Origin of the sequence: Aquimarina aggregata (assembly GCF_001632745.1) — a bacterium.
GTDB lineage: Bacteria > Bacteroidota > Bacteroidia > Flavobacteriales > Flavobacteriaceae > Aquimarina > Aquimarina aggregata.
In genome coordinates, this window is record NZ_LQRT01000024.1 from 288,358 (window position 1) to 403,700 (window position 115,343).

Consider the following 115,343-nt stretch of genomic DNA (forward strand, 5'->3'; position numbering starts at 1 on the left):
GAAATCCTTAACGCCGAGAGACATACATTTGTTGAACCTCGATATGCGGCTTTATTATGCAGAAGTGCCATGGAAAAAGCTATTTTCTGGCTTTACAAAAATGATGCAGATTTGGTATTGCCTTACAATACGAAACTGGGAGCTTTATTGCACAATGAAGAGTTCAAAAAAATCCTGAAACAACCTTCTATGTTCAGAGAACTAGATGTGATTCGTCTTACGGGTAACAATGCTGCACACGGCAAACGTGTTAATCAATACGAAGCATTACAATCTTTAAAAAATAGCTTCCGATTCTTATCTTTTATTAGCGTTTATTACAGTATAGAAAATCCAGAAATACAAGTTTTTAATGAAACGCTGATTCCAACAGGAAAAGAGTCAGAAAAAACAATAAAGGAGCTTAAAAAAATTGCAGAGAATCTACAACAAGAACTTGATAATACGAAGGCAGTCTACAAAAAACAATTAGAAGAAATTCAGCAAGATAAAACACTAAAACTAGAACTTCAGCAAAAGGACGATGAATTCAGAATTCGTAAAGAAGCTCGCTTAGAATATATCATTAATGAAACCATAATTCCAGAGCTTACTTCAGAAAAAGAAACACGCATACAGTTAATCGATCTTTTACTTAAAGAAGCAGGATGGGATAATCTAAAAAAAGGTCGAGATATTGAGGTTGAAGTAAAGGGAATGCCATTAACTACGAATCCATCTGGTATTGGTTATGTAGACTATGTATTATGGGGTAAAAATGGGTTGCCACTAGCAGTAGTAGAAGCAAAAAACACATTGCATAGTGCTATCAAAGGAAAACATCAAGCTGTTTTATATGCAGATTGTTTAGAACGGCAATATGGTCAACGTCCTATAATCTATTATTCTAATGGTTTTGAAACGTACATTTGGGATGATACCTTTTATCCAGACAGATTAGTTCAGGGATTCTCTACCCAAGAAGAACTACAATTATATATCGATAGAAGAACATCTAGAAAAGATATAAGAGATTTTAAAGTTAATACTGATATTGTTGGTAGACCATACCAATTAGAAGCGATACAAAGAGTAGCTGAAAACTTTGTTACAAGTAGTGAAGATAAACTAAAAGGGCGTAACAGAAAAGCATTACTAGTTATGGCAACAGGAAGTGGTAAAACAAGAACATCAGCTGCATTAGTTGATATGTTTACCAAATATAACTGGGTAAAAAGAGTACTCTTCTTAGCAGATAGAAATGCTTTGGTAACACAAGCAAAAAATGCTTTTAAAGAACATTTACCGCATTTGTCAGCAATAGATTTGACCAAAGAATCTGAGGATAATGGCACCAGAGTAGTATTTTCAACCTATCCTACGATCATGAATCGAATTGATAGTCTAAAAGTTGAAGACGAACGTTTTTATGGAGTAGGCCATTTTGATTTAATTATCATAGACGAAGCACATCGATCAGTATATCATAAATATAAATCAATTTTTGATTATTTTGACTCACTAGTTATTGGCCTTACAGCTACCCCAAAGAAAGATATAGATATTAATACTTATTCTCTTTTTGAGATAGAAGATGATAATCCCACATTCGCTTATGAACTAAATAAAGCGGTAACAGATGGCTATTTAGTGCCGCCAAAAGCTATAGAAGTTCCTCTTAAGTTTCCGTTAGAAGGAATAAAATATAAAGAGCTTTCAAAAAAAGATAAAAACCAATTTGAAAATCTTTTTGGAGATCCCACAACAGGAGAAGTATTTACTGAAGAAATAGATAAAAATAATTTAAATAAATGGTTGTTTAATGCAGATACAGTAGATAAAGTTTTAGATCATTTGATAGTCAACGGTATAAAAGTAAGTGGTGGTGATAAGCTAGGAAAAACCATCATATTTGCCAAAAATCATAAGCATGCTATTTTTGTTGAGGAACGATTCAATAAAAACTACCCTGAATATAGTGGGACATTTTTAAGAGTAATTGATAATTACACTGATAAAGCGCAAGATGTCCTAGAAAAATTCTGTGATGATAAAGAAGAATTAGAACCCCAAATTGCAGTATCTGTTGACATGATGGATACAGGAGTTGACGCTCCTAGAGTAGTTAATTTAGTGTTTTTTAAACGAGTTCGCTCATACACGAAATACTGGCAAATGATAGGAAGGGGAACAAGGTTGCGACCTAATTTATTCGGCCCAAATATAGACAAAGAGCATTTTGCTATTTTTGATTTTTGTGGAAATTTTGAGTTTTTTGATGAATTTCCTGATGGAATGCCTACGATCATTGCAAAATCAATCTCTCAACAAATATTTGAAACAAAATTAGATATTGTTGTTGCACTTCGTTCAAAATTCGACTCCAATGATGATGAACAACAATTAATAGATATTCATGTGGTGAGCCTATACACTTTAGTATCTCAATTAAATGAAGATCATTATCAAGTTAGAAAATCATGGAAGTTTGTTAAAAAATATAAGATAAAATCAAGCTGGGATATTCTTAGTAATGCCGATATTAATGATATTCTGAATCATTTATCTAATCTGATTTATATAACACAAGGCACAGATGAATTAGCAAAACGATTTGATCTTATTGTTTTAAAGCTTCAACAAGCAATTATAAATAGCAATCGATCTCAAGAGGGATATATTAAAAAAATCTATTCTATAGCACAAGAGCTTTATAAGAAGAAAAATATTCCTGCAGTTTCAGAAAAAATAAATACGATTAAAGTTATACTGGATGAAGAATTCTGGCAACAGATAACATTTTTACAGCTTGAAAAAATTAGAGAAGATATTAGATCCTTGCTTAAGTTTTTAGATTCAGAAAAACAAAGACCAATATATTCAAATTTTGAAGATGTTCTCGATGAAGTAAATATAAATGAGAGAGATATCATGCCAGCATACTCAAGATTACAGTCTTATAAAGATAGAGTTGAAAATTTCGTTCGAAAGAATAAACATCATTTGATTATAGATAAGTTATACAAAAACCTTCCTATTACTGAAAAAGAACTGACACGGCTTGAGTTATTTCTTTTTAGTAATGAATTAGTTTCAAAGGATCATTTCGTTAATGAATATGGTGATCAGCCTTTAGGTAAATTTATTAGAAGTATTATAGGGTTGGATATTGAGGTCACTAATCAACTTTTTAGTGAGCTAATACAGTCTGAAAATTTAAACGCTAATCAAATTACATTTATCAATACAATTATTGGCTATCTCAATAAGAATGGGACAATTGATAAATCTCTACTAACCAAGCCACCATTTAACGAAAAGCATGAAAAAGGGATTATAGGCATTTTTCCAGATGAAGATAAAGTCGTAAGAATCATTTCTATTATCGATCATATTAATAGAAATGCGGATGTCGGTTGATACACAGAATTAATTACTATTTTTAATTTCTAAAAGTGGTAATATAAAAACTACTTAAAAATAGATTAAGATGAGAGCAACAGATGATTACCTTTTAGAATTTCTGGAGTCAAAAAGAGATTTATTTATAATCCCTGTTTATCAAAGAAACTATGATTGGAAAATAAAAAACTGTCAAAAGTTATTTGATGATGTTGTTAATCTAAAACTTAAAAATCTTGATTCTTACTTTGTTGGGTCAATTGTTACTTACCCAAACAATTCTAAAAGTCGAGATTCTAGACTTGCGGAAAAACTTATCATTGATGGACAGCAACGAATTACTACTTTGTTTCTAATTTTATTAGCATTAAGGGATCAAATTGAAGAAAATCATTTAGATCAGTATAAAGATATTTTGACTGCTGTAGAATCAATAATTCTTAATATTCAAGATAAAAAATTGAAGTTAAAATCAGTTAAATCTGATGATGAAGCCTTACAGAATATTATTAAAAAAGAGAGCAGTGATAAATTTAACTTATCTAATATTCTTATTAATTACACTTTTTTTAAAAATGCTATTAATGAAAGTAAACTTACTCCTTCAGAAATATTAGATTCTCTATATAAATTACAAATTGTCAATATAACTCTTGAAAAAGACAAAGACAACCCTCAATTAATATTCGAAAGCCTCAATTCAACGGGTGTTGATTTATCTGCAGCAGATCTGATTAGGAATTTTTTACTTATGGAGTTATCAGGATCAGAACAAGAAGATTTCTATTTTAAGTATTGGCAAAAAATAGAGGATCTAACTCAATTTAGAGTACAAGATTTAATTAGACATTATCTTACATTAAAAACAAAGAAAATACCAAAGAAAAATGATAAGTCTTTATATGAAAGCTTCAAAGCATTCTTCATACTAGAAGATATCTCTAAGGAAAACTTCTTAAAAGAACTATTAAAGTTTTCAAATTACTACTCTTCAATAGTTTTTGCGAATCATAGTAATAAACAAATAGCTGAAATTTTAAGGCAATTCAAAAAAATTGAAGTAAGTGTTTCATATCCTTATTTATTATCTCTTTGGAATAAGCTTGATAATGATGAAGTAAAAATCGAACAAGTGATTGAAAGCTTAAAAGTAATTGAGTCTTTCATAATTCGAAGAATAATCTGTGAAGTACCAACAAGTGCTCTGAATAAGATATTTATGAATTTACCTTATGAAATAGCGCATCCTAAACTTAAGGAGGTCAGTTATGAAGAGAGATTGAAATATTGTCTTTGTAGAAAAAAGTCAAGTCAAAGATTTCCTGAAGACAAAGAGTTTTATGAAAGCTTTATTTCTAAAAATGTATATAAAATGAAACCAAAAAATAAGATTTATATAATTGAAGCTATAGAAAATCATGATAATAAGGAACGCGTAGATATTGAGAATTTATTATTGGAAAAACAAATATCAATTGAGCATATTATGCCTCAAAAACTTAATTCTAAATGGAAAAAAGAGCTTGGTAATAATTATATTAAAATTCACGAAGATTATTTACATAAAATAGGAAATCTCACTTTAACTGCTTTTAACTCGGCTATGGGGAATAAATCGTTTGATGAAAAGAAAAATAAGGGGTTTATGGATAGTAGGTTTAAATTAAATAAATCTCTAGCAAAATCTAAAAAATGGACGGAAAGGGAAATAATAAGTAGGGGAGAATTACTTTCAGACATAGCACTTAAAAGATGGAAATACCATAATAGTAGCAAAACTGTAATACAGGAACTTGAAAATGAAACGTTTTATGAATTAAGTAATTCAGATGATTTTTCTGGAAAAAAGGTTGAGAAGATAGAATTTTTCGGAAATGAATTTACAATTACAGGAGGACATTGGAGGACAATGTATCAAGTTGTTTGTGAAGAATTATATAATCTAGCCCCTCAAATATTTACCTCTTTACTAAATGATGCTAACTTTGGTACTGGTTACAGGAAATTTATTTCGACCACTATTACTGAATTAAGCAGACCTGTTGAAGTTGGTAAAAATTTATGGTTAGAAGGTAATCTAAGTGCAGCATCAATATGTAAATGGATAGCTTATATACTATCTATATATGATTTAGATGAATCTGAATTGCAAATATATTTAAAAGAAAAAGGAAAGGAAAAAAATCAAATAAGTATCAATTTCTGAATTACTTTTTTGTCTAAAACCTCTCAAGAATCGACTCTAATCTCTCCATTCTTTCTTGCACTCCTCCTCTGGCAGACCGAAGTTGTATGATCTCAAAATCAGAACCATCTTCATCAACAAAGCATTGAGTGGTAATTAACCAATTGTCCTGACCAACAGGATCTACCAAATCGTTTTTGATCAGATAGAGTATGAAAAATCGTAGATACACTTTTTTACCTACCCAAACTAACCTTTTATTTTTAGCTATTTTTTGATTAGAAAATAGCTTTTCAAAAGTTGCGAAACTAGATTTCCCTTTCATAAAACCATAATCCATCAGATCCTGAAACAATTCTTTAAACTCATGTTTACGAGTCGTGAAATATCTTGGATTAGATTGTAAAGCAGTTAGTTTAAAAGAATGAAAGATCCCTGGAGCACGCGTTCTCTTCTTTATGCTCTTTGGGGATTGATTTTCTTTTTTCTCGGGCACTACTTGAGTGGTAGTCTCTATAAATTTCCTGGTAAGTTGTGCTACTTTGGTAGATAAAAACTGATCTTCATATTGTAGTAAAACAAGCTCCAAAAATTCTTTAAACTCGGATTTATTATTCTCAAAACTACTTTCCAAATGATGATTAAGAAATTCTTTAAGATGTTTTAATCCCAAATTATATTGCCGAAGCTTTAAAGCATACCAATAATCAAAATCAGAATCTTCCTTTTTTATAATGATATTTTGACCGTATTGGTATAAATCATCTCTGGAAACAAAATAACCTAAAGAGACTAATGCTTGTAAATCTGTAGCATTCAGAAATCGCTCAACTTTTGAGCGATAATAGCGAATCATATCTTCAGAATATTGTGAACCATCGTACGTTACAGAGGGTCTTCCTCTCTCAATAGTCATGGTTCTTATTTTTTCTAGAGAAGATGCTAGTAATTGTTCGTTTGTCTTGCCATCTAAAAATAATCCGCTCTCAAATTCCCAAATATCTCCCACATCAATAGGGAAATAGGTAAAACAAGGTTCCATCATGTATATAAAAATGTAATTTTAACTGGGTAGGCAATCTGCAAAAGCAGATTCAATAATAAGAAAAAACAAAGAATAATCCTCAAAATTCTTTGTAAAAACAAGGGATTTTGTATGCAAATCGTATGCACATTAAAAAAGCCTTTGCGAGATAAAACTCTGCAAAGGCTTGTTTTTACTAGTGGTCCCACTTGGGCTCGAACCAAGGACCCCCTGATTATGAGTCAGGTGCTCTAACCAGCTGAGCTATGGGACCTAAAACGGAGGGCAAATTTAATGATTTGATATAAACACGCCAAACATTTTTTTCTATTATTTTAAGTATTCTCTATTCTTGGGATACTTATTTATGCTAACCCGCTGTGATAAAGGGTTTAAGTATATCTTATTTTGGAGCCTCCTGACATAATTCTACCAAAACACCACTAGTTGTTTTAGGGTGAATAAAAGCAACCAATTTATTATCGGCTCCTTTTTTAGGAGTTTTATTAAGGATCTGAAATCCCTCTTTCTCCAGTCGATCAAGTTCTGCCACGATATCATCAACATCAAAAGCGATATGGTGTATGCCCTCTCCTTTTTTGGCGATAAATTTGCCAATCGGGCCTTCTTCATCGGTACTAGCAAGAAGTTCTATCTTGTTTTCACCAACTTTAAAAAAAGAAGTAATTACAGATTCACTAGCAACAACCTCTTGTTTATAAGGAGCAACACCCAGTAATTTCTCGTATAATGTATTAGCCGCATCAATATCTTTTACGGCAATACCAAGGTGTTCTATTTTATTAATATGATTCATATACTAAATACATTTAAGTACAACTCCGACAAAAGTACAATTAATCTCATTGAACTTGTCTTGAGAAGCGGTTTTGAACCGAAAAGTTTGGCTTTTGTATCATTAATAAAGTTGATTTTTTTCAACATAGCCTTGGTTACATCGAAAAAAATCAACAAAATTAGGGCGCAAAATGTGAATTTTGCAGGCAAAAGCATTACTTAAGACAAGTTTATCTAACTTGTCTTAGGCAGTCGTCTAAAATCGACGCAATTTTGCATCATAAAATGGTATTAATACGTATTTTTGTGCCTATGGAAACAAATAGACAGAAAAAAATTGCTGGAGTATTACAACGTGATGTAGCCGATGTGATACAACTAGCTTTACGTGAGGCAGGAGTACATGGGATTTTGGTTTCTGTAACCAAAGTAAGCGTCACCACAGATTTATCGATTGCAAAAGTGTATATGAGTGTTTTTCCGCATGTAGAAGGAGAAAATGTATTAAAAGAAGTAAACGCAGTAAAATCACAGATTAAACACCAAGTTGCACAGCGTACAAAACACCAATTACGACGCACGCCAGAAATGTCTTATTTTATCGATGACTCTTTAGAATATATTGCAAATATCGAAAAAGCAGTAAAAGGAGATGATAATCCTATCCAAAATCCAGATCTTTTAGAAAAACGTAAAAAGAAATAAGGTTTACTATTCTCTTTATTCTGTTATCTTTAGTCCTAAATTGGTATTAAGTTAATCTTTAACAAAGCGTTGAATTTTTCATATTACATCGCCAAGCGGTATTTATTTTCACCAGGGAGTAGCAATGCTATTAATATTATTACGGGGATTGCAGCGGCCGGTGTAGTTATAGGAGCAATGTCCTTGTTTTTGGTACTTACAGGATTTGCAGGGCTTAAAGATTTTAGCCTTCAGTTTTCTACTTATTTTGATCCTGATCTTAAGGTTTTTCCAACTAGCGGAAAAACATTTACGTTTACCCAATCTCAAAAAGAACAACTTAGCAAGTTAGAAGATGTACTGCATTTTTCTGAAATTGTAGAAGAACGCGTTTTTTTAGAATTTAGAGATAAACAAAAAATGGCATCTATAAAAGGAGTAGATACAAACTATAAAAAAGTAATCCAAACAGATAGTATTGTCGTTTATGGTGAGTGGTTAACCGAAAATGATTATCAGGTAGTAGCAGGCAATGGTATAAGTCGAGAATTAAGTATGGGTGTAGAACCTACATATACTAATCTGTTAAGTATCTATGCTCCAAAACCAGGAAAAGGAATCCCTACAGGCACCGATCTTTCAAAGGCTATTAGAGTAGAAAAAGTGGTCAATGTTGGTATTTATAGCGTAAATGAAGAACTAGATGAACAGTATATTTTTGCCACTACGCCATTAGTACGTAAATTATTGGGGTTATCAGAAGACAAAGTAACACATATAGAACTTAAATTGGCACCAAATGCCAGTCCAAATGATGTAGTAGAGCAATTACAAATTATTTTTGAAGATAATGTGGTTGTAAAAAATAGAGTACAGCTCAATGATAAGCTTTATAAAATGCTAAATACCGAGAACCTAGTTTCTTATCTTGTAATTACATTAATCGCAGTTATCGCATTGTTTAATGTAGCAGGGGCAATTATCATGATGATTATCGATAAAAAAAGCAATGTAAAAACATTGTATAATGTGGGTGCATCATTAACCAATATCCGAAAAATATTCTTATTTCAAGGATCACTAATGACCGTCCTTGGGGCGTTACTAGGATTGGTATTAGGCTTTATAATTATTGTACTACAACAACAATTTGGGTTATTAATGATCACACCATCATTACCCTATCCTACACGGATCACTTTTATGAGTTTTATTATCGTATTTTTTACCATTACTACAATAGGATTTATTGCATCTTTATTGGCATCTAGCAGAATAAACCAGAAACTGGTAGCTTAAGATCACATTTTGGGCGTTCGAGCGGGCTATTCGCTTATACTCCTCGATAAATTGATCGCTTTGCTTAGGATAACAATTTTTCTGTGGGGTAACCACTACTATCCCTAACGCAATTCTAATAGTTTGTAAATTAAGTAACTATTTAGTAATTCAATCGTATTTTTTACTTTTGAAATTGGTTGTAGAAAACTAAATTAATATGAATTTAAGCAGCATCCCAAGAGATCTTAAAACGGTTATAGACTCAGAAAGAGTAGATTTTTTTGTTAAAAGTAAAAGAAACCATCCCAAAAAAAAGGCAATAGCTATTTTGTTATTTGCCATTTTCTGGAGCGGGTTTGTAAGTGTTTTTGTTGTTGCTTTTTTTGGCCCACTATTTAAGAAAGGAGAAGTACATTTTACATCTAATGGTAATCCTAGAGTGGCAAGTCTTGATAATTTAGAAGATTTGTTATTCCCGGCATTACTCATAGGTTTATTTGCTCTAGTAGGTATAGCAATGTTGATTTGGGGGATATCGATTTTATATCAAAAAGGAGGGTATTTTGTAGGAACCGAAAGTAGGTTAATAAAATATAGAAAAGGTACAATAGACATAAAAGATTGGGAACAGTTCTCTGGTAATATTCAGATCAAAAAAAATGGAATGTCTGGTACTATTCAATTAGAATTAAGAACAGGTAAAATGCAAAACCGCAAAAATAGCTCGGCTAAATTTGTACCTGATACGATTTTTATTTCGGGAATCAATAATGTATTTGATATTGAAAAAAAGTGCAGACTTAGAATTCAAGAAAATGACCCAACACCGAGAATAAAAACAGATAATTATAGCTAGTTGCCAATTAATTTGTGTTCAAATAATAAGTAGCGTCAAGTTTAAGCAAACTCAAATCCAGCAAATTTATCCTGAATTTCATCAAAAGCGGCAAATACATCTTTTGAATCATCGCTAGTTACCATTTTCATTCGGTATTCTTTAAAGTGAGGTATCCCTTTAAAATAATTGGTATAATGTCTTCGAGTCTCAAAAACACCAAGTTTTTCTCCTTTCCAGTCGATAGCCATTTGTAGATGTCTTCTGGCAGCGATAACACGTTCTTCTATAGTAGGTGGAGATAAATGTTCTCCTGTTTTAAAATAATGCTTTACTTCTTTAAAAAACCAAGGATATCCAATGCTAGCTCTACCAATCATAGCACCATCTAACCCATATTGATCACGCATTTCCATGGCGCGTTCTGGGGTGTCAACATCCCCATTACCAAATACAGGAATATGCATTCTTGGGTTATTTTTTACCTCGGCAATCGGTTTCCAGTCGGCATTTCCTTTGTACATCTGCGCTCTGGTTCTACCATGAATAGCAATAGCTTTGGCTCCTACATCCTGTAATCGCTCTGCAACTTCTACAATACGTATCGAATCATGATCCCAGCCTAATCTGGTTTTTACTGTAACAGGTAATTTAGTATGCTCTACCATGGCTTTGGTTAGTGAAACCATGAGATCAATATCTTTAAGGATCCCTGCTCCGGCACCTTTACTCACTACTTTTTTTACAGGACAACCAAAATTGATATCAATAATATCCGGACCAGAGGCTTCTACAATTTCGATCGATTTTAACATCGATTCTAAATTAGCTCCAAAAATCTGAATACCCACTGGGCGCTCTTTTTCGTAGATATCTAGTTTCATTACACTTTTGGCAGCATCACGAATTAATCCTTCACTAGAAATAAACTCGGTATATACCACATCAGCTCCTTGTTCCTTGCATAATGCACGAAACGGAGGATCACTTACATCTTCCATAGGTGCTAAAAGCAATGGAAAATCTCCTACATTTATATCTCCTATCTTGGCCACAGTAATAATTTTGGCGTAAAATTACGTAAAACCCAGAAGGTTTTCAAAACCTTCTGGGTTTGAAGTGGTAAAAATACCTTAGGAGATGATATAAACCTTCTAAAATCAATTATATTTGCAAGTCATTACAGTAGTGGAAACTGCGTAAGGGATTGCAGTGGCATCCTTTTTTAGTTATCATACTGAGCTTGTCTAAGTAGACAACTAAAAAAGATATAACGAAAAGCCCGACCCACCAAAGTGGGTGACGCCCTAAAATTGAATTTACAATAGATGAAGAACATAAGAAATTTTTGCATTATTGCACATATTGATCATGGTAAAAGTACCCTAGCAGATCGACTTTTAGATTTTACGGGATCTGTAACTGCTCGTGAGGCGCAAGCACAATTACTGGATAGTATGGATTTGGAGCGTGAACGCGGAATTACTATAAAAAGTCATGCTATACAGATGGAGTATACACACAAAGGTGAAGATTATATCCTGAACCTGATCGATACTCCTGGTCACGTAGATTTTTCTTATGAGGTTTCTCGTTCTATTGCAGCATGTGAAGGAGCGCTACTTATAGTTGATGCAGCCCAAAGCATACAAGCACAAACAATTTCTAACCTATATCTGGCGTTAGAAAATGATCTTGAGATTATTCCTGTTTTAAACAAGGTAGATTTGCCAAGTGCTAACCCAGAGGAAGTTACAGATGATATTGTTGATCTTTTAGGTTGTGATGAAGAAGAAGTAATCCCTGCTAGTGCAAAAACGGGTATTGGGATCGAAGAAATCTTAACAGCTATTATAGAACGTATTCCTGCACCAACGGGTAATCCCGATGAACCTTTGCAGGCTCTTATTTTTGATTCGGTTTACAATTCGTTTAGAGGAGTAGAAACCTATTTTAAAGTAGTAAATGGTGAGATCAAAAAAGGGCAACAGATTAAATTTGTTGCTACTGGTAAAAACTACTCTGCTGATGAGGTTGGTACATTAAAATTAAATCAGGAGGTTAAGCAAGTTATAAAAACTGGTGATGTAGGATATCTAATTACGGGGATCAAAGATGCTCGTGAAGTAAAAGTAGGAGATACAATTACTGATGCTAAAACGCCTACTCAAAATGCAATTGAAGGGTTCGAAGATGTAAAACCTATGGTATTTGCCGGGATTTACCCCGTAGATACAGAAGATTATGAAGAGTTACGTTCTTCTATGGAAAAACTACAGCTTAATGATGCGTCTTTGGTATTTGTACCAGAGAGCTCTGCCGCTTTAGGTTTTGGATTTAGATGTGGATTCTTAGGAATGTTGCATATGGAGATTATACAGGAACGATTAGAACGTGAGTTTAATATGACCGTTATTACTACCGTACCTAACGTATCTTATCATGCATTTACACACAAAAATCCAGACGATATTATTATCGTAAATAACCCATCAGATTTACCCGATCCTTCATCTATGAACCGTGTAGAGGAGCCTTATATAAAGGCTACAATTATTACGAAGTCAGATTTTGTAGGTTCGGTGATGTCTTTGTGTATAGAAAAACGTGGTGAGATCACGAATCAAACCTATTTAACTACAGAGCGAGTAGAACTTACTTTTGATATGCCATTGGCAGAAATTGTTTTTGACTTTTATGATCGTTTAAAAACAGTATCCAAAGGGTATGCTTCTTTTGATTATACACCTATCGGTCTTCGTTCTTCTAAGTTGGTAAAAGTAGATATTTTGCTTAACGGTAATATCGTTGATGCACTATCTGCATTATTACATAAAGATAATGCCTATGATATTGGTAAAAAGATTTGTGAGAAATTAAAAGAACTTATCCCGAGACAACAATTTGATATTCCGATCCAGGCCGCAATTGGGGCTAAATTTATAGCCCGAGAAACAGTAAAGGCATTGCGTAAAGATGTAACTGCTAAATGTTACGGAGGAGATATTTCTCGTAAACGTAAACTACTAGAAAAACAGAAAAAAGGGAAGAAGCGTATGCGTCAGGTAGGAAATGTTGAAATACCGCAAGAAGCGTTTATGGCAGTACTAAAACTGAATGATTAAAAAATAGGATTTTACGTACATTATTTTGATGAATTAGGATAAAAAGTTATTTTTTTAGGATTAAATGCATTTTGTATTGATGTTTTTATATCTTTGTTGCTGTATATAACCCCAAAGATTTTATACTTATGCAAAACTTTTTTCAGTCTAAAATACCCGTTTATGTATATTTTTTAGTGATTTCTATAGTGTTAGCTTGCATATCTTAAATCGATAGTTTTCATAATACACCTTTTCTATTACTTGTCCCGAGTTACAAGAATAGAGTGCTATGTCAAATTTACGCTTGGCTTTTGTTTGAGGGTTGAGGTCTAAAGTGTGTATAATACCTTCATTACAAGACTAGAAGTTCTATATCATAGAATTCTGATTTGGTCAATATTCTTCTATAAAATCTTGATTTCATACAAGATTAAAAAAACAATTTCGTAAATTTAGTAAGCTTTTGTAAATCAAAATTTTATATGATTTTGATTGCTTTATAAAAGTAAAATCTTAAAACCTAAAAAGGAGTACTGATGCATACACATATAGATAAATCTCAAGATAATAAATCTAAGTCAGTAGTACCTACTGTTGCTCAAAAAAAAGAACATCATTCCGGAACATTTCAGTTTGTTGATAATCGATCAGATACGATGCAATTGCAGAGACTTCAAGAAATGGCAAACAATAGTACACATAATAAACATGCAGTTCAACTAAAAGCAACGGTTAATAACAATACTACAATACAGAAGCAAGCTTTAGAAGAAGAGGAACCCTTACAGGGAAAGTTTAAGACAATACAAAAACAAGGACTTGAAGAAGAAGAATTGGTGCAGGGTAAATTTGAAACTATACAGCAGCAAGCTTTAGAAGAGGAGGAGCCATTACAAGGAAAGTTTAAGACGATACAAAGAGTAGCAGAAACCGAATCACCCTCCCGAACTTTATCTATCCAAAAAAAAGAAAACAATACAGGATTACCCGATACTTTAAAATCAGGGATCGAAAACCTATCTGGATATGCAATGGATGATGTAAAAGTGCATTATAACTCTAATAAACCATCACAATTGCAAGCACACGCTTATGCACAAGGTACCGATATACACTTAGCATCTGGACAAGAAAAACATTTACCGCACGAGGCTTGGCATGTGGTACAACAAAAGCAAGGAAGAGTGCAACCCACAATGCAGATGAAAGGGAAAATAAATATAAATGATGATGCTGGATTAGAAAAAGAGGCCGATGTAATGGGAGAGAAAGCTTTGCAGATTAAGAATGATTATGAAGAATCTATTCCGCAATTTAAGAGGCAAGGTATTGTTGGTACAGAATCACAAATTAAAAAAAAAACTCTCGATTAGTAGTACCTACCGTTAAAGAACCAGTACAGCTAAAAGTTAATTCAATTTATCAAGAAAGAACGATTCAAGTCTTCATTGAAAAGCTACAATCAAAAAAGAAACTTATCCAAGAAATCGATCCGGGAGCATCTGATCTTAGTGGTGAAATTCAAAAATTGAACAGTGCATTTTCAGCAATGATTAAGAGTAAAATCGATTTTGGCACTTTTGATTTAGATAATGAACAGCATTTTAGTACATTCTATTTTCATATAAGAAAAATAATATCTAGTGGTGGAGTTTCTGATATTGAAGAAGAAGAACAGACAGTAAAGGAACAAAGGTGGGCTGCTAAAAAACAAAAGTCTCCAAAACCAGAAAACACATTTGAAACAGCGATAGTTGGAGCAGGAGCTGCGGCTGCTTATCATCTTACTTCTTTGGGAAAATCACATGATTTCTCAAATACACTACTCATTGGAACACAACAACCATGGAAAGTTACCCGTGGTCCAGGAAAAATAGGACACCCTCTTCACATGATTACACCTTTTCGGGATATCCTTAACCTTGAAGATGAAGATTTTGCTGACCGAAATGACTTTTCTGACTTACTAACTAAAGTATTTAGAGAGTTGATTCCAGAAGATAATTGGAAACAAACTCTTGTATCTGCTGTAAATAAGATTAAAATTACTGAAACTTTCTACAAAATTAGTGCTGGTGATACTGATTATTATGCCCAAAAAGTAATATATGCAATCGGTGCAGGGCCACACCTTGAACCTAGTAAAATTAATCGTCATGAACCAAAAGATACAAACGCTTCTCGAATAATGGACATGGATCGATTTACTCGTACAAAGGCAGGTGTTGAAGAAACTTTACCACTAGGCGTAACACAAAAAGATCCTGGTGATGTGAATGTGATAGTAGTTGGCCCAAACGCAGGTATTGATGTTGTATCTGATGTTAAACAGCGAGGGTATAAAGTGCAATGGTTGGTAGGTAGTAAAGCTCCACGGTTTTTTCAAGGAACTCCTAATGAGCTTGCACGACTTGCCTATGAAAAGGAAAACGCAGGATATATTGGTTATTATGATTCGGCTATAGAATCAAGTAATGGTGTAGATGTTATCTATACAAACCCAAGAACAAAAAAAGTAGAAGGAACTCTTAAAGGTGACTTACTTGTTTATGCTATTGGCCCTGATATGGATGCTCCTGGCGGGCCACGAAGTATACTTAGCAAAGACATTCAAAAATCACTAAGACCAGATTATGATGATAATCAACGGTTTCAATCTTCTGATGAAACAGAACCCGTAATGACTGTATTGGGGCTCAAGACTCCACCACAACATAAACCTGCCCATCATCAATTAGATGGTCATGCTAAAGGGCTTGTCAGAATGGCGACTACGTACAATCAACTCATTTATGATGTCGTTAAACATAAACATGGTGTTGATATTGGGCGAATGATGAATGGAATTGCACAGGAGTATAATGACATGCTGACAGGACATGAAAATAGTGATGAAAAAACTTTAAACATAGGGTTTAATTTTAGTGAGGTTTATCGGACAATTGAAGATTTTAGGAGAATATGGGAGAGAGATCAGGAGATCGAAAACCCTACTGAGGCTATGGTTAACGTAATTGACCAATTTCAGGATGAACTTAATGAAGCTGTTAAAGATGCAATATATTACAATCGTGAACATGATGCCATGCAAGACAAAAATGATGATACTTCATTACAGGTTATTGGTGCTTCGGCATTTCGCTTAGGAGCAGAGGTAGAAGAAGACTATATCGATCGAGAAGGTATATTTGCCCGTGATGGGTATCATGAACTTACAAAATTGCGAGAGATTTATCATGATCTCGATCCGTTAGAAGGAAGTGAAGAAAATGTAAAGATCGGACGTATGATTGGTTATATGATGGATGAAGTTTGTGAAGAATTTGCTAATACCCTCCCAGATTTCCGTGAAGAAATTATGGTAAACTTGTTATTTGCCGACCGCAGTCAGGATATTCACGATCTCGCAAAAATGGGAACATTAACGGAAGGGTATGCAAATGCAATCAATAAATTCTTGAATGCTATACAAAGTGGAACCAGAGCCTTACTTAGATATAATCGCGCTGCTATTTATTGGACGAAAGCTATGAAAACTAAAGGCAGGCGAGGAGATACAACTACTGCTACATCTGGTATGAAAGGTATACCTGATTCTTTGCCAATGAATATGCTTGTGGCCGAACAATTGACCCCAATTCGAGCTGCAACTGCTTCTAAAAATGCTCATGTTTCTTCTTTTTCTGAAACTGGAGTTAACTTTACCGTTGATGACCAAACCGAGATTCGAGTGCATATTGCTACCCACTACCCTGGTATTCCAGAAAAAACAGCAGATGAAGTCGCACTACAAATTGTTGATGATCGAAAACGTAAAGATCAGGAAGCTCCACTACCACTCATGGAAACCGAAGATGATATTCAAACAATGAAATCCCGAACGCATCGAGCTCGTAAGTTTCAACAAAAATGGGAGACACATCTCCGAAGATTGAATCTATTGTAATGAGTATATTTTTTTCTGGAATTTTCCTTAAGGTTTTATTTACTAATGTTTAGTAAGTAAAATTAATTGTGTTAAAACGAAAAAATATTATAAGCACTACTTTTAAGCACCATTAAGGCAAATTACTGCGTTTAAATTTTCCGTTAAATGCTAGTCTTACTAAAATACCACCAATAATTAAAGAAGGGATAGCAATCTCGAACACAACATCTAATCCAGAATCTCCTTGATTAGATGCTCCTATAGAGGGGTGTCTGGGATCCAGGTATAAGCCAGCCAAAAAAGAGGTTAACCCCAACAATAATAAGAGTATAGACACCCGGCTAATCATAATTCGTTTTTTCTCACTTTGACTATCAAACCTGCTTAAATGATACATCCAAAACAATAAAACAGTTAATATTACAACACACAGTATGGCGAATCTATAAGCAGATATCGAGTAAAAAAACCATCTTTTGATTAAAGATTGACAAGTATCTTTGTCATTAAGAAGTTTGTTATCCTCGTCTTCTATGGTACTACTACTTGTATTGGTTTTATACTTCAATTTTGGTCGTACTGCCCAATGGGTATCTTGCATAAATACGCCAAAATATCCAGATTTAACTTTTGTAGAATCATACACTTGTTGCTGATCCCAAATACCAGTCCAATCATTCTTTTTAAATATCCCAAAGTCATGATCTTCGGGTCTGTAGGTACAATATTCTGTCTTTTTGCTTTTAGGATTTTTATCTTCATTAGTCAAAATTTCAACTAAAGTAGTTCCTATGGCATCCCATAAATCGGCATACCCATCATCATACCCTAGACCGCGTATTGAAACTCCGCCAAGGTTATTTTCTAATGCCCATTTATATTTTAAAGATAAGCTTTGACTGTTTTCATACCAGATTTGTCGATATTCTGGTTCATCGTCTTTATACAAGCCTTGTTCTGTAATATCCAGATATGCTGCGACCTGAATAGAATCAAATCCAGTAACGATTGTTCTGCCTGGCGCGTAGTTATTTTGATATGTGGTAATAATTTTGTTGTACTTAATATCTTTGCCCTTGGTACTTGTAATTACAGATCCTAAAAAATCTTCAACATGCCAATCAATACCCAAGTACGATACCGACATGATAAGTTTATGTGTAGGGATTTTTCCGTTGCTATAAAAATTTATAGTTGATGCTATAGTACGTTGCCCATATCTATCACTATTGTACAAAGGACTAGATGCTAATGCTAGTTTATTTTTTAGAGGTGTCATTCTATCGGTTAATACCAAATAGTAATCAACCATTGGGTTAAGTTTCTTAAAGTTGTAAGCACTTATGTGTTTAAGGTTAGTAGTACTGGATATTGCAGGGATTGTTATATTTAGCGTAATTTCTTCACCGATTTCTTTTAATCTTCGGTGAAGTTCATCTATAAACAGTGTAAAAAGACCATCATAGGTTACAGGGATATTTTCAAAGAAAATATTGACTCCATTTAGTTGATTTCTTTCAATCAATATTTCTAATTCTTCAAAAAAGACCATTTGCGCTTCTGCACTATTTAAAAACCTAGCAATTTGTGATGGTTTTTTATTATATACCGTTAAATGAACATCACTACATTTACTTTGTGCAAATTCTATAACGCCTCCTGATTTTTCAAATTCGTCTATAACCGATGGGTTGGCGCATCGCCCGGATGCGGTTAACTTATAACCGTATAAATTAATGGCAGATAAATAATTATAATTATAATTTTTAAATTCTGTTTTATTCCACGAGTTATGCCATCCTATAATATTTGTTTTCAGATGTAAACACTGCTTTAGAACATCTAGACTATCTTTCTTTGTAAAACTTTCAGAAAATATACCCTCACAATTACAGGAGTACTGAACGCCTCTAAGTTCTTTTAATAAAACTTGAATACTATCTCTTAGTTGTTGTTTTGCTTTACTGGTACTATCTGTCTTTTCTTGAATTACAGAGGTCATTTGCACTTTTAGAGAATCGATAACTGTTTTAGAAGCTTTTTTGTCCAAATCATATGCAACAATTATAGAATCTATCTTTTTTCCAAAAGATTCATTCTCTGTATTGATAAAATCATTCGTAGTTTTAATAGCATCGATATCTCCTTGTATGGCATCAAGGTTCTTCATGATTTCATTTACTGTTTCGGGATCAATTTTTAGCTTTTCTTTTTCAATAAGATCTAACATGAACTTATAAACACGCTCTTTCTCATTTCTATTTCTGTTTTCTCTAAACTTAATTGCTTGTAGAATTTTTTTGAGACCTGTTGGACTTTTAACAGCTTCTAAAGAATCTAATTCAATTTGAGAAGGAGCTATTTTAACTTTATCCTGAGCTGCAATTTCTTTTGGAAAAATTAAGGCACCTATAAGTAGTATGAATATAAATCCAATTTTAAAAACCTGTTTTTCTATATGTATTGGTTCATTCATACCTATAATTTTTTACAATTAATAGTTAAGCATATTGTTATATCCATTCTACAAATAATGGTTTTTTCATCCATGGAAGTTTCACTAACGAAATATTCCAGGAAATAGAACTAAGCAGAACATCTACACCTTTTTTTTCGACTTTAAGGGTTATTTGTTCCTCTTCAAATTTTAAAACTCCTTCTCTTTGTAAGAAGGTTTCTTGAATGCCTTCTGGAGATGAATTTTTAACCTTTTCCCAATTATTAATTACTCCATACAATAGACTATATGCCATATCTTTTTCTTCTTGAGATAGTATAGTAAAGGGCGGTAAATGTTCTTGAGATGGCATTCCTACTAAAATCTTATTTAACACTAATTGATGTTCTGGGAAATCTATTGTAGAATACGCTAGATACTGAAGCATGTAAACGGCTTTATGCATACTATCTAGGTCTACAAATGCTCTGTTTTTTACAAGCGTAAAATGTTCAAATAGTCGAGTTAGAAAAGGCCATAAAATGATCAAGCCAGCGTTGTAAATTTGAACTTCTATACCTGTTTCTTCTTCTGGTATTAAATTGTTTTCTAGATTATTTCTGTAATTATCTATTTCAGGTTCTGATGTTTCAGTTTGAAATAGTTTTACTAATCCCTTAGGAAAAGTTAATTGGTCCTTATTTTTAGAAGATTGAACAAGTTTATAGACTGTTGTTAACGTATCGTCCCAATCAACTTGCTGATACTTACTTTTTACGTATTTTATAAAATCATGATGAAATTGCTCGGTTATTTCTTTAGTGTCATCATTATAATACTCAAAACTAAACTCATACACTATACGTCGCCAGCGAGTTGGATTAATATTCCGGAAATAAAAATATGAAGACAATGCTATGTATTCTCTAACCTGATCTGCGATTTTTAATTTCTCTTTGCTCCAAACAGTTAAAATCTCATTATCATCCAAAGAATAAAGATGTTTAGATAGTAGGTGAGTGTCTTTATAGTCTTTTTGAATTAATTGAGCTATGCTAATAGGTGCATCTGGTTTTAGAATGCTATTGGGTACTAAATTTAAGCTTGTTTTTTCTTCTTTCTTTTTAAGTGATTTCTTCCAAAGTGTTTTTAGAGATGTGTCATTCGGGATTAATTGATCAAATTCATTAATTAGTGCAATTGGTAATTGATGTGCTAATTTATCCAAAGTATACTTTTCTTTTTCTAATTGAAAAAAGGCTTCCTTAAACTCTTTAGGAAAAAGTTTTTTTCTTTTTTTTATCTGAATAAATAGCTCAGATATCACTGAAGTATTAGACCACCACGGGAAAAACCTGTTGTTTGCATAAAACTTAAGGATTGAGATGTAATATTGAACTTCTTGGGATGAGTTTTTGGTAGCTAACGTGTCGTTAGATATTATATGCTTATCTGTAGTAAAGTGGTCAGATGTTTTTGTTTCTTTTTTATGTACTTCATTTGACCACTGTATCACTGTATTTTTTACGTCACCTAATTTTGATACTTTTATTTCTTCGATGATGTCGTCGAAAGCGTACTCTTTGTTTACATCTGTTAAGCTTTGACGCAAATAATTCATAAATGCCTCGATAAAAGTTTGTAGAGTGTGTTCTTTTTCTTCAATAAAAATTGAAATCCCAAAACGTAACACTATAGATTTCCAAAAGGTCTCATCTATTATGTTTGACACCTTTCCTGGTGAAAATGAAATAAGATGATTTAGATAAGGTCGTGTTTGTTTGGTCCAGAACGCAAATGCTTTTGGAATTTGATAATCTTTAGTAATAGAAACAACTTTCTTAAATAGAATTTGATTACCTATGATAAAGGCAAGAAGTGTTCTAAAATTTGTGGTATTAGATTTATTTAGATACTCAGGAGATTTTTCTAACGCTATATCTGTTGTATTTTTTTTGTATGACACAGTAGGAGGCGAATACCCAAAGAGCTGTGATAAGATAAAATATTCCTTTTTAAAAAAATAGATCAAATATTTCTCAAAAATATCTGTAGAAGTATGTTCGGTTACTATTTGAACTCTTTTAATTAACATTTCAGAAATGTTGTTTCTTTCAAGTAGAACAACTAAAAATTGATCTTTTCTCTCAAGAACTTCATTAAGTAATTTTTGAACGTCTTTAAGGCGTAAATCATAAAATGTTTCAGGCAATTGGCCAGAGATTAAATAGTGCCCTATGATTTTATGCCTATAAATAGTAAGATAACCCTCTGTAAAAGCAACTTTGTTTTTAGACTTGCTTTCGAATTGTAGTGATTCATTTTCTTTTTTAGAAAGTAGATTCTGTATGTGTGAGATCTCTGCAAATTGTTTTTCTTCGGCAATTAACCTCTTTATCTTATGAAGATCAATTTGGCCTTGTGCCGTTACAAATTTTTTAAGATTAGCACTAATTTTATGATTTTTTACGCCTGATGCATACATTAGAAATATGATATATTCTTCTTTATCAAATACTCTAATAGTATTTTCATTATAATATAGGATTGTTGATATTACAAGTTTCTTTATCGCTAATGTAGGTTTTTGAAGTACGTCATTTTTATCTTGCAGTATCAGATGGTTTGTAAATGAAATTAGTAACCGTATAAGCTCATCTGCAGTATGCTGATAGTATAATTTTAAAATTTGTTGTATTCCCTTTTTAGTAAGGTTATCAAATAAAACATCTCTTTTTTCTTTATGTTCAAGAACTTCTTTAATCTGCTTTTTTAAAAGTCTGCGAGTTGTCTTTTTAAAATCAATATTATCTGAGTTTAGTAGTGTTATAAGTTCATTAACGGTAAGTTGTTTTTTCTTGTGTGATATTAATTCAGGAACATCTTTATATTGGGATGTTGTTAATGTGTCGACTATTAAATTTACTGTAGTTTCGTTTTCTGTATATGTTTTGATAGAGTTTAATAACAGTTGAGGGGTTGTATTAAAATCTTTTAGAACTTTATGAATAATAACATCTAAAAAATGTTTTTTAGTAAAGACCTCACTTGTTTTTGTACATAAATAGTTTAGTATATAGAAATTGATTTTTTGTAAAACATCATGAGTGTTAAATTCATTAAAACCACCTGCATTTTTGATGTGCATCAGAATTTTTTTGACCTCTAAAATCCATGTGCTATTATTGGCATCTTGTACTTGTAATACTTGGTCAAAAAGTTGCGGTGATAAACTAGCCACTATTCTTTTTGTCACTTGCTCATTTTTACTATGGATCAGTAGCATTTTTCTGAAAGTATCTCTTGATTGATCAAGAGCTTTAAGAACGAGTTCTTCTATAGTAATAGAGGAATCTACCCAGAAAGGAAGATATCCTTTATCAAAATACTGAGCGATTGCATTAATTAAATAGCTATCTGGTTTAGAATCTTTATCTGCGGTATCCGAAACGAGAACCTTTTTTTTAGTTTCATTATTTTGTTGAGAGACTAAGCTAGTTTTGGTTTCTCGAGTTTTAAAAGCTTTTTTTTCTGTAAACAAAACAGGATCAATGTTTGATGTAATAATTTTAAAATTCTCGAGCCTTTGTTTTACTAATGCAGTGGTAGTTACATTTCCTGTATAGGTGTTAATAGATTTTATCAAGGGTTGCGGCTGTAAATTAAAAACTCGCAATACATTGTTTAGTATAGTATCTAAGAAATTTGATTTATTAAAAGATACACTGGTTGTATTAAGTAGATATTGTAGTATAAAGAAATTGATTTTTTGTAAAAAATCATAATCACTAAATTGATGAAATCTGTTGGCTGTTTTTGTGTGTATTAAAATTGCTCTAACTTCAAAAATCCATACATTATTTATTGCATCTTGTACTTGAATTAGTTGATCAAAAAGCTCAGGAATTAAACTAGATGTTATTCTATTACTTATATTTTCATCCTTACCATTAGTGACTAGAGTTTTTATAAAAGCATTTTTAGATTGCTTTAGCGCCTTGCTTACAAGATCGTTTATAGTTACAGAAGAATCGACCCAGAAAGGAAAATATCCTTTTTTAAAATATGCTATTATTGCCGTAATCAAGTAGGTGTCTGGTTTTAAATCGTTATCAGAATTATCTAGATTTTTAGAAACCTCGTAGATTTTATTTTTTTTGCGATCTGTTGGTAATTTTTTGGTGGTTGTGTGAAGATTTTTGAGGTCTTCTTTTTCAAAATTTGTATCGACTTTAGTTTTTAAAATGAGCTCTTGGTTCTTTTCTATTACCTTATTAAAAAGAGTTAGAGTAGTTGGATTTTTTGTAGAAGACTTTATTGACTCTAATAATCGTTCAGGTTTTATGCTAAATTTGATCATCAATCGTTGAATGATATCCTCTAAGAATTCTGCCTTATTAAAAGTATTATTTGTTTTTGTTAAGAGGTTATGTAGTATAAAAATGTTGATTTCTCTAAGAAAATCATTGTCGCTTACTGTATTTAAATTCGTATTCTTTTTTGCATGTATTAGTATTGCTCTTACCTCTAAAATCCATTCATTATTGGTAGTGTTTAGTACTAGAAGTATTTTGTCAAAAAGTTCAGGAGTTAAACTAGATGCTATCCTATTGCTTACATTTTTGTTCTCACCATTGGCAAGAAGTGTTTTTATAAAAGCATCCTTAGATTGCTCTAACGTTCTACTGATAAGGTTTTCTATAGTAATTGATTTGTCTATCCAGAAAGGAAAATGTCCTCTTGTTAGATATTCGATTATAGCCTCTAGTACTTGTGAGTCTGTTGTCGAATTGATATCCAGACTTTCGTCTATCTTAAGTTTTTTCTTTTTTAGTAAGGAATTTGCATTGGTTTCAAGTATTTGAATATTTTCTTTTTCGGAACTCTTATAAATATCAATTTCTGAAATGTTGCTTATGAATTTTTCAAGTACTTTATGTACAAGAATAAGAATCGTCTGATTTCCTGAATATGATTTGACTGCCTTTAATAATAATTGCGGTTCTAACTTGAATTCTTGAATTACTTTTTTTAGTATACTATCTAAAAATTGACCTTCGCTAAAAACGGCACTGGTTTGAGTTAATACGTAGTGTATGATAAAAAAATTGACTGTTCTCAAAAAATGCTCATCATTTGTTTTATTGAAGTTACTGGTCTTTTTGATATGCATAAGAATTTTTCGAACCTCAAAAATCCACGAAGTATTTGTAGTATGAAGCATCAGAAATATCTCATCAAAGAGTTGAATAGGTAGATTAAATGAGATCCTTTTACTTATAGTATCATATTTCCCAATAGTAATAAGCATAGTTTTAAAATCATCTTTTGCTTGCTGTATGATTTTGATAACTAAATCTTGAATAGCAATTGATCCATTTACCCAAGATGGTAAATAGCCATGAGTAAGATATATTTCTATAGCCTCAATTAGGTATGCATCTGATCCAGAATTTCTATAAATAGTTTGTAAAGAATGGCTATTTTTTTTAGCGCTTAGTTTATCATGCAACGCAGTTTCTAAAGCTATTTTAATCCTTTCTCCAAGATTTGTTGTAAACTCTGACTCATTAATTTGGCCTATATCAATTTCAAGTTTAGATAGTTCTAAAAGTGCTTCTTCGGGTATTGTATTAGAAATCGCTTCTTCTAGATGTGGTAATATATGTGTATTAAAAATTGACTCAATCAAAATATTGCCCCTAGATGCAGAGGTTTTACTCTCGTATTTTAAACTAAAAGTAGAGGTATCCACAATATCATGATTGGATTTTATCATTCGTTAGTTTGTTTTAGGTTAGTGATTTTTTCGTAAACTGTATAAGCCGCTTGTGCTATTTTTTCTAATGATTCTTTAGAAGGGTTAGCTCTTGATTTTAATTTCCCCCAATGAAAGTATACTTTTTCAAACTCCTCTAATTTTTTTTTGTCAAGCCAAATAATATCATTGCTTAGGTGAGCCGGGATTCTTTCATGAACAAGGTCAGAAACGTAGGCTCTGAATTGCTCATCCTGAAACCTTGCGGGCCAATCTGGTAATAAAATGGAAACATTTAAATCAAAAAAATCTTCATTAATAATTTTTCCATTGGGTAATTTTCTCTGAAAAACCAATCGCCTCTGTCTATATTCTTTTTTAGAACCTTTAGAACGTAAACTCTCCATTTCCTCAAGACGTAATCTACCATGCTCGCCATATGGATCATTAAACAATTGAATAAAATGTTTGGTTTTTTTATAAACTTGATCAAGTGCTTCGGTTTGTTTAGGTGCATAAGATGCGAGTATGATTCCGTCGGGATTTTTAAGTACCCATTTTCCATTATCAAATGAATAAGAATCTTTGTTTAAACCAATTTCAAAGAATTGAATTATTCTTTTTGCCTTTTTGTAAACGGTTTTAAGTTCATCGGTAAGAATTTTAAGATTTTCATTGTCGTTTATATCCGCTCTTAGAATGTGATCTTCATGTTTTATGACCCATTTTCCTTTGTTATAACAATAGTGTCCCCTTTGCAATTCATTAGTAAGCTGTAGAAATTTTGGATTATCGGTTTTAAAAGACACCAGTATTCGGTCCTTGTTTTTAATAATCCATTTTTCATCAAAAAAAGAGTAAGAGTATGTATCTAAACTAGCAAATAAGTCATTTCTATCTTCTTCTGTATCCAACCAAGATTCATCTTCTATGGTTCTAAATAGAGGCATGTTATATTGATCTAGAAAACAAAAACCGTATTTGCTGTCTCTTAAACAGTCTCTAAGCATGATATGATCAACAATATAGAGCCCTTCTGATTTTTTGTTTTGTTCAATCATATGTGATACAATATGATGAATGTTACTAATCGCTTTTTTTTTGCTGGAACATTTTAATAAAGAGATCCATTCATTCTTTTTTTGACGAAATAAAATTTCAATTTTATTATCAAGTCCTTTGGCTTTGGAAATTCTATAATTATTATAATCAAGAGTTTCTTGAAATAAGGATTGAAAACGTATGCCTTTAAATCGTATATCCTGAATGGTTTCTTTGAAGAGATGTCTATTTTCGATTTCGTCTGTATTTAGACCTCTATAGTTCTCCTTAATTTCTTTTTCTTGTATGCTGTTTTTTTTATCACGTTTCACTTCGTTTTCATGTTCAAACTCAAAGTAAGTAGCGTTATCTACTAATGATCTATTATCTCTAGGAAGGATTCCGGTTTTTGCTACAATGATTTGTTCCAAACCGGAGGGATTTCTTTTACCATTAACAAATGATTCTCCTTTTGTTCTTTGATAACTAAGCTGATCTATATGTTGTAAAAATTCTGACTTTTTTTGAAGAAAACTATCCCAAAATTCATCCTCTGTTTTGATCATATTCACATTCCAAGCTATTTTCCATGGTATATCGCTTAGGTGTTCTCCAAATCTTGCTAAGAGGTGATTAAATACCCTGTTCTTTCTTTCGAAAAAAACAGGATCAGGTTTTGCTTTTTTTTGATGAGATAAATTTTCATTTTTCTCAAGTTTTTCGATCTGGGGGACAGACGATAATTTTTGAGTAAAATAAGTCTGTTTGACTCCATCTAAGTAATTACTATTAAAAAACTCGTCAATATGTCCAATTTGTGCCAAATGATTGGCTAGATGTTGTTCAAAAAAAAGAAGATATGCTTTAAGTTGTAGTGCTTTTGCATGTCTTTCTTTAGGTTCTTGTCTAGATATACCTTTACTACCTATACCATAGATATTAGGAAAATGATTTTGAATAGAATAGTAGTCTGTGGGGTTTTGATAAGTAGCATTTAATTTTTCTTCAAAAGCATCATTTTTTATATCTCCGACAGCATAATCTCTATATTTTTTTGACCACTTGTCAAAAAACAAACTATTTATTTTTTCTTTATTGTATAATGTAATTTTATTGTTATTTACGAATACATTCATCTTAGAATATATAGTTTCAAAACTATCATTAAATACATGAAAGAATTTGTTAGGTGCTACTTCTAATTCTCGAGATGTCTTACCGTTGTAATTTTCTATATGAGTTACGTTGCATTTAAGAACCCCATCAATTTTTGTAAATAGTTTTTGGATTTCATCGACATGAATGATTTTAATTCGGTTTTTTAAATCCTCATTTTTGATAAACCCTTTATTCAATTTAGGTCCCGAAAAAACTCTTTCTAATCGACTATGATCGCCTTTCATTTCTTGAAAGCTGTAGTATTGTATTGGGCAATACACAAACTCTAATAACGTAACAAAAAGGTTTGCTATAATTTCTTCTATATCTAGTTGCTCTTTGATATAAACCTGAAAGTTAATCGCAATATTTTGGTTTGACAGTAAACATATATCATCAAAATCTTCACCCAAATTTCTGGTTTCGGTTAAGAATTCTTTAATCTTAGTTAAAAACGTTTTCTCTTTTTTTGTTGTTAACTGGCTATGAAAATTTAACTTAGGTAATATTTCTATTTGATAGGTGCCATTTAGTTGCTCTTGATATCCAATGTTTTCTTTTGTAGTAATCCAAACGTTTTGAATTTCATCAAATCGATCAATGATCAATTTTTTTAGATCGTTTAATGTAATGGGGTGAGAACTTAAAATAGCAGAAGGAGCAAAAAATGTATTTTTTAATGCGTCAATTTTTAATCCCTCACCAGGCACTAATAAATCTTCGATAGGAAAAGAGGTACGGTAAGCTATATCTGTTAGTGCATAGCATAACTGCTCTAGTATGGTAACCCCAGGGTCGTGAGCGTTAAAATCTGTCCAAACCTCACCACTAAGCTCCTGGATATACTCTAGTCCTTTTTCGCGCAATTCTGAAAAATTCAGACTTACGTTTTCGGTTTCATTGTTAGAAAAGCTAGCAGATTCCTTCACGCATTTAAATTTTTAATATTCTATTATTCTGTTGTTGGTGCTAAAAAATTTGAATCCCATAGTATCGAGACCTTATAGAGTATGGTTATGCCATTTCCATAATCACCTTTTGTGCGTATTTGCAGATTATACGCATTAATATCTTTTACTTCCCATAGTGCCTTAATTTTACTCCACCATGTATCACTTTTTGGATCTGGTTTTTCTTGTGGATTGCCTAATTTTACTCGTGTTGGTCTTGACTCCCAACGAATATCAATTTTATTCCACCATTTGCCATAATGAGCGCAGGTTTTAGTTATTTTGGGTTTTGAATTTCCATGAGTGCAAACCGCGGTGGCATGTAGTAATGAATATTTGCCATCCCCCTTTTTACCTTGCACATATGCAGTTATTTCATAGGCATTACAACCGCTTAGGTTCTTTTCGAAAACATTATACCAATTGCCATCTGCAGCTAGTTTACCATCATGATAATTACCTATTCGTCCCTGAGAAGAAACAATACCTTTAACCTCTAATTTTTGTGAGGGAGTATTGGTCCCTATTCCTATATTTCCTCCTTGCCTAAGAAAAAGTGCTGCGGCATTTTCCTTTTCTGAAGATGTTTTGCTTTCTTGTTTTCCGGATTCTTTTACTTCTTGTATAATGAGCCCCTTATTTTTTGAAGCCAACATGACCCATTTTGCACTTTCATCATCAATATCTTCAAAAAAACTTAATAATTCTCCTTTATTGGCAGGGTATATCATTAAACCATCCTCTTCATCTATGTCAATTTTATCATCAACCTTATTAAATGTAGAATCTATTAGTTTTTTAAAATGATCATCTGTTGGAAGTCTACCCTTACTGAATAAGTTTTTGAGTATTTTCCTATCTGTAATGTTTCCTCGATTTTTCATTTTTAAGTATTAATTATAATTCTCTTCGATATCACTAATCACAAAATCTGATGCTAATGATAAATCTCCTATTCTGGATATTTTGGGTGAAGACGCCACATTATTTTTGATGATATTGATATGGTGATTTTTAACAGAAGTGAGCATTGCATATGGTGTAATTGTTCTTAATGATTCTATTTTTCGAATTTTAGCGGTATCTATTATTTTATATTTTCCTTGAACTTCGATGAGCTGTAATACAGAAAATTCTGTAACAAACGCTACGTATGGTCTACTTTCGATAAAATTTAAGATTTCGGTTTTTGAGATGGATTCATCAAAACCTTTTTCAACAAACGAACTTTCTATATCCGGAGATAAAAAGAGGATGAGTTCATTATTAAGTTTATTTCGTAAATATCCTCTTTTTTCATAATCGGTAAACTTCACACTGCATCGTACTTTTAATTGTTCATATACTGGATTAGAGACTTCAATTTTAGCAAAAGGAGATACAAATTGCTTTATATATTCTTTTATTTCTTCAAGTATATCAAAAGCAACTTCATTTCTTCTTTTATTGATCTCATTAGTAAGATTGCATTTGGGGATTACTACAATTTGTATAGCACTTCCTTTTACCAATTCATCAGGATGACTGTTTCGCCCATACACTCTTATTTTTTCAATTTGCGGAAATTTTTCTAGCACTAAACGTTCATAATCCCATTGAGATGTTGCTCTATTTTTATGCCTTAGTTGTTCATTTACTCGAGAATAAAAAGCACCTTCACTTTCGTTTAATTCATTCATTTTTAAATCAAATGGACCAAGAATATTGACTATGTTGGGGTGTTCGTCAAAACTAATTTTTTGAACTTTAGCATTTTGAATGTTATTTGTGTAAGTTGTTGTTTCTGAAAGTAGATGTTCAGAAGTTACCATAACTGCATTAGTAACTATATTTTTGATTTTAGAATTAAGATCTTCTTTGCCTATCGACACAGCTCTTATCCAAAACTTTTCTTTTGCCAGCCGAGTATTATCTAACGGGATAATTTTTGGAATTTCTATTTTAACTACTCCTGATCGTATAAGACCATCTGTTCCATCTTCTAATAAAAATTGAGAAAAAGACAACCATTCATTGTTAGAAAGATATTCCCAATGAATAGAAGGTTTTTTTATGATCGTATGCATGTATACTGCAGGTATTAAATCAAAGCCTATGCTAATAATTTCTCCTGATTTTACATTTGTTAAACCAATGCATAAATTTCCTTTATGTTCTATGCGTGGTAAAAAATAAGAAGGTGATCTTATTGGACCAGGAAATGTCTGTATGTGTCCAAAAGGGTATAAATGTATTAGTTTTATATCACTCTCACTCTCTTCTTTTTTTCTTAACATTATCTCTTTCGTGTAATTAGAATATGAAATTGTGAGTTGTTCAAGAACAGGAGTATATGGTTGTTTTGGTAGTGAGATACTTTTTTTTCTAAATCTGCTACTTTTTAAAGCTGCCTTAGCATAGAGGTCAGAAAATATTTGATGACCAAATGCTATATCAGGGCTGGACAAAACAATATATAAAGGAGAAGAAGTACCGTTAGTATTTTCTTTGGATGAAGTGATTTGATTTCTAAAAATGATATTATCAAGGTTGAGACTAACTTTTTTAGTACTTACTAAGCTATCTGTTCTAGGATCAGCATCAAAAAGCTCAAAAGATTGTTGATTTTGTTTCCCTAGACTTTGTATAGCACTTCTGGTTTGACTTATTATTGCTTTAAAAGCAGTAGTGTTTATGTTATTTGGATATGCCTTGTAGTATTCTTCAAAACCATTTCTTTCTTGCGGAAGACCGCCCCAATCTAAATCAAATTGTAGTTTTGAAAGACTTTTTTGTAAAATGATTGGATTTTCAATTCGTAAATAACTACCAACATACGGTGTAGATCCAAACGGATTAAAGGGGATCGAACTGTCTAATTCTCCGGTAGAATTTGATAAAGCTACATTTGAGACTCCCGAAACAGAGGTTTGTATAGTAATATTTTCAATAATAAATTTTTCTAAAAACTTGTATGGATGATATACTGCGTCATTGTTTAGAAGTAGTTTTATGCAAGGCCAATTTGATTCAAAGCCTCCATCATGTATTTTCGGGTTAAAAGGAATAAGTGTTTCAGAATTCTCATGTAATTCTACAATAAACGTAAGTGACGCTTTAGAAACTTGAAATATGGTTTTGATATGATCAATACACTTCCAACCGTTTTTATCTGTTATATAGAGTTTAAATGCTTCTCTAAAGAAACGAGTAATACTACGTTTTTTTATTTCTTCAATATCTAAAGACGAAAGTTCACGGTTTTTTTGTTTAATTTCTTGAGCAACCAAGGCATTAAAAGTTGCTTTTGTTTGCTCATCTTCATAAGAAGCCGAAGTCATATTTAAGGTAAGCGTAATTTTTTGTTTTCCTTTTTCAAGAATTAACGAGGGAGAACTTATTACAACTCCTATATCACTTAGGTTAATTGTTCTTTCTGAATCTATATCATGCATTTGCTCCTCACCAAGAGCCGATGGAAAATCAAGATTGTTTGGATTCTCTTTGTCAATTAGGTTGATATAGTTTAAATCATTGCCAAAAATATGACTATCGTAAAGTATGTTAATTGTAAAATCATCCCCGTCAAACGTATTACTATAAGGAGAATAGTCACTTTTGTAAAGTGTTCTAACATCGGCAATCTTTGCTTTAGTAATTTGGGTGGTGGCAATAGTCTCAAAAGTTGATTGTTGATTATCTTCAAAAATAAAATCAATTTTTCTACCCTTATTAATAATGACACCTTCAGTCACTTCGTCAAGCTCTAATGCAATTATAGCTGAGTGAGGTTTTAATTTTTTTCTTTTTTGCTCTAAGATTTTAAGATAATAATAGTCAAGATGTTTTTTTGTGGTTAAATTGATATCTTTTTGTACGTTCTGAAATAATTTGAAAAATGAAAGCAGTAATCCTAGGTGTGGATGATGATTCGAATTGATAAGTTCTTCTGTAAATCTATTATTAGCCTTTTCTTTTATAAAAACAATGTTTCCATAAACTTTCTTATAGATTTCATGTACTAGTTCTTTATTTTTCTTTTCTGTTAAAAGATTTTTATCTGGTATAGATCTAGACAACATTATAAGTTCTTTTAACAAGGGGTCTTTATGATCAGATTTTTTTAATAAGGTAGACCAGTATGAAATGAGATTAATCATACGAATAAGCTGTTTTTTTATTTCTTCTATGCTAGTTGTATGTGACTCATTAGATATTGATTCATTGTTTATTTTAAAGGTATTTATATTTGTTGCAGCAATCATTGCTATAATAAAAGCTGGGTCATTTAAAAAAAATGGTTTCCAATCCCCTGCTATCTTATTATCTAAGTTGTAGTAATTTATATTTTCAGAATAATCAATAGTAAATTGGACTAAATCCAACATAGATCTCTCATCAATTGAAATATAATTTGGATTTAGTGATGTATTATTTCTATACTTTTGACTTGTGCCTTTATTCATGTAAATCAAATAAAAATTTGATAGTATTAAAGATTCGTACCCTCTTTGGTATAAAAAGGAAATACTATATTGTTTCTTGTATTTGTAATTATTACAGTATAAAATAGATGAACATATATCAAACCATAGGTTTGAGTATCATCTTCGATCTCAATTTTATCCAGTTTTATTCTTGGTTCATTTAAAAGTAATGCATCATAAATAGTATCTTTTAACATGGTTCTATGTGTTGGATCATTTGATTCAAACACGAAACTTTTAATATCACATCCAAAATCAGGAAACATTGCTCGCTCTCCCGGAATGGTTCCTATAATGATTCCAAGACTTTGTTTAATATCTTCATCGTCTTCTACCATTTCTACTTGTCCGCTTTCTTGGTTAAAAACAGGAGGAAACCCCCAACCTTTACCTAAAAATGAATCGTTTTTGAGTTTCATAGTTTTAACCTCCTATCATTACCGTTGGACATCCTAAGACAATGCTACCGCCGTGTGCGGTAGTATCTCCCATTCTTGCTGCTGGTTTGCCACCTATTAAAACTGTTGCAGATCCTTTTACTATTGAATCTGGAGGCCCCACGCATACAAGACTATCACCCATTACAGCGGCGGGCAATTTTTCGATCAATACAGTGGGAACTCCTGGTCCAATTATTGGTCCTCCAACGTGAGGAATTGGTGGTAATCCCGGTGTTTGCATTGGACATGTATGCATATCACTTAATCTAGCTGCTAATCCCATATATTTAGTATTAATTAATCATTACCATTGCACCTTTTACAGTGGTTTGACCGGCGGCCGAAATTTCTGCAGAGGCATTTCCTTTTGCCGTTAAACTTGCTTTAGCACTTAACTGAATATTCGTGCCATCTATAGCTACATCAGAATTTGCCTCTATATTTATTCCTGCAGAAGCCGAAATGTCTATGTTTCCTTTTGCAGATAGTTTTAGATCCTTTGAACTATCAATTGCAATTCCTGATTGATCCAAGAGTAAAGAATTTCCAGAAATATCCTTTGCGGTAATACTCTTGTTCTTATCATCCATAGTAAATGAATTGCCGCCTGGAGTTTCTATGGTTATGATTTTGTCTTTGTCGTCAAAACGTATATTGATTCCTGATTTTGAATAAATCGATTTATATTGATTCGTACTATCGGCAACTTCTTTAGGTTTATTTTTGGTATTATATAAGGCTCCTGTAATGACTGGGAACCTAGGGTCATTATTAATGAAAGTTACTACTACTTCATCGTCAATTTCTGGAAAGAAAAAAAAACCAGCATCGGCAGTTGCATACGGAAATGATAGCCTTGCCCAAATACCAGTAGTCTGACCTGTTCCTGAAAAAGTAGGTAAGTAAACCAATACGCGATATTTACCTTCTGGATCTTCATCTATTTTTTTTACCTTACCGATCTGGGGTCCGCTTGTAGCAGGTATTAAGCCTGATGCCATTGTATCTCTAATGTCAGGTAAATAAGAATGCCACTTTGGGGCTCTTCCAACATGTAAAGTCGTAAGCCAACTCCCATCTTTTATTTCATGAATCACTTGAGAGAGGTACGCTTTGCCATTAAAACGTGCACTAAAACCAGAAATAGTAATGATATCCCCTGCGGTTAATGATGTAGTTCCTGGAACTACAATTTTACCTTGTACTTTGCTTAATATAGCTTTATTTGCAAGAGAGGATCCCCAGGATTTTAATTCATTTTTTGAAAGTGAAGCTGATGAATACTGATTAAATGTACCATTATCAACCGCTCCAGATATTTTTTTTGCAGATAAGTTTCCTTGAGAAAGGTTATCATTAATAGTAATAGAAACCGCATTCTCTTTTTGCGTTTTATCATCCCAAGCAGTTACTTGATAAGAATCAGATATTTTTTCGCTGTCAAGATTAAGATCAATGTCTACAACATATTGAGATGAATTTATCTCGTATTGTGGTGTATCACCAAAATTATTCTTTTTAATAATTAGGTTGTTATTCTTAGTTAATACAGTCATATCATTCATCTCTGCTCTAATCACTGTAAAATCCCAATCACTACAATTATATTGCATTAATATTGGCATTACCTGGGTAGTAGCATCCATAGTTAATTTTAGACCATACTTATCTACAATGCTTTTTATAGCGTCTGAATCTTTTTTGTCTTGAAAAATGCTATTAAACCGACCTTTGGTCATATTGACGGCTTTGTCTTTGCAGGTAATCATCAGTTGAGATTTACCGCGCTTAACTATTAATCTATGCGATATGATAATTCCTTGAAATGCAAGTTCTCTTTTGTTGTCATATCCTAACGATATTTTTATCTCGTTTCCGGGGATAAAATCATTTCCTTCACTATTGGTAAAGGGATTGTTTACAGCGCCTATTGCCCCGCCATCTTCTATACTTATAATCGCTGAAGATATTCTATTAACTTCTGTGTGAATGGATATTTCACTTACTTCTACGACATCTTTAATTTTAGAGCCATTGATACTAATATCAAAGCTTAATACACCATCTGATTGTTGTAATACTTTTGCCATAGTTTATTAAATAACAGGAGGGAAAGCAATTAACTTACCAGGTTTTATATTTCTAAAATTAGTGAGTCCGTTATGTTCTGCTACCTTAATATAGTAGCTACTATCACCATAGATTCTATGGCACATTAACGGAAGATTATCACCGTCTAATACCGTTCTTACATGTGTTAGATCTGCAGAATTTTTCTTTTCTTCAAGGGCTTTGTTCTTAGCACTTATTGATGAGGTTAATGTTGCTGTTACTTCGGCTCTTAAAGGAGTACCATCAAGATCAAGCATAGTATAATTAACACTCCATAATTTTAATCTACCTTGAAACAATGATTGAGTACCCCAGTATACTCTAAGATAATTGGGTTCATGAATATCACCATTGTATTTGTAGACTAAATCTCTTACCAATTTAATCTGATCATCTACTTTTTTTTTCGAAACGATGCCCGTTCCGTCAAAAAACAAAACCATTTTGAATGTGCCAGGTCCACTTCCTTTATATTTCTCGGTTTTAGCACTTTCTCCTATAGTATCTGTTGATATGTATTGTTGCTCTTTGGTTTTCTTATAGTTTTCTGGGTTTACAAGCACATCATATTCTCCTACTTTACTTGAAAAATCAGGGTTTTTATAAGCAACAATTTTCATTTTTGTTAACTGCCCCATAAATAATTTACCTAATTGTAGTGGTTTCTAATTTTTGTAATATTTTTTCACAACATTCACGTTCTATCTCTTTTTTCATCTGTTCTAGATAGGGCGATATGTGTTCCTTATTAAAAGAGAATTCATTTGATTCTGAATCATCTGAGGATACAACTCCACGAATAACAAGCTCTTTAATTATTAATGTCATTTTTTATCTTTTTTAAAAAGTCTGTATTTTAATGTTAATGTTTCTATTGCTAATTGGTTGCTTGTACTATTAAGTGTTGATAACTCCCAAGCAATAGGATACGCTTTAACTACTGTCCAAGAGGCTAAAGTCCCTCCATTAGCACCTAAAAGAGCAACTTGAATATCTTTCGGATCAAATTTAAAATCCTCGAGAGCGTCTCTACACCATTTTTCTAACTTTGAGTTATATAATAGGCAACGCTTTAATACGAGGTTTTCAAATTTTGGAGGTGTTGGAAGGTGAAGCATATATCGATTATCTCCACCTTCTTTTTTTGGCTCTGTTCCAAGAGTTACTTTCAAACCTGATACCTCTTGAAAACTACTTTCCATTTTATCTGATCCAAAACCAGTAAATTTCACATTAAAATAAAATGCAGATGGAGGCGTATAGCCAGGTTTGAAAAAACTATTGTTTATCATATTCTTTATCCATTAGCGATAGTTAATCCTTCATGCATTATTTCTATACTCTCGATTGCAACCTCATTACCATTAGATTTAAGATCTGTTGATTTAATCTTTGTAGGCCATGCGTTACTAAGGGTCCAGGTCATGGTAGGATTTCCGCCTTCATCCAAAAGTTTGACTACAACATTTTGTCGCTCGATAGTATTCATTTTTATTTTGCTATACCAATCCCAGAAGCCATTATCCTTAGCAAAGACTGCTTTTTTCATGGTTACATTACTGTTTTTAACAATTCCAGGCATATTAATTTCTGAAAATACAGGACTATTACCGTGTCTATATGTTATTCCTTGTGTTTCGATATCTAAACCACTTACTTCTTGAAAAGGAATATTAGTTGTACTTCCCCAGTCTACCATAAAATAAAATTTTGGTAACGGCCAGTTCTTATCTTGTGCTTCTCCTGCCATAATATTTTGTTTTAAAGGTTTTTATTTTTTTAATTGATATGTATTTCATTTTTAGTCATTTCTTCTAAGATTGCTACATCCTAGTTGAGATGAAAAAAATGAAAAGAACATTGTTATGATTTTTGCATTTGTTGTTGAAATGTTACTACTATAAATTCTGCAGGTCTTACGATTGCAAGTTTGATAGTTACTAGCATTTTTCCTTCTAAAATATCTAAACTCGTCATTGTACTTCCGAGTCCTATTTGTACATCAAATGCGTCATCTGGTGAAGCTCCTGCCAAAGCACCTTGTTTCCATTTTTCGGTTAAGAAATTAATAATCATGCTTTTAACGGTTACCCATGTATTAGCGTCATTAGGTTCAAAAACATATGCTCTAAGTGCCAATTTTATAGACTGTTCTAGCATGATCATAGTTCGTCTTACATTTATATATCTCCAATCAAGACTATTACCATCAAGTGTTCTTCCACCCCAAACAAGCGTTCCTACTCCTGGAAAGGTTCTAATGGCATTTATTGATTTACCTGAAATAGCATCGACATTTAAGTTTTCTTGCTGATCGTGCGTAATATTTGCAGAGGGTTTGATGACACTATTAAAGCTAATATTTGCGGGAGATTTCCAAACACCTCTATTATTGTCTACTGTTGTGTAAATACCAGCCATTGCTGCAGAAGGTGGTAAAAGATTCATTACTTCTCTTATTTCATCTAAAAGATTTGTGTACGTTGGACTGGTAGCCATTAAACCTAAATGTAGATTTCGCTCATTATTTTTTATTAATGCTTCTGAGGTTTCTTTGGCAGCACTAGCATTTGCGGCTAATAATGCTTTGGCTTTTTCTTCAGGAAGCAAATCATTAAGAACTACACTTTCATCAAGATTTTTAAATGTAATTTCACCACTTTCAACAATGTTGGTATTTAACCAAGGGTAATATGCAGATGCATAATTTAGATTTTCTGTTCCGATCTTTTCTCTAAATTTGGTAACAACATCAACAGATGCGTCTCCTACGATACGATCCCCATCTCCATCATAGATATCTAAAATAGCTACTCTGCTTTGCATTTTAGCGCAATGTGCAAGTACTTGTTTATAAACTTCATAACAATCATCCCCCAGAGCTACTGCATCAGGAATAACAATCATAGTTGGTTCTTGTTGTTTAAGCAATGTCATTAAGCCTCCTTCTGTAGCTTCTCCTAGAATATCATCTTTCTTGATTTCCATAGCATCTTTTCCAGAAAAAGTACCTACAGATACGATATAACAGGTTCCTCCACCATTTGCATAAAAGAGCTTAATACTATTATACATAAACAAAAGGTTGTTGTCTTTATATTCGATAGCTCTTTCTTCGCCATTGATAGTCACCAGATGTTTATGATCTGTAGTTGCAGCTTTACTATCTGCGGCTTTTGGGTCCTTGGCAGCTTTATCATCTGCACCTTTACCTTTTTCAGGTTTTTTTGGTGCTGCTGCTTGATTTCCTCCTACTTTATTAAGCGTGAATTTAGGATTAAATCCACCACCAAAAAGTTCGTAAAATTCTTTAAACGAAGTAATTCTTACGGGTTGATTTATAAGAGATTTACCATTTCTAGAAGCTATTTCGGTGTAGCCAATAAATGCAGGAATGGCTGTCGCTACTTCTACGACAGAACCTGGAAATGCATTTATCTCTTCGATATAAACGCCCGGTGTCATTAATTTTTGTGCCATAATCGTTCTGTATTAATTGTTTTTATATATAAATATGTGAATAAACGAGTTCATTCGGTTTTGTTTCATCACTATACAATTGCTCAGGAGACGGTTTTGCTAAATTCTTAATGATTACCTTTCCTGATCTGAGTTCTTTGTCATAATTATCCACTAATTGAAAATTGTTCTTTGAAAATTCAGAAAGCGGAAGCTTATTATTGGATTCAAATACTAATGCTTCTGTGTTTCCGTGTACGTATTGTTTTTGAGGCGAACTAAATAGTTGTTCTTTAGCTTTATCTATAATACTGAGTTTGTCAAATTTTTGATATATAGGATTTACGAAAAAATATTTCCAAATCGTCTCTTTACTATTAAAGGCTATTGTGTAGTTTAATTTTCCTTGCTCTTTGTATTGTTTTAAAAGTGTTGTTGTGTATAGATCAACTATGCCCAAAGGGTTTTTTTCGATAGTTTTTGGATAGTAATAGATCTTCTCTATTTCTTGTTTTTCTTGAAACAGATATATGATACCTTCAGGTAAATTAGAGGGTACGAAATGATTAGAAAAACTTTTGGACTGACTCAGAAATTCGGTAGAAATTTCGTTTTTAAATACATCTGTAAAATTATACTCTTTATCTGTTTGAAACTTATCTATACTTATGGTGTTGCTTGATAGTTTTATAATTTCGTTTTCACTAACAAAACCTTCTTTATGTAATTTAAGGTCTTTATTTTCTGGATCAGAATTGACTGTTAAATCTAAGTTGTTAAACCATAACACAGTATCTGTGGGGTTATAGGTTGATAATTCTGTGTAGTTGATATAAAATGGATCTTCACAATTAATGTATAAGCGTATTGGATCTGCGTCATTTGATCTGTTTAATAGATCAGGATTAGAGACAAGTACGTGAATTCCCCCTACAAAGGGTTTTAGGATAATATTTAGATCCTGAATTAGCTTAGCAGTACTTTCAGAATAGGAAATTTGAATTGATTTAAACAAATTATCTCTAAAGTACTGGTGCCTAAATAATAGGGTTAATATATGACTATACTGTTGCCTCATACTCAATGATTATATTTAATTTTCTGTATTTTTAATCGACGGAATTACTTTCTGTATCGGAGCATCATTAAACATTAACATTCCAACCTTATATAAGGCCGAAGGCATTAGTTTACCTCCTATTGCTGACCAGAGATGACTTAATTCACCATAATCTAATTTGCACAATTCAAAATTTAATCTATCAATATGCGATGCGGAAGTGTTTGAAGAGTTGGGTGTTATTTTTTTGTGAGCTTGAAAAAACTGAAGAATAGAAGACAGGTATCTTAGACCTTCGACATAATTTTTTTCAGTGAAATTGGCACAAAAAAGCAAGCGCATATTTAAATGTAAAGCAGGGTGTTTATGACCAAAAGAATCGCTGCCAGAGTGCATTGAACGATTTAGGTTATTTTTTAAAGAGGATTCTTCATCAAGGTTTACTAGAAAAAAAACAATTTTGCTATCAATGTTTTGGGCAATGCCCCCATCATTATTAATAATATTAGAAAGGACAACTTTATTTTCAGAAATAGAAAACTCGTTTTTAAAATTTTCATTTAGTATTTCCTGGATATATGTGAGTGCAGTATGGATCATAGTAGTGCATAAAAATTAATCAGTTGATCCCTATTAAACTTTGCCTTGCTATGTTGCTATCCCATTTTCCTCTATTAAATATAGCTATTTTTAACAAAAAGTTATAACTTCTTATGTTAATGTTAATATAATACATGATTGTGTGTTTTGTGTGATTACTTTATGTTTTGTAATTTTTTTTAGTTTCTTAATTGATTCTTAACAAAGACAAATCTTGCTTGTAGCTAGTTTTAATAGGTATTAGTAATTCGCTATTTAAATTTATATGCGAACCGGTAATGCTCTATTAAACGATACTTTTTCCTTCCTTTATTTTTTCTATTCTTAATCCAGCATTGATATCTTTTATTTTGATGATTTTATCATTTCTCCTTAAAGATTTTAGGATGCTATAATGAAGAATATTAACTATGGATGCAGCACTTAGTTCATGTTGTTCTGCTAGAAATTCTATATCTATTTCGGTGTCGTAATGAAATTCATTGGTTTTTGATGTATTCCATAAAATATACCTGTGGTGTGCATCTGGGAGTTCAAAATCAAGAACTAACTGAAATCTTCTAAAAAAAGCTTCGTCTATATTTTTTTTAAAATTTGAACATAATATTACCAAACCATCAAAAGCTTCCATTCTTTGTAATAGAAATGAAACACCTTGGTTTGCGTAGCGATCATGTGCATCAGAAGTAATACTTCTTTTACCAAATAAAGCATCTGCTTCATCAAAAAAGAGAATCCAATCTTTTGTTTCGGCAATATCAAATACACGTGAAAGATTTTTTTCGGTTTCACCTATGTATTTTGAGACCACCATCGATAGGTCTACACGATATACATCCATTTGGCAAGATTTACCTAATAAACTTGCCGTTAATGTTTTTCCTGTTCCAGGAGGACCGGTAAATAATACTTTAAACCCCGGTTTAATTTTTTTTCCAAACTGATATTCGTTTTTTAATTTTTCCCCATATTTTAAATAGTCTTTAATCTCATCAAGTCCTTGTTTTATATGATCCGTAACGATTAGATCACCCCATTCTTGAGAGGTGTATATGCGTTTTGCGGGAAAATGATCACTAAAGTCAGGTCTAAAGGTTTCACCTGTAATAAATAAAGACAAGTATTCTTGAGATACAGACAACAATGAATATAACAGAGGCTCTTTTGCAGATGAATTGTCTAATGATAAAATACCTTCTCGTTGAAAAAAATGGTCTTTATTAAATAAGGATAATAACTCAAATCTTTTTTCTAAATCATCGCCTGCAAGTATAAATATTGCTGTTTCTATTGTTGGCAAATAGGCTTTATGTTTATCAAGTTTTATCCCTCCAAATTCTGTAAAAGGGATGTCATAGAGCCTGTTTTTTGTATGTAGTAAATCTAGTAACGCAGGTTTTATATGGGGGATTAGTGCTAGAATCAATACCAGTCGTTCCTCTGATCCCATAGTATGCTTTTTGATCAAATTGGCATATGGCGATTCAGTGTTTTCTAATAATGGTGGCTTGATTCTTAGAATTTCTTCTTCTTCTGATGACTGCTCAAATGTAATCTTACCCCTTAGGAGTATCAACTCCTGGAACCAATCTAGTTCTTTGGCAATGGTTTTTGCATTGAAACACTTGAGCGTCATAGTAAGGTTTTAAGTTGTCTATTTTTTTGATGAATTTTGAAATTATAAAACTCATTATAGATCATTTTTAATGACAATATGTAAATCTCTGTATTTTGACGAAAGAATACTATTTCATGCTATTTCATCCTGTATATCAAAAATTGTAGCCTGCAAAGGCGTATGTACTATCATTATAATGAGGTACAATTTTTAAAAAATGCTTTATTGGTTACTAATTGTGATGAGTCAATAAAAGACACTCTTTGTACATTTGACAAGACATTTTTAGGTGTAAAAAACTATGATATCATACAGAAGACTCTGCACTATTATGGGGTAATCATTATAAAGTTAGGAATAATAATTAAGAAACAGTTTGTTTTTAGTTATAATTAAAGATTGGTAGCTTTTTTGGCTTTAATCATTTTTTGCAACATATATTCGACCCCATTTTCATTATTACTTTTGGTACTATAATTCGCAATGGCTTTTACATTAGGATGCGCATTTTGCATCGCAAAACTATAGGTTGCCTGTGACATCATTTCGAGATCGTTATTATAATCTCCAAAAACCATGGTGTTTTCGGGTTTAATATTTAGGTTTTCTTGAACTTTTTGTAATGCATATCCCTTATGAGCATTATGATGAGATATATCCAACCAGACCTCGCCAGATACTTTTACCTTTAGGCGATTTTCGAGATGTTTTAAGGCAGGGTACAAATATTTCTCAGAGCCATTTTGATTGCAAATGGCAATTTTCAAGTATTGATCATCAACTACCTTGGATAAATTGTCTACAACTTCATATCGACCATAAAATTCGCTAAGCATATTTTCGAAAACATACCCATGGGGTTCTATATATGCTTTTTTTCTTCCGCATAGAATCACTTGTGATCCTTCTAGATCTTTTGTGAGATCAAGTAACTCTAGATATGTTTCACGATTAATCTCTGTACATTGTAGCTCTTTATCACGTTGCATAGTTAATGCACCATTTTCTGCAATAACAATAATATCGTTTTTAATAGCATCTAGTTTATGAATAATACTATAGTATTGTCTCCCACTAGCAGCAATAAAGGTTACTCCAAGATGTTGTAATTCTTCAAAGAGCTCAAAGAAAAGAGGACTTACATCACCGTTAGAGTTAAGAAGTGTGCCATCCATATCTGTTGCTACTAGTTTAATTTGTGATAAATCCATAGTGAATTGCGACTTTAGGTTGTAAAGGTATAGAGTAAATAGAAATACAGTAGGTTATGACTGTGAAATTTGTATTAAATTGGTCATATCATTTGTTGTTTAATTTATTCAAGAATAAATAAAGTTTTTTTTACGATACTAGTTTCTATGAAATTCTTCCAAAAAGAAATCCAATTAACTCCTCAAAAAAGAGGGTTTCATTTAATTACGAATCAGGTTATTGCTAGTATTCCTGAAATTGAGCAAATAAAAATAGGTCAATTACAGGTGTTTATCAAACATACTTCGGCAAGTTTAACTATAAATGAAAATGCTGATCCAACTGTAAGACAGGATTTTGAGAGTCATATGAATGTATTGGTTCCAGAAAATGCACCTTATTATATACATACCTATGAAGGTCCAGATGATATGCCAGCACATATAAAGTCTTCTTTAATGGGGGCTTCTGTGCAAATACCTATTACAAATGGTAAATTAAATTTGGGTATATGGCAGGGCATATATCTTTGTGAACATCGCGATTATGGGGGCAGTAGGAAGATTGTACTAACAGTGTTCGGGATGTAAAAAAACCTCAAAATTTGGATGTCTCCTTAAATTTTGAGGTTTTATTTTATCAGTATTTACCTATTAGAACCAATTGGCCCAAGGAATACGGGATAACATGATAACCCAAGCTAAAGTATAGAAAATAGCTAGCATCTTAAATTTTGGAGTAGATGTTAGTTTTTTCTTGTGTTTTGAATACCCCATAGTGATAAAAACGACCATTAGGATCATCATCATAGGGTGTTCTACATTATATAAACGCAAGGTAGCATCTCCCATAATCTCTCCCATTTTATGGCTTCCAGAAAACCAAACTACTAGGGGAGATACAAAGAAAATGACAATACCAATTAGAAGTTGAATATGAGTAACTATAAGTGCAAATAGTGATACTCTAAAATCTTTTGGTGCGTATTCTCTTTTACTAAAAAAACCAATAAGTGAATTAATAGTTGCAAGGGTAACAATGAGGACAACAAGATAGGCCCAATAAGAGTGAACGATTTGTATTGCTTCGTACATAATTATGTATTTGATATTTTCAACGTAAATATAATCAATAAAAAAACCTCACTCGAATAAACGAATGAGGTTTTTAAAATATAGTATTTTAGAAATATTTTTAGTTAAATAAATATCTCAGCCCTATTTGCATCTGCCATCTAGAAGAGTTTAGTCTTCCTGTATCAACAATTTGCTCAATACCATCGTTAAACCTGTTGGCTTCAAAAGTATACTCAGGATCAGGACCACCTTCTACCACATTAATTAAACTAACAGAACCGGGAATAAATTTACGTTTACCCCAATCTTTATTTAGTAGATTAGTAAAATTATTGATATCAGCTGTAGCTTGAAGAGTGTGTTTTTTGTTTCCAAAGTTGATTGAAAAGTCTTGTACAAAACGTAGATCAAGAACATGACTCCATGGACCTTGATCACCGTTTCTTTCTGCATATTCACCTCTTCTTGATCTTAGATAACTATTGCCTTCAATAAAACGATTTAGATCTTCCCACTGTTGTTCTGGTGTTGCAACAACTTCGTTTGCGTCGTTTAAGATAGGAACCAAGTTGATATCATCTGGACCTGCAGGAATAAATATTAAGGCATTATCGGTTCTGTTATCTCCAAGTAATGCACCTCTATAGATAAAGGAATAGGGTTGACTTTGAGATCCTTCATAAAATAAACCGATAGTCGTTTTTAAGTTGTCATTCCATTTGTGTTCATAAGATACGTTTGCCGTGATTCTTTGACCTTGAGCAAAATCAGATCTACTTAACTCAGGCGCATTTTTACCACTAACAGTTTCTATACCTCTCCATTGAGAAATATTTCTAGAAGAGGTTCCGTCGAAAAGAGATTTAGAATCACCATATGAATATGATACTTGTCCTTGAAAACCTTTTTGGAATGTTTTTCTTAAGGTAAAAGTAGCATTCCAGGAGTTACCCTCTCCAGTATTTGATGCTAGAATTATATCCCCATAGGTATTATCAATTGCATCATCGTTATAAAAAGGTCTATTGTCTGGGCCATTTAATCTGCCTTCGACGCCTTGAATATTTAATTGTTCGTAATTAATGGCATTTATATTATCGTTCCAGATAAAATCTGCACTAGCAACTAAGCCCCAAAATGGTAACTTTTGATCTATGGCAAAATTTGTTTTGAATACCTGAGGTAATTTAAAATCAGGAGTAAATAGGTTAATAGCACCTCCTAAACCACCAGATCCGGGTTGAACATTAACTGGTTGTTCATTTACATTTGGGTTAAATACAACAGGATCTGAAAGTTCAAAACTTCTTGTTTGACCTCCGGTAATTCCGTTGTTGTTATAGGTGGCAGCTGGCCATACTAATGGTAATCTTGATGTAAAAATACCAAATCCTCCACGAATTTGTGTGTTACTTTTTCCGTTTACATTTAAATTAAAACCTACTCTTGGAGAAGCATATATCTGTGCATCAACTGCCTTACCAACTCTAGCACCTTGTAAATCATATCCTGCAGCTTCTAATAATGGAATAGTTCTGTTGTTGAAATCATTATTTATAAGACCATCTTCCCAGTAAGGAATGTCAAAACGAAGTCCAGCTGTAATTTTGAAATTATCTGTAAACTGTACTTCATCCTGTACATAAAAACCTAATTGAAATACATCAAATTCTGCTGCTCCATCAGAGTTGTCACCAACAGTTCCATCTCCTAACAATGAGTATTCTGTTTGATAAAAACTAGGTGGTTGCCCAGTAAGAAAATCTTCGATAGTTAAAAATGTATAATCTCCATGATTAAACGCAAAGAATAGGTTTTTAATTTTAGAATATTCATTATGAGTCCCCAGAGTAATTGTGTGGCGACCTTTGTAAATTTCAAAATTATTTGTGAGTGTAAAAATATCTTGATCTAAAAGGTTGGCTGTTGAGAAAGGTTCGTTACCAAAAATAAGCCCTTGTCTAAAATTTCTACTATCCAATCCATCTGCTATTCGTACTGTTGGGAAAGGATTTCCTGCTGGATCTCTATCGTCTCTTACTCTGGTATATCCAAGAATAAAGTTATTTGAATAGTCTGTACCTATTGAAGAATTAATTTCTAACGCAGAAGAATTAGTGACCGTAACAAATTCTTCAGAACCATTTGAGAAACCTATACCAAAGTTATTAGATGATCTTGCTTCAAGATTATTACCTTTTACATAGCCATGTTTAAAAGATAATTTGTTATTGTCATTGATATTCCAATCTAATTTGAAGGTTAGTTTATCACTCTCTAATGTGGCTGTATTATTTCTAAAATCACCAATGTCATAACCATAAGTAGCCAAAGTTCTAGATCTAAGATCTTCTATTGCGGCAAGGGTATTTGAGTCACCTCTATAATTACTAATATTAAAAGGTTGCGGAACCTCTCTATCTTCTCTTTCGTAATTAATAAAGTAAAATAATTTATCTTTTATAATAGGTCCGCCTACACGTAGACCATAAGTTGTAGCTGTAAATTCTGGGAATTTTTCTTCAGATTCTCCTTCATCTAGTAGGCTAGGTGGTGTTTTTCCTGCCAAATCTTGATTTCTAACAAACCCATAAACAGATCCTTCGATCGTATTTGTTCCGGATCTTGTAACTGCACTAATAGCACCACCAGCAAAACCTGCTATTCTAACATCAAAAGGAGCAATTTGTACTTGAAAAGATTCTATAGCATCTACAGAAAAAGGATTTACTCCAGTTTGTCCTCCATTAGTTCCAGAACCGGCAAGTCCAAAAACATCATTATTAACAGCACCATCAATATAGATAGCATTATATCTGTTATTTTGACCTGCTAACGAAATACTAAAACCATCGTCTCCCTCGCTAACCTGTGCCTGAGGTGTTAATCTTACAAAATCGGCAACAGAACGTGATGTCTGAGGTAGGTTTTGAATATCTCTTTGAGAAATATTCGTTTCTGCTCCAGTTTTGTTAGCATTAAAAACCCCATTGTTTCGTACAGTAATAACTACTTTTTCCAAATCATTTGTAGCTTCAACCATTTGGGTGCTAATACGAAATGATTCACCTAATTGTAATGAAACATTCTCTCTTTTGTATTCATTAAAACCAACATATGATATGGTAATAGTATAGGGGCCTCCAGAACGCATGCCAGAAATTCTATAAAACCCATCAAAGTCGGTAGTAGCACCATATTTTGTTCCAGAAGGTTGATGAATAGCAATAATATTTGCCCCAGGCAGAGGCCCTCCTGTATTGTCTGTGATTTTACCTCCTAAAGAGGCCGTAGTTACTCCTTGTGCAAACGTTTCCCCAACGACTGCTATAAGGATTACAACTAATAAAAATGTAATCTTTTTCATTCTAACTATTTGTGTGTTAATTATCTTACAAAAGAAATAATCTCGTTACTACCTAGGCTTATCTAAAAGTTAAGTAATGGTAAGTATTAGATGAAAAGAAGTGTTAAAATATTAACTGTCAGTTAATTGAAATAGCTCTTTTAGAATGTTTTATAGTGGTAATTAGGGGGTATTAAAAGTGGATTTTTTTTATTTAATGTATTGATTATGTAGGTTTTGTGAATAAAAAAACCCTTATTCGAGAATACGAATAAGGGTTTAATATGATATTTTAAATCAATATTTTTTCTTAGAACTTATAGCTTAAACTAGCGTTCCAAGTTCTTCCAATTCCTAAGAAATATCCAAAAGAATTTAATTGACTTATATATGGTGAGTTAAATACGTTTTTAACATTACCTCTAAACGTTAATCTGTCTGCACCAAAATTAAATTTATAAGTTACACCAAGGTCAACAAGATCATATGAAGGTAATCTTGGAGCTTGAAAAACTTCTCCTCTAAATCCAGCTTCTGCTACATCTTCTGGATCTACAAAACCATATAAATCTGTATAAACATTATAATCTGCATCTACAGATAGGTTATCCAAAATGTCAAAATATCCACCTACACCAAAAGATGTTTGTGCCGCATTACCAACCTTAGTTCCTGTAAGATCAATGTTTCCAGTCTCTATAATGGTTGCTGTTTGATTGTTTGCTAACGTAAATGGCGATTCTCCGTCGAATTTCCAATTACCCATAGAACCATATCCTCTTAGTCTCCATCTTCCTCCGTTTGGTCTGTATTCAAAGTCAAACTCAAATCCTTGGTGAATTTGCCCAACAGATGTTAATCTGTATGTAGTAAAATCTCCACTTGGTTGCAATTCTGGTCCAGCTACAGATAAGAAACGATTAGCCCATTCTGTTCTGTAAACATCTACGTTTAATTTAAAGTTTTGACCTTTAAAACGGTAACCTGCTTCTAAACCAGTAATTTCTTCGTTATCAACTTCTGGATCTACTAAGTCATTAGAGTTTCTGATGTCTGCAAATACATTATCTAAGAAAGGTTGGCGTGAGAAAAATCCAGCATTCGCAAAAATTGAATGCTGCTCAGTAAAGTTATAAGATGCTCCAGCTTTAAGATTATATCCTATTTTGTTTAATTTTTCAGATTTACCAAGACCGTTACCTGTTCCTGTAAAACGCCCTTCTCTTTGGTAGGATTGCGTTGATAATGCAGCTTGTGCAAAAACAGCAAATTTATCTGTTGAGTATTCAGCTTGACCAAAACCTCCTAAATAATTAATGTCCTCAGAATAGTCAAATTGTGTACGATTAGCTTCGTCTGCAAAGTTAAATAAAGCGGACCAAGGGTTAGCTTCAAATTCTTCGGTGAAGGTATAATCACTAGGTCTATTTGCGTTATTAAAATTATCGGTAAATCCGTTAAGACCTAGTAAATCATTTACTTGTCTAAAGTGATCTCCATGATACAATCTAGCATCAAATCCAACATTAAAAGCCCAATTTTCTTCTAATTCAATATTTAAATTAGAAAGTAATCCATACCAGTTATGATTGTTTACAGAAGATCTTCTGATGTATGATGATCCAAAGTTTCCAAATCCATTAGCATCTGCAGTAGCAATGTTATTTTCAACAATTTGATCAAAATCAATATTATTATTATTGTCATTGTTGACTCTAACACGTCCTCTACCTAGGCCTCCGGTTCCACCACCACGTCCCCATGATGCATAAAGTACTGTAGAAAGTTCTAATTGGTCATTAATATCAAAATCCCAGTTTAAGTTAGCTACTGGTTTGTGATAGTAGTTTCTTCTTTCTGTAAAACGCTCTCCATCTAAGAAACCTGAGTTTCTGTTGTGCTTTTCTCCAAATTGGGCAAAAACTTCAAGGTCTTGAGAGAAATTTTGTTCGTGCCACTGGGGTGCACCAGTAATTAATAAGTTAAAAGTATTCTGATCGTTTGGCTTATATCCTACAGAGAATAAATAGTTTTGCCCTGCACCTGCAGTTCCTTCTGAATACTTTCTATGCGCTTGCCAGTGATCTAATAAAACTGAAAAAGCCCATCCACTATCACTTAATCCAGTGTTGTAGTTTATTGTTCCTTTTGCATAACTATCATTACCTGTAAGTAATCTTACATAACCACCTTCACGTTTATCTGTAGACTTAGATACAATATTAATAGTACCTCCAACAGATGAGATTGCTAGTTTAGACGAACCTAAACCACGTTGTACTTGTACAGCATTGGCTACGTCAGACATACCTGCCCAGTTTGACCAAAATACTCTACCATCTTCTGGACTATTAATAGGTTGTCCATTTAATAATACAGCTGTATTAGTGTCATCAAAACCTCTTAAGAAAATCTGGCTATCACCAAAACCTCCTGCTTGATTCGAAACGTAAACCGAAGGAGTGTTTTTAATTGTTTCAGTAAATTCAACATTTCCTGCTGCTTTTAACTGAATGTCCTCTCCTGTAATTGTTGCTACAGCAATTGGAGTTTTTCTGTCTTCTGCCAAATCGACAACTCCAGAACCTACAATCACGATTTCTTCTAGACTATTTCCTAAGCTTAAGCTTACTGTACCTAGATCTTGATCACCATTTGTAACATCATAAGGAATGTTTTGTGTTTGAAATCCAACATAAGAAATATTGATAATTCCTGTTGGCTTTGTTACTTTAATAGAAAACTTTCCATCAAAATCTGTAGTTGTTCCGTTGTTAGTTCTTGATTCAATTACGTTTGCTCCTGGTAATGGAGCATTTGATTCTGCATCAAATATTGTTCCCGTTACTACTCCTTGAGCAAATGTTTCCCCGACAGTTGCTAGTAGGATTACAACTAATAAAAATGTAATCTTTTTCATATAAAAAATTGAGTTAATTAATCGCCGCAAAAGAACGAATCTTTATGCAAACCAAGTTTAAGATAATGTTAAGTATTTTAACAAATTGTATACAGGATTAAGGTAGTAATATTATGTAAGTATACTGTTTGTCAATACATTGAAGATATTAACAACTTGTTAACCGAAAAAATGTTGATAACATAGTAGTTTTTTTCTGCAACTTTTGCGTAAAATTATCGTTAACTCGTTCAAAAAAACACACCTCGATCTAAAAATTAAATATGATCGAGGTGTTTTTAGTACTATTAACTCTATGTTTTATACGACCTAAGGATTTAAAAAGACAATAGGAGTAGTAGTTAATTTAAATATTGTTTTAGTAGTGTTTTTGTTGAAGAGTCATGTTCAGAAATAGTAGTATCGTTAATTTCGTTTAGGATTTTTGTTGCTAATTGTTTACCTAATTCTACTCCCCATTGATCATAACTAAAGATATTCCAAACAACACCTTGAACAAATATTCGTTGTTCATACATCGATACCAACGCTCCTAAATTTTTTGGAGTTAATTTTTCTATCAATACGGTAGTGGTCGGCTTATTACCTTCAAAGATTTTAAAAGGTACTAATTGCTTCAGCTTTTGGGCAGATAGATTTTTGGATTTTAGTTCTTCTTGAACTTCAGCTTCGGTTTTCCCATTCATTAAGGCTTCTGTCTGTGCAAAGAAATTGGCCATTAATTTATCTTGATGATCTTGATCATTAAATAAAGATTTTTTAAAACCTATAAATTCTGCCGGAATAATTTTTGTTCCTTGATGAATTAGCTGAAAAAAAGCGTGTTGTGCATTTGTCCCAGGTTCTCCCCAAATTATTGTTCCTGTTTGATAGTTGATTTTATTTCCAGATCGATCAACACTTTTTCCATTACTTTCCATAATACCTTGTTGCAAATATGCAGGTAATCTATGAAGATATTGAGAATATGGAATAATAGCTTCGCTTTCAGCTTTAAAAAAATTATTATACCAGATGCTTAGCATACCTAATAGTACAGGTATGTTGTCTTCAAAAGGAGCTGTTTTGAAATGTTCGTCCATTTCATGTGCTCCTTCTAAAAGGGCTTCAAAATTTTCATAGCCTACAGATAAACTTATTGATAGTCCAACAGCGCTCCATAATGAAAATCTACCGCCAACCCAATCCCATAACGGGAATATGTTTTCTTCTTCAATTCCAAATGCGGTAACGTTTGGGATATTGCTAGAAACAGCAACAAAATGTTTACCTACCTCGGTTTTTGGGGCTTTATCTGTAAACCAGTTTCTGGCTGTAGTTGCATTAGACAGTGTTTCTTGAGTTGAAAAAGTCTTTGAAACAACTACAAAAAGAGTGGTCTCAGGATCTAAGTTTTTAAGATTTTGATGTACATGATCACCGTCGACATTAGAAATAAAATGTAGTTTCAAGTGATTTTTATAAAACTCTAAAGACTCTGTAATCATTGCAGGGCCAAGATCAGAGCCTCCTATTCCGATATTTACAATATCTGTAAACGCTTTTCCTGTATAACCTGTTAAGGATCCAGATATCACTTGGTCTGTAAATTGTTTAATTTTTTCTTTTACGGCAGTGACTTCGGGTACTACATTTTTATCTGCTACGAGTATATTTTTGTTTGAAGGAGCTCTTAACGCTGTATGTAATACAGCTCTTTCTTCTGTCTCATTAATACTGCTTCCTGAAAAATAATGTTGTATTGCATCTTCTAGTTTCACTTCTTTAGCAAGATCTAGAAGCAAAGTTTTAGTCGTTTGATCAATTCTATTTTTAGAATAATCTATGTAAAAATCATTCCATACCGTAGAAAATGTTTGAGCACGATCTGGATTTTGTTTAAAAAGATCTTTGAGATGTACATTTTTTATATTCTCGTAATGTGATATAAGTGCTTCCCAGGCTTTTGTGGTGGTGGGATTAATAGTTGGTAATGCCATTTTATAAAATTTCTTGTGGTTTGAATTGAATGCTGTCTAATTCAGCTTTTATGGGTTCTATATGGTTAAAAAACTTTGGTCTTAGACTATCAGATAGTGGTTTTGATGCCGGAAGATCTTGTTTAAAAGGGTCTACTTCTTTTCCATTTTTCCAAAACCTATAACATACATGAGGTCCTCCGGTATTACCAGTCATACCTATATATCCTATAACATCACCTTGTCTTACAAATTCTCCAACTTTAACTGCTTGTCTGCTCATATGCAGATATTGCGTGTCATAAGTGGCATTATGTCTTATTTTAACATATTTACCATTACCGCCTCTACGTTCAGATTTTGTGACAATACCATCTGCAGTTGCTAGTATTGGTGTTCCGATAGGTGCTGCAAAATCGGTTCCTCTATGTGGTCTTACTTTGTTTCCGTAGTATTTAATTCTACGTCTGAGGTTATATCTAGAAGAAATTCTACTAAACTTTACTGGTGCTGTAAGAAAGGCTCTTCTTAAATTATTAGCCTCTTCATCAAAATAATCAATAGCTCCATTTATAGAATCCTCTTCAAATCTAAAAGCATAAATTGGTTTTCCGATATGTTCGAAGTAGGCAGCTTTAATTTTATCAACACCAGCAGGAATTGTATCGTCGATAAATTTTTCGGTATACTTTACTTTAAATCGATCACCAGCTTGCAGTCTTGTAAAATCTATTGTCCAGGCATAAATATCAGCCATGTCATATGCTACCAAAAAGTTTAAATCCAAATCATCAAATGTTTGCATTAAACTACTATTTATAGTGCCTGAAGCTGTTTTTTCTACAAGTTTTACGGGTTTCTTTCTTTTTTTAGCCATAATGCTATCTCTAAAATCGATAACAGTATAGTCTATCTTATTATTTTGGTAAACAAAGACTTGGGCTTTTTGTGTTGTGTCTTTTGAAGTAAGGAGCATATATGGTTTTCCGGCCATAATTCTAGCAACATTAAAAGTATCTTTAATCTTGTTGCTAATTTCAAATACTCTTGATCTGGTGATACCATGTGCGTCCATTATAGCACCAAAGCTATCTCCGGGACGTACTGTGTCTTTAATAACATTAAAGTTATCTAGAACATAACCATATTTGGTAATAACAGGAGGTTCTTTTTTTTCTTCAATTACCTCTGGTGTTATAATCTTTGCTTCTTTCTTTTCTTTTTTGCATGAAAACAATACTACTATAAATAGTAGTGCATAACCTATTTGTTTCAACTGACGACTATTTTATTTTACGGTATTAAATTGATGAGCAACCCATTGTTGACCCCAGTTTTCTTTTTCTTCCTCGCTCCAAAGATCAGGAAAAAACATAATTCTTTGAAAACTAGGAGGTAAGAATTTTTTCCAATTAGTTCCTCCGGTAGCCAAAACCTCCCCTTTCTCTTTATTAAGATATCTGAAGGCTGCTCCCATGTGCATTAATAACCAGTTAATATTGACATTAGTGTCAAAAGTACGTAATGCTTCGATAAGGTGCACGTTATTTTGCTCTTTTTCTGGTAGTTCAAGATATTTGTGAAAAATAGTGCTGTGTTTAACTTGATGTGCAATTCTCATCATTCTAGGGGTGTAACGATACTCGAATTGTTTAAGGGTAAGCGTTTTTTCACCAGTTTCTTTGTCGGTAGCTCCAGATTTCCAGTATAAATGTTCAAATACATCTTCAAGTTTATCTTGTTCAGAAAATTGAGACCGATTTTTAACATTAACGAGATTTACTAACGGAGTAGCATATATTTCTATCAATCTATATTGTACAGATTGAAATCCACTAGCAGGTAATAACGACATTCTATATTTTAAGAATTGATCTCTATCCATTCCTTTGATCATAACATCAAAAGAATTGATTAAAACTCTGAAATAGCGATTTACTCGTTCTAGTTTTGTGGTAAAGAACTGGGCTGTCTGTAGTTTATCATCAATGATTTGTTTTAACTCATGAATAATAAGCTTAAAATAAAGTTCTGTTATTTGATGATAGGTAATAAATATTTCTTCGTCCGGAAAATGAGTTCGCGGAATTTGTAGACTTAGTAAAGTGTCTAAGTGAATATAATCCCAATAGGTTAGATAACGATCATGAAGTAGCCCGTCTAAGTATGAGCCTAAGTCTTGCCCTGAGTTTTTAAACTTTTTTTCTAATTGCTTTATTTTTTCGGCAATTTCTGGTTGTATTGGTTCATTCATTAATTAACAACAATTTTAAATGGATACTTAAGTCCCTTAAATGCATCTAAATCTGCTTTTATAGAGCCAACTAAAATATCAGCCTTAATTCTTACAGGCATGCGATTGTCATCATCACTAACCCAAACTGTCATACTTTCTTCTTCTTTGAAAACTCTATCGGCTTGAACGTAAGGTCTAAACTTTAAACATGCAATTTTACCCATTTTAGTTCTAATAACTTCTCTTCCTAGGAATTTTAACTTAAAACGATAGTTTTCATTATCAAAAAACATATTTACATATTGTTCGTCACCTTTTTTTAACGAAGATGTCTTAATACTATTACGCAAATAATAAAAAGAAGACATCATATCTTGTACGTTGGATTTTATAGGAAAAGTTTTCTTTGTATTATGTTTCTTATTGAAAACCAAAGCCTGACTTTGTTGATGATCAAAGTTTATTTCAATATCCTTGGTATGTCCTCCTTCGTTTATTTTTCGGATAAAGCGATACGGCTTAACTTCGTCTTTATCTATATAAGTTTCATAATAATCTTCAACTTTAAAAAATACACTTAGTAGACCAGTAGATTTACCGGCTCCAACTATATGGTGAACAGGTGTGTTATTAATCATGTCGTCCTTAACCTCTAATGTGGCATAACTTGCTGTAAAAACACCGTAATGAATTCTAAACCTAAACCATTCACCAGAATCAAAAGCTTTATGATTTTCTTGGGCAAAAGAAGGAAAAGTGCTCAATATTATAAGTAAAAGTAGGATAGGCTTTTTCATAATTTAGGGTATTGTTATTAATTGATATACATATACTTGTTTTGTGTATTTACAATATCCATTCCAAAAGTACTATATAATATAAAGAGATAAAAATGAATACTGTTATCAAATATAAAAATGTAAAAAAAAAGAGAGCCACCACAGCTCTCTTTTTTACTTTTATTAACCAACTAAAAACTTAAATTATGAGAATAATTATTGTTTTAGATATAGATAGTAACCACTCCATCTATATTTTGCAAATATCGAATTTTTTTGCATAATTATCAATCGAAAACGTTTTTTTATTATGAGATTTAACAAAAACTTATATGAAAACTCATAATAGTTCAATTTTTTCAAGATATTAACAAGGTTGGCTCCAGATCATTAAAGCTGATTATTTTCTTTTTTTTATAATGTACCTCTTTGTTGTTGCTCACGTTCAATTGCTTCAAATAATGCTTTAAAATTACCTTTACCGAAAGACTGAGCTCCTTTACGTTGAATGATTTCAAAAAACATTGTTGGACGATCTAGCACAGGTTTTGTGAAAATTTGTAAAAGATATCCTTCATCATCCCTATCGATTAAAATTCCTAATTCTTTAAGAGGAGCAAGGTCTTCATCAATTTCTCCTACCCTGTCAAGTACTGTTTCATAATAACTAGCAGGTACAGTAAGAAATTCTACACCTCTATCTTGAAGTGCCGAAACAGTTTCGATAATATTATCTGTAGCTAGTGCCATATGTTGTACACCTGCACCGTTGTAAAAGTCAATATATTCTTCGATTTGAGATTTTTTTCTTCCCTCTGCTGGCTCATTTATTGGAAATTTAATCCGCCCATTTCCATTACTCATTACTTTACTCATTAGTGCAGTATATTCTGTAGATATGTCCTTATCATCAAAAGAAACTAATTGTGCAAAGCCCATTACTTTAGCATAAAATTCGCACCATTTGTTCATTTCATTCCATCCTACGTTACCAACCATATGATCAATAAATTTTAAACCAGTTGGCTCTGTTTTATAGGATTTATTCCATGGCATATAACCAGGTAAGAACGTCCCTTTATAGTTTTTTCGTTCTACAAAAATGTGTACAGTTTCGCCATAAGTGTGTATTCCTGAAAACACAACACTACCATTTTCATCTTTTTGAGTTGTAGGTTTTAAATAAGATTCGGCACCACGTTTTACAGTTTCTTCATAGCTTTTGGTGGCATCATCTACCCATAGTGCTACAACTTTCACACCATCTCCATGCGCATTAATGTGTTTATTAATATCTCCGTCTGGTTGAAGAGGAGAGGTGAGCACAAGTCGTATTTTATCTTGCTGTAAAACATAAGATACGCTATCCTTGCGACCTGTCTCTAATCCTGCATAAGCTACAGGTTCAAAACCCCATGCGGTTTGGTAGTAATATGCGGCTTGTTTGGCATTACCAACATAAAGTTCTACATAATCGGTTCCTAAAAGTGGTAAAAAATCTTCTGCTTGAGGAACTACTTTTTCTAAATCTTGAGGAGTTATATTTGTTGACATGATATTTTTAATTAGATTATTAATTAATTTAAAATTAGATACTGAAATTTTACACTGTCTCTAAAATTGTACAGATATTGTCAATCTAACTTACCACATTGCTCTAAGATGAGCAGTAATATCTTTTCTGTAATTCAACATTTTGTTATGATATTGATTCAATAATTTGCTTAAAATTGTTCTGATATCTTATTCTAACCAAGATTTGTAATAGTCCTCATCGGCAATTTGCATAGCTTCTTCTGTAACCATAAGGGGTTTAAAAGTGTCAACCATTACTGCTAATTCATCGGTTTTTGTTTTACCAATGCTTCTCTCGACCGCACCTGGGTGAGGACCGTGAGGTATACCAGCAGGATGTAGGGATATATGACCTGCATCTACATCATTTCTACTCATAAAATCTCCGTCTACATAATATAAAACTTCATCACTATCGATATTACTATGATTGTAAGGAGCAGGGATGCTATCAGGGTGATAGTCGTATAACCTAGGAACAAAAGAACAGACTACAAAGGCATCAGTTTCAAAAGTTTGATGCACAGGTGGCGGTTGATGTATTCGTCCTGTAATAGGTTCAAAATCGTGAATAGAAAAGGCATACGGAAAATTAAATCCATCATAACCAATCACATCAAAAGGATGTGTTGCATAAATCATGTCAAAAATTTCATCTTGTTTTTTAACTTTGATTAAGAATTCTCCTTTTTCATCATTTGTTTCTAATTCATAAGGGGCTCTAAGATCTCGTTCGCAATAGGGAGAGTGTTCTAATAATTGCCCAAACCAATTACGATACCTTTTTGGGGTATAAATAGGTCTTCTGGATTCTACAATAAATAGGCGGTTATCACTAGTGTCAAAGTCTAATTTATATATTGTGCCTCTAGGAACGACAATATAATCCCCGTATTTAAAATCTAGATTACCTAGATGACTTCTAAATTTTCCTGAACCACGATGTATAAATAGTAGTTCGTCTGAGTCAGTATTTTTATAGAAATAATCTGTAGCAAGGTTTTGAGGAGCAGATAAAATAATACTTACATCACTATTAATAAGTACATTTTTCCTACTCTTTAAATAATCTTTTTCGGGATTTACTTTAAAACCATGAAATCGATAAGATTTTATATTATTTTTTATAGCCACTTTTGGAGCTACACTGTAACTTCCTTTTATTTCTTTTACTTGCGTTGGTCTATGACAATGGTATGAATTTGTAGACATTCCGTCAAAACCAATGGTGCCAAACAGTTGCTCGTAATATAGATTACCATCTGGTTTTTTAAAGATGGTATGGCGTTTGGGAGGTATGCTCCCTAAAGTATGATAAAAAGGCATTGTAACTTAAGTTTTAAGGATTAACTATTTTTTAAAAAAGCAAATAGTAAACCTGCCTTATTCCGGATTACGCTTAATAAGGTAGTGTAATAGTAGTAATAAATCCTGCCAAAACAAGTTCATAATAGTACAAATATCGGAAATATTTCTATTCTTTTAAGTTTCAAATTACTTAAAACCAAAAACCAACACTAAAGAACCATTGACTTTCATTTAATTCTGGAGAGTAGGTGTATTTTATTTGTACCGGACCTCCGAATGTTTCTAATCCGTAACCTAAGGCATATCCACTAAACTCGGGGTCTTCAAACCATCTTCCTGTACTAAACAGTTTATTACCAACATTAGCAAAGTTGGCTGTTGCGTTGATATGATTTTTTTTAATAAACTCATAGTCAAGGGCAACAAGTGCTTTTGCAAAACTTTGTCCGGTAATACCTAGAAAATCATATCCATAAAAAGGCACAAAATTATTAATTGTTTTAGCTCCAAAACCACCAAGTAGAAAACCTAAAGAGTTGATGGCATTGTTTCCTATTTTGGTACCGGCTTCTGCACTCATATTAAGAGACAACTTGCTTGATAAAGATGTGGCATAACCAAGTTGCGCTTTGGCAATAGAAAACTCATCGAAGCTATTTGTGAAATCAGACGATAAAAGATAAGAATGAACATCTCCTTCAAAAAACACACCTCGTTTGGGAAAATATTTATTGTCGTAGGTGTCAAATTTAATATAACCAAAAGCACTCCAGTAATCACTATCATCAAATACGGTTCTCGGGATTTGATCTTGATCTTCCCCAAAGGTTTCAGAAATGATTTGTAAGCGTTTATATTCTGCACCCAAACCAACCGAAAATGTCTGTTTTAATAATGTTTCTGCATATACTTGTACATTAAAATCAGTATAATTTATATCAATAGTATTAATGTCTAAAGTGGGAATTTCTCCAAATTGTCCAATAAAATCAAAGTCAAATGCTTTTTTAAAATTAGTATATCGATACTTTAATCCAGTGCTCCAATAGAATCCTTTATCGATATAATAATCTAGGTTGTAGCGAATGTTGTCACCTAAAATCACATCTAAGGATAGTACATCATTGTTTACTAGCAGGCTTTTTTTTGTTACATTTACTAGTGCTGCAGTTTGATACAAATCGTCATAATGTAATCCAAAACGCAAAAGCATTTTGTTTTGACTTTCTTTGACGTTAACAACTAATTCTTTGCCTTCTTCGGTATCTACTAACTTGTGACTAACCCGATCAAAATTTCCTGTTGCTGACAGGTTGTTTATACCTTCATTTAACTTTTGATAAGTAGTAACACTCGGTGTTTTGAGTTTCAATTTTCCTTTAATATAGGCTCGGGTATATCTTTTATGTCCAGAGATTTTTAAACTATTGATCACTAGATTTTCTAAATTTTTTGGAACTTTGGCTATAGGCTCAGATGGTTGCTGTCTGCTGGCTATATCCTTAAGTTTGTCAAAATTAGATTTTGCCGCTTTTTCTCCGTTGGCTATTATTTCATCGGCTTTATCAAATGAAACTACAGAAAAATCCATTATAGATGGTTTTAAATAAAGATCGGTCTGCGAAACTTTATCTTTCATGGCTTTATAGGTGCGAAAATTGCTTATTTGTAACATGATATTCGTTACAGAATTAAGTTGTTCACTAGGCAATAAACTATCTTGTACGTCAACGCCAATTACAATTTCTGCTCCTTTCTGTTTAATTTCTTTCACAGGATAATTGTTTGTTACCCCACCATCGGTCATTAAAATTCCGTTTAACTCAATTGGACTAAAAATAGAAGGAAGTGCACCACTAGCAGCAACAGCTTCTGGTAAATATCCTTTATCTAGAAGTACTTCTTCACCAGTTTCTATATTAGTAGACATACAGAAAAAAGGTATTGGTAATTCATTAAAGTCATAAATATCGTTTACATGAGCTGTATATCTTGAGAGTTGATTGTAAAAATTTTGCCCTTTTGAAAGTCCCTTTGGTAGTCCTACCTTAAAATTGTCGAAAGGCAAAGTAATTGCATATTTCTGGGCGTCTTCTTTTTCATAGAATGTCTTAGCTTCTCTAGGAAGTTGATCTTGAAGCAAGGCTTCAAAATTGACTGCTCTAAAAATTGAATCAAGTTGTTTTGCTCGATAGCCCGAAGCATATAAGGCTCCTACTATAGCCCCCATACTAGTACCTCCTATATAATCTATACGAACTCCTGCTTCTTCAATGATTTTTAAAACGCCAATATGTGCTAACCCTTTTGCGCCGCCACCGCTAAGCACTAAACCAACTTTTAGGTCTTCGGGTTGATCAACATTAAGTGTGTCGATATTTTCTTTGACTTGAGACCAGTGTATTTGCGAAAAGAACATTGCAGATAGTAACAATACCCTAGTTAATATATTTCTTAAGATATATTTTTCGTTCACAATTACTCTTTTTTAGAAAGGTAGTAATTAAATACTTTAGTTGCTCTAGCGTTTCCAATAACCTGAGATAGTTCTTCTTTGGACGCTGTGCTAATTCGTTTTACTGATCTAAAATGTTTTAATAATTCTATTACGGTCTTTTCTCCTACACCCGGAATATCATCCAACTCTGTCTCTAAAGCAGCTTTACTTCTTTTTTGCCTGTGAAAAGTGATTCCGAATCGATGTGCTTCATTACGTAAATGTTGAATAACTTTCAGTGATTCTGATTTTTTGTCTAAGTACAGGGGTATCGAGTCCCCGGGATAGTAAATTTCTTCTAACCTTTTGGCAATTCCGATAATAGTTATTTTACCTCTTAGATTTAAGTCATCAAGTGCTTTTAATCCTGAGGATAATTGTCCTTTACCACCATCAACAATAACCAATTGTGGTAGTGGTTGTTCTTCCTCTAGTAATCGTTTATATCTGCGGTACACAACTTCTTCCATAGAAGCAAAATCATTTGGACCTTCAACAGTCTTAATATTAAATTTCCGGTATTCTTTTTTTGCAGGTTTTCCATTTTTGAACACCACACAAGCGGCTACCGGATTGGTTCCTTGTATATTAGAGTTGTCAAAACATTCTATATGGGTTGGTTCTTCGGGTAGTCTTAAATCTTTTTTCATTTGTGCCATCAATCGTTTTACATGACGATCAGGATCAATGATTTTAATTTGTTTAAAACGTTCTTGTCTAAAGTACTTTGCGTTTCGTAAGGATAAGTCAACAATCTTTTTTTTATCTCCTAATTGAGGAACGGTAATTTTTAAACTGGTACCAATATCCACTTTAAAAGGAACGTATATCTCTTTAGATTCGGATCCAAAACGTTGTCGTAGTTCGATAATAGCTAGTTCTAAAAGTTCCTTATCAGATTCGTCTAATTTCTTTTTAATTTCTGTAGTATGCGATCGTATAATGGCACCATAAGACAGTTGGAAAAAATTAACATACCCATAGGATTCGTCTGAGATGATAGAGAAAACATCGACGTTACTTATATTAGGGTTTACTACAGTAGATTTTGCTTGATATTTTTCAAGAACTTCAACTTTTTCTTTGATTATTTGGGCCTCTTCAAACTCCATTTTTTCTGCATGCTCTGCCATTTGTTTTCTAAACCTATTTAAAGAATCTTTAAAATTTCCTTTTACGATTTGTCTTATGGCGTTTAGATTTTCGTTGTATTCATTTTCATCTTGTAGCCCTTCACAAGGTCCCTTACAGTTTCCTAAATGATATTCTAAACAAAGTTTGTATTTGCCATTATTAATTTTTTCTTGAGATAAATCGTAATTACAAGTTCTAAGCTGATAAAGTCCTTTAATAAGATCAAGTAAAGTGTTAACTGTTTTAAAATTAGTGTAAGGACCGTAATATTCTGATCCATCTTTAATTAAATTTCTTGTAGGAAAGATTCTTGGAAAGCGTTCTTTTTTAATACATATCCAAGGATACGTTTTATCATCCTTAAGCATAACATTAAAACGAGGCTGATGCTTTTTTATAAGATTATTCTCAAGTAATAGTGCGTCTGTTTCTGTTTCTACAACAATATGTTTAATCGAATGAATTTTCTTAACAAGAACCTTAGTCTTGTAATTATCGTGACTTTTAGTAAAATAAGAAGCTACCCGTTTTTTTAAATTTTTAGCTTTACCTATATACAGTAACTTATCATCTTTATCATAGTATTGATATACACCAGGATCGGTAGGTAATGTTTTAAGCTGTATGTCTAAAGAAGTTTCAAGCATATTCCATTGGTAAAGTTAAGGGTTTACAGGGTTGAAGTATAATCCTTAAAGGTTTAATTTTTGTTAAATCATAGTCAAAATTATCATTTTTAATGCGTAAACCCGTTTTAAAAGTAGGTTAATTCCTTAATACAGATTGATTTTTATTACATTAGTAGTCCCAATAGCAATGTTATTTTTTTGAAACGAGAAAAGAAAATAATTGGCCGAACTGATAAAGCGGATTTTCCTCTTTTAGAACTGTTAGCTATCGATACCAAAATCGATACTGGAGCGTATACTTCTTCAATTCATTGTGTTGATATAAAAGAAATTGATCAGACATTACAGTGTAGCTTTCTAGATGCTACGCATCCAGAATATAATGGCAAAAAGTTCACATTTAAAAATTATGACATTACTGCTGTTAAAGGGAGTACTGGAAAAGTTGAAATGTGCTTTGCAATAAAGACCCAAATTAAAATTTTTGATAAAACACACCCCATAATCCTTAACCTATCTCCGCATGAGGATGTGTGTTTTCCTATTCATATCGGAAGAAAGTTTTTAAGCGGAAAGTTTTTAGTTGATCCTCAATTAGAAAACCAGTCTCATAACCAAAAATTGTAATGAATATAAAAATCTTGTCACGAAGCGCAAATTTGTATTCTACAAATGTTCTTGTTCAAGCTGCTGTAAAACGTAAACACAGCGTACAAGTTATAGATCCTTTAAATTGTGACATCGTAATCGAAAGACAAAAACCCGAGATTTATTATCGAGGTAGAAAACTAGATCATGTCGATGCTGTTATCCCGAGAATAGGATCTTCTACTACTTTTTATGGAACAGCAGTTGTACGACAATTCGAGATGATGAATGTGTTTACAACGCTAAAATCTCAAGCGTTATTGCAGTCCAGAGATAAACTAAGAAGTTTGCAGATATTATCAAAGGCAGGATTGGGTTTGCCAAAAACAGTATTCACGAATTATTCTAAAGATGTATCCGAAGTGATTTCTCATGTAGGGGGAGCGCCACTGATAATTAAGTTATTAGAAGGAACACAAGGACTTGGAGTGGTTTTGGCAGAAACGCAAACGGCAGCAGAGTCAGTTTTAGAAGCATTTAATGGATTACAAGCAAGAGTAATAGTACAAGAGTTTATACGTGAAGCTAAAGGAGCAGATATAAGAGCTTTTGTAGTAGATGGAGAGGTTGTTGGTGCAATGAAAAGACAAAGCAAAGAAGGTGAATTTAGATCTAATTTACATAGGGGAGGTACAGCATCATTGATACGTCTAAGTAGACATGAAGAACAAGCGGCAATTATGGCTGCTAAATCATTAAAAATGGGAGTAGCAGGGGTTGATATGTTACAAAGTAAACGGGGACCCTTAATTCTAGAAGTTAATTCTTCGCCAGGATTAGAAGGTATAGAAACTGTTACAGGAAGAGATATTGCTAAAACGATTATTCGTTATATAGAAAGAAGTTTATAAAAGAAAATGACAAAAACGACAAAAGATAATGTGCTTAATATTCTTGGTAATGAAGTTCCTTTAGGAGCCAGTACTACCATAAATTTTAATATAGCAAAACTATATACATCCACTAAAGTAGAGATACCTATAATTATAGAAAGGTCTAAAGAACCAGGGCCAACAGTACTTATTACGGCAGGAATTCATGGAGATGAAATAAATGGAGTAGAAGTCGTACGACAAATAATCGCTAAAAAAATTAATAAACCTAAAAGAGGAAGTATTATTTGTATTCCTGTGCTTAATGTATTTGGGTTTTTAAGTATGAACCGTTTTTTTCCAGATGGTAGAGATCTCAATCGAGTTTTTCCTGGTACAAAAAACGGATCATTGGCAAGTCGCTTTGCATTTCAGTTTATTAATGAAATATTACCATCTGCTGATTTTTGTTTGGACTTTCATACGGGTGGAGCTAGTAGATTTAATGCCGCGCATATAAGAGTAGATCCAAATAATGAAAGGTTAATCGAATTGGCAAAAATATTTAATGCACCTTTTATACTTCTAAGTAAGAATCTGGCAGGTTCTTATCGAGCTACTTGCGCAAAAAAAGGCAAAGATATATTGTTGTTTGAAGGCGGAAAATCACAGAATTGTAGTAAAGAAATAGCAATAGAAGGAGTGCAAGGAACAATGCGTATTCTGCACCATTTGGATATGCTAGACAATACATTTGAAATGCCTACTAAAAAATCAAATAGTATTGTAATTAGAAATAGTAGCTGGCTTAGAGCTAAATATAGCGGATTACTTCATATAAAAATACCTATTAGTAAACATGTTGAAAAAGGCGAGATTCTCGCTACAATAACCGATCCTTATGGTAAAATGAGACATGTTGTTAAAGCTAATACCGAAGGGTATGTTATCAATGCCAACGAGGCGCCAATTGTATATAAAGGAGATGCAATTTTTAGAATTACAAAGGAATTGATACATGAATAAAAAGGATTTACGTAACAAGTATAAGGCGTTGAGATTAGAACTAAATGGAGAAAAAATTGAAGACCTTAGTATAGATGTAGCCAACCGAATGTTACAATTACCTATTTGGGAAAAATCCTATTATCATCTTTTTTTACCAATAGAAAAACAAAAAGAAATTAATACAGAATACCTTCTTCATATCCTTCAGGGAAAAGACAAGAATGTTATTGTATCTAAAAGTAATTTTAAAGATAATACCCTAGAACATATTTTACTTACAGATAACACAGTACTTAAATCAAATGCTTGGGGAATACCAGAACCAGTAGATGGAATCCCAATTCCTGAAGAAAAAATAGAAGTAGTTTTTGTGCCTTTATTGGCTTTTGATAAAAATGGAAATCGTGTAGGCTATGGGAAAGGTTTTTATGATAAGTTTTTAGAAAAATGTAATGCAGATACTTTAAAAATAGGCTTATCTTTTTTTGAATCAGAACAAGAAATTGTCGATGTGTTGCCAACGGATATTAGTCTTGATATTTGTGTTACTCCTCTAAAAACATATTATTTTAAGAATTAATTAACATTTCTTGTATTCGATAATACTTTGTTATATATTCGACATATATAATTACCCCTATAATGTCCCAAAGTTTTCAAAGTGTTTGCATCATAGACGATGACAATATTTATATTAATCTAGTTAGTAAAATAATAGAACTAAGAAGGTTGTCAAAATCGGTTTTAGTTTTTAATAACGGTAAAGAAGCTTTAGACTTCTTTTTAGCTTCTCTACAAAATGGTGGAAAAATACCAGAAGTGATATTTCTTGATATTAACATGCCTATAATGGATGGGTGGGAGTTTTTGAAAGAATTTTCGAAAATTAAAAACCAAGGTTTTTCAAATATCAATCTTTATGTAGTTAGTTCATCGATAGATTCTAGAGATATCGAAAGAGCTAAGGCAATAGATATCGTTTCAGACTATATTGCTAAGCCAATAAAATTGAATGATTTTGAAAGAATACTAATGTAAAAATTAGTGTTTATTATAGCTCTTCTTCCTGTTTTGGAAATGCTTTTTTATAAAATACTATAAGTAAGAATACACCAACACTAATAGCCGAGTCGGCAATATTAAATACTGGGTCAAAGAAAGAAAAATGTTCACCACCCCAGAATGGTATCCAATCAGGTAGAATATCATCATAAAATGTAAATTGAATCATGTCAACTACCTTGCCATAAAATAAGGTTTCATATCCACCATCTGCAGGCAAAAAGCTTGCAATATTTACTCGAGTACTTTCTTCAAAAAGAACCCCGTATAAAACAGAATCAATTATGTTTCCAAAAGCTCCTGCAAAAATTAGGGCAATACAAAATGTAAGTATCTTTGGACTGTTTTTTCGGATAGAATCATAAAGCCAGTATCCGATACCTGAAATAGCCACTAATCTAAATAATGTAAGAATAAGTTTTCCATAACTACCAGGAAGTTCTACTCCCCAAGCCATTCCTTTATTTTCTACAAAAACTATTCGAAACCAACTTAGAACTTTTACTTCTTCATGAAGACTAAAATGTGTCTTAATATATACTTTACTAATTTGATCAATAAGCAATACTAAGATTATAACTAAGATTGATTTCTTTAAGGACATATAGATATTGATTTGCTAGGCACTTATGGCAATGGGCAAAAATAGTATTTTATTTTATTTCTATGGTAGATTGAGTTAAAATATGATGATATTGAATAAGATATACTAAAATAGAAAAGAGTTTAGTCACTGCGCTACTACAATGACTAAACTCTAAGTAACATTTAAAATTTATGTTTTACTATATTTTATTGTGTTTGAGTATCCTGTTAGACGGGTTATTGTTTTCTAATAAAAATACTTCCGCTAATGGTTTTAAGCTCTAAATCACTTAGTGCATTTCCAAAAGTACCAGATACTTTACTGCCCACAACTCTGTTTTTACCATGATCAAATTGTAAATCTTTATCTGAATAAATCATACCCGAAATCGTTTCTGCTTTTAACGATGATTTTGCAATATTAATATCAATGTCTCCACTAATAGTCTTAAGATTTAGATCTCCAAGATAGTTTTTGATATCAATATTACCACTTATGATATCAACGATTAATTCTCCTTCATAGTTTTCTGACGCAACACTACCCGATATACTTTTTACTTTTAGTTTAGAGTTTTTAGGAAGAAAAATTGTGTATTGTGCATCTATGTCAAGATTATTGCAAGGATTCCAATTATTATTTTTGTTTGACCCTTTTTCTTTTTTCCACTTGTCAAATAAATCACCATAATCTGAAGATATATCTAATATCGATGATGAAACGTCGGTTTTTAGAGTAAAATAATTGTCAAATTCTCCTCCATTAATACTGATGTCAGCTTTTACATATACCTTGTTCTTTTCCCAGGTTTTTATAGTAATATCATCAGCAAATTTAAATTCTATCTTAACCAGATCAGCTGGGTTAAATTCTTTCTCAATGGTTTTTTGTGCATTTATTTGAAAAGAAACTAAGCACAAGAATAAAAGTTTTAATACAGTTTTCATATGATTGTTTTTTGATTGATTGATGACCTCTTATTTTATTGTTTTCTTAAATATATATTACCTGTTGATGATCTTAGACTTATGTCTACGCCACCATTATTAAGTGATGTTTTTACAGTTCTTTTGCCAGCAACTATTCTCATGTCATCGTCGGCAGAAGGAAATTTTATATCAAAATCAGTATAAATTTCTCCCATACTTGTTTTAAGTTCAAGATTTGCTGCGGTATTAGAGGGAATGCTAATATCTATAGGTCCGGTAGAAGATATAAGTGAAATTGGTGAACTTTGACTTACTTTTTTAAATATCACATTTATTTCTCCCGTTGAGGTTTTTGCAACAATGGGACCTGTTACATCTTTTAAAATAATATTTCCTACATTGGTTCTTGCCTCTATTTCAGAAGAAAAACCTTCAATTGATAAATGTCCTAGGTTACTTTTTTCTACAGTTATATTAATATCTTTAGGAAGATAGATCTCTAGTGTTTTACTATTCATACCCTTTAGATTTCTAACCACTAAAGTTTCTCCTTCTTTATTAATATATACTCCCATTCCTGTATTATCACTACCACCTGCATAAACAGCTTTTAAGCCCTTAGCTTTCTCGGGCATTGAATGACCATCACCAATAATCAACAGTTCATTTTTAGCATGAGTCTTTATGTTTGTTCCAGATGCAGAACTGATCTTTACTTTTTTTACTCCTTGTAATGCAGATGAATGATTTTGTGCAGTTAAGTTTCCTGTGACTACATATAGTAGTAGTGCTATCACTATTTTTTTCATGAGTATTCGTTTTTTGATTTAAATTAAATTTGGCAACCCAATTTTTACTTGATCTTTTACATAGTTTGGAGTTGCATCTTGTCTGAGCAATTTTTCCATTGAAGGAATCGCGCGTTTTTCCTGAATGGATACTAATATTTGAATTAATTCTAATTGCATGCCTGGATCTTGCTCTGTGTCCAAGGCATTAATCAATGCTTTACGAACCATTTCAGAATCCGAAAATTTTGCCAATGCTTCTGCTGCAGCTAATCGCACATTGATATGATCATCATAATTCATTTTATTAATTAAAGCATTTAAGATGTCATTTCCCGGTTTTTCAAATTCTTCGGCATAGTTCACTGCTTGTAATCGTTTACTTGCAGATTCATTTTCGATTAAAGAAATAGTCATTACTTGTTTCATTTGTTGCTTTTCTTCTTTAAGAATAGCCATCTCTTGAGAGAATGATGCGGTGTTTTGAAATTTTCCATAAAAATACCCGCATAAGACAAGTGCAATTGTAGCTGCAATCTGTAATATACTTTTCCAAGAAATATTGTCTTTTTTACGGATTGAAACTACTTTAGAATCCTTTAGAATCGCCTTCTCTCTTTGTAACATTTGATCAAAATTGATTTGCATGTCTGTCCTAGGTTCTTCAATAGGTTCAGTATTAATAACTTCAAAAATAGTTTGAAGTTGATGTAAAGCATCACTGCAATTAGTGCAGCTTAAAAGGTGTGTTTCAATTTTTTGAGATATCTCCTCATCTAGATTTTGATCTATGTAATCAATGAGTTGATCTTCTATGTGTTTACATTTCATAATATTATATGTTTTGTAAATAATGATCTTTTAATTTGTGAATTGCCCTGTGCACTTTAGTTTTAACCGCTCCTACTGTAGAGCCTGTTATTTCGGCAATTTCTTGATATTTAATTCCTTGGTAGCGATTCATAACAATTAGCTCTTTATCACCATCATGTAATTTGTCTAGAGCTTTATGTAATTGCTCTCTTGTTTCATTTTGTTCTACAGTATCAATTTGTTGATCTTCCATTCTATAAACAATGTCGTCTATACGTTGATCTTTGTTTTTTTGACGTTGGTAGTGATCAGAAAATACATTTCTAGCGATTGTATATAGCCATGATGAAAACTTACCTTTTTTATAAGAAGCTCTATATTTAATTGCCTTATAAAAAACTTCTTGAGTGATATCCTGACTGATTTCTCGATCTCTTGTCATTTTCAATACATAATTGAAAATTTTGAGATGATATCTATCAAAAAGAATAGTCATCATATCTAAATCACCTTTAGATACTAAAATCATTAACTCTTCGTCATTTAATTTTTTCAAGATGTTACTCTTTTTTCGGTTGGCTTTATTACTAATACCTCTGTTATGCAAAAAGGTTACATGTTGGTTGGTTTTTTATTCACATTTTATATAAATAGTTGATTTATGTCAATATAAGTATTGATTAAAGCTTCTTTTTTGATTGATCAAAAACAGGTATTTCATTGATTTATTTTGAGTTTTGAGTTCTTACTAGTGATTATTTTCGGTAAAAATCTACAAACTAAATTTAAACTATTATGACACACAAAAGTCAAAATGTATTAACTACACGATTAGGGGTATTAATTTTAGTAGCATGGTCTTTACTAATAGTATCTTCTTGTGAAAATGAAAGTTTACAAACCCCTACAGTACAGGATACAAATTCAAGAGCAACCAGCGAGATGGAATTGGCGAACATGTATTACGGTAAATCTGACCCTACAGATTGCACTTTTGGATATGAAGGTCTTGAAGGACCAGAGTTATGGGCCAATTTGTGCGGTGATTTATGGTTGGATTGTGACGGTAATTCACAATCACCAATAAATATCGTAACAACTACAGTTCTTGAAGATGGAGATATCAATAACATTAATATTAATTATAATGATAGTGCTACAGAAATTATAAATACTGGTACTACAGTAGAGTTTGTATATGATGTAGGAAGTCTTGCATCTCTAAACAATATTGATTATAACTTAATACAATTTCATTTTCATACAGGTAGTGAACATACTATAGATGGACAAAGAGCTCCTATGGAAATGCATCTAGTACACCAAGACCCTAACACAGGACTATTGGCAGTAATTGGTGTTATGTTTGAAGAAGGAGAATCAAATGAGATTTTAGAAACGTATTTGGGAGATTTGCCAGAGTTGGCCAACGAAGAGTTTATAAGTGATGAAGAATTTAATGTAACAGAATTGTTACCTGATGATTTAGACTTTTATACCTATAGTGGTTCTCTAACAACACCTGCTTGTTCAGAAATAGTAACATGGTTTGTTCTTCAAGACCCTATAACAGCAACGGCAAATCAATTGAATAGGTTTAAAGAAATAATGGGAGAAAACTATAGACCAACACAAGAATTGAACGATAGAATAGTAAGAACAAAGAGCTAGACTATATAAATAAGCTAATTCTATAAACCCCATAAAATTTACCCTGCTTATAATTGTTAGCTATTAGACTCTGATAATAAGAGCTGTATTTTCAGATGGTCATGGTATGTGAAAATTAATCTTGAATTTAATAACAAACTCCTTTTATACAACGTAAACACAAAAGAATTATGAAAAACACAAATTTAACGGTATCTACAAACAGGCATGTAAAGATATCAATTTTAGTAGCGCTTCTTTTTTTATCCCTATCACTTCTTATTTCTTGTAACAATGAGGAGGTTGGTATAGAAACTTTTGAAAGTAATGCCATTAGTACTAGTGAAATGGAGTTAGCAAGTAGTTATTTTGGCAAAGCATCGGCTTCTGACTGTAATTTTGAGTATGGAGATGATCCGCAGGGACCAGAGTTTTGGTCAACCTTATGTAACGGAGCATGGGTAGATTGTGCAGGTAATGTACAATCACCTATTAATATCATTACCGATTCGGTAATAGAAGATGGAGATATCAATAATATTAATATTAATTATACAGAAAGTAAGACAGATATATTTAATAACGGTCATACGTTACAATTTACCTATGATCAAGGTAGTTCTGCATCATTAAATAACATTGACTATGATTTGATACAATTTCATTTTCATACCGGGAGTGAGCACACCATAAATGGGAAACAATACCCTATGGAGATGCATTTGGTACACCAAGACCCCATTACCAAACTTTTAGGTGTAGTAGGTATCTTTTTTGAAGAAGGAAAGAAAAATGAGGTATTAAGTAAATATTTAAGTGTACTTCCAAAAGAAGAGGGAGGACAGTATGTTAGTAGATCTAAATTTAAGGTAGAAGATTTATTACCAGGGAATATGGAATTTTATACCTACGATGGTTCATTAACCACCCCTGGGTGTTCAGAAATTGTGACGTGGTATGTTGTAAAAGAGTCAATAACAGCCTCTGCTGAACAATTATCCAGATTTGAAAGTATAATGCACAAAAATTATAGACCTGTTCAAGATTTAAATGGAAGAACAGTACGAACTAAAAGCTAAAAAGTTCCCTCTCTTTTTACTAATTATTAAAACTGCCTAAATGTAAATTTTGGGCAGTTTTTTTTATTAAATCCTCATATTTTAGAGATGAAAGTTGTGACTAAAGAGATTGTTTTTTTAATTTTTAATTAGACTTATTAGATTAGCGTTGTGTTTTTAAGGAAATTAGTGTCCGTTTTGTATTTTACTGGCAATCAAAATATTAACATTTAGTTTAGATATATTTATGACAAAAATAAGACCATAATTGGACAACCAAACGAAAGTTTTTCGTAGAAAAAACGAGAAAAGAATATACTCAAAAATGATTTTATGAGTTAAAGATGGTATATTAACAACTATTAAAACCTATCAAAACTAGTTAGGATATCAAAAATATACGTCTTTACTTGTTGTTTATTTCAAAAAGAAAAAAAGAATACTAGTTAAAATTAGGATGTATAAATAGAGTATTTCTACTAGATAATGATATCATATTTGGATTGAAAAATGATAAATACATTATTTCCATATAAGAGATATTCGTTTATAAATTATTCAGTATTAGAAAATCTTCCTAAAAAAGAACTGAAATTTATTGAAGAAAATACCACAATTCTCAGGCTTAAAAAAGGACAAGTGTTGTTTCATGAAGGAACTATACCTGTAGCTGCATATATTATAAGTTCAGGAAAAATAAAAAAATACGCCACTGGTCTAGAAGGTAGGGAACACATCTTTTATTTGGCTAAAGAAAATGATATTATTGGTCATCATGAGCTTATTTCTAAAGAAGCACATTCTTGCTCTGCCGCATGTTTAACAGATTGTGTTGTGAATCTGGTTCCTAAAAAGATATTTTCTCAGATAATAACTTCAAACGAGGATATTAAAAGTAGATTGTTACATACCATAGCACATGAATTTGGAGTATTTATTAGTAACTCCAGAATATTAGCGCAGCATAATGTAAGAGAACGTTGTGCAATATCAATTATTAAATTGCGAGAGTTTTTTGGGGTTGATAAAGAAGGGTTTAAGATATCCAGAAAAGATCATAGTAATATAGTAGGGACTTCTGTAGAATCCCTGGTACGTGTTTTACATGATTTTAAAGAAGAAGGTGTGATTAAAATTAGCGACAATAATTTGTACATAACAAATATGGATAAGCTAGTTAAGATTTGTAATATAATTTAAGAAGTGTATTTAAAAAAAAAATAAGAATGCCCTTTAAGAAAGACATCCTTATACTTTAATTGTTTCTAGTTTCTTTTCTACTAACTCTGCATATTTTTAGCTTCAATGCTAAGTGTTGCATGCGGAACTAATTTTAATCTTTCAGGATTAATTAGTTTTCCTGTAACACGACAGATACCGTAGGTTTTGTTTTCGATTCGTAATAATGCATTTTTCAAATCACGTACAAATTTCTCCTGTCTTATTGCAAGTTGAGTATTCGCTTCTTTCGACATAGTCTCGCTTCCTTCTTCAAATGCTTTAAATGTAGGAGAAGTATCATCAGTTCCATTATTCCCATCATTTTTATACGCACTTCGAAGTAATTCTAAGTCGTTCTGTGCTTTTTCCATTTTCTTAACGATAATTTTTTTGAAATTCTCCAAATCGCTATCGCTGTACCTTACTTTGATGTCTTCTGCCATTCTCTTAATGTTTTTTTATTACCAATTGTGTTGCAATGTCATCAAACGCAATTTCTGTACCATTTATTACATCTGCTGCAAACTCAATAGTCTCGGTTAAGGTTTCATTTTTAATGTATGTTTCATTAGTGCTTATAGCTTCTTTAATGGTGTTATTTTCCTGAAAAACAATACCTATTTTATCAGTCACCTCAAATCCACTATCCTTACGTATATTTTGGATTCTGTTTACAAGTTCTCTGGCGATTCCTTCCTTTTTTAAGTCTGGAGTGATAGTAACATCTAATGCTACTGTCAATGAACCTGAGTTTGCAACCAACCAACCCTCTATATCCTGAGAACTAATTTCTACATCACTAGTTTCTAAAGTAATAATTTTATCGTTAATTTCTACAGTATAATTGCCAGTTTGTTCAAGAATTTTAATGGCTTCTTGATCAAAAGATTGTATCTTATTGGCTATCAACTTCATATCTTTCCCAAATCTTGGGCCTAAAGCTTTGAAATTAGGTTTGATTTGTTTTACTAGTATCCCAGAAGCATCATCGATAAGTTCAATTTCTTTAACATTTACTTCTGTTTTGATCAAATCGGCAATATCATTGATCTCTATTTTTTCTGCATCAGTTAATACAGGTATCATTATGCGTTGTAATGGCTGACGGACTTTAATTTTTTCTTTTTGGCGTAAAGAAAGAACTAAAGAAGAGATGGTCTGCGCTTTTTGCATTTTATGTTCTAATGCTTTATCAACGAATGCTACATTGTATTCTGGAAAATGTGCTAAGTGTACACTTTCATGAGCTTCTTTTCCAGTTACGGCAACTAAATCCTTATATAATCGGTCCATAAAAAACGGAGCGACAGAAGCACCAAGTTTAGCTACAGTTAGCATACACGTATAAAGTGTTTGATATGCAGAAATTTTATCTTGTTGATAATCCCCTTTCCAGTATCTTCTTCTGCTTAATCGTACAAACCAATTACTTAAATTTTCTTGCACAAAATCAGAAATAGCTCTGGTAGCTTTTGTGGGTTCATAATCATTATAATACTCATCTACATTTTTGATTAGCGTATGCAGTTCACTAAGAATCCATCGGTCAATTTCTGGGCGATCTTTTAGTGCAATATCATCTTCACTATAATTAAAGTTATCGATATTGGCATATAGTGTAAAGAATGAATACGTATTGTATAATGTGCCAAAAAATTTACGACGCACTTCACCAATTCCTTCAATGTCAAATTTTAGATTATCCCAGGGATTTGCATTGCTTATCATATACCAGCGAGTTGCATCTGGTCCATATGTTTTTAGCGTTTCAAAAGGATCAGCGGCATTCCCTAATCTTTTTGACATTTTTTGACCATTTTTATCTAGAACTAGGCCATTAGATACGACATTTTTATAAGCTACATCATCAAAAATCATGGTTGCAATAGCATGCAATGTATAAAACCATCCTCTGGTTTGATCTACACCTTCTGCAATGAAATCAGCTTGACCATCACCAGATTCTACTTTTTCTTTATTTTCAAAAGGATAATGCCACTGCGCATATGGCATAGAACCAGAATCAAACCAGACATCGATAAGATCGCTTTCTCGTTTCATTGGTTTTCCTGAAGGAGAGACTAACGTTATTTGGTCTACTACATTTTTATGAAGGTCTACTTTGTCATAGTTCTCTTCACTCATATCTCCAACTGTAAACTCGACAAAAATATCTTGCTCTAATATTGCTGCTTTTACAGCTTTATCCATTTCGGATTTTAGTTCTTCTATCGAACCTATAATAATTTCTTCTTTACCATCTTCTGTACGCCATATAGGTAGAGGGATTCCCCAAAAACGAGAACGAGATAAATTCCAGTCATTGGCATTTGCAAGCCAGTTTCCAAAACGTCCTTCTCCAGTAGCTTTAGGTTTCCAGTTAATACCTAGATTAAGTTCGTGCATACGGTCTTTAAAGTCTGTAACTTTAATAAACCATGAATCTAATGGGTAGTATAAAACAGGCTTATCTGTACGCCAGCAATTTGGATAACTATGCACGTATTTTTCAACCTTAAAAGCTTTGTTTTCAATCTTAAGTTTGATGGCAATTTCTACATCAACTGATTTATCAGGAGCAGTGCCGTCATCATAATATTCGTTTTTTACATATTTTCCACCAAGATCCCCAAGTTCTTTGATAAATCGACCTTGTAAATCTACAGTAGGGACCAAGTTATCATTTTCATCCATTACCAATAATGCAGGAACTTCTGGTTTTGCTTGTTTAGCAACAAAAGCATCATCTGCACCAAAAGTTGGCGAGGTGTGCACTATTCCTGTTCCGTCCTCGGTAGTAACAAAATCACCAGCAATTACTCTAAATGCATTTTCAGGATTGTGATAAGGTTGAACATAATCTAATAATTGCTCATAACGAATCTCTACTAAATCAGCTCCTTTACAAGCTGCTTTTATAATGTAAGGGATTTTCTTATCTCCTTCTTTAAAAGCATTAACTTCTTCTTCGGTTTCGGCAAGTATAAATTTCCCAGAGAATTGTTTGCTCACTAAGTTTTTAGCAAGTATCACATTAGTAGGTTCAAAAGTATATTGATTAAATGTTTTTACTAACACATAATCTATTTTTGGCCCTACAGTTAAAGCTGTATTTGATGGTAATGTCCAAGGTGTGGTTGTCCACGCCAGGAAAGATGCGTTTTCTATATCTTCAGAAATATTAAATGCTTTACCAATAGAGTTTAGGCTTTGATCACTATTACTAGCAACTTTAAATTGAGCAACTACCGTTGTGTCTGTAACATCTTGATAGGTTCCTGGTTGGTTAAGCTCGTGTGAACTTAATCCAGTACCTGCTTTAGGAGAATAGGGTTGTATAGTATATCCTTTGTACAGTAACCCTTTCTTATAGATTTGAGAAAGTAACCACCAAACACTCTCCATATATTTGGACTTGTACGTAATATATGGGTCATCCATATCCACCCAATACCCAATTTTTTGGGTAAGATCATTCCATATATCAGTATATCGCATTACAGCTTTTTTACAAGCCTCATTGTATTCTTCAATAGTGATTTTTTTACCAATATCTTCTTTGGTGATCCCTAACTCTTTTTCTACACCAAGTTCAACAGGTAGTCCATGAGTGTCCCATCCTGCTTTACGTTTTACTTGATATCCTTTTTGAGTTTTGTAACGACAAAATATATCCTTAATTGCTCGCGCCATTACGTGATGAATACCTGGTAATCCATTTGCTGAAGGTGGTCCTTCAAAAAACACATAAGGTTCTGCTCCATCTCGTTCATTGACACTTTTCTCAAAAATGTCATTTTCTTGCCAGAAATTAAGTATTTCGTCTGCTACTTTTGGTAAGTCAAGTCCTTTATATTCAGGAAACTTAGTGCTCATTTGATCGTTCTTTCTATTAGGTCTGCGAAAATAAGGATTTTATTGAAAAAAGTAGAACGAAATCCAATAGCGTTACAAAATAAATGTAACTCTATGATGATTTTTAACAAAGCTTACGGTTTTTTGATAAAAAAGTAACAATATGGTATCAAAAATCAATCACGATTCCAATACTAGGAATAATTTGTCCAGATTCTGTTTCGATGACGCTTAACTCTCTAGGTTGAATAATAGTTCCATTTGTATTTCTACCTAATCCATATTGAGTAGGTTCTGGAGTCGCTTGTCCTAGCACATTTTGAGCTTCTGCAAACACGTTTAACGATAGTTTTTTAAAGTTCCATTTTTTATCAATTCGTAAATCAAGTTGACTAAATGTGTCTAATTTTTCTTCGCCTAGACGATCATAATCCAAAATTACTTCTGGGTAATTTGCTAGAGTTGCATCAAGGTCGGTAGGAACAAAAGGGGTATTTCCTGCAAATCGATATCGTGCACTTATTTCCCAATTTTTCTTTAGTTTGTAACCACCAGTAAATGAGATTAGATGTCTACTATCCCATACAGAAGGTAGATAAGTGTTGCGGTCAAAACCTGTAAATTCACTATAAAACCAGGTGTATGCAAATATCCCATAAAAATTGTTAGAAAGCTTTTGTTGAAATTGCAGTTCTGCACCATAACTTCTACCTTTACCAACTGTAGCTACATCTTCACTACCTAATATTTCGAAATCAGCACCTTTATTTGCGAGAGATACGCCATCCAATACAGACACGGGATAGTCATCATATCGTTTGTAAAAACCTTCTAAAGAAATACTTGATGAAGGCCCAAAGTACCGCTGTAGTCCAAGAACATAATGATCACTTACGGTATAATTTACGTCTTGATTTACAAGAAGATTTTCATTGTTTCTGAATCCTAATATGGTGTACGGAGGTAACTTGTAATATCTTCCGATAGAGCCATTTAATTTCCAGTTTTCTTTAAACTCGTACGACAAAGAGAATCGAGGAGAGAATGTAGAAAGTAGATTGTCTTCATCTGTAAAAGTATCATCGTCTATCCTAAAACCAAATGATATATCTAACTTATCATCAAAAAATGAATTAGTGATATTTGTAAATACGCCATATTTGAAAAAGTCAATCTCGGTATTAAAAATGTTATTATCGGTTAAATTGATAGTTTCATTAGTATAGTCTGAATATTGTATGTTAAAACCAGCGGTTAGTTTCCAAGTATCAAGAAATTTTGTTAATTGATACCTTAGTTTCGTTTCTGATTCTGTTGCATCATTATTAAAAATCACACCTGTTTCATTTTCTGGATCTTCGTATCGGGTAAATTCATTAATTAATGTATTATTACTAAGAGTAGTTTCCATGAATCCAGAACCATTTTTAAAACGATTCTTCCAGGTTAAACCAATAGCATTAGTTTTTTGATTAATAAAAGGTGCTTGTTCTAACTGTGCTTGTTGTTCGGCGTCAAAATCTTCTGGAGCTTCTACAGAAAAATCATCGATAGATCCTAAACCAATAAAATTAAGTTCATTGTAAGCATTAATTTTATGATTTATTTTATACTGGTAGTCCCAATAATTTGGTCTGAATGGTAGTCCAATTACTTCAAATAAAAACTGAAGATAACTACGTCTGGCAGATACTAAAAACGTAGTTTTTGATTCTTCGGTTTTTCCTTTAAATAAAGGCCCCTCTAAAGTAAGTGCAGCTTCACTAGCGCTTACTCGAAAATTACCAGTAAAGTCTCTATTATTTCCTGTACGTTGGCTAAATTGTAATACCCCCGAGAGAGGGTTGTCATATTGGGCTCCAAAAGCAGAAGTAGATAAGGTTACATTATCAATAAATGACACATTGATAAGTCCTACTGGACCACCGGCACTTCCTTGCGTACTAAAATGATTGATATTTGGCACTTCCATTCCATCCAAATAATATACAGTTTCATTAGGAGCACCACCACGTATGATCAAATCGTTACGAAATCCGCCAATAGATGGAGAAACACCGGGCAATGTCTGGGCAACTTGTACAACATCATTATTGCTTCCTGGGTACGTGGCAATTTCTACAGCAGATAACGTTTGAGTAGACAAAGGTGTTTCTTTAGGTCTAGTTATTTTGTTTGCATTACTAATCACAACTTCATCTAGGGCTTCTGCTGATTCTTTTAGTGTGAAATTATAACTGGGTGTTCCTTTTGATCTTACAATTACATTAAATTTTGCTTGTGTTTCGAATCCCACATAACTTACAATAAGATTATAAGATCCAGGAATTACGTTTTCAATACGATAATTACCATCAAAATCGGTTTGTGCTCCTTTTTCTGTATCTTCTAGAAAAACTGAAGCACCAAGAATAGGTTGACCTGTTTGGTCTGTTACATTTCCTGATAATTCGCCATATACCTGAGCATAGATATTCGAAACTAATAGTAAAGAAAGTACTAAAACAGTATTTTTGATATTCATAGTTAGAGGTTTTAATGTTTTAAAACAGATCATATTTAAGTTTGTAATTAAGGTTGTTTATCATTTCACTGCAAAGATTAAACAAAAATAGTATTATATAGTAGTAAATAATTTTAATTTAATGTTAAAAAATAGTATTAATGAAGATTTATGAATTAATAAAGCAATTAATTAATCTTACAGGAGAGTTTGTAACGAATAGATTAGATAGAGATATCACGATAAAATCGTTTTCGAGTTGGTTATCTAAATATCTAGACGAAACTATCGCAACAGAAGAATATGAAATAACAGGACACAGTATAGAAGCAGAGATAGCTGCCTATATTGGTAGAATGAGTAGATATTCTAATGTATATATTAAGTCGGCATTAATTGATTTGCCATTTGCTACTGATATGGATTTTGCATTTACAGCAATACTTCATCGTTCTGGATCTATTGGGAAAACAGAGTTAATTAGAAAAATGGCATATGACAAATCTTCAGGTATGGAAGTTATTAAACGCTTACTGAAAAATGAGATTATAGAACAGTTTCCTAATCCAGATGATAAAAGAAGTAAGCTACTAAGATTAACTATAAATGGTGAAGAAAATGTTATAAAAGCGTATTCTGAGGCGCATAAAGCTGCAAAAATGGTTAGTGGCACTTTAACAACTACCGAGCAAATTACATTATTAAAAACACTCAAGAAATTAGATGATTTTCATTTTCCGATATATTTAGAAGAAGAGAAAGATTTAAATTTGATTATAAAAAAATATGCAAATCAATAGAAAATGATAACGGATAGATTTTACTATTTTTAACCTATGAATGATACTTTAAATATAGCACTTATTCAATCTCATTTAGCTTGGGAAAATGCAATACACAATCGAGCGGCATTTGAACAAAAAATAAACTCAATACCAACCGAGGTAGATCTGATTGTTTTGCCTGAAATGTTTACTACTGGGTTTACAATGAATGCTTCTGAAGTTGCAGAAAAAATGGATGGAGATACTATAAAGTGGCTTGTTACTATGGCTAAGACAAAACAATGTGCTATCACTGGAAGTTTGATCATACAAGATGGTAAAAAGTATTACAATCGATTAGTGTTTGTTTTTCCAGATGGTAGTTATCAAACTTATGATAAACATCAGTTATTTACTTTGGCAAAAGAAGATGAGGTATTTACTGCGGGTCAAAAAGAAGTTATAATATCGTTTAAAGGTTGGAAAATAAAACCTCAGATATGTTATGATCTTAGATTTCCAGTATGGGCTAGAAATACTTCAGAGTACGATGTATTACTATATGTAGCCAGTTGGCCAAAACTTAGAATAAATGCATGGGATACATTATTACAAGCAAGAGCCATCGAAAATATGTGCTACTGTGTTGGTGTAAATCGAATAGGTCTAGACGGAAAAGGGTATGAATATAATGGGCATTCAGCAGTGTATGATGTTCTCGGGCATTCTGTTATAGAAACAGAACCAATTGAAAAAGAGGTTATTTTATATGCAACATTAAATAAATCTCATATTTCTAAGGTTAGAACTAAATTACCATTTTTAAAAGATTCAGACGCTTTTAATTTACTCTAGAATAAAAGTTTGTTTTAATTCCCAATTGGCACGAACATCGATTAAATCGGGGAAATATCGAACAACTTCTGGTTGTATTCCTTTTAAAAAGTCTCCGGTATCCCATTTTCCATTTTTATTTGAATCAATCATGATTCGTATAAGATATTTACCAGGATTAAGGTGATCAAAGGTGATTAATTCTTCTTTTTCTGCAATCTTTTCTGAGATTACATCGTTTTTTTCATTAGTAACTTGGACTATTACAGGATATGTTTTGACATTTTGTAGCGTAAGGAAAATAGTACCATAATCAGCCAATTTTTTTGTTCTAAAATTAAAATTAATCGTATCATTCACATTACCGATAAAATCTTTAACAGCTTCGGGGAGCATTTGTAATGTGTAACTATTGTCTTCAGCTTTATCAAAAATTAATTCAGCTTCATTTTTTGAAGTATTTAGCTTTACAGAAAAAGGAACATTAAGAGTATCTTTATCGGTTAAAGTTATTTTTTCTTGATTAATACTATCTAAAGGTGTATTTGCTGTAAACGTGTAATTTTGATTTAATTTTACAGTAGAGCGTATAGATGACGATAGTTGTAAAGAGTCTTTATATTGATCTTTAAATCTGGTAATTAAGGTGTCTCTATATCCCTTTGTGTTTGTAACCTCGAAAATCAAAGAATCAGTTTCAAAGAAAGGTTTGAACCAATAATGTAATGTGTCTTTTTTCTGATCCTTGTAAACTAGCTCCTTAAAATCTTCAGGAGTGTCACTTAATAGTTTTATTTTCATACTATCAAGTTGCCCTTCAAATGGAAATATAAATTCGTTTTTAGAAACTTGCTTTGGCAGTAAGGCTTTATAACCCAGTACTTCCTTAAATAAGTTTAGGTTAAAAATTTTAGCAGTATCTTCTGGTATAGTAACAATATCTTCATAAAAACCTATCTTATCTTGTTTTGGTTCATACAGGTAGTTCGAAGATGCATCTTTAAGAGCTATAAGTTTAAACTTTCCTTTTTTAAGATTGTAAAAATTAAAAACAGTACTATCTAATGTGTTAGTTACATATCGTGGCACTGTATTAAATACAAGGGAGTCCGAATATTCTTCGTCTATTTCGTAAAGCGCAATGGTAATATTAGGATCGGCTTCATTTTTTATGGCATCGGTAATAGTACCTTTTATACTCAAAGAATCAAGAAAATCTCCAGTAGAAAATACATATCTAAAAAAGGGATATGCATTTCCTTCATTATTGTCTTCAACACTTTCTCCAAAATTGATACTATATGTAGTGTTTACGAGCAGAGTGTCTTCAAATTGAATTTTTATGTACTTGCTTGCTCCACCTAACGGGGTTATAGTCGGTTTTGGATCCATTGGCGGAGAAACAATAATCTGCTGTTGAGCATCCTTTAGTTTAATATATTCATCAAAATAAATACGAATTTCTTTTTTATCGAAATTTGTAGAGAAATTAGGAGGAAAAGCTTTCACGAAAACAGGAGGTGTCTCATCTTTTTCTCCACCAGAAATTGAACCTTTTTTTGCACAGCTAATTATAAAAACCAATGCCAAGACAGGTATCAATATGGTATTTATCCTTTTGTTCATATTACCCTAATATTTTAAAGACACAAAGAAACAATTATATTGAAAAACAAAAAAACTTAATAAAATACTATTCTGTAATTGCCATGGCTGCTACACTAATTTTAATTCCAGGGATAACTTTTAAAGCTTGTATACAAGCTTCTATAGTAGCACCAGTTGTTATAATATCATCTACAAGTAAAATATGTTTGTTTTTCAGTAAAGACTCATTTTCTATGCTAAATGTTTCAGAAGTATTATCCCATCTGCGAAGACGTTCGCGTTTAGATTGCTTTTTATTGTAGGATTTTTTTTTGAGAACAGTATCTATATAGGTTATTTCAAGCTTTTTAGCTATTTCTATTCCAAATTTTGCCACTTGATTATAGCCGCGTTCGCGATATCTTTTTTTGTGTAGAGGTACAGGTATTACAAAATCAATATCTTGATAATCAGGTTTTTGAATTAATTCATCTCCTAGCCACTTTCCTAATTCTTTTCCAATTTCTTCTCTCCCTTTATACTTAAGATTATGAATTAAATTCTGAACTAAACTATCTTTGCGAAATATAAATAAGGAACACGTATTTTCTACTTTGACACGACCATAAAATACTTTTTCAATTTTTTTTGCGTTTACGTTATGGAAATTACTCAAAGGAAGCTCATGTCTGCAAGAAGTGCATAGCAACCTTTCGTTTTTATAAAGTGGACTGTCACAGGCTGCACAGTATACTGGATAAAATAAATAAGCCAAGTCTCTTAGCATTTTAGTAGAGAGATTAACATTAATTATTATATTTAACTATTGAAATAACCATCAAAAATTAGAAATACATTATTATGACAACTCAAAACAATAACTTGACCCTTAAAATTCTTATCGGTGTTCTAGGAGCGCTGTTACTTATTCTGGGTATTTTTACTTATAAGTTTTATAACGAAGAGAAGGAAAATAAAGCAATTTTGCAAAAAGAAAAGGATCTTATTGAAAGTGAACTAGGAGAATTGATTACAAAGTATGATAATGCTATTGCGCTTAATGAGGTAATGGATGATCATTTACTTAAAGCAAAAGAACGTATTGTAGTGCTTTTGGATAGTGTAGAAAAGAATGAAGCTAATTTAGCCTTGATTTCTAGATATAGAAGAGAAGTTGGAAAGCTTAAGAAAGAAAGAGAAAGATTGTTTAAACTTGCAGATAGTTTGACAGTTGCAAATACGCAACTTGCAACAGATCTTGATAGTACATCTGTAGCATTAAATCAAAGAATTATTTTTTCAGACTCTTTACAAACACAAAACAGTAGACTTGCAGAGATTGTAGAAAGAGGATCAGCTCTTACTGCTGCAAATATTAAAGCAGAAGGTGTGCGTGTGCGTAACAGTGGTAAAATCTCTACTACTCCTAGAGCAAGTAAAGCAGATAAAGTGAGAGTGTGTTTTACACTTTCGCCCAATAAATTAACCGAAAAAGGAGATAAAGAGCTTTTTGTACAGGTTATAAACCCTGAAAATAATCTTATCGGAGATAAAATCTCAGTAAACTTTGATGACGCTATACTAACATATAGTGGGCGAAACAAAGTATTTTATGAAAATGATGAGTTAGATGTTTGTGTCCTAGTTGATGCAGCCGAAGGAGAATTAGTAAAAGGAAACTATGTAGTTAACCTATTCTCTGGGCCAAGAATGATCTCTAATACACAGTTCGAATTGAAATAATTATAAGCGTATATAATAAAAACCGTCGTATGAAAGTATGGCGGTTTTTTTATGCATTTTTCAGAAATTACTTGCTTTACTTATTAAATGATAAAATTCGTTTTTAAATCATTTAAATTGAATTATTTTTGCGAGGCAAGTTTTAAAAAACATTAACGATATACTACGTAATCGGTTAAAGTTTTAACAAAAGAACGTATATATCATATATCCGTTCTTAATTTTTAATCGAAATTTTTGAAAAGAAATTGTTTTCAAAAATTTTAAATAACTAAAATGGCAAAGCAAGAAGATACATTTAAAAAAGTTATCGCCCACGCAAAGGAGTATGGGTATATATTTGGTTCTAGTGAGATTTATGATGGTTTAAGTGCCGTATATGATTATGGTCAAAATGGAGTAGAACTTAAAAAGAACATACGAGAATACTGGTGGAAAAGTATGGTGAACATGCATCAAAATATTGTTGGTCTAGACGCAGCTATATTTATGCACCCAACCACTTGGAAAGCCTCGGGACACGTAGATGCGTTTAGTGATCCTCTTATCGATAACAAGGATTCTAAAAAAAGATATAGAGCAGATGTACTTATCGAGGATTATGCAGAGAAACTGTATCAAAAAGCTCAAAAAGAAATAACCAAAGCTAGAAAACGATTTGGAGATGATTTTGATGAGGAGCAGTTTGTATCTACTAATCCCAGAGTTGTAAAATATCTATCTGAAAAAGAAAAAGTAATAAAACGCATGTCTGCCTCTTTAGATAATGATGACTTAGCAGATGTAAAAGCGTTAATAGAAGAATTAGGAATTGCAGATCCAGAAACAGGATCCAAAAACTGGACAGATGTTAGACAATTTAATCTAATGTTTGGAACCAAATTAGGAGCATCTGCAGATTCGGCAATGGATCTTTATTTAAGACCAGAAACAGCACAAGGAATCTTTGTTAATTTTCTAAATGTTCAAAAAACTGGCCGTATGAAAATACCTTTTGGGATTGCTCAAACAGGTAAAGCCTTTAGAAACGAAATTGTAGCACGCCAATTCATTTTTAGAATGCGCGAATTTGAACAAATGGAAATGCAATTTTTTGTACGCCCAGGAGAAGAAATGAAATGGTACGAGTACTGGAAAGAAACTAGATTAAAATGGCATCATTCCTTAGGGCTTGGAGAAGAAAACTATCGTTTTCATGACCATGATAAACTTGCACATTATGCAAATGCTGCTGCAGATATCGAATTTAATTTTCCTTTCGGATTTAAAGAATTAGAAGGAATACATTCTAGAACAGATTTTGACCTTAAAGCACACGAAGAGTTTTCAGGTAAGAAATTGCAATTTTTTGATCCAGAATTAAAAGAAAGTTATGTCCCATATGTAGTAGAAACTTCTGTAGGATTAGACCGTATGTTTTTGGCAGTATTCTCTAAGGCATTACAAAATGAAGAGCTTGAGGATGGAAGCACCAGAGTAGTATTAAAATTACCTGCTGTAGTAGCCCCGATTAAGGCAGCAATTCTTCCGTTAGTTAAAAAAGATGGTTTGCCAGAGATTGCAAAAGAAATTGTAGATGATCTAAAATGGAAATTTAATGTAATGTTTGACGAGAAAGATGCTATTGGTCGCCGTTACAGAAGACAGGACGCAAACGGAACACCATTTTGTATTACTGTAGATCACGAAACTGTAGAAAACCAAACAGTAACGATAAGAGATAGAGATACAATGGAGCAAAAACGTGTTGCTATCACAGCTCTTAAATCTATAATATCCGAGAAAACCGATGCAGAGTATTGGTTGAAATAATATAATTAATATTTCGTTTCATTATAAAGCTACTAAACATCTTGGTAGCTTTTGTGATCTTTTAGCTAAGTATTTTTTTTCAAAATTTAAGTTGTATTTTACTGATATACAGTTGCGTTTTGAAGTTTAATTGTATTTTAGCCTTAAAAATAGGAGTTTTCCCAAATATAAATTGTTATATATGCTATTGAAAAAGATTGTAGTTATTGTTTTCCTTTTTTCTGTTATTACAGGAATTTCTCAAGAAAAAGAGGTGATGAATGCTAGTATGACTAGCTCTTCTACATATATGAGAGAAGTAGGACCCTTAGTAGGTAAAACATTAGTACCAGAAAAACCAAGAAAAGGAAATATCAATCCTAGAAGAATAGATGCTAATAAAGTAGTACCAGGAAAAGGACTTCCCTTTGGAAAAGATCCACTTTTAACACAACAAAAGAACTCGGTTATTGTAAGAGCAAACAAAGCACCTTCTTTAACTTTTGAGGCTAATGCTAGTGCTTCTGCACCTACAGATCCAACAGGAGCAATTGGACCAAATCACTATGTTAGTGCTAAAAATTCAGCATTTGCAATACATGATAGAGCGGGAGTCGAGCTTGTAGCTTCTTCTTCATTAGAAAATATTTTTCCAGGCGAAAGCTTAGGCGATCCTATAGTCTTTTATGATAGTTTTGCAGATCGATTTGTAATAACACAATTTTCAGATACACCCAATGGTTTTTTAGTAGCAGTAGGTAAAGGGCCGGATCCTGTAAATGATGGATGGTATACATACCGTTTTGATACAGGAAGTTTTCCTGATTATACAAAATTCTCTATATGGTCAGATGGATATTATATAACAGCCAATAAAGATCAGGGATCACAAGCGACAAGTGAAGTTGTATATGTAATTGATCGTACTAGAATGCTGCAAGGTAAAGAAGACGTGAAAATGGTAGGGTTTCCTTTACCAGGAGCAAGAATAGGAGGGTTTTATAGTCCGGCAGGCTTTAATGCAATAGGAAATACATTACCCCCAGAAGGAGATGCTAGAATTGTTTATTTTCAAGATGATGGATGGGAAGGTGTAAGTGAAGATGCATTAAAACTTTGGACAATTAATGTGGATTGGTTTAATCTAGAAGCATCAACGATTACAGAATCAGAAGAATTTACAGTAGGCTCTGGTGCTATTAATTCGTTTGATAATACTTTTGATGGTGGATCTTTTGGTAATATCCCGCAACCTGGAACAGAGGGTCAGGATATAGATGTTCTACAAGGTGCAGTAATGTACGCTTCTAATTACAGAAGGTTTTGTGATTATAATGCGGTTGTTTTAAATTTTGCAGTTGATATAGATGATAGAACAGATACTGCGGGTGGAGACCTCGATAATATTGCAGGAATACGATGGTATGAATTAAGGCAAGCTGCAGATGGTCAGCCATGGACTGTATATCAAGAAGGAACGTATACTTCTCCCGATGGTAAAAGTGCATGGTGTGCGAGTATGGCGATGGATGTTTTCGGTAATATCGGAATGGGATATACCACAATGGGAACTACAGATAATGGTGCGACAGCAGATAGTTTTGGGTCAATACGTTATACGGGTAGATTGGCTACAGATCCATTAGGGACAATGACTTTTGCAGAGCAAACTATCGCTACAGGAAGTGCTATTAATATTACACAAAGAAATCGCTACGGAGATTATGCTCAACTTACTGTGGATCCTGCAGATGATAGAACATTTTGGCATATAGCAGAATATTTTGAGGATACAGGAGATAATGCAAGAAATATAGTTGGTGTATTTAAGATTGGGGATGATCCAACTAATGATGTAGGTATTACAAAAGTTGACCAACCAATAGATGCTATTTTGACAAATGCAGAAATCATAACAGTAACATTAAAAAACTTTGGAGCTACTGCACAGTCTGATATCCCAGTTAGTTACTCTATTAATGGAGGCGCAGCGGTTATCGAAATGTTTGCAGGGCCTCTTAATGCAGGTGAAACCGCTTCTTTTTCTTTTGCAACCGCAGCAGATTTAACGGCAGATAGAGAATATACAATCACAGCAGAAACAAATTTAACCGGAGATACTTTTCCAGAAAATGATTGTGCAATGCAAAGTGTGAAAAATCTATTTTCTAGTGATACTGGTGTAATAGATTTGGTTTCGCCACAAGTAGGAGATCAGCTTACCTCAGAAGAAGAAATTACGATTACCATTTTTAATTTTGGAGGAACAGAACAATCCAATATCCCGGTTTCTTATACTATTAATGGAGGCACACCGGTCAATGAAGTTTTTACAGGGACTTTAGCCCCTCGTGAATCTGTAAGCTATACATTTACAACCACGGCCGATTTGCAAACATTTGGAGAATATAGTTTTCAAATAGGAACAGCTTTAGCAGGGGATCAGGATGATTCTAATGATGCAGTAACAAGAACCATAATTTATGAATTTTGCAGACCCACGGCTAATTGTTCTCGTTTTAGAGATGGGATTATTTCTTTTGAATTAGCAAACGTTTCAAATACTCCGATAGGATGTAGCAGTAGTGGATATGTTGATTTTACTAGTGATTTTGAAATAAATTTAAGTAAATCAGTGTCAGAATACACAGTAACTGTTCAATCAGGATTTGCTAATGATAGTGGAGCAGAACGTTTTTCTTTGTGGATTGATTTTAATGATAATAGTATATTTGAGGAAACAGAATTGTTGCTAGATAATCGAATAATTTCTGTAAGCGATACAGATCAGGACTTTACACTTTCATTACCTCCAGATGCTGCTTTAGGAAGTCATTTGTTAAGAATAAGAGGCGGAGACACAAATACTAATTCTGGAGCTCCATTAAATGACCCTTGCGGTTCTATGGAGTTTGGTACAACACATGACTATACAGTGGTTATCAGTGAAGAGGTAATTGCTCCTGTGCCTGATACCGAGCTACTAGTTATAAGTCAGCCTGAAAATCAGTTCGTGATCACTAAAATAGAAGCAAATGCACCTGCAGAATTGAGAATTTACATATTTAACATCTTAGGTGGTGTAGTAGCTTCTAACTTATTAAAAAAAGATGGTAGAAATACATTTACCTACGAATTAGATATGTCTTTTGCTAGATCAGGAGTTTATTTTGCCAGATTAGGCGATAATAAATCAGACGCGCAAGGTTTTTTCGTTAGATAAGAAAGTTCTATGCACTCATTCTGTGCGTTTACTAATTTCTATGATAGATACAGGTCTGGCGTCATTACATCTGCTGGGCCTTCTTAGACTACCGTATTTTACCCATACTTTAGTTGGCATTTGATCTTTAAAGAACTCTTCCAGATTAATAGGGTCAAGATTATCCTTGAACTCTTCAACATTAAGAATGTATGGGCAACCAGAAGATTTACTTGTGGCAATAGTTCCTTTGCTAAATCCTTTATCTTTCATTTGCTTATCAGTAGTTTGTTGTGCCTCGGTCTGTGCGTTCGATGTGTCTTTTGAATTCGCACCTTTTGCAGGAACGCAATTGTATGCACTCAATAATATTAGAAAACAGGTTATTTTAAGCATATTTTTCATGTGTTGAGGTTGTTTTGAATATAAAGATCAGAAAAATTTATTAGAAAACTTCAGAAATTAAAAGCTTTAGAAGCTACGAAAAGGACTGTAAATGCAACATAAATGTATTTATAGTGTATTTAAACTACAAAAAGTCAAGAAGAGACCTAGAATAAAATACTGGTAAGTTTTATTTTTACTAAAATTTTTAAATCCACAGTCAATGAAAATCATCTCATACAATGTTAACGGAATTAGAGCTGCAATCAATAAAGGCTTTTTAGAATGGTTACAACAAGCAGATCCTGATGTGATTTGTTTGCAGGAAATTAAAGCCAATAAAGAACAATTAGATCTTGAGGTTTTTGTAGAGGCTGGGTATTCTTATAATTATTGGTATAGCGCACAAAAAAAAGGATATAGTGGTGTTGCTATTCTTTCTAAGACAGAGCCTGATCATATAGAGTACGGCACTGGTATTGATTATATGGATTTTGAAGGACGTAATTTAAGAGCTGATTTTAATGGTGTTTCTATAATGAGCATGTATCTGCCAAGCGGTACTAATTTAGATCGTTTAGAATTTAAACTTAAATATATGGCAGACCTTCAAACATATATTAATGACCTTAAAAAGGAACGCCCTAATTTAGTAATATTAGGAGATTATAATATATGTCATGAAGCCATAGATATTCATGATCCGGTACGCAATAAAAATGTATCTGGATTTTTGCCAGTGGAACGTGAGTGGATTGGTAATTTTATAGAAAGTGGTTTTATAGATTCTTTTAGGCATTTTAATACAGAACCTCATAATTATTCTTGGTGGAGCTATAGAGCAAATGCAAGAGCTAATAATAAAGGATGGCGTTTGGATTACGGAATGGTAGCTGAACCTTTAAAAGATAAACTAAAAAGAGCCGTTATCTTATCAGATGCTAAACATAGTGACCACTGCCCTATTGTGGTTGAACTAGAATTATAAAAAGTCAAGATACGTTCATAAAATGTTAACCCCCTTATACATATAGTAATGATTAAAAAAATAGTATTGATAACACTATCAGGTTTGTTAATGACCTCATGTGTTTCATCAAAAGTATACAAAGACTTAGAAGGTAAATATGCCAGTCTAAAACGAAAAAATAGAAAGACGCAAGATAAATTAGTTGCGTTACAAAAAGTTAGTGATGCAGATAAAAAGGCATTAGAGCAGCTAGAGTCAGAATATCAAAAACTCAAAGCCGAAAGAGATGATTTTGAAGGAAAGTATAATGCTGCGCAAGCCAATTATAATAATATAAAAGACTCTTATGATGCCTTAGAAAAAAATAGCTCTGCTGCGATTGCTGCTAATAGCAAAAAGAATAGAGAATTACTAAGTAAGTTAGAAGAAAAAGAACGAACCTTGGCACAAGAACGCAGTCGTTTAGATAAACTACAAAGCGATTTAGAGGCACGGTCTAAGCGTGTTAATGAGTTAGAAGGACTAATTGCTGCCAAAGATGCTAAAATGCAAGCATTAAAATCTGCCATATCCAAGGCGCTTCGTAATTTTGAAGGAAAAGGACTTACGGTAGAAGAGCGCAACGGGAAAGTGTATATTTCTATGGAAAATAAACTTTTATTTGAGTCGGGTAGTTGGGCGGTAGGTACGCAAGGAAAAAAGGCCGTAAAACAATTGGGTAGTGTACTTGCCCAAAATACAGATATTGCGGTTTTAATAGAAGGGCATACAGACGATGATCCGTATACAGGTAATGCACAGTTATCTGGTAACTGGGATTTATCAACCAAAAGAGCAACGGCGATAGTAAATATCTTGTTAGAGAATAAAAAGATTGATGCACAGAACCTGACTGCCGCGGGTAGAGGTGAGTTTGCACCTGTTGCCTCTAACGAAACTAACGAAGGAAAAAGTAAAAACCGACGTATCGAGGTGATTTTAACGCCAAAACTAGATGAAATTTCTAAGCTGTTAAATGATATCTAAAGATGAGAAGTTTAGGCATAAAAAAAGCGACCAAGTTGGTCGCTTTTTTTATTTAAGATATTGTGAGTTCTTCTATAAGTCTTCTAGTATAGAATCAATAGCTTTTGTATTGTCAGCAGTAAGACTTTGTTTAACTTTTTTCAAAACAACATCAAATTTTCCAAGAACTTTTTCAGTTTGTCCTTTATTTAGATTAATTTTTTGACCCTGAGAAGTCAATAAATAAAAATTATAAAACTCTACAGTAACTGATTTGTCTAACGCCCTTTGAAAAGAAGTGGTACCGCTATTTCTTACAATTGAAATTACGTTATCATTGGCAACTACTTTATCCGTTTCCTTACCTATTTCAGTAGCAAGTTCATACAATTCGATAAATTCAGCATTGCTAACTGACCAATCCTGAAAAGAATTGTCTGTTGCCTGAGCCTGAACAGTTACACTTGCGCCTAGCACAAATAGAAGTAGAAATAATTTTTTCATAATGTTTGGGTGTTTAATAATGTATTATAAGTTTATAGGTTAATTACACCGGTTATCTAAACGTCATAAAACTTTTTTTATTGTTAAAATAACCTTAAAGATTGAGTCAAAATACTCAATTTATTTGATAAAAACCAAAAAGTGTGCCACGAATTTAATAAACAAAAATAATATCCTTAATTATGTATATAGTGAAAAAGTATACTATTTTTATACTAAAGCATAAAAATAAGGAATACAGGTAACAAAAGGACATTACCAGACGTTTATAATACCCCAACTTAATTTAAAACTATAAAATAAATGAAGAGGCTATCCATTTTTGTAATAGTAATAATATCCATGTTCAAAGGAGTGAGTCAGGAAAGTGAAGAAGAGTACCAGTATGAAGAAGAAACACAAAGTGAAGAAGAAGTGCCAGAGGATGAACAAGGAGATAACAACTACTTTGACATTTATAACTATTTTAGTTTCACCAATGATGAGTATGCCAATGCTATGGATAAGGTAAATGAGATGTATCCAGAAGATCAAAATGTCCTAAATGCATTCGTAGTAGAAGTCCAAAAAGATAGAGTATTAAAAGATCGCTTGTTCAGGGAGTTGATTGTAAAACCAAACAAAAAGCGTCCTTACAAGGGTAAGGATAGCCCGGGGTTTATGTGTATCCTACGTGGTCTTCTAGAAAACAAAACAGTATATGATGGGATTGTTAATGGCGGAGGTACCGAAGATCAGGCTAGAAATGCCGCAGCCCTTGCCGAAAGAACAGTCCGTAGAAAGTGCGGTATCGCCAAAAAAGCGAATAAAAGTGAATAAGTTGTAGCATACACTGTTTCCATATTCCAGTAAATTCGAGTCATAGGTGTTGTTTTATCAATATATCAGCGAAAAACACAACCTATTCTGAAACCGAAATAACCTTTGATTCTGACTCATTGTCACATTGAATAATTAGACACAGTTCAGTACGAGCTTGTTAAAGTGCTGTCGAAAGGTATAACTTTAGGCTGTTTGATCAGGATATTGTTTCATTTTTAACTAATCTTGAAGCTTTGGAAAGATTTTAGCAAAAAAACCTGGTTTTCAATGAAATTAAAAGAGGTTGAATCAATAAAACAAACTTCAAAATGAATCTAAGGTATTGGTTTGAAGAAACAGTAACATTTTTAGAACCTTTGACTATATAAAATATGACAACAATCACATATTTAAGATAAAACCACAAAATACTTGAAGGTGTATTCTTAACATAAAGAAATAATAAATACGAATATTCTTAAAATAATCTTTACAATTTGAGAAAACGACAATCATGTGGTTAAATCATTAAGTTATCGTTATTTTTAATGGTTAGTTTTATCCTTGAAAATTAAATACTTAAGAAATGAAAACCATCACTAAAACGATTTCGTTGTTATTATTAATCACATTCATATTTGCTTGTGAGAACGAAACGTCTCAAAACACTGTTGAAGAAAATTTAGGAGATATTGCCGTTTCAGATGAAATTGCACAAAAGGCAGGGCCTTGGACAAGACAGTTCACCGACAATTTTGACAATACAGTAAGTACAAGTAAATGGGAAAGAACAAATAGAAGGGATTATAATTCGAACAACTGCGAATATGTTTCAGGAAACCCTAGAGTTACAAACTTTGATAATAGATCCTGTCTAGAATTATCGGCATATAGGTATAGTAATAGATATAGATCGGGGCATGTAAAATCTAGATTTTCCTTCAAGCCAAATCGTAATGAGCAGTATCGTGTTTCTGCATCAATTAAGTTAATTGCTAAACAAGGATCTAATTATAAAGGTTTTGCACAAACTTATGGGGCATGGCCTGCTTTTTGGACCGTAAAAGAACAAAATTGGCCTACTGGGGGTGAAATTGATATTATGGAAGGGTACTCTTTTGGAAACTCAAGCCATTTTGCAAGTAACCTGTTTTACGGCACCAGTACAGGGCAAAATTTGTTAGAAACAAATGCAGAAAGAAGATATCCAAATAGTGAAGGGTGGCATACCTATGATCTGTATTGGACGAATATAAATGGTAATGTCTATTTAGATATTCTTGTAGATGGAAATAAAGTGGCAAATTATTATAATGGTATTGATAGTGACCTTAGACTACAGAATTTTGGGCCACATAATGTTATTTTTAACCTTAATGTAGGTTCGGATACCGGTATTTTTGACAACTCTAGAATTAATTTATTCTCTAGGACTTATATGTATGTAGATTATGTGCATGTAGATAAGAGAAGCCTATAGACTTGATATATTAATTAATATATGATGCTCGTGCAATGCATTTTAATAACATTACCTCATGGTATTGGGTTTTTGGAATTGGTATTTTGTGCATTCTCGGATATTTGATATATAGATATAAGATAAGACAAACATAAGTCATTTTAGATAATAGGCTGATAATTAGGTATTTTAAGATATTATAGTATCTTTAAAGAACCCTAAATTATTTTAAAAACCTATATTTTATGTTTATTATCTTCGGAACACGAGGACTAAAACACACGGTTAGTGATAGTCCTGTTTTATCAAATTCATGTCCAAATTGTAATAATGGTAGTCTTGTCAATAAGTTATATCGACGATGGTTTACCTTATTTTTTATTCCGGTAATCCCACTTGATACAGTAGATCGGTTTTATGAATGCGATAGTTGTAAAAGTGCCTATAATGAAAGTATCAAAACAATTTTACAGCGGTCTAAGGAAGAAATTAATGAAAATCAAAAAAGAGCAACATCAATATATGCCAAAGCACTTATTGCTGCAATGACGCATATGGCTATTATCGATGAGGATTTTGCCCCTGAAGAAGAAAGAGAGATTAAGGATGCTATAGAAGGTTTTCAAGAGATGAAAGAAGAGCTTCTGGCCATTCATGAAAATGTAAAAGTAAATGCAAATATGAATAATCAGGTATTTGATTTTTTAAATTCGGCTAGAAATGAATTATCATCAGAAGCTTTAATTAATATCCTTGCGCAAGCTGCAGTTGTTTTATTAGCAGATGGTACAATAGAGAAAGAAGAAGAAAATCTTATGAAAGAGTACCTTATCGCTTGTGGACTCCCTAAAGAAATGTATCAAACATTGATTGATAAACTGAAACAAAAGGATATGACTACCCTTAAAAAAGAACAAATGAATTAATAGTTATAATCTGTCACATTGAGTGGAGTCGAAAATGTATTGAAAATCAAGATATATATTTTTCGACTACGCTCGAAATGACCGAAAAAATAATCTTTTTAGACATCCTCTTTTATTTATATTCTAAAAAAATAGGTATCTTCGCATTGGTATTACTAATAGTTCTTGAAATACCATACTCCATAGTTTTTGAATTTATGTTTAATTTTTAAAACTATGTATGATGAATTGGAAAATTCAAAAACTATTGAATGGTGAGACAATTGTCTCCAAAGAACCAGGTAATTCTATGTTACCCATTTTGAAATCAAAACAACCTGTACTGCTCGAACCAGTTGATTGGCAAGATTGTGAAGCAGGAGATATTGTTTTTTGTAAAGTAAGAGGGAATTGTTTTACGCATTTAGTCAAAGGAAAAAATGCAAAACGAGGATTACTAATTGGTAATAACCAAGGACGCCTTAATGGGTGGACAAAAAATGTATATGGTAAAGTAATAGAGATATTGCCAATATCATAGATGAAGTAGCGCTATAAGCGCTTTTTTTGTTTTACTACCTATCATAAAATTAGCATGACTACACGAAATAGAGGCAAAGAAGCAAGCGATGATCGTTTATTTGGAGATCTCATTATACAAGAAAAATTAAAAGAGTCTTTAAAAGATATATATTATTTGCTCTCTCGAGGTTTTGCAGAAAAATCAACAGTACAATTAGTAGGTAATCGATATAAACTTAATGCTCGACAACAAAAAGCAATACATGGGATGAGTGCTGGTACCCAACAAATCATATGGCGTACTGATCATTCTCTATCTCCTGAACAGTTAAAAGACAAAACCCTTATCATCGATGGATTTAATATACTAATCTTATTAGAGAGTGCTTTGTCTGGAGCATATGTGTTTAAAGGTTTAGATGGGTACTATCGCGATTTATCTGGAGTGCATGGAACATACAAACGTGTAAAGAAAACAGAAGAAGCTGTTTTGTTGATAGGGCAAACTTTAAATAGATTACAAGTTGCATCAGTGCATTGGTATTTTGATGCTCCGGTTTCAAATAGCGGAAAATTGAAAACAATACTTCGTGAATTAGCAGAGCAAAATAATTTTTCTTGGGATATATATTTGGATAATAACCCCGATAAGGTATTAGCCACATCGGATCATGTTGTGGTAAGTTCTGATGCTTGGATTCTTGACAGAGCTCAAAAGAACTTTAACCTTGGAAAATATTTGATAGAAGGTTGTTTAAACGATATAAATACGATTTTTGCAGAATAATACCTCATAGTAAGACTTCCCTCATTCAAAAGATCTGTTCCCTCATTCTTGATTTCATAACAGGCAATTTCATTATACATTTATACTATTCCAACTTAAATATTTGACAAACGAACATGATGAATAGTATTTTTTTGGTTGGTTAGTTGTTAAAGCGGATGTGATAATGGGGTAGTCACATCCGCTTTTTTTTGATGATTCAGAAGGTATAGTGAAGTAGTATAATTATTGTGAAAATTTTTACAATAGTTTAAAGCAATACTTTCTATTTTTACAAGCTTTAATGCTATGTAAAAGAAGATTATCAAATAATGAGATACACTACATTACCAAACACAGATATACAAGTTAGTAAGATATGTCTAGGAAGTATGACCTGGGGGCAACAAAATACTGAGGCCGAAGGACATGAGCAATTAGATTATGCAATCGATCAAGGCATAAACTTTATTGATACTGCAGAGATGTATTCTGTGCCAGGAAGAAAAGAAACGCAAGGTAGTACCGAACGTATTATAGGATCATGGTTTGCTAAAAACAAGAATAGAGATAAGGTAATTTTGGCTTCAAAAATCACAGGCCCAAGTCCAACTTTTAGTTATATTCGAGAAAATATGGGCTTTTCTAAAGCAGCATTACATGATGCTATACATAAAAATTTAGCGCGTCTTCAAACAGATTATATTGACCTTTATCAGTTACATTGGCCAGAGCGTAATACTAATTTCTTTGGTAAAAGAGGATATACGCATAATGAAAATGAACAATGGGAAGATAATTTTAACGAGATATTAATTTCGTTACAAGAGCTAATAAAAGAAGGAAAGATCAGGCAAATAGGGATTTCTAATGAAGCTCCTTATGGAGTAATGCGTTTTGTAGAAGAAGCTAGAAAAGGGATGCCAAAAATAAGTACTGTTCAGAACCCTTATAATTTATTAAACAGAAAAGACGAAATAGGGTTAACAGAGGTGTTGCATCGTGAAAATGTAGGGCACTTGGCTTATTCACCTTTAGGTTTCGGGATGTTAACAGGTAAATATCTAGAAGAAACACCTAAAGATTCAAGATTAGATTTGTTTCCAAACTATAATCGTTATATGGGTGAGAATAGTTTTAAGGCCACAAGACAATATAACGAGATTGCCAAAAAATACGGTATTAGTTTAACGCAAATGGCATTAGCGTTTGTTACAGATCAATCTTTTGTAACCAGTAATATTATTGGGGCAACTAGCATGGCTCAGCTTAAAGAAAATATAGGTAGTATTGATGTGATCCTGTCTGATGAGATTTTGAAGGAGATTGAAGCTGTGCATGAAACGTTTCCTAATCCAGCACCTTGATAGTTTATTTATTGAATTACGTTTTTAAGGTATTTTTTAAGCATAAATTAGATATATATAGCCATTCTTGTTTCTAGAATGGCTTTTTTAAACTAGTTAGCGAACGCGTATATATTAAAAAGGAAAAGGATTTATATTTTATCACCCAAACAAATGTTCTACAACATCTTCAATTTTAGCAACTAACTGAATTTGAATCTGGGTGTTTTGTAAAGAAATTTTATTGTATTTAGAGACAAAAATGGTTGAAAATCCTAGTTTTTCGGCCTCTTGTATACGTTGTTCTACTTTGGTTACAGGGCGTATTTCTCCGGCAAGGCCTACTTCTGCAGCAAAACAATGGTCTTTCTGGATAGGGATGTCTTCACTAGAGGATAATATGGCGGCAACTACCGCAAGGTCTATAGCGGGATCATCTACAGAGATACCTCCCGTAATATTTAAAAAAACATCTTTGGCACCAAGTCTAAAGCCTGCTCGTTTTTCTAAAACAGCTAGAATCATATTAAGACGTTTTAGATTATACCCTGTTGCACTACGTTGAGGTGTTCCATATACAGCCGTACTCACAAGGGCTTGGATTTCGATCATTAAAGGTCGCATGCCTTCTAAGGTAGATGCGATAGCCGTACCACTTAATTCTTCATCTTTTTTAGAAATTAAAATCTCGCTAGGATTGCTAACTTCTCGTAATCCACTGCCCTGCATTTCATAGATACCCAACTCAGATGTAGATCCAAAACGATTTTTTAAAGCTCTTAAAATTCGGTAAACATGATTGCGATCTCCTTCGAATTGAAGAACAGTATCCACCATATGTTCCAGAATCTTTGGTCCTGCTATGTTTCCATCTTTTGTAATATGCCCAATTAGAATAACAGGTGTTGCGGTTTCTTTAGCAAATTTGATGAGCTCTGTGGTGCATTCTCTGATTTGTGAAATGCTTCCTGCACTACTTTCTATATAGTCACTATGTAGGGTTTGTATAGAATCAATAATAACAATATCAGGAGTAGTAGCCTCAATTTGCTTAAAAATATTTTGTGTTTTAGTTTCGGTAAGGATAAAGCAGTTGTCTGTTTTAGAATCAATACGTTCTGCACGCATCTTGATTTGTTTTTGACTTTCCTCACCAGAAACATAAAGTGTCTTATACGGTAATTTTAAACTTATTTGCAGTAAAAGAGTGCTTTTTCCGATACCGGGTTCACCACCTAATAAAGTTAATGAACCAGGCACTAATCCTCCACCGAGAACACGATTCAACTCTGCATCATCAGTATTGTACCTTGCTTCCTGACTAGTGTCAATTTCAGAAATACGAAGAGGGGTAGCAGTTTTATTGATTTTTGAAGCAGAAGTTGCGTTTTTCCAATCGTTTTTTTCTGCTTTTTGAACTACTTCTTCGGCAATTGTATTCCACTCTTTGCAAGATGTACATTGCCCTTGCCATTTAGCATATTGAGCTCCACAGTTTTGACAGAAAAAAACAGTTTTGGTTTTGGCCATAAAAAATAAGATGAGATGTAAAAATACTATTATTTGACTTTAAACCTAAAGTAGTGTTCACAAAAAAAGATCCTTACAAAGGACCTTTTTTTCTATTTATGATTTTTGGTGATTTACCAGCCAAAATCTTCTTTAATTTTATTAACCTTATCTAGCATATAGTCCTTTGTTAAGAAAGCTACCTCTGATAATTGGAAACCATTTTCATAAGCTCTCATTGCCTTTTTAGGTTCGCCAGTCTGCTCGTAAAATATGCCTAGATAATAATGCCCAAGCATAGTGTCTGGATGTTCTTTTATTGCCAATTTCCCTAGAGGTTCAAGTTCTTTCCATCTTTCGTCTTCGTCTCTAGCTTTTTTCTCTATAGCTGTAGATACTGCTATAAAATCATTTACTCGTATTTCTCTCTTAATACCGTATAGTTGCTCTGTTGTTCTATACATATCTACCAGATAGTCGTATACAGAAGTTTCTAGAGGAAGTAATACTTCTTTGTAAGTCTTTTTGCTTATTGGACGATACATTTCGAACATTGCCTCTAGTGCTCTAGGAATGCCTCTACCAACTAGGGTGTAATGAGAAGATTCTTCAAAATTATCAAAGAAGTAATGAGTTTCCAGATTTTCTACAGTTTGCATTTTCTCGTCTAATGCTAAAACGCTTTTTTTAATCCCTTCAGCATCATTTGTAGCAGTGGCAAGATAGTACCAAATATCAGAACCAGAAGCTATTTTGCTAGAGATTCGCTCTGCCATTGGCGGAGCTAGCTCTGGACTTAAACAAACGTATCCTTGAAATATAGGGTTGTCTTTAAATAAAAAGTAATTCAAAAAATTTGCCGTATAATCATGACCAACAATGATCTTTAATTGAGCAGTACGATAGGTTTGATTTAGGTAGGGTACTAATTCTTGCCCTATAAACTCATAAAATTCTGAACCTTTAAGAGTAGGTAAGAATTCTGCCGTATCATACTCACAATCATTTTCTCTTGTTTTTTTCTGATTTACCCCAACTACAATAGATTCTGGCATATCTTCCCAGTAGGAAAAATAGTCTACATTACCTGCAACAGGTTCAAATAGGTAGTCAGCATCTAATACAATGATCAACGGATATGTTTTCTTTACATTTTTTTTATAATTACGAGGCAACTGGATTTTTAGTTCTCGACTTTGATCTAGTTTTATTGATCTAAAAGACTCGTAGATAGCCTGACTATAACCAGAAACGGTTATTATACAAGCAATAATAAGAGTTATACTTTTTTTCATAAGTAATAGAATTAAGGTTAAGCAAGGGACAATATATAAATAATTTTGTTATCTCTCTCGGTTAATAATGGGCAGAAACAAAAAGGATAACGCACCAATAATTATATTTATTGCGGTTTGTGATCCCCATAATATCCATCCGAAAGCCTCTCCAGATGGCTTGTCTATGTCGAATAATAGTAAAATAGCGGCAATTGCAACAGGAAATGCTCCTATACCTCCATTAGTAAAAGTCATAGCAAATGATCCTGCTACGAATGTAGCAAGTATAGGTCCTAGTGATAGTGAAGCTGTTTCAGGAATGGTGAATTTGATCACATAAAACATTGCGACATATAAAATCCAAATTAAAGCAGTATGAAAAATAAAAGCTCCTTTTTGTTTTATATTGGTGATTGTTTTTACACCTTCTAAAATACCATTGCCAAAATCACGAAGCTTAGCGAGAAATGAATTTTTTGAGGTTTTTATAATTCTTAAGAAAATAATACCTGCAAATAATAGACCGCCTAGTACTGCCAGATATATAAATGGGCTTGCAATTTTTTCTTGTAAATACGTTAATAAATATTCAGATTGAAAAAGAAGAGTTATGCCTATAATAAGTAATAGCATAAGTAAATCAATTACTCTTTCTGATATAATGGTGCCAAATGCTTTTTTAAAAGGAATGCCTTCATAAGTCGAGATTGTACCACCACGAAGAATTTCTCCAGATCTCGGTATTCCGAGATTAGCTAAATAGCCTATCATTAATGCCATAAAACTATTAGATACTTTAATAGAATATCCTAAAGGTTCTAGTAAAAATTTCCAACGATAAGCTCTGGAAAGATGAGAAAGAATCCCCATAGTAAGTGATAGTATAATCCATTTAGGATCAGCTTGCAGTATGTACTCTAATGTTTTTTGTCGCTCCTCGGGAGTAGCAGAATGTATAGAATACCAAATTAAAAAAACTCCCAGAATAAGTGGGAGCACTATTTTAATTAGTTTTACAAGTTTAGGATTCACGTTACTTACGTTAGTAAATTATTTTCCTCATTAGGGAAAAGAAGTTTAGGTTTAAAATCCTTGGCTTTTTCGATATCCATCATAGCATATGTGATTAATATCAATACGTCACCTTTTGCTACTTTTCTAGCCGCAGCTCCATTTAACGTGATTTCACCACTATTTCTAGGTCCTGGTATCGCATACGTTTCTAGTCGTTCTCCATTATTGTTGTTGACGATCTGCACTTTTTCTCCTTCGATGATATTGGCGGCATCCATTAGGTCTTCATCAATAGTGATACTACCTATATAATTTAGATCGGCACCAGTAACTTTAACGCGATGAATTTTTGATTTTACTACGTGTACAAACATGTTACAAAGTTAGTTATTTTTAATTTAGGGCAATATTATCTATGAGTCTTATTTTACCAGCAAATACTGCAATAAATGCTCTATATTTTGTTTCTTTTTGTTTTTGCTTAATAGATTTTAAGTCAGACACCTTGGCAATTTCAAAATATTCTAGTGTAAGCACCTCATTGTTCTCAAATTGTTTAGATACCCATTCATCTAGTTTAGTAACACTTTTTGTGCCAAAGTCTTTTTGTACTTGTTTGAGTGTCTTATAGATAATAGGTGCGGTTTTTAGCTGTAGCTCGTTTAACCTTTTGTTTCTTGAGCTTAAGGCTAATCCACTTTCCTCCCGATAGATAGGACAACCAATAATCTGTATTTTCATGTTTTCAATCTCAACCAATTTTTTCACAATTTGTAACTGCTGAAAATCTTTTTCACCAAAATATGCTTTTGTAGGAGAGACTATAGTAAACAAATGTTTGAGTACAGTTCCTACGCCGTCAAAATGTCCAGGGCGAAATTTCCCTTCCATTTCATGTTCTAATCCATGAAAATCATACGAAATCGAAGAGACTTGCTCGGTATACACTTCTTCAGGTTTAGGAGCAAAAACTACAATGTTATTAGACGATAAGCTTGATAAAAGCTTAACATCTGATGTTAAAGTTCTTGGGTAATTCACTAAATCTTCGGAATTATTAAATTGTGTAGGGTTCACAAATATGCTAACAATCACAATATTATTTTCTTGAATTGCTCGCTCTACTAATGCAAGATGACCTTTGTGTAAGGCTCCCATAGTAGGCACAAAACCTATAGTTTTCTGCTTTTTTTTAAGACTTGCAACATAGTTTATAATGTCTCGTCTTTTTTCGTGTACCTGCATTGGTCTATAACTTAAAGGGTGCAAAAATAAGATATTACTAGCAGACTGCATAAATTTTCGTAATTTTGCAAAATTAATTCCACAAGGAGGACGATAAAAGTATCGATTATATGAAAGATAAGAGGATATTGTATGTATCATCAGAAGTAATACCTTACCTACCAGAGACCGAAATCTCGTCAATGTCTTTTGAAGCACCAAGGATGGTGAACAGCAAAGGAGGGCAAATACGAATTTTTATGCCTAGATATGGCAATATTAACGAAAGAAGACACCAATTGCATGAGGTGATCCGTCTTTCGGGAATGAATCTGGTAATAAACGATTTGGATATGCCTTTAATTATTAAAGTAGCTTCCATACCAAAAGAGCGTATGCAAGTTTATTTTATTGATAATGAGGACTATTTTAAAAGAAAAGCTACGCTTACTGACGAGGATGGCAATTTGTTTCCAGATAATGACGAACGCGCAATCTTTTTTGCTAAGGGAGTTATTGAAACTGTGAAAAAATTGAATTGGTCTCCAGATGTAATTCATGTTCATGGGTGGTTAGCATCTCTTTTACCGTTATATCTTAAAAATTATTATGCAAATGAACCATTATTTGGACATAGCAAGATAGTTACCTCGGTATACGATCATGGTTATGAAGGTATTTTGGATAAGAATATGATGGGTAAAGTCAAGTTTGATGGAATCGATGAAGAGAAAATTAGCGTTCTAGAGCAGCCAACATATAATAATGTTATGAAAGTTGCTATAGATAACTCTGATGCTGTAATTGTAGGATCAGAGAAAATTCCTGATGAGCTTGTAAAATATTTAGAAAATGTAGACCAGCCTGTACTAGAATATAAACAACCAGATGAATTTGCAGATGCCTACGAAGCCTTCTATCAAACAGAAGTATTGGTATAATTAAAATAATATGAGCTACTATGCTTATAAATTTTGATATAAATTCTATCTGTAGAGTAAGAACAACAGATATAAATTAATGAAATTGATGAACGCTTTAATTAGAATAACAACAATTGTTGTTGTTATATGTACTTTTTTATCTTGTGATGATGATTTTAATTCGGTTGGTAGCGAAGTTATAGGAGGAATAAATTTTGAAGATCGACAATATATAGCAAGACCAGTAGCGTATAGCAAAAAGTTTGATAGAGTTCAAACAGGAAACTTGACATATACTCAGAATACTCAACCAATTAATCATGCTAGATTATTGGGAGTGTATAATGACCCGGTTTACGGTCAGACTACATATGGGATTTTATCTCAACTTATCCCAAGCCAGTTTAATCCACAGTTTGGGAATAATCCTGTTTTAGATAGTGTGGTTGTGAGTATACCGTACATAAGTACAAGAACAGAAACAAGACAAGTTGATGTTACACTTACTCAACCTGATGGTACTACTGTTGATGTCACAGAAAATGAGACTGTCTATACCTTAGATTCTATATATCAAAGCAATCCTTTTAAATTATCAATTTATCAATCAAATTATTTTTTAAGAGATTTTGATCCTGCTACAAACGATAGACAGATATACTATTCTAATGATATAGAGAGTTTTGGTGCCGCAGTTGAAGGGACTTTATTATATAGTAATGATAATTTTGTGCCATCTGCATCAGAGGTAATTACTACCGTTCCTGATGATGGTGGTAGCGATGATAATACAGCACCTGATAGAACTAGAATACCGCCTCAATTAAGAGTGGCATTTAAAGATGATCCTACTGTTGCCGGTAACCCGGGAAAAGTTGTTTTAGACAGTTTTAAAGCACAATTTTTAGATAAAGAAGATGGTATAGAGTTAAGTAATCAAGATAATTTCAATAACTTTTTTAGAGGTATTTACCTCAAAGCTGAAGCTGTAAGTGATTCTGGTAATTTACTATATTTGAATTCTCAGGGTATCACTTTTACACTACATTATACAAATGATGGGGCTAATGATAGCGATGGTAATCCGACAAGGGATGAGGAAGTACTTACTTTAACATTTGGCGGTACTATTGTTAATGATATTAGAACAGATTTTGAACCCACTATAGCCGAAGAGTTAAAATCAGAAAATCAGGATAAAGTTAATGGAGAAGAAAAGCTATATCTTAAAGGAGGAGATGGCTCATATGCAGTACTTGATCTGTTTAATAAATATGTAGAAACAGATGCTGATGGTGATTTTGTGTTAGATCAGGATGGAGGACCTGTTTTTATTGATAACCCTACAGACGCTCAAAAGGTAAAGACAGAACTGGATTTTTTAAGAAGTAGAGATTGGTTGATAAATGATGCAAGTTTTAAATTCTATATAGATCAAGATGCACTTAATATTAATGATCCTGAATTAGAACCAGAGAGAATTTATATTTTTAATCTAGAGACAGGAGCAATTATAGCAGATTATACTCTAGATGTCACTTTTAGATTAGTAGATTTTAATACACCATTAAATTCTATACCTAATCATTTAGGTAGAATTACTAGAGATTCTGATGATGCAGGAGATTTTTATAGAATAAGAATTACACAACATATCATTAATCTTTTAAATGATAATGATCTTGATAATATTAAATTTGGTGTTTGTATCTCACAAAATGTAAACGCAGTTACAAGTGTCGTAGGAGACACAGCAACAAATATAGATGAGATTATCCCTACCTCATCCATAGTTTCTCATGAAGGAACAATTCTTTTTGGTAATGGAGCAGGTGTTCCCGAAGCAAAAAGTTTAAAACTTGATATTTTTTATACAGAGTCTAAAAACTAACTAAATTAACCGGAAAAAAATAAATCATGTGTGGAATAGTAGGATATATAGGTCATAGAGAAGCCTATCCAATTGTTTTAAAAGGATTAAAAAGATTGGAGTATAGAGGGTATGATTCAGCAGGAATTGCTCTTTATGATGGTAATGAGATTAAATTGTCAAAAACCAAAGGTAAAGTTGTTGATCTAGAAGAAAGACTAGTTAAAGAAATACCAACAAAAGGTAATATTGGGATAGGTCATACTCGATGGGCAACACATGGTGTTCCTAATGATGTGAATTCACATCCTCACTATTCTAATTCAGGTAATCTAGTAATTATTCATAATGGTATTATCGAGAATTATGAATCACTTCGTAAAGAGTTGTCTAATAGAGGGTATTCGTTTACTTCAGAAACAGATACAGAGGTATTAGTTAACTTAATAGAAGATGTTAAAACTAAAGAAAATGTCAAGCTAGGAAAAGCTGTTCAAATAGCTTTGAATCAGACTGTAGGAGCTTATGCAATTGCTGTTTTTGATAAAGAAAAGCCAGATGAAATTGTAGTAGCAAGACTAGGAAGTCCTTTGGCTATAGGCGTTGGAGAGGATGAGTTTTTTATTGCTTCTGATGCTTCGCCATTTTTAGAATACACAAATAATGCTATATACCTTGAAGATGGGGAAATGGCAATTGTTAGAAGAGATAAAAAAGTAAAGGTAAGGAAGATAAAAGATGATAGCATTATAGAACCATATCTTCAGGAGCTACAGATCAACCTTGAGCAAATAGAAAAAGGTGGATATGACCATTTTATGCTTAAAGAGATTTATGAACAACCTAATGCGATTAGTGATACCTACAGAGGTAGAATGAGAGTTGCAGAAGGTATTATTAAAATGGCGGGTATCGATGATAATTTAGCAAAACTTCTTAATGCTAAACGTATTATTATTATTGCCTGCGGAACTTCATGGCATGCAGGTCTAGTTGCAGAATATATTTTTGAAGAATTAGTAAGACTTCCTGTTGAAGTAGAATATGCTTCAGAATTTAGATATCGAAACCCTGTTATTCATCAAGATGATGTTGTTATAGCAATATCTCAAAGTGGTGAAACTGCAGATACCATGGCAGCGATAAAACTAGCCAAAGAAAATGGAGCTTTTGTTTTTGGGGTTTGTAATGTGGTTGGATCATCTATATCTAGAGAAACGCATGCAGGAGCCTACACTCATGCTGGACCTGAAATAGGAGTAGCTTCAACAAAAGCATTTACAACACAAATCACAATTCTTTCATTAATTGCTTTAAAATTAGCAGAGAGAAAAGGAACAATATCAAATAGCAATTTCCATTACTATTTGCAAGAACTTGAAAGAATACCTGAAAAAGTAAAACTAGCCTTAGAATCGAATGAGCATATTAAGGATATCGCTAGAACATATAAAGATGCAAAGAATTTCTTGTATTTAGGAAGAGGGTACAATTTTCCAGTTGCATTAGAAGGAGCATTAAAGCTAAAAGAGATTTCCTATATTCATGCAGAAGGTTACCCTGCTGCAGAAATGAAACATGGGCCGATTGCTCTTATAGATGAGCAAATGCCTGTAGTGGTTATTGCTACTAAAAAAGGTCATTACGAGAAAGTAGTTAGTAATATTCAAGAAATCAAATCTCGAAAAGGAAAGATTATAGGTATAGTTACAGAAGGAGATGTTACCGTAAAAGGATTGGCAGATCATGTGATCGAAATACCAGAAACTGAAGAATTTTTGACGCCACTACTTTCAACAATACCATTACAGTTATTATCTTATCATATAGCCGTAATGTTAGACAAGAATGTTGATCAACCTAGAAACTTGGCAAAATCTGTAACGGTTGAATAAAAGTATCTTGCTTCTTTAGAAAAACGTTGAAAACCGCCTTTTTGGCGGTTTTTCTTTATATATAAATAGATTTTGTTGCTTTTTATAGGTGTTTTTATTCGTTTAAATAGATAAGTTTAGATATGTTGGATTAATTGATGTTTTTTGAAATATTTTTCCTAAATTTAAATACATGCCTATTAGTCAGTTACTTACGTAAAATTAAGGTTTAAAGAAAACTTAATTTTTTATAATTACCTTAACATTTATAATCGCTAAACAACATTTTTTAACGTTAAAAAGCAATTTAACTTTGTTTTTAATCAAAAAATTGTACTTTTGCATCCCAATTGTGAAATTTCTTGTGCATGCATAAGAAAACAATCGACTTAAATAAATTAAGAATCTACTTATGAAAACAATTACACTAGTTCTAATGTTTTTGGTCAGTACCATAGGCATCTCACAGAATGTAATCACTGGTCGGGTTATTGATGGCTTCGATGCACCAATTCCAGGCGTTAGTATTACAATAAAAGGGACATCAATTTCTACAATCTCAGATTTTGATGGAAATTTTACGTTAACATCAGACAAAGACTACCCTATTACTTTAGAGGCTAGCAGTATTGGTTTTGATCCCACTACGTATGAAGTTACTTCAGCAGGACAAGACATTACAATTGTCTTAGAAGACATTACTTTTTTAGATGAATTAGTAATTTCTGCATCTAGAGCGCCAGAAAGATTATTTGAATCACCTGTAAGTATCGAGAGATTTGGTGCAAAAGAAATTAAGAATACGGCTTCTGCAGATTTTTATGGCGGTCTTGAAAATTTAAAAGGTGTTGATATTAATACCAATAGTTTAACATTAAAGTCAATTAACACTAGAGGTTTTGCAACTTTTGCGAATACAAGATTTGTACAATTAGTTGATGGTATTGATAATACAGCACCAGCACTTAATTTTGTGTTAGGAAACCTTATTGGTATGAGTGAATTAGATGTGCAAAGTGTAGAATTACTACCTGGAGCATCTTCGGCCTTATATGGTGCGAATGCATTTAACGGGATACTATTTATGAATAGTAGAAACCCATTCGATCATCAAGGAATTAGTGCTTATGCAAAAAGTGGTATTACTTCTCAAGATGCTGCAGGAGATAATGAGTTTTATGATGTAGGTGTAAGAATAGCACATGCTTTTTCAGATAAGTTCGCTGCCAAAGTAAATTTATCTATATTAAAAGGTACTGACTGGGTTGCTGCAGATAAACAAGATTTAAGAAACCCAAATTCTACAAGAGAAAATGATCCTGGTTATGATGGAGTGAATGTATATGGAGATGTTGTTGCACAAACCTTAGACAGAGTTGGAGCGCAATTGGTACAAAATAACTTATTAACTCCAGCTCAGGCAAGCTTATTACCAAATACTTTGGTAAGTAGAACTGGTTATAATGAAGCAGACCTTAACGAAAATGATGCTGAGAGTTTAAAATTTGATGCAGCTTTACACTATAGACCGTTTGCAAATGATTTTGAAGTTATTTATAACGGAAGGTTTGGTAGAGGTACTACTGTTACTCAAGATGCCAATAGAACTTCATTAAGAAATTTCTTTTCACAACAACATAAATTAGAAGTTAAAAATGATAACTTCTTTGTAAGAGGGTATGTGACCGCTTCTGATGCAGGAGATTCATATGATATTCGTTTTACAGGTATAAATGTTAACAGAGCATGGAAAAGTGACAATCAGTGGTTCGCAGAATATGCAGGAGCTTATCTTGCAGCTTTAGGCGCTACTGGATCAGAAGAACAAGCTCATGTTGCTGCTAGACAAGTAGCAGAAACTGGACGTTTAATTCCAGGGACTCCTGAATTTAACGCAGCTTTTGATGCGGTAACAGCAAATCCTGATTTAACAGAAGGATCTAGAGTGAAAGATGAATCACAATTTACACATGCAGACGCCAATTATAATTTTAGTCATATTACTGGTGAGTTTGCAGATATTCAAGTGGGTGGTTCTGTTAGAGAATATAAACTAAATTCTTTTGGTACTGTTTTTACTGATGCCGATGGACCTATTAAGTATTCAGAATTTGGGGTATATACTCAAGTTCAAAAGAAATTGTTAGATGATAGATTAAAAATTACTGGATCTGTTCGTTATGATAAGTCTCAGTTATTTGACGGTAATTTCTCTCCAAGATTTTCTGTTGGATATACTTTAGGAGCTAACAGAAATCGTAACCTTCGTGCATCTATACAAACAGGTTTTAGAAACCCAACTACCCAAGATTTATATATTGGTTTAGATATCGGAGCAAATGCTTTACTTGGTTCTGCACCTGATAACCTTGATAGATATGTTATCCAAGACCCTTCTGGTAACCAAATTACAGGAAGAGATGCTTACGAGAATTCTTTCTCGGCTAGATCTGTGCTCGAAGGAAATCCTGTAGCAGCAGATATTGATATTGTAAAGCCTGAAAAAATTACGGCTTACGAAGTTGGATATAGAGCACAATTTGGATCTGTTGTTTTAGATGGTAGTGTGTACTATAACCAATATGAAGACTTTATTGCTAATGAAAGTGTAATAGTTCCAGGTGTAGGTAGAGTAAATGGTACACCAGCTGAACAAGCTGCTGCTGCTGCTGCTGCTGCAAATATTCAGACTAGAAAAATATTTACAGCTTCTACTAATTCTGATGTGGATATTAGCTCTTATGGTTTTATCGCAGGTGTAACAACTCAAGTTAAAGGTTTTGACTTAGGAGTGAATTATACTTTTGCTGAACAAGACTTTGATCAAAGTAAAGATCCTGATTTTGTGAGTAGCTTTAATACGCCTAAACATAAGGTAAAAGCAACATTTGGTAAAGAAGAGTTGTTTAAGAATTTTGGTTTTAATGTGAGCGGAAGATGGAGTGACGAATACCTTTGGGAATCAGATTTCGGAACAGGAATGATACCTTCTTTTACTGTTGTTGATGCACAAATTAACTATGCTATTCCTAAGCTTAAAACTAAACTAAAAATTGGAGCTAATAATATTACTGGAGAAGAGTACTTTACGGCTATTGGCTCTGGATTTATTGGTTCTCAGTACTATATAGGTTTGATTATAAATAATCTATAAGAAAAATAGTATCATTAAAATATTTTAAGCCTGTTTGATTTTTATCAGACAGGCTTTTTTATTCCACTCTTTAAAAAATCTTAAACAAATTTACTGCTAATATCCACATTAACAATACTGCTAATTTATGCTTGTTAATGATGTAAAAACACAAAGATTTGGCTATTTTATTAAATAATTCCTAAAAAAACGTATATTGTTCTTATAATTATAAAATAAAGGGGTATGAGAACAATTACATTAGCAATAATGCTGATAGTAAGTAGTATTACTACTGCACAAACAACAGTTAAGGGGAAGGTTGTGGATGATAATAATCAACCAATCCCTGGAACTAATATTAAAGTACAAGGGTCTGCTGTGGGTACGGTTACGGACTTTGATGGGTTATTTTCCCTAACAGTTGATCAATCACCTCCCTTCACTCTTCTAGTTAGTAGTGTGGGATTCGAAGCAAATACCATAACAATATCGTCTGATACATCTGATATAACAATTACTCTTAAAGAAGGTACAGAGTTAGACGAAGTGGTAATTTCAGCATCAAGAACACCAGAACGTATTTTTGAGTCACCAGTGAGTGTTGAGCGTTTTGGAATCAAGCAAATAAAAAATACCCCAGCTGCTGATTTCTACGATGGTTTAGAGAATCTAAAAGGAGTTGATATTAATACCAATAGTTTAACCTTTAAGTCAATAAATACAAGAGGGTTTACCACATTTGCAAATAACCGTTTTGTTCAATTAGTAGATGGTATGGATAACTCTTCTCCAGCACTGAATTTTGTTTTGGGGAATCTTTTAGGTATCACAGAGTTGGATGTAAATAGTATTGAACTATTACCAGGTGCTTCTTCGGCCTTATATGGGGCTAATGCATTTAATGGGATTTTATTTATGACCAGTAAAAACCCATTTGATCATACAGGAATTAGTGCATATTTTAAAGGGGGTATAACCTCTCAAGATGTTGCGGGTGATAATGAGTTCTATGATTATGGAATCAGACTTGCCCATAAATTTTCTGATAAATTTGCTGCAAAAGTAAATTTCTCCTATTTAAGAGGTACAGATTGGGCTGCATCAAGTACAGTTAATGTTTTAAACCCAGCTACTGATCGTACAGATCCTGCTTATGATGGACTTAATGTTTATGGTGATGAGGTAAGTACAAATATAAGAGGTGTTGGGCAGGCGCTAGTAAACGCCGGTATATTACCAGCAGGAGCTCAAAACTTATTGCCTGATGAAGATGTAAGTAGGACTGGATATAATGAATTAGATTTAAATGCCAATAGGGCAGAAAGTGTTAAGTTTGATGCAGCACTACATTATAGGCCTTTCGCCAATGATTTTGAAATCATTTATCAAGCAAAAGTAGGTAGAGGAACTACTATTTATCAGGGTGCAAATAGATATTCTATTAAGAATTTTTTCTTACAACAACATAAACTAGAATTTAAAAACAACAATTTTTTTGTTAGAGGATACTTTACCGATGAAGATGCGGGAGATTCCTATGATACTCGTTTTACAGGTATAAATATTAATAGAAGTTGGAAAGATGATAACACTTGGTTTGGAGAATATGCAGGAGCTTTTGCCACTGCTAGCTTACAAGGAGTGCTCCCAGAACAAGCACATGCTATTGCTAGACAAACTGCAGATACAGGAAGATTAATTCCTGGAACAGCAGAATTTGCTAGTGCTTTTAATCAAGTGATAAATGACCCAAACTTAGCTACAGGTTCTAAGTTTCAGGATGCTACACAATTAAAACATGCAGATGTTAACTATAATTTTAGTCACTTAACAGCTGATTTTGCAGACATTCAGGTCGGAGGATCTTTCAGAGAATATAAATTAAATTCTTCAGGTACAATTTTTACTGATTTTGATGGTCCTATTCGATATTCAGAATTTGGGATATATACGCAGTTGCAAAAAAAATTAGCTGATGAACGATTAAAAATAACAGCGTCTGTACGTTATGATAAAGCTGAATTATTTGATGGTAACTTATCACCAAGGGTTTCTGTAGGGTACACAGTAGGCGAAAATAGAAATCATAATTTACGTGCTTCTGTACAAACTGGATTTAGAAACCCAACAACTCAAGATTTATATATAGGATTAGATGTTGGAAGAGCAATATTAGTAGGTTCTGCACCGGATAATTTAGATAGAGACGTAAGGGTGTTTGATGATGTTAGTGGAGCGGGTCAAACTATTATAGGAGGTAATAGTGTTACCATAACTGGTAGAGCCGCTTATGAAAATGCTTTTTCAGTGACCTCTGTAGCAAATGGTGCACCCGAAGCTGCAAGTTCGCAAATTGTACAACCCGAAAAAGTAACAGCTTTCGAGGTAGGATATAGAGGAAAACTCAAAAAATTTATTGTTGATGTTAGCGGGTATTATAACCAATACAAAGACTTTATTTCTACAGAGAATGTGATCGTACCATATTACGGTCAAGTTGGTGATAATGCACTATCGTTACTAGCCCTTCAAAATAGAGATTTCACGGTGTATCAAGCGTACACGAATTCTGATGTAGATATTACTTCTTTTGGTGTTACAGCAGGAGTGGATACTAAAATTGCAGGTTTTAATATAGGAGTAAATTATACCTATGCCGAACAAGATTTTGATAAAGCTAGAGATCCGGATTTTCAAACAAACTTTAACACTCCAAAACACAAAGTAAAAGCATCTTTCGGAAAAGCAGACCTTTTTAATAATTTTGGATTTAATACAAGTTATAGATGGAGTGATGATTATTTCTGGGAAGCACCTTTTGAAAATGGAGATGTGCCATCTTTTTCTGTAATAGATGCACAAATAAGTTATAAGATTCCAAAATTGAAGACTTCTCTTAAAGCAGGTGCAACCAATATAGGTGGAGATGAATACTTTACTGCCTTTGGTACAGGACTCATAGGTTCTCAATACTATATTGGCTTAACTATAAACAATTTATAGTAATTAATTAGAAATGTACAATTAAAACAAAACAGATGAATACTCAATATAAATGGTTATTACCGCTATTAATTTTTGGATTTCTTGCATGTGATTCTGATGATGATACTCCAGAAACAGAAAATCAAGTTCCGATCACTTCTGGATCGGCTGATTTTTCGACATTTGTGGCTTTAGGAAATTCGTTGACAGCGGGATTTACAGATAATGCCCTATTTATTGCTGGACAAGAGAATTCTATGCCAAATATTTTAGCACAGCAATTTGCTTTGGCAGGTGGTGGTGAATTTAAACAGCCTTTAATGAATGATAATATAGGTGGATTGTTATTAGGTGGAAATCAAATACAGGGACCTAGACTTTATTTTTATAGTGATCCAGATCCGGCTCCTCCTAGCTTATCGGGTCCAACTCCATTGGGAGTTACTCCACCTACTGATCTTGAACCAGAAAAACCCACCACAGAAGTAACAAGTACATTATCGGGATCATTTAATAATATGGGAATTCCGGGTGCAAAAAGTTTTCATTTATTGGCACCGGGATATGGTAGTATTCCAGGAGTGGCTATGGGAACAGCAAACCCTTATTTTGCGAGAATTGCTTCTGGTGGAACGGCCACGGTGTTAGGAGACGCAATGGCACAAAACCCAACTTTTTTCTCTCTTTGGATTGGTAACAATGATGTTTTAGGATATGCCTTATCTGGAGGGGATGGAACAGATCCTATAACAGATATTGGGATGTTTACAGATGCATATAATGGACTTATTGCAACACTCACCTCAGGAAGTGCAAAAGGTGTTGCATTTAATATTCCTGATGTAACTTCTATTGCTCATTTTACGACTGTTCCACATAATCCAGTTCCTTTAGATGCTGCTACGGCTGCAGCCGTAAATGCCGCATATGCTAATTATAATGCAGGTATTGTAGGGGCATTTGCTTTTTTAGTAGGTAATGGAGCTATTACTCAAGAAAATGCTGATTTAGAAATAGCTAAAAGAACAATTACTTTTTCAG

At 32.8% G+C, this 115,343-nt stretch carries 84 protein-coding genes and 1 tRNA gene (2 of these 85 only partly in view); 36 read left to right on the top strand and 49 right to left on the bottom strand.

Going from position 1 to position 115,343, the window contains the following annotated elements; genetic code table 11:
* A protein-coding gene (locus tag AWE51_RS16510; protein WP_066315526.1) for a DEAD/DEAH box helicase family protein crosses the window boundary here: on the top strand, nucleotides 1-3,399 show its 3' portion. The gene continues 48 nt to the left of window position 1, outside the view; the window shows 3,399 of its 3,447 coding nt (coding positions 49-3,447); its start codon lies beyond the left edge, outside the window; its stop codon occupies nucleotides 3,397-3,399.
* Between the two features lie 70 nt (nucleotides 3,400-3,469).
* Nucleotides 3,470-5,587 (top strand): DUF262 domain-containing protein, encoded by a 2,118-nt coding sequence (locus tag AWE51_RS16515; RefSeq protein WP_066315529.1) that lies wholly within the window; start codon nucleotides 3,470-3,472, stop codon nucleotides 5,585-5,587.
* A gap of 13 nt (nucleotides 5,588-5,600) precedes the next feature.
* Here AWE51_RS16515 and AWE51_RS16520 read toward each other — a convergent pair whose 3' ends face one another.
* The 3 genes from AWE51_RS16520 to mce all read right to left on the bottom strand — a co-directional run bounded on the left by AWE51_RS16520 (nucleotide 5,601) and on the right by mce (nucleotide 7,398).
* Nucleotides 5,601-6,611: a hypothetical protein gene (locus AWE51_RS16520; protein WP_157766140.1), complete on the bottom strand. Its 1,011-nt coding sequence runs from the start codon at nucleotides 6,609-6,611 to the stop codon at nucleotides 5,601-5,603.
* A 179-nt stretch (nucleotides 6,612-6,790) separates the two neighbouring features.
* Nucleotides 6,791-6,864 (bottom strand) — tRNA-Ile (locus AWE51_RS16525).
* 129 nt (nucleotides 6,865-6,993) lie between these two features.
* Nucleotides 6,994-7,398 (bottom strand): methylmalonyl-CoA epimerase, encoded by a 405-nt coding sequence (mce, locus tag AWE51_RS16530; RefSeq protein WP_198403847.1) that lies wholly within the window; start codon nucleotides 7,396-7,398, stop codon nucleotides 6,994-6,996.
* Nucleotides 7,399-7,700: 302 nt separating this feature from the next.
* Between mce and rbfA the strand changes: the two genes are divergently transcribed.
* The 3 genes from rbfA (at nucleotide 7,701) to AWE51_RS16545 (ending at nucleotide 10,209) form a co-directional block, all read left to right on the top strand.
* A complete protein-coding gene (gene rbfA / locus AWE51_RS16535; protein ID WP_066316348.1) occupies nucleotides 7,701-8,093 on the top strand; it encodes a 30S ribosome-binding factor RbfA in 393 nt (130 codons plus the stop codon).
* A gap of 69 nt (nucleotides 8,094-8,162) precedes the next feature.
* The gene (locus AWE51_RS16540; RefSeq protein ID WP_066315535.1) at nucleotides 8,163-9,371 is read left to right on the top strand and encodes an ABC transporter permease; all 1,209 of its coding nucleotides are present in this window, start codon (nucleotides 8,163-8,165) and stop codon (nucleotides 9,369-9,371) included.
* Nucleotides 9,372-9,570: 199 nt separating this feature from the next.
* Nucleotides 9,571-10,209, top strand: coding sequence for a hypothetical protein (locus AWE51_RS16545; RefSeq protein ID WP_066315536.1), 639 nt, complete (start codon nucleotides 9,571-9,573; stop codon nucleotides 10,207-10,209).
* Nucleotides 10,210-10,250: 41 nt separating this feature from the next.
* Here AWE51_RS16545 and dusB read toward each other — a convergent pair whose 3' ends face one another.
* Nucleotides 10,251-11,243 carry a tRNA dihydrouridine synthase DusB gene (gene dusB, locus AWE51_RS16550; protein WP_066315538.1) on the bottom strand — a complete coding sequence of 331 codons (993 nt, stop codon included), beginning with the start codon at nucleotides 11,241-11,243 and terminating at the stop codon, nucleotides 10,251-10,253.
* Nucleotides 11,244-11,516: 273 nt separating this feature from the next.
* On the opposite strand from dusB, the gene lepA reads away from it, so the two are divergent.
* From lepA to AWE51_RS16565, 3 genes are all read left to right on the top strand, one after another.
* Complete coding sequence (gene lepA, locus AWE51_RS16555; RefSeq protein WP_066315540.1) at nucleotides 11,517-13,313, top strand: translation elongation factor 4; 1,797 nt, start codon at nucleotides 11,517-11,519, stop codon at nucleotides 13,311-13,313.
* Between the two features lie 518 nt (nucleotides 13,314-13,831).
* Nucleotides 13,832-14,668 (top strand): eCIS core domain-containing protein, encoded by an 837-nt coding sequence (locus AWE51_RS16560; protein ID WP_066315549.1) that lies wholly within the window; start codon nucleotides 13,832-13,834, stop codon nucleotides 14,666-14,668.
* A gap of 176 nt (nucleotides 14,669-14,844) precedes the next feature.
* Nucleotides 14,845-17,241 (top strand): hypothetical protein, encoded by a 2,397-nt coding sequence (locus AWE51_RS16565; RefSeq protein WP_066315552.1) that lies wholly within the window; start codon nucleotides 14,845-14,847, stop codon nucleotides 17,239-17,241.
* 112 nt (nucleotides 17,242-17,353) lie between these two features.
* Here AWE51_RS16565 and AWE51_RS16570 read toward each other — a convergent pair whose 3' ends face one another.
* The 17 genes from AWE51_RS16570 to AWE51_RS16655 all read right to left on the bottom strand — a co-directional run bounded on the left by AWE51_RS16570 (nucleotide 17,354) and on the right by AWE51_RS16655 (nucleotide 43,533).
* A complete protein-coding gene (locus AWE51_RS16570) occupies nucleotides 17,354-19,699 on the bottom strand; it encodes a glycosyl hydrolase family 18 protein (RefSeq protein ID WP_066315555.1) in 2,346 nt (781 codons plus the stop codon).
* A 37-nt stretch (nucleotides 19,700-19,736) separates the two neighbouring features.
* Entirely contained in the window at nucleotides 19,737-25,439 is a 5,703-nt protein-coding gene (locus AWE51_RS16575) for a contractile injection system tape measure protein (RefSeq protein ID WP_066315557.1), read from the bottom strand.
* Nucleotides 25,436-28,546: a hypothetical protein gene (locus AWE51_RS16580; protein ID WP_066315560.1), complete on the bottom strand. Its 3,111-nt coding sequence runs from the start codon at nucleotides 28,544-28,546 to the stop codon at nucleotides 25,436-25,438. Before AWE51_RS16580 ends, AWE51_RS16575 begins: the two co-directional genes overlap by 4 nt.
* A gap of 23 nt (nucleotides 28,547-28,569) precedes the next feature.
* Nucleotides 28,570-29,451, bottom strand: a complete 882-nt coding sequence (locus tag AWE51_RS16585; protein WP_066315562.1) for a hypothetical protein — start codon at nucleotides 29,449-29,451, stop codon at nucleotides 28,570-28,572.
* 9 nt (nucleotides 29,452-29,460) lie between these two features.
* On the bottom strand, nucleotides 29,461-33,012 hold the full coding sequence (locus tag AWE51_RS16590; RefSeq protein ID WP_066315567.1) for a hypothetical protein: 3,552 nt from the start codon (nucleotides 33,010-33,012) through the stop codon (nucleotides 29,461-29,463).
* 26 nt (nucleotides 33,013-33,038) lie between these two features.
* Complete coding sequence (locus AWE51_RS16595) at nucleotides 33,039-33,452, bottom strand: GPW/gp25 family protein (protein WP_066315568.1); 414 nt, start codon at nucleotides 33,450-33,452, stop codon at nucleotides 33,039-33,041.
* Nucleotides 33,453-33,456: 4 nt separating this feature from the next.
* Nucleotides 33,457-33,756, bottom strand: coding sequence for a PAAR domain-containing protein (locus AWE51_RS16600; RefSeq protein WP_066315571.1), 300 nt, complete (start codon nucleotides 33,754-33,756; stop codon nucleotides 33,457-33,459).
* A 10-nt stretch (nucleotides 33,757-33,766) separates the two neighbouring features.
* On the bottom strand, nucleotides 33,767-35,563 hold the full coding sequence (vgrG, locus tag AWE51_RS16605; RefSeq protein WP_066315573.1) for a type VI secretion system tip protein VgrG: 1,797 nt from the start codon (nucleotides 35,561-35,563) through the stop codon (nucleotides 33,767-33,769).
* A gap of 6 nt (nucleotides 35,564-35,569) precedes the next feature.
* The gene (locus AWE51_RS16610; RefSeq protein ID WP_066315576.1) at nucleotides 35,570-36,223 is read right to left on the bottom strand and encodes a CIS tube protein; all 654 of its coding nucleotides are present in this window, start codon (nucleotides 36,221-36,223) and stop codon (nucleotides 35,570-35,572) included.
* A gap of 7 nt (nucleotides 36,224-36,230) precedes the next feature.
* Nucleotides 36,231-36,413, bottom strand: a complete 183-nt coding sequence (locus AWE51_RS16615) for a DUF5908 family protein (RefSeq protein WP_066315580.1) — start codon at nucleotides 36,411-36,413, stop codon at nucleotides 36,231-36,233.
* The gene (locus AWE51_RS16620) at nucleotides 36,410-36,877 is read right to left on the bottom strand and encodes a phage tail protein (protein WP_066315582.1); all 468 of its coding nucleotides are present in this window, start codon (nucleotides 36,875-36,877) and stop codon (nucleotides 36,410-36,412) included. Before AWE51_RS16620 ends, AWE51_RS16615 begins: the two co-directional genes overlap by 4 nt.
* A gap of 5 nt (nucleotides 36,878-36,882) precedes the next feature.
* A complete protein-coding gene (locus AWE51_RS16625; RefSeq protein ID WP_066315584.1) occupies nucleotides 36,883-37,335 on the bottom strand; it encodes a phage tail protein in 453 nt (150 codons plus the stop codon).
* A 113-nt stretch (nucleotides 37,336-37,448) separates the two neighbouring features.
* Entirely contained in the window at nucleotides 37,449-39,065 is a 1,617-nt protein-coding gene (locus tag AWE51_RS16630; protein ID WP_066315585.1) for a phage tail sheath family protein, read from the bottom strand.
* Between the two features lie 22 nt (nucleotides 39,066-39,087).
* Nucleotides 39,088-40,122: a hypothetical protein gene (locus AWE51_RS16635; RefSeq protein WP_066315586.1), complete on the bottom strand. Its 1,035-nt coding sequence runs from the start codon at nucleotides 40,120-40,122 to the stop codon at nucleotides 39,088-39,090.
* A gap of 15 nt (nucleotides 40,123-40,137) precedes the next feature.
* Nucleotides 40,138-40,704: a DUF4255 domain-containing protein gene (locus AWE51_RS16640; RefSeq protein ID WP_066315587.1), complete on the bottom strand. Its 567-nt coding sequence runs from the start codon at nucleotides 40,702-40,704 to the stop codon at nucleotides 40,138-40,140.
* 286 nt (nucleotides 40,705-40,990) lie between these two features.
* Nucleotides 40,991-42,340, bottom strand: coding sequence for an ATP-binding protein (locus AWE51_RS16645; protein ID WP_066315589.1), 1,350 nt, complete (start codon nucleotides 42,338-42,340; stop codon nucleotides 40,991-40,993).
* A 374-nt stretch (nucleotides 42,341-42,714) separates the two neighbouring features.
* On the bottom strand, nucleotides 42,715-43,533 hold the full coding sequence (locus AWE51_RS16655; RefSeq protein ID WP_066315592.1) for a Cof-type HAD-IIB family hydrolase: 819 nt from the start codon (nucleotides 43,531-43,533) through the stop codon (nucleotides 42,715-42,717).
* 147 nt (nucleotides 43,534-43,680) lie between these two features.
* On the opposite strand from AWE51_RS16655, the gene AWE51_RS16660 reads away from it, so the two are divergent.
* Nucleotides 43,681-44,103 (top strand): secondary thiamine-phosphate synthase enzyme YjbQ, encoded by a 423-nt coding sequence (locus tag AWE51_RS16660; RefSeq protein WP_066315593.1) that lies wholly within the window; start codon nucleotides 43,681-43,683, stop codon nucleotides 44,101-44,103.
* 63 nt (nucleotides 44,104-44,166) lie between these two features.
* Here AWE51_RS16660 and AWE51_RS16665 read toward each other — a convergent pair whose 3' ends face one another.
* The 11 genes from AWE51_RS16665 to uvrC form a co-directional block, all read right to left on the bottom strand.
* Complete coding sequence (locus AWE51_RS16665) at nucleotides 44,167-44,607, bottom strand: hypothetical protein (protein WP_066315594.1); 441 nt, start codon at nucleotides 44,605-44,607, stop codon at nucleotides 44,167-44,169.
* 100 nt (nucleotides 44,608-44,707) lie between these two features.
* Entirely contained in the window at nucleotides 44,708-47,956 is a 3,249-nt protein-coding gene (locus AWE51_RS16670; protein ID WP_066315596.1) for a TonB-dependent receptor, read from the bottom strand.
* A 289-nt stretch (nucleotides 47,957-48,245) separates the two neighbouring features.
* Nucleotides 48,246-50,855 (bottom strand): TonB-dependent receptor, encoded by a 2,610-nt coding sequence (locus AWE51_RS16675; protein WP_066315599.1) that lies wholly within the window; start codon nucleotides 50,853-50,855, stop codon nucleotides 48,246-48,248.
* A 341-nt stretch (nucleotides 50,856-51,196) separates the two neighbouring features.
* Nucleotides 51,197-52,834: a glucose-6-phosphate isomerase gene (gene pgi / locus AWE51_RS16680; RefSeq protein WP_066315602.1), complete on the bottom strand. Its 1,638-nt coding sequence runs from the start codon at nucleotides 52,832-52,834 to the stop codon at nucleotides 51,197-51,199.
* Nucleotide 52,835: 1 nt separating this feature from the next.
* Nucleotides 52,836-54,089, bottom strand: coding sequence for a peptidoglycan DD-metalloendopeptidase family protein (locus AWE51_RS16685; protein WP_066315604.1), 1,254 nt, complete (start codon nucleotides 54,087-54,089; stop codon nucleotides 52,836-52,838).
* Nucleotides 54,090-54,101: 12 nt separating this feature from the next.
* Nucleotides 54,102-55,067, bottom strand: a complete 966-nt coding sequence (locus AWE51_RS16690; RefSeq protein WP_066315607.1) for a tryptophan 2,3-dioxygenase family protein — start codon at nucleotides 55,065-55,067, stop codon at nucleotides 54,102-54,104.
* On the bottom strand, nucleotides 55,067-55,846 hold the full coding sequence (locus AWE51_RS16695) for a DUF3108 domain-containing protein (protein ID WP_066315610.1): 780 nt from the start codon (nucleotides 55,844-55,846) through the stop codon (nucleotides 55,067-55,069). Before AWE51_RS16695 ends, AWE51_RS16690 begins: the two co-directional genes overlap by 1 nt.
* Before the next feature lie 396 nt (nucleotides 55,847-56,242).
* Complete coding sequence (gene hppD, locus AWE51_RS16700; RefSeq protein ID WP_066315612.1) at nucleotides 56,243-57,382, bottom strand: 4-hydroxyphenylpyruvate dioxygenase; 1,140 nt, start codon at nucleotides 57,380-57,382, stop codon at nucleotides 56,243-56,245.
* 189 nt (nucleotides 57,383-57,571) lie between these two features.
* A complete protein-coding gene (locus AWE51_RS16705; protein WP_066315616.1) occupies nucleotides 57,572-58,729 on the bottom strand; it encodes a homogentisate 1,2-dioxygenase in 1,158 nt (385 codons plus the stop codon).
* 172 nt (nucleotides 58,730-58,901) lie between these two features.
* Entirely contained in the window at nucleotides 58,902-61,187 is a 2,286-nt protein-coding gene (locus tag AWE51_RS16710) for a patatin-like phospholipase family protein (protein WP_232517400.1), read from the bottom strand.
* Between the two features lie 2 nt (nucleotides 61,188-61,189).
* Nucleotides 61,190-62,989, bottom strand: coding sequence for an excinuclease ABC subunit UvrC (gene uvrC, locus AWE51_RS16715; RefSeq protein WP_066315619.1), 1,800 nt, complete (start codon nucleotides 62,987-62,989; stop codon nucleotides 61,190-61,192).
* A 180-nt stretch (nucleotides 62,990-63,169) separates the two neighbouring features.
* On the opposite strand from uvrC, the gene AWE51_RS16720 reads away from it, so the two are divergent.
* The 5 genes from AWE51_RS16720 (at nucleotide 63,170) to AWE51_RS16740 (ending at nucleotide 66,477) form a co-directional block, all read left to right on the top strand.
* A complete protein-coding gene (locus tag AWE51_RS16720) occupies nucleotides 63,170-63,598 on the top strand; it encodes an ATP-dependent zinc protease family protein (protein ID WP_066315622.1) in 429 nt (142 codons plus the stop codon).
* Entirely contained in the window at nucleotides 63,598-64,470 is an 873-nt protein-coding gene (gene rimK, locus AWE51_RS16725; protein ID WP_066315624.1) for a 30S ribosomal protein S6--L-glutamate ligase, read from the top strand. Before AWE51_RS16720 ends, rimK begins: the two co-directional genes overlap by 1 nt.
* 6 nt (nucleotides 64,471-64,476) lie before the next feature.
* Nucleotides 64,477-65,457 (top strand): succinylglutamate desuccinylase/aspartoacylase family protein, encoded by a 981-nt coding sequence (locus AWE51_RS16730; RefSeq protein WP_066315626.1) that lies wholly within the window; start codon nucleotides 64,477-64,479, stop codon nucleotides 65,455-65,457.
* A complete protein-coding gene (locus tag AWE51_RS16735; protein ID WP_066315629.1) occupies nucleotides 65,450-66,019 on the top strand; it encodes a 5-formyltetrahydrofolate cyclo-ligase in 570 nt (189 codons plus the stop codon). Before AWE51_RS16730 ends, AWE51_RS16735 begins: the two co-directional genes overlap by 8 nt.
* Nucleotides 66,020-66,081: 62 nt before the next feature.
* Nucleotides 66,082-66,477, top strand: coding sequence for a response regulator (locus AWE51_RS16740; protein WP_066315630.1), 396 nt, complete (start codon nucleotides 66,082-66,084; stop codon nucleotides 66,475-66,477).
* A 13-nt stretch (nucleotides 66,478-66,490) separates the two neighbouring features.
* On the opposite strand, the gene AWE51_RS16745 is transcribed toward AWE51_RS16740, so the two are convergent.
* The 5 genes from AWE51_RS16745 to AWE51_RS16765 all read right to left on the bottom strand — a co-directional run bounded on the left by AWE51_RS16745 (nucleotide 66,491) and on the right by AWE51_RS16765 (nucleotide 70,173).
* On the bottom strand, nucleotides 66,491-67,105 hold the full coding sequence (locus AWE51_RS16745; RefSeq protein ID WP_066315632.1) for a lipoprotein signal peptidase: 615 nt from the start codon (nucleotides 67,103-67,105) through the stop codon (nucleotides 66,491-66,493).
* A gap of 218 nt (nucleotides 67,106-67,323) precedes the next feature.
* Complete coding sequence (locus AWE51_RS16750; protein WP_066315634.1) at nucleotides 67,324-68,034, bottom strand: DUF4097 family beta strand repeat-containing protein; 711 nt, start codon at nucleotides 68,032-68,034, stop codon at nucleotides 67,324-67,326.
* Nucleotides 68,035-68,069: 35 nt separating this feature from the next.
* Entirely contained in the window at nucleotides 68,070-68,825 is a 756-nt protein-coding gene (locus AWE51_RS16755) for a DUF4097 family beta strand repeat-containing protein (protein WP_066315636.1), read from the bottom strand.
* A gap of 18 nt (nucleotides 68,826-68,843) precedes the next feature.
* Nucleotides 68,844-69,635 (bottom strand): HEAT repeat domain-containing protein, encoded by a 792-nt coding sequence (locus AWE51_RS16760; protein WP_066315638.1) that lies wholly within the window; start codon nucleotides 69,633-69,635, stop codon nucleotides 68,844-68,846.
* Between the two features lie 4 nt (nucleotides 69,636-69,639).
* Entirely contained in the window at nucleotides 69,640-70,173 is a 534-nt protein-coding gene (locus AWE51_RS16765) for an RNA polymerase sigma factor (protein WP_118504528.1), read from the bottom strand.
* A gap of 239 nt (nucleotides 70,174-70,412) precedes the next feature.
* Here AWE51_RS16765 and AWE51_RS16770 point away from each other — a divergent pair, with 239 nt between their 5' ends.
* The 3 genes from AWE51_RS16770 to AWE51_RS16780 all read left to right on the top strand — a co-directional run bounded on the left by AWE51_RS16770 (nucleotide 70,413) and on the right by AWE51_RS16780 (nucleotide 73,525).
* A complete protein-coding gene (locus AWE51_RS16770) occupies nucleotides 70,413-71,288 on the top strand; it encodes a carbonic anhydrase (protein WP_066315639.1) in 876 nt (291 codons plus the stop codon).
* Between the two features lie 170 nt (nucleotides 71,289-71,458).
* The gene (locus tag AWE51_RS16775) at nucleotides 71,459-72,346 is read left to right on the top strand and encodes a carbonic anhydrase (RefSeq protein ID WP_082832485.1); all 888 of its coding nucleotides are present in this window, start codon (nucleotides 71,459-71,461) and stop codon (nucleotides 72,344-72,346) included.
* A gap of 489 nt (nucleotides 72,347-72,835) precedes the next feature.
* Entirely contained in the window at nucleotides 72,836-73,525 is a 690-nt protein-coding gene (locus tag AWE51_RS16780) for a Crp/Fnr family transcriptional regulator (RefSeq protein WP_066315641.1), read from the top strand.
* Nucleotides 73,526-73,605: 80 nt separating this feature from the next.
* On the opposite strand, the gene AWE51_RS16785 is transcribed toward AWE51_RS16780, so the two are convergent.
* The 3 genes from AWE51_RS16785 to AWE51_RS16795 all read right to left on the bottom strand — a co-directional run bounded on the left by AWE51_RS16785 (nucleotide 73,606) and on the right by AWE51_RS16795 (nucleotide 79,925).
* A complete protein-coding gene (locus AWE51_RS16785) occupies nucleotides 73,606-73,989 on the bottom strand; it encodes a TraR/DksA family transcriptional regulator (RefSeq protein WP_066315644.1) in 384 nt (127 codons plus the stop codon).
* 4 nt (nucleotides 73,990-73,993) lie between these two features.
* On the bottom strand, nucleotides 73,994-77,422 hold the full coding sequence (gene ileS / locus AWE51_RS16790) for an isoleucine--tRNA ligase (RefSeq protein ID WP_066315646.1): 3,429 nt from the start codon (nucleotides 77,420-77,422) through the stop codon (nucleotides 73,994-73,996).
* Nucleotides 77,423-77,570: 148 nt separating this feature from the next.
* The gene (locus AWE51_RS16795) at nucleotides 77,571-79,925 is read right to left on the bottom strand and encodes a TonB-dependent receptor (protein WP_066315648.1); all 2,355 of its coding nucleotides are present in this window, start codon (nucleotides 79,923-79,925) and stop codon (nucleotides 77,571-77,573) included.
* A gap of 140 nt (nucleotides 79,926-80,065) precedes the next feature.
* Here AWE51_RS16795 and AWE51_RS16800 point away from each other — a divergent pair, with 140 nt between their 5' ends.
* The gene (locus AWE51_RS16800) at nucleotides 80,066-80,704 is read left to right on the top strand and encodes a MarR family winged helix-turn-helix transcriptional regulator (protein WP_066315651.1); all 639 of its coding nucleotides are present in this window, start codon (nucleotides 80,066-80,068) and stop codon (nucleotides 80,702-80,704) included.
* A gap of 36 nt (nucleotides 80,705-80,740) precedes the next feature.
* Nucleotides 80,741-81,523: an amidohydrolase gene (locus AWE51_RS16805; RefSeq protein WP_066315653.1), complete on the top strand. Its 783-nt coding sequence runs from the start codon at nucleotides 80,741-80,743 to the stop codon at nucleotides 81,521-81,523.
* On the opposite strand, the gene AWE51_RS16810 is transcribed toward AWE51_RS16805, so the two are convergent.
* Together AWE51_RS16810 and AWE51_RS16815 are read right to left on the bottom strand one after the other, a co-directional pair.
* Nucleotides 81,515-83,128: an Ig-like domain-containing protein gene (locus AWE51_RS16810; protein ID WP_066315655.1), complete on the bottom strand. Its 1,614-nt coding sequence runs from the start codon at nucleotides 83,126-83,128 to the stop codon at nucleotides 81,515-81,517. The genes AWE51_RS16805 and AWE51_RS16810 overlap by 9 nt on opposite strands.
* 67 nt (nucleotides 83,129-83,195) lie before the next feature.
* The gene (locus AWE51_RS16815; RefSeq protein WP_066315659.1) at nucleotides 83,196-83,876 is read right to left on the bottom strand and encodes a ComF family protein; all 681 of its coding nucleotides are present in this window, start codon (nucleotides 83,874-83,876) and stop codon (nucleotides 83,196-83,198) included.
* 74 nt (nucleotides 83,877-83,950) lie between these two features.
* On the opposite strand from AWE51_RS16815, the gene AWE51_RS16820 reads away from it, so the two are divergent.
* The 3 genes from AWE51_RS16820 (at nucleotide 83,951) to AWE51_RS16830 (ending at nucleotide 89,846) form a co-directional block, all read left to right on the top strand.
* Nucleotides 83,951-84,832 carry a hypothetical protein gene (locus AWE51_RS16820; protein ID WP_066315664.1) on the top strand — a complete coding sequence of 294 codons (882 nt, stop codon included), beginning with the start codon at nucleotides 83,951-83,953 and terminating at the stop codon, nucleotides 84,830-84,832.
* Between the two features lie 276 nt (nucleotides 84,833-85,108).
* Complete coding sequence (locus tag AWE51_RS16825) at nucleotides 85,109-86,644, top strand: glycine--tRNA ligase (RefSeq protein WP_066315666.1); 1,536 nt, start codon at nucleotides 85,109-85,111, stop codon at nucleotides 86,642-86,644.
* A gap of 181 nt (nucleotides 86,645-86,825) precedes the next feature.
* A complete protein-coding gene (locus AWE51_RS16830) occupies nucleotides 86,826-89,846 on the top strand; it encodes a GEVED domain-containing protein (protein ID WP_066315668.1) in 3,021 nt (1,006 codons plus the stop codon).
* A gap of 15 nt (nucleotides 89,847-89,861) precedes the next feature.
* On the opposite strand, the gene AWE51_RS16835 is transcribed toward AWE51_RS16830, so the two are convergent.
* Entirely contained in the window at nucleotides 89,862-90,230 is a 369-nt protein-coding gene (locus AWE51_RS16835; protein ID WP_066315670.1) for a hypothetical protein, read from the bottom strand.
* A gap of 202 nt (nucleotides 90,231-90,432) precedes the next feature.
* Between AWE51_RS16835 and AWE51_RS16840 the strand changes: the two genes are divergently transcribed.
* Nucleotides 90,433-91,197, top strand: coding sequence for an exodeoxyribonuclease III (locus tag AWE51_RS16840; RefSeq protein WP_066315672.1), 765 nt, complete (start codon nucleotides 90,433-90,435; stop codon nucleotides 91,195-91,197).
* Between the two features lie 48 nt (nucleotides 91,198-91,245).
* Complete coding sequence (locus AWE51_RS16845) at nucleotides 91,246-92,205, top strand: OmpA/MotB family protein (RefSeq protein WP_066315681.1); 960 nt, start codon at nucleotides 91,246-91,248, stop codon at nucleotides 92,203-92,205.
* Between the two features lie 72 nt (nucleotides 92,206-92,277).
* Here AWE51_RS16845 and AWE51_RS16850 read toward each other — a convergent pair whose 3' ends face one another.
* Nucleotides 92,278-92,688, bottom strand: a complete 411-nt coding sequence (locus AWE51_RS16850; RefSeq protein WP_066315683.1) for a hypothetical protein — start codon at nucleotides 92,686-92,688, stop codon at nucleotides 92,278-92,280.
* A 303-nt stretch (nucleotides 92,689-92,991) separates the two neighbouring features.
* On the opposite strand from AWE51_RS16850, the gene AWE51_RS16855 reads away from it, so the two are divergent.
* From AWE51_RS16855 to AWE51_RS16880, 6 genes are all read left to right on the top strand, one after another.
* A complete protein-coding gene (locus tag AWE51_RS16855) occupies nucleotides 92,992-93,507 on the top strand; it encodes a hypothetical protein (protein ID WP_157766141.1) in 516 nt (171 codons plus the stop codon).
* 568 nt (nucleotides 93,508-94,075) lie between these two features.
* Nucleotides 94,076-94,969: a glycoside hydrolase family 16 protein gene (locus AWE51_RS16860; protein WP_066315685.1), complete on the top strand. Its 894-nt coding sequence runs from the start codon at nucleotides 94,076-94,078 to the stop codon at nucleotides 94,967-94,969.
* A gap of 227 nt (nucleotides 94,970-95,196) precedes the next feature.
* Nucleotides 95,197-95,877: a TerB family tellurite resistance protein gene (locus AWE51_RS16865; RefSeq protein ID WP_066315686.1), complete on the top strand. Its 681-nt coding sequence runs from the start codon at nucleotides 95,197-95,199 to the stop codon at nucleotides 95,875-95,877.
* 223 nt (nucleotides 95,878-96,100) lie between these two features.
* Nucleotides 96,101-96,397: a phage repressor protein gene (locus tag AWE51_RS16870; protein ID WP_198403842.1), complete on the top strand. Its 297-nt coding sequence runs from the start codon at nucleotides 96,101-96,103 to the stop codon at nucleotides 96,395-96,397.
* Between the two features lie 54 nt (nucleotides 96,398-96,451).
* Nucleotides 96,452-97,165, top strand: coding sequence for a DUF434 domain-containing protein (locus AWE51_RS16875; protein WP_066315689.1), 714 nt, complete (start codon nucleotides 96,452-96,454; stop codon nucleotides 97,163-97,165).
* A gap of 311 nt (nucleotides 97,166-97,476) precedes the next feature.
* The gene (locus AWE51_RS16880; RefSeq protein WP_066315691.1) at nucleotides 97,477-98,511 is read left to right on the top strand and encodes an aldo/keto reductase; all 1,035 of its coding nucleotides are present in this window, start codon (nucleotides 97,477-97,479) and stop codon (nucleotides 98,509-98,511) included.
* Between the two features lie 141 nt (nucleotides 98,512-98,652).
* Here the strand turns inward: AWE51_RS16880 and radA are convergent, their stop codons facing one another.
* From radA to panC, 5 genes are all read right to left on the bottom strand, one after another.
* Nucleotides 98,653-100,020 (bottom strand): DNA repair protein RadA, encoded by a 1,368-nt coding sequence (gene radA / locus AWE51_RS16885; RefSeq protein WP_066315693.1) that lies wholly within the window; start codon nucleotides 100,018-100,020, stop codon nucleotides 98,653-98,655.
* A gap of 113 nt (nucleotides 100,021-100,133) precedes the next feature.
* A complete protein-coding gene (locus AWE51_RS16890; protein WP_066315694.1) occupies nucleotides 100,134-101,294 on the bottom strand; it encodes an alpha/beta hydrolase-fold protein in 1,161 nt (386 codons plus the stop codon).
* A 48-nt stretch (nucleotides 101,295-101,342) separates the two neighbouring features.
* The gene (locus tag AWE51_RS16895) at nucleotides 101,343-102,308 is read right to left on the bottom strand and encodes a lysylphosphatidylglycerol synthase transmembrane domain-containing protein (protein WP_066315696.1); all 966 of its coding nucleotides are present in this window, start codon (nucleotides 102,306-102,308) and stop codon (nucleotides 101,343-101,345) included.
* A 5-nt stretch (nucleotides 102,309-102,313) separates the two neighbouring features.
* Nucleotides 102,314-102,664, bottom strand: a complete 351-nt coding sequence (gene panD / locus AWE51_RS16900; protein WP_066315698.1) for an aspartate 1-decarboxylase — start codon at nucleotides 102,662-102,664, stop codon at nucleotides 102,314-102,316.
* 19 nt (nucleotides 102,665-102,683) lie between these two features.
* A complete protein-coding gene (panC, locus tag AWE51_RS16905; protein ID WP_066316358.1) occupies nucleotides 102,684-103,535 on the bottom strand; it encodes a pantoate--beta-alanine ligase in 852 nt (283 codons plus the stop codon).
* Nucleotides 103,536-103,645: 110 nt separating this feature from the next.
* Between panC and AWE51_RS16910 the strand changes: the two genes are divergently transcribed.
* From AWE51_RS16910 to AWE51_RS16935, 6 genes are all read left to right on the top strand, one after another.
* Nucleotides 103,646-104,455, top strand: a complete 810-nt coding sequence (locus AWE51_RS16910) for a glycogen/starch synthase (RefSeq protein ID WP_066315699.1) — start codon at nucleotides 103,646-103,648, stop codon at nucleotides 104,453-104,455.
* Between the two features lie 79 nt (nucleotides 104,456-104,534).
* Nucleotides 104,535-106,328 carry a DUF4270 domain-containing protein gene (locus tag AWE51_RS16915; protein ID WP_082832486.1) on the top strand — a complete coding sequence of 598 codons (1,794 nt, stop codon included), beginning with the start codon at nucleotides 104,535-104,537 and terminating at the stop codon, nucleotides 106,326-106,328.
* A 26-nt stretch (nucleotides 106,329-106,354) separates the two neighbouring features.
* Nucleotides 106,355-108,202, top strand: a complete 1,848-nt coding sequence (gene glmS / locus AWE51_RS16920; RefSeq protein ID WP_066315701.1) for a glutamine--fructose-6-phosphate transaminase (isomerizing) — start codon at nucleotides 106,355-106,357, stop codon at nucleotides 108,200-108,202.
* A gap of 391 nt (nucleotides 108,203-108,593) precedes the next feature.
* On the top strand, nucleotides 108,594-111,335 hold the full coding sequence (locus tag AWE51_RS16925) for a TonB-dependent receptor (protein WP_066315703.1): 2,742 nt from the start codon (nucleotides 108,594-108,596) through the stop codon (nucleotides 111,333-111,335).
* A 225-nt stretch (nucleotides 111,336-111,560) separates the two neighbouring features.
* The gene (locus tag AWE51_RS16930; RefSeq protein ID WP_066315706.1) at nucleotides 111,561-114,320 is read left to right on the top strand and encodes a TonB-dependent receptor; all 2,760 of its coding nucleotides are present in this window, start codon (nucleotides 111,561-111,563) and stop codon (nucleotides 114,318-114,320) included.
* A gap of 35 nt (nucleotides 114,321-114,355) precedes the next feature.
* A protein-coding gene (locus AWE51_RS16935) for an SGNH/GDSL hydrolase family protein (protein WP_066315709.1) crosses the window boundary here: on the top strand, nucleotides 114,356-115,343 show its 5' portion. The gene runs 539 nt beyond the window's last position; the window shows 988 of its 1,527 coding nt (coding positions 1-988); the start codon lies at nucleotides 114,356-114,358; its stop codon lies off the right edge, out of view.

What these genes read in the sequence shown, in the direction of transcription:
- AWE51_RS16515 (WP_066315529.1), top strand. Translation starts at nt 3,470, where the DNA reads ATGAGAGCAACAGATGATTACCTTTTAGAATTTCTGGAGTCAAAAAGA.
- AWE51_RS16520 (WP_157766140.1), bottom strand. Translation starts at nt 6,611, where the DNA reads ATGATGGAACCTTGTTTTACCTATTTCCCTATTGATGTGGGAGATATT.
- rbfA (WP_066316348.1), top strand. Translation starts at nt 7,701, where the DNA reads ATGGAAACAAATAGACAGAAAAAAATTGCTGGAGTATTACAACGTGAT.
- AWE51_RS16545 (WP_066315536.1), top strand. Translation starts at nt 9,571, where the DNA reads ATGAATTTAAGCAGCATCCCAAGAGATCTTAAAACGGTTATAGACTCA.
- lepA (WP_066315540.1), top strand. Translation starts at nt 11,517, where the DNA reads ATGAAGAACATAAGAAATTTTTGCATTATTGCACATATTGATCATGGT.
- AWE51_RS16560 (WP_066315549.1), top strand. Translation starts at nt 13,832, where the DNA reads ATGCATACACATATAGATAAATCTCAAGATAATAAATCTAAGTCAGTA.
- AWE51_RS16565 (WP_066315552.1), top strand. Translation starts at nt 14,845, where the DNA reads ATGATTAAGAGTAAAATCGATTTTGGCACTTTTGATTTAGATAATGAA.
- AWE51_RS16570 (WP_066315555.1), bottom strand. Translation starts at nt 19,699, where the DNA reads ATGAATGAACCAATACATATAGAAAAACAGGTTTTTAAAATTGGATTT.
- AWE51_RS16575 (WP_066315557.1), bottom strand. Translation starts at nt 25,439, where the DNA reads ATGATAAAATCCAATCATGATATTGTGGATACCTCTACTTTTAGTTTA.
- AWE51_RS16585 (WP_066315562.1), bottom strand. Translation starts at nt 29,451, where the DNA reads ATGAAAAATCGAGGAAACATTACAGATAGGAAAATACTCAAAAACTTA.
- AWE51_RS16590 (WP_066315567.1), bottom strand. Translation starts at nt 33,012, where the DNA reads ATGAATAAAGGCACAAGTCAAAAGTATAGAAATAATACATCACTAAAT.
- AWE51_RS16595 (WP_066315568.1), bottom strand. Translation starts at nt 33,452, where the DNA reads ATGAAACTCAAAAACGATTCATTTTTAGGTAAAGGTTGGGGGTTTCCT.
- AWE51_RS16600 (WP_066315571.1), bottom strand. Translation starts at nt 33,756, where the DNA reads ATGGGATTAGCAGCTAGATTAAGTGATATGCATACATGTCCAATGCAA.
- vgrG (WP_066315573.1), bottom strand. Translation starts at nt 35,563, where the DNA reads ATGGCAAAAGTATTACAACAATCAGATGGTGTATTAAGCTTTGATATT.
- AWE51_RS16610 (WP_066315576.1), bottom strand. Translation starts at nt 36,223, where the DNA reads ATGGGGCAGTTAACAAAAATGAAAATTGTTGCTTATAAAAACCCTGAT.
- AWE51_RS16615 (WP_066315580.1), bottom strand. Translation starts at nt 36,413, where the DNA reads ATGACATTAATAATTAAAGAGCTTGTTATTCGTGGAGTTGTATCCTCA.
- AWE51_RS16620 (WP_066315582.1), bottom strand. Translation starts at nt 36,877, where the DNA reads ATGATAAACAATAGTTTTTTCAAACCTGGCTATACGCCTCCATCTGCA.
- AWE51_RS16625 (WP_066315584.1), bottom strand. Translation starts at nt 37,335, where the DNA reads ATGGCAGGAGAAGCACAAGATAAGAACTGGCCGTTACCAAAATTTTAT.
- AWE51_RS16630 (WP_066315585.1), bottom strand. Translation starts at nt 39,065, where the DNA reads ATGGCACAAAAATTAATGACACCGGGCGTTTATATCGAAGAGATAAAT.
- AWE51_RS16635 (WP_066315586.1), bottom strand. Translation starts at nt 40,122, where the DNA reads ATGAGGCAACAGTATAGTCATATATTAACCCTATTATTTAGGCACCAG.
- AWE51_RS16640 (WP_066315587.1), bottom strand. Translation starts at nt 40,704, where the DNA reads ATGATCCATACTGCACTCACATATATCCAGGAAATACTAAATGAAAAT.
- AWE51_RS16645 (WP_066315589.1), bottom strand. Translation starts at nt 42,340, where the DNA reads ATGACGCTCAAGTGTTTCAATGCAAAAACCATTGCCAAAGAACTAGAT.
- AWE51_RS16655 (WP_066315592.1), bottom strand. Translation starts at nt 43,533, where the DNA reads ATGGATTTATCACAAATTAAACTAGTAGCAACAGATATGGATGGCACA.
- AWE51_RS16660 (WP_066315593.1), top strand. Translation starts at nt 43,681, where the DNA reads ATGAAATTCTTCCAAAAAGAAATCCAATTAACTCCTCAAAAAAGAGGG.
- AWE51_RS16665 (WP_066315594.1), bottom strand. Translation starts at nt 44,607, where the DNA reads ATGTACGAAGCAATACAAATCGTTCACTCTTATTGGGCCTATCTTGTT.
- AWE51_RS16670 (WP_066315596.1), bottom strand. Translation starts at nt 47,956, where the DNA reads ATGAAAAAGATTACATTTTTATTAGTTGTAATCCTTATAGCAGTCGTT.
- AWE51_RS16675 (WP_066315599.1), bottom strand. Translation starts at nt 50,855, where the DNA reads ATGAAAAAGATTACATTTTTATTAGTTGTAATCCTACTAGCAACTGTC.
- pgi (WP_066315602.1), bottom strand. Translation starts at nt 52,834, where the DNA reads ATGGCATTACCAACTATTAATCCCACCACCACAAAAGCCTGGGAAGCA.
- AWE51_RS16690 (WP_066315607.1), bottom strand. Translation starts at nt 55,067, where the DNA reads ATGAATGAACCAATACAACCAGAAATTGCCGAAAAAATAAAGCAATTA.
- AWE51_RS16695 (WP_066315610.1), bottom strand. Translation starts at nt 55,846, where the DNA reads ATGAAAAAGCCTATCCTACTTTTACTTATAATATTGAGCACTTTTCCT.
- hppD (WP_066315612.1), bottom strand. Translation starts at nt 57,382, where the DNA reads ATGTCAACAAATATAACTCCTCAAGATTTAGAAAAAGTAGTTCCTCAA.
- AWE51_RS16705 (WP_066315616.1), bottom strand. Translation starts at nt 58,729, where the DNA reads ATGCCTTTTTATCATACTTTAGGGAGCATACCTCCCAAACGCCATACC.
- uvrC (WP_066315619.1), bottom strand. Translation starts at nt 62,989, where the DNA reads ATGCTTGAAACTTCTTTAGACATACAGCTTAAAACATTACCTACCGAT.
- rimK (WP_066315624.1), top strand. Translation starts at nt 63,598, where the DNA reads ATGAATATAAAAATCTTGTCACGAAGCGCAAATTTGTATTCTACAAAT.
- AWE51_RS16730 (WP_066315626.1), top strand. Translation starts at nt 64,477, where the DNA reads ATGACAAAAACGACAAAAGATAATGTGCTTAATATTCTTGGTAATGAA.
- AWE51_RS16735 (WP_066315629.1), top strand. Translation starts at nt 65,450, where the DNA reads ATGAATAAAAAGGATTTACGTAACAAGTATAAGGCGTTGAGATTAGAA.
- AWE51_RS16740 (WP_066315630.1), top strand. Translation starts at nt 66,082, where the DNA reads ATGTCCCAAAGTTTTCAAAGTGTTTGCATCATAGACGATGACAATATT.
- AWE51_RS16745 (WP_066315632.1), bottom strand. Translation starts at nt 67,105, where the DNA reads ATGTCCTTAAAGAAATCAATCTTAGTTATAATCTTAGTATTGCTTATT.
- AWE51_RS16750 (WP_066315634.1), bottom strand. Translation starts at nt 68,034, where the DNA reads ATGAAAACTGTATTAAAACTTTTATTCTTGTGCTTAGTTTCTTTTCAA.
- AWE51_RS16755 (WP_066315636.1), bottom strand. Translation starts at nt 68,825, where the DNA reads ATGAAAAAAATAGTGATAGCACTACTACTATATGTAGTCACAGGAAAC.
- AWE51_RS16760 (WP_066315638.1), bottom strand. Translation starts at nt 69,635, where the DNA reads ATGAAATGTAAACACATAGAAGATCAACTCATTGATTACATAGATCAA.
- AWE51_RS16770 (WP_066315639.1), top strand. Translation starts at nt 70,413, where the DNA reads ATGACACACAAAAGTCAAAATGTATTAACTACACGATTAGGGGTATTA.
- AWE51_RS16775 (WP_082832485.1), top strand. Translation starts at nt 71,459, where the DNA reads ATGAAAAACACAAATTTAACGGTATCTACAAACAGGCATGTAAAGATA.
- AWE51_RS16780 (WP_066315641.1), top strand. Translation starts at nt 72,836, where the DNA reads ATGATAAATACATTATTTCCATATAAGAGATATTCGTTTATAAATTAT.
- AWE51_RS16785 (WP_066315644.1), bottom strand. Translation starts at nt 73,989, where the DNA reads ATGGCAGAAGACATCAAAGTAAGGTACAGCGATAGCGATTTGGAGAAT.
- ileS (WP_066315646.1), bottom strand. Translation starts at nt 77,422, where the DNA reads ATGAGCACTAAGTTTCCTGAATATAAAGGACTTGACTTACCAAAAGTA.
- AWE51_RS16795 (WP_066315648.1), bottom strand. Translation starts at nt 79,925, where the DNA reads ATGAATATCAAAAATACTGTTTTAGTACTTTCTTTACTATTAGTTTCG.
- AWE51_RS16800 (WP_066315651.1), top strand. Translation starts at nt 80,066, where the DNA reads ATGAAGATTTATGAATTAATAAAGCAATTAATTAATCTTACAGGAGAG.
- AWE51_RS16805 (WP_066315653.1), top strand. Translation starts at nt 80,741, where the DNA reads ATGAATGATACTTTAAATATAGCACTTATTCAATCTCATTTAGCTTGG.
- AWE51_RS16810 (WP_066315655.1), bottom strand. Translation starts at nt 83,128, where the DNA reads ATGAACAAAAGGATAAATACCATATTGATACCTGTCTTGGCATTGGTT.
- AWE51_RS16815 (WP_066315659.1), bottom strand. Translation starts at nt 83,876, where the DNA reads ATGCTAAGAGACTTGGCTTATTTATTTTATCCAGTATACTGTGCAGCC.
- AWE51_RS16820 (WP_066315664.1), top strand. Translation starts at nt 83,951, where the DNA reads ATGACAACTCAAAACAATAACTTGACCCTTAAAATTCTTATCGGTGTT.
- AWE51_RS16825 (WP_066315666.1), top strand. Translation starts at nt 85,109, where the DNA reads ATGGCAAAGCAAGAAGATACATTTAAAAAAGTTATCGCCCACGCAAAG.
- AWE51_RS16830 (WP_066315668.1), top strand. Translation starts at nt 86,826, where the DNA reads ATGCTATTGAAAAAGATTGTAGTTATTGTTTTCCTTTTTTCTGTTATT.
- AWE51_RS16835 (WP_066315670.1), bottom strand. Translation starts at nt 90,230, where the DNA reads ATGAAAAATATGCTTAAAATAACCTGTTTTCTAATATTATTGAGTGCA.
- AWE51_RS16840 (WP_066315672.1), top strand. Translation starts at nt 90,433, where the DNA reads ATGAAAATCATCTCATACAATGTTAACGGAATTAGAGCTGCAATCAAT.
- AWE51_RS16845 (WP_066315681.1), top strand. Translation starts at nt 91,246, where the DNA reads ATGATTAAAAAAATAGTATTGATAACACTATCAGGTTTGTTAATGACC.
- AWE51_RS16850 (WP_066315683.1), bottom strand. Translation starts at nt 92,688, where the DNA reads ATGAAAAAATTATTTCTACTTCTATTTGTGCTAGGCGCAAGTGTAACT.
- AWE51_RS16855 (WP_157766141.1), top strand. Translation starts at nt 92,992, where the DNA reads ATGAAGAGGCTATCCATTTTTGTAATAGTAATAATATCCATGTTCAAA.
- AWE51_RS16860 (WP_066315685.1), top strand. Translation starts at nt 94,076, where the DNA reads ATGAAAACCATCACTAAAACGATTTCGTTGTTATTATTAATCACATTC.
- AWE51_RS16865 (WP_066315686.1), top strand. Translation starts at nt 95,197, where the DNA reads ATGTTTATTATCTTCGGAACACGAGGACTAAAACACACGGTTAGTGAT.
- AWE51_RS16870 (WP_198403842.1), top strand. Translation starts at nt 96,101, where the DNA reads ATGAATTGGAAAATTCAAAAACTATTGAATGGTGAGACAATTGTCTCC.
- AWE51_RS16875 (WP_066315689.1), top strand. Translation starts at nt 96,452, where the DNA reads ATGACTACACGAAATAGAGGCAAAGAAGCAAGCGATGATCGTTTATTT.
- AWE51_RS16880 (WP_066315691.1), top strand. Translation starts at nt 97,477, where the DNA reads ATGAGATACACTACATTACCAAACACAGATATACAAGTTAGTAAGATA.
- radA (WP_066315693.1), bottom strand. Translation starts at nt 100,020, where the DNA reads ATGGCCAAAACCAAAACTGTTTTTTTCTGTCAAAACTGTGGAGCTCAA.
- AWE51_RS16890 (WP_066315694.1), bottom strand. Translation starts at nt 101,294, where the DNA reads ATGAAAAAAAGTATAACTCTTATTATTGCTTGTATAATAACCGTTTCT.
- panD (WP_066315698.1), bottom strand. Translation starts at nt 102,664, where the DNA reads ATGTTTGTACACGTAGTAAAATCAAAAATTCATCGCGTTAAAGTTACT.
- panC (WP_066316358.1), bottom strand. Translation starts at nt 103,535, where the DNA reads ATGCAGGTACACGAAAAAAGACGAGACATTATAAACTATGTTGCAAGT.
- AWE51_RS16910 (WP_066315699.1), top strand. Translation starts at nt 103,646, where the DNA reads ATGAAAGATAAGAGGATATTGTATGTATCATCAGAAGTAATACCTTAC.
- AWE51_RS16915 (WP_082832486.1), top strand. Translation starts at nt 104,535, where the DNA reads ATGAAATTGATGAACGCTTTAATTAGAATAACAACAATTGTTGTTGTT.
- glmS (WP_066315701.1), top strand. Translation starts at nt 106,355, where the DNA reads ATGTGTGGAATAGTAGGATATATAGGTCATAGAGAAGCCTATCCAATT.
- AWE51_RS16925 (WP_066315703.1), top strand. Translation starts at nt 108,594, where the DNA reads ATGAAAACAATTACACTAGTTCTAATGTTTTTGGTCAGTACCATAGGC.
- AWE51_RS16930 (WP_066315706.1), top strand. Translation starts at nt 111,561, where the DNA reads ATGAGAACAATTACATTAGCAATAATGCTGATAGTAAGTAGTATTACT.